Origin of the sequence: Luteibacter rhizovicinus DSM 16549, assembly GCF_001887595.1 — a bacterium.
In the GTDB taxonomy this organism is placed as follows: Bacteria; Pseudomonadota; Gammaproteobacteria; order Xanthomonadales; family Rhodanobacteraceae; genus Luteibacter; species Luteibacter rhizovicinus.
This window is the reverse complement of the sequence record NZ_CP017480.1, coordinates 2260001-2374513: the sequence shown is the minus strand read 5'-3', so window position 1 is coordinate 2374513 and position 114513 is coordinate 2260001. Positions and strand designations below refer to the sequence as shown.

The window sequence follows — 114513 nt, the reverse complement described above, 5'->3', positions numbered from 1 at the left end:
GAGAAGATCGCTGACCTCATCGCCTCGACACTGGTTCTCGTCGACCGCAACGCGAACTTGCCGAGCCTCCTTACCGTCAACGTGCTCAACTTCGACGAGGGAACAGGCTACGGCTCCACGGCGACCGGCACATCGGCAACGCTGCTGATAACACCCGGCGCGCCGTCTCCGCCCTGGCCGTTCGAAGTGATCAGGCAATTCGCGTCCACCGGGACTGCCCAAGGCGGCACGGCCAACGCATGGTTCAGCCGGGGCTTCGCGGGGTACCGCGTCGCCAGCGCCCTCCGCACCGAAGGCAAGCTCGATCGCGTCGATTTCGCCCGGCACGTGAACGACATCCTTGGCAAGTACGGCGGCTCGCCCTTCCGGCGAACCTCGAATGCCGGTCTCGTTGAAGTGGCTCCGCGCGTCTACGAGGCGCGGCAGTTACCGGGGGCCCGGGGCGAGCTCTTCGCGTGGCTGATCGACGCGCATCTGCGGGAGGCCACCCAGGGCCGGAAGCAACTGGCGGATGCGCTCAACCGGATGGACATCCAAACCCCGGACCCCGGTCCAGCCCTGATCGCCGCCGTGGCCGCCGAGGGCGGCGGCGACATCACGCCGCTCTACCAGCGCTACATCGTGGACGGCGAGCTACTGCAGCTTCCCACCGATACGCTCGGCCCGTGCTACAGCATCGGCACCGTTGCTTACGACTATGGCTGGCAGGAGCAACACGCCTTCGCCAAGCCGCCAACGCTATGCGTAGGAGCCGATTCATCGGCGAAAAGCCAACGAAGCGGCGATGAGGCAGCCCCAAATCGCCGATAAATCGGCTCCTGCAGAAGCAGCCGTTCCTGGGTCGCCTTGCCGGATCGCGGTCTCCCCCGTATGTTGCGTGCTTCCGTCCCGATCGAGTTACCGCCGATGTCGCACCCGCAGGAATCGCCACCCGAACAGCACCTCAGGCGTAGCCTGTCGAACCGGCATCTGCAGCTGATCGCCATTGGTGGAGCGATCGGCACCGGCCTGTTCATGGGCTCCGGCAAGACGATCAGCCTCGCCGGGCCGTCCATCCTGTTCGTCTACCTGATCATCGGCGTGATGCTGTTCTACGTCATGCGCGCCATGGGCGAGCTGTTGCTGTCCAACCTCGACTACAAGTCGTTCATCGACTTCTCGACCGACCTGCTCGGTCCCTGGGCAGGGTTCTTCTGCGGCTGGACCTACTGGTTCTGCTGGATCATCACGGCCATCGCGGACGTGATCGCCATCTCCTCGTACGCCCAGTTCTGGTTCCCCGGCCTCGCGCCATGGGTACCCGCCCTGCTCTGCGTGCTCCTGCTCCTGGTGCTCAACCTCACCACGGTCAAGCTCTTCGGCGAGCTGGAGTTCTGGTTCGCACTGATCAAGATCATCGCCATCTGCGCGCTCATCGTCTGCGGTTTCGGCATGGTGGCCTGGAGCTTCCACTCGCCGAACGGCCACGTGGCCTCGCTCAGCAACCTGTGGAGCGACGGCGGCATGTTCCCCAAGGGGGTGGGCGGCTTCTTCGCCGGCTTCCAGATCGCCGTGTTCGCCTTCGTCGGCATCGAGCTGGTCGGCACCACCGCCGCCGAAACGGCCGATCCGGAGCGCAACCTGCCCAAGGCGATCAACTCGATCCCCGTGCGGATCATCCTGTTCTATGTGCTGGCCCTGGTCGTCATCATGTCGGTGACACCGTGGCGCGAAGTACTGCCGGGCAAGAGCCCGTTCGTGGAACTGTTCGTGCTTGCCGGCATCCCGGCAGCGGCGAGCCTGATCAACTTCGTGGTGCTCACCTCGGCCACCTCGTCCGCCAACAGCGGCATTTTTTCCACCAGCCGCATGCTCTATGGCCTGGCCGAGGAAGACCACGCGCCATCCGCCTTCAAGCGCCTGTCGAAGGCGGCCGTGCCGTCGCGTGGCCTGCTGTTCTCGTGCATCTGCCTGCTCGGCGGCGCGACCCTGGTCTACGTCATTCCCGATCTGGTCACCGCCTTCACCCTGGTGACGACGCTGGCCGCGATCCTCTTCATGTTCGTGTGGTCGCTGATCCTGGCCGCTTACATCGCCTACCGCCGCAAGCGTCCGGAACTGCACGCGGCGTCGAAGTACAAGATGCCCGGCGGCGTGTTCATGTGCTGGGTGTGCCTTGTGTTCTTCGCCTTCGTGCTGGTGCTGCTGGCCTTGGAAGACGATACGCGCAAGGCGTTGATCGCGAGCCCGGTGTGGTTTGCGATCCTTGGGATCGGCTACGCGTTGCGTCGCAAGCGGGCGTAACCGCGGGATCGCGCTTTCGGTAGGAGCCGATTCATCGGCGAACCCGCGGCAGCGGGCCAGGGTGGCGCAAGCACCCTATCGCCGATGAATCGGCTCCTACAAAGAAGCGGCGTCAGGGGGCGGCTAGCACAGCGCCCTGCGCCAGCGCCGCAGTGACGAAGGCGTCGGGATCATCCGGCGAGAGCAACAGCTTGCTGCCGCCGGCCAGATAAACCAGCACGCCATGCTCACGGTTGCGCGCATAGCTGCGTACCAAACCGATCCGACGCGAATAGAACAAACCGTCGAACGCGAAGAAGCCTCCGTTGCCAAACACGCGGGTCATGCCCTGGAATGCCAGCGCATCGCGCCCGATCGAAGCGCCACGCAGCTCGAACGATTTACTGCCGATCACCTTCCGCACGACGAGCTCGCCGTTGCCGATCGCATACTCACGTGTCGAAACCAGATATGTCACGAGCAGGATGAGCACCAGAACGGTGGCGAGATAAGGACCGACCGAGCGCCCCGCGTCGCGACCGAGCAGGATGCCCAACGCAATGACGAGAATCGCTAGCGTCGTCAGTCCGAGCCAACGGACGTTGGCGGACATGCTCGTCGAAAAGGTCGTCATGGCTACACCTCGCTCAGTGCGACTCGGGCGGTGGCGGTGTGACAGGTGCCGACAACAGCAGGCTGCCGCGCACCACATTCACGTACGCCGAGGCGACCGGCTCGAGCTTGCCGTTCTTCAGGCGCCACGCCGAGACCATCCAGTCGTCGTTCGCGCGCCAGCCCACGTGACCATGCCCGATGTAGCCGACCAGGGTCTCGCCGCGGAAGGTGAGCGGGAACAGGGTGGCTTCACTGTCGTAGCCCGTCATGGAGCCGACGGCGAGGTCGTCGCTACCGAAATCCGGAAGGGTCGGTGCGTCACCCTTTGAAGCGATGCCGCCCGGTGCTTTCGCCCGCGCCACGGCGGCCTCATACGAAGCTTTCTCGTCGCCCTTCAGCGCCCGGTCCAGGCTACCGCCCTGAGGGTTGCGATCGTACTTGGCGACATACGTCATCGCTGTGGTGCCGAACTCGTCGCAGGGAGACTGCTTCGGCGCGCATACGGCACCATCGAGCTTCAGTGCGTGATCGAAACGCAGGACCAGCTCGACGGCCGGTCCAAAGCCCCTGGCCACCCAGCGACTGGCCTCGATCGATTGCTGATCGGGGCTGCCCGTATCGACGTTCAGCGCCGCGTAGTCATCACCCAGTTTCGCGACGAGGTGATTCGTCATGCAATCGTCGCCCCATACCGGCGGCCCGTCGATGGCGACGGCTTTCTTGCCATCGATGCGATAGGGCGCCTCGGAAAGGCAGTGCGCCGTGCCGCCCATCGAGTACGCCGAGCTGAAAGGCGAACCGGCGAGTACGCGGTTGGTCAGGCTGTCGTCGAGCCCGGCGATGGCCTTTTTCAGCGCCTCGTCTGGCTGGTAGGGCAACGCGGCGACGTTCTTCATCTCCACGTCCGTGGCGAGAACGATCGGCACACCCTGCGCCTTCAGGTCGTTGAGTACGTCGTGCGAGCCGGAGGGAAGTTTGGTCAGGCCGTCGGCAACCATCGCGAGCGGTGCCCCTGGCTTGCCCTTATCCAGCCCGGTGAGGAACTCGATGCGTTGTCGATACTGGCCGGCCATGACGTTGACCAGCTCCTTGCCGAGGCCACCGCTGAGGTAAGTCCATGCCGTGTCGTCGCGGGTGGCGAGCCAATGGCGCTGGTCGAGCTTGAGCGCGTCGGCCTTGTCCGGGTGATTCTTGAGTGCCGCGCGGAAGGCATCCCCGAGTTTGCCATCGAGCGCCGAGATCGTCGGCGCGGCGCAGACCGCCTTCTCACTGGGCGTACCCGCCTTGGCGCAGTCGAAGCTGGCGGCATGGGCCATCAGCGGCGCGGTCAGCAGCAGCGCGGCTCCGGCAGCTCGTAACTTCTTGGACACAGGCGATCCTTCGTCTTGCCGGCGAATGACGGCAACACCTGCATCTTGAACAAAAGCAGTGGATAGCGGCAAGAGCTCCGCCTCGTCAGGGCGGAGCCACACGCTCACCAGAGGGAGCGTTCTCGACACGCCCTCTTCAAGAATGGCGGCGGGCGCCAGCGCTAGACCTCACCATCGTCGGGGGCGGGACCGCGAGTGGGCCCCGGCGGCGGGGCAATCGTAACCACCCGACCCTCGCGCGCCGACTGGTAGATGGCTTCCATGATCCTGTGATCTTGCAGACCCTCCTCACCCGGCGTGTGCGGGATTCGGTTTTCGCGCACGCAACGGGCCATGTGGTCCAACTCACGGGCGAACTGGTTGGCCGCGGGAAAGTGGGGTTCGATCAGCGTGTCGTGTCCGTCCATGAGGCGCGCCGACTGCATTTTCAGTCCCTCATAGGCGAAGGCGGGATTCATTCCCGCCCAGGCATCGGTGCCCTGCAAGCGGAAGAAGCGTGATTCGTGGCTGTCGTAGCTGCTCACCGCGGTCGCGGCGAAGCCGCTGGGGAACGTCATGGTAAAGCGGACGGCCGCTTCTACCTCGGTGAATCGCGCGTCGCCAGGGGGTGACCAGACACGCGCCATCACCTCAGTGGGCTCTTCGCCCGACAGGAAGCGCGCTGCGTTCAGGCAATAGAGCCCAATGTCCGGTAGCGCTCCACCGCCGGCTAACGCCTTACGATGCCGCCACTGGTTGACGTCACCCTGGCGTTGCGAATTGCCGGCGATGAACTCGCGTAGCGCGCCCAGCTGACCGCTCTGTGCCATCTTCGCGATGGCGCGATCGATCGGTTCGTACTGGCTGCGATAAGCGATCATGAGCCGCACCTTTGCCGTACGGCAGGCGGCAATCATTCGCTCGCACTCCGCCACGGACGTGGCCATGGGCTTTTCGCAGAGCACATGCTTTCCCGCTTTCGCCGCACGTTCGGTGAACTCGGCATGCATGCTGTTCGGCAGAATGATGTAGATCACTTCCACCTGCTTGTTATGGGCGATGCGGTCGAAATCGTCGTAGCTGTACAACGCCTTCGGAGCGATCCCGTACTGCGCAGCCACGCTCTGCGCCTTGTTACCGTCGCCGCTGACCAACGCTACCGGCCGGGCGAAGCGGGATTGGGCGAAGGCAGGCAGCACCTCTTCCAGTGCAAGGTGACCCAGGCCGACGATCGCAAAACCCACGCGTTTGCCGGGAGGGCTGATGACCGGATCCTTCGTTTGGGCTTCCGTCGCGTTAAGGATAGGCGGCAACTTGACCGTTACACCGGCGCTGGCCGGGGTCGAGGCCGCCATGGTCGCACCGGATGCCAAGGCAGCGAGACCACCGCCCGCCATCTGTAGAAAGTGTCGACGCGGGCTCTTATTTTGCATGCTGTTCTCCCCGGTTCAGAGGTCATCGAGCGATCTTTTGTATGCGTACAGGTACGCCCTTCGCGGCAGGCGTCTTCGACTCAACGTCGTGGTACCAGAGGGGGACCAACGGGTTCATTTCGGGGTAATAGCCACCGACGCAGCCCGAGGGCAGATTGAAAGGCGTAACCGCCAGACCTTCGACGGCGCGCGTGGCGCCATCGCCGGCATCACCCATCAGGGCAACGACTTCGCCCTGTTTCAGCCCGTCGCGGATCATGTCGTCCGGGTTCATGAGAAGCAGCATGCGCGATCCTTCCAGACCGCGGAGTCGATCGCTGTGGCCGTAAATCGTCGTGTTGAACTGGTCGTTCGAACGCATCGTAATCAGGTGATAGCGCCCCGGCGCGTCGCCGACGCCGACGGCTGAGAGGACCGTCGGGTCGGTGAAGCGAGCCTTTCCGGTTTCGGTTTTCCAGTCGCGCTTGCGCGCGGGATTGCCGCGGTAGAAGCCGCCGGCATCGAACATCCGCCGGTTGTAATCCTTGAACTGGTCGGGATACGTCGTCTCGATGAGATCGCGGATTCTCCCGTAATCGGCCGTCCACGCATCCCACTGCCATTTCGGATGAGGTGGAAACGTCGCCTTAGCGATGCCCGCGACGATTGCGACCTCGGAACGAAGTGACGTGCTGGCCGGCGACCGCTTCCCGATGGAGCCATGAATGTGGCTGAAGCTGTCCTCCATCGAGACGGACTGACTGCCATCGGCCTGCACGTCATCTTCGGAACGCGCGAGACAGGGCAACAGATAAGAGGCGCGGCCATGCACGAGATGACTACGGTTGAGCTTCGTCGCGATGTATACGGTCAACTCCTGGCGCGCCCATGCAGCCTCCATGCGCTCGTGGTCGGGAATGGCCCGAACGAAATTACCGCCGAGGCTGATGAAGCCCTTCACCGTGCCCGCGAGAAGGCCCTCGCAGGCTTCCACCGTGCCCATTCCCTTCTCCCGAGGTGGCTCGAAGTCAAACTGACCGGCCAGCAGATCGAGAGGCACGAGTTCGGGCTTCTCCGAGATGCCGACCGTCCGCTGGCCCTGCACATTGGAATGCCCACGCACGGGGCACACCCCGGCGCCCGGCCGGCCGATGTGCCCGCCCAGAAGCAGCAGGTTGACCAGCATGCCGACCGATTGCGACCCATGAACGTGCTGGGTCAGGCCCATCCCGTAGACGGCGATCACATTCTTCGCCTCGGCATACACCGCGGCCGCGGCTTCGAGCTGCGCCCTCGTCAAGCCCGCTTCGCGCTCGATATCGGTCCACGATGTCGTTTCCACCGTCCGTTCGAAGGCGGCGTACTCGCTCGTGTGTTCTGCGAGGAAAGCACGATCGATGATGCTTGCCTGCGTGGTCAGGGAACGCGCGGCGTCCAGTGCAAAGATGTGCTTGCACACGCCCATGATCGCCGCGATGTCTCCGCCGGGACGCACCTGCAGGTACAGGTGTGACAGCTCGGTCGCCTGACCAGAAAGCATCTGCAGCGGATTCTGCGGGTTGATGAAGCGTACGAGGCCCTGCTCGCGAACGGGATTGAAGGTGACGATCTTGCAACCACGCTTCACCGCCTCCTGGAGCGGATGCAGGAAGCGGGGGCTATTGGTACCCGGGTTTTGTCCGAAGTAGAAAATGGCATCGCACGTCTCGAAGTCTTCAAGCACGCAGGTGCCCACGGGCGAGCCGATCACTTTCTTCAACGCCACGGACGTCGTTTCGTGGCACATGTTCGAACTGTCGGGAAGATTGTTCGTCCCGTAAAAACGTGCAGTCAGCCCGTACAGATACGATTGCTCCAGTGCCGACTTGCCCGAGGCATAAAAGACAACCGAGTCCGGCTCGAGGCAGCGCAGCGAGGCGCCGATGCCGACGAATGCCTCGTCCCAGCTGCAACGGACGTAGCGGTCGGTCGCCCCGTCGTAACGCAACGGCTCGGTCAGGCGTCCTTGCATCTCCAGGTCGTAGTCGGGCCAGTTCAGCAAATCGGTCACGGTGTGCGCCGCAAAGAAATCGGGCGTGCACCGGTCGGAGGTCAGTTCCCAGAGTGTGGACTTGGCACCGTTCTCGCAGAATTCGAAAGCGTGCGGATGCTTCGGCTTGCCCCACGCACACGAGGTGCACATGAAGCCGCCGGCCTTGTTCTGATCCAGGAGCGTTCCGAGGGCGGCGGGCGTGGGCTTCTCTCGAAAGAGAACCTTTGCCATTCCTGCAACGGAGCCCCAACCTCCCGCCGGCGCTTCGTGCTGGACGGCATCCGCCTTCTTCGCCATGGGTTTGCTCGTTTGCAGGGGCAAGAGCACGAGCAAATCACGTAGCTGGTGACCCTCATGGCAAGGCCTGATGCCTTATTGCTCACCTTTTCTTCCGCGACCGCAAGATCCTGCATTCAGGAACGTGACGGCATGAGCCCAGCCTATGGGACGGCCGGATCACTTCGGCTACCTACAATCGCCACGTGAACATTCGCGAGCACGAACTGAAGAACCTTGCCGCTGTCCTTGATGAGGCTGCGGCCATGAGCGAAGCCGTGCTAGCTGGCGACATCGAAGAGGCTTGCTTTCGGATCAGGCAGCTCCAGGCTACCGCCAAGAAAAACGGGCTTAACGACCTTGCGCAAGCCGCCGCAAGGTTGACGCAAACGCTCGGCCGGCCCGGAACCCCAATGTGCTCGGGCTACGGAGCAGGAATGCTTTTGATCGCCGATGCTCTCGATGTCGTTGCTTTCCACGCCCGGGAATAGCGGCGCTTTTCTGGCATCAGACGTGTCGGCCAGGTGATCTACTTACGCCGCCGACACGCGAGCGGGAATGTCGGCGAGGATTGCCACTTCGTCCGCCGCACCGCGAAGGATCGCGTGCTGCGGCATCCCTGGCGCAACGGCCTCCCGCGGATCCTGCGCAAGCGTGCGACCGCCGGCGCGCCTGATGCGCATCGCGCTTCCAGGATAAGGACCGGCCACTGTAGGCGCCACCTTGATGAGGAACGGATGTAAGCACTCTGTCTTCGGCTTCACTTATCTAAATCGCGGTAGGGATTATTGAGTGCCGAGCCCGGCGTGACGACCTCCTGTCGCGCAACGAGAATTAACAAAAGTGGTCAATTCGTTAGTTTCGCAAGATCCTTCACGAACGTGACGAGGGGGGACTTATCCAAAAACACCAGATGTCGGATGATCGCGCCCCCCGATGTCATCTCCAAAGAGCCGTTATGCCTGTACAAGCTATCCGCCTTGCCAATCTGCAGGCCTTGATCCAATCTTTTGAGCACCTGGGAGTGACCGGGCGCGATGCGCAGGCGGCGCTATTGGGGTGCGCCACGACGGGGTTCAAGCTTCAGTCCATGCTCGAAGGTACGCCCGTTCCGGCGCTCTTTGCGTCACGTGTCGAGCACAGCCTCTGTAAACCGAGGGGATGGCTGGATGAGCAACACCTGGACCAATCCGACGCCTTCGACGTTGGCCCGTTCCTTACCGGACGTTCCGACTGTCTTTGCGATCGGGCAGCGCTCAATCAGATGGTCGATCCGGGCTCCCCGGATAGCCTGGTGACGTCGAACATCGCGACGCCGCCAATCTGCTTACCGCCGGCACCGTATAGCGGCTCCGCGTCTACCGAGAGCAGCGATACCGTGCCGTCGTAACGTCGGACTTCCAGCCGCACGTCAAACACGGTTTCCCCGCGCAGGATCGCACGCGATAGCGGAAGGTCGGAAGACGGATACGGACGGCCGTCCTCGGTAAAAAGGCCATGCATGCAGCTGTAGTCCTCGACGCCGGAGCCGATGCGCACGCAACCAAGGAGCACATTGGCGCGCGCATTGGCGAAGACAATCCTTCCGTCGATATCTGCCACAACAATGGCGTCGGCGCACCGGGCTTCCTGGACACGACATATGTCCCGGGCACGATTTAACAGAACCTCGCTTTCATCGCGTAACGCCATCCCGCCCCCTCTTCGCTTCCGTCTTCTTTCGAAGTTAGCGGCGATGCGGCGTGGTGACAACCCACAGAGAAGGCGCTTTTCGCCCCGCCTGACATCACTGCCGAATTGGCTTAACGAGTGGCCTTGGATTGAAAGGAAGTCGTCGGTGGATAGCCGTCGCGGCGATCGCCGCATGGCCTACCGCGACGCTTATCTGGTTGAGCCCGCTGACCACGTCGCCGGCCGCGAACAATCCTGGGACGCTCGTCTGCATAGCATCGTCGACAACGAGTTTGCCGACGTCGTCGGTGGCAGCATCCATGGCACGAGCAAGCGCGGTTCGGGGGTCGCATCCGAGCATGGGATAAACGGTGTCGAGTGACTGCGTGCCCCCACCATCCAGCAACGCCTCACAGCCGTCGGCGGAGAAGCGCAGCGCCTCGACTTTCGCATGCAGCGTGACTCCGGCTTGCTCGGCCCGCTCGCTTTCCTCGGCGGTCGGCAATTCATCGTCCGGAGAGAGCACATGCACGTTGGCAGAGAACGTACGCAGGAAGATCGCGTGGTTGAGGCCTTTCCCCGTGGGGGCGTAAACGCCGATGGCCTCATCGCGTGCCTCGTAGCCATCGCACACTGCACATAGGCGAAGCACGCCCGAAGCAATGGCCTCCTCCGCACCCTCGGCGGGGGGCAGCCGGTCAACGATGTGGCCAGCAGCACGGCGCGTGCATGCCAGCAGTCGGTCCCGCTTTCGACCGTAAAGAAGGTCCCGTCATGCGTGATGGCATCGACGCGTCCGGCGACGATGGGCACATCATGGCTCTCTGCCTGTGCACGGAAGCGGGCGAGTAGCTCGTTGCCCGCCACGCCGAAGGGAAAACCAGGGCAGTTGTGACTGGCCGGAATCCACCGGGCACGTGACTGACCAGCGTCCACGACTAGCACTCGTCGTTGATAACGCGCCAGATACGTCGCTGCCGTCAGGCCGGCCGGCCCTGCCCCGATGATCAGGCAGTCGTAAGCGCGGAGCTCACCCGGTGAAGCTGCCATCGCGGTACAAAAGGTCGACATGCGTGGAGCATCCCGTCAACCGCGTGAAGAAACCGCCGCCGACCGCAGTCTTTGAAGGCTGAGGTCGGCGACCGTGGCTCAGTGTCCGCCGGATGTCGGCTCAGGCTGGGTACCGCCGCCGGTCCTGTCGCTCCCGGACGTGCCGCCCGATGTGCTGCTGCCATTCGAACCGTCGCTTCCACTCGATTTCATGCCTCCGGTCGACTTGGGGGAATGCTTCGTCGCGCCAGTCCCCGTCGACGAACCATGGTTGGTGCCGTTGGACATGGATCCATTGCTGTCGTTAGACATTGAACCGTTAGCGCCGTTCGACATGGATCCGTTGCTCCCGTTCGACATCGAACCGTTGCTGCTTCCGGCCTGCCCCGACTGCCCGGCCTGCGAGCCTGCGGCACCCGACGCCGACCCGGACGCCGATCCACCTGCCGTCTGCGCGGCGACACACGTCGTGGCGGCAGCCATGCCGACGACCATACTGAGGAGAAGAATCTTTTTCATGAGCCTATCCCGGTATCCAACCCATTGGTGGGCACGGCGGACGTTGCGCTGGCGTCGGTGATGATCAGGGACACGCGCCGTCAAGACGGAGGCCCACTTCACTGAATGACGTGAAGGCGCTTGCCATCATCCCTTTCGAAAACATCGTTTATGTCGCGCTAGCAATACGGCGGCGACACTCGTCCTGCACGTGCGGCGTGATGTTGTCTTTCCTTCTACCAACCGCGGAGCAAGGCATGGACACCACGACCGTCCTTATAACAGGCGCCTCCAGCGGCAAGACCCGTCCGAAGACGGGTCCCTGATTTCAGACTTGAGGCCGCTATCGATCGGGCACTTGCGGGGTTGGCTTCATCTGGTCCGCCATGAACGCCAAAGCACGCGCGCGGGCCGCTCCAGTTACGCGTATCAGCACAAAAACGGCCGACGTCACGAGTACACATATGTCGAAACCGTCTTGACACATGACAACGAGGGCTTGGGCATAGTCGAATCATCGTCTCCCCCCTGCGGTGCCATGGTCGTCTTCGACATCCCGTTCCATCCGCCGCAAGACACGTGGACCATTGCACTCCCGTCCGGAGCGCAGCACGCCTTCTCAGCGCGTCACGAAGCGGTACGATTTGCTGCCAGGGAGGCCTCGCGGCTCACCACAAGCAAAGGTCGCCAAGTCTTCCTCAGCATCGAAGGCGAAGACGGTAAGTGGCGGCTGTTCGGGCCGGACCTCAAATCGCCCGACGTCTGAGACAGCAGGCTCAACGCATCGTCAGACGCTAGACCCGGCGAACTGGGTCGTGCACACGGGTCAACGTGACCTCGAAACTCGTGCCGAGGTCAGTCCCCGGGCTGAATACCTGGACTCGACCGCCGTGGGCTTCAACCATGTCACGGACCACCGTGAGCCCTATGCCAAGACCGGTGCCATTGAACGCCACTGCACTACGGTCCTGGACGAACGGTTCAAAAATGTGGGGAAGCGCCGCAGCCGATATCCCGATGCCGTTGTCGGCAATGGTCACCTTCACGGATTCGGCGTCCGCCTCCACACGCAGATCCAACGTACCACCGCCCGGAGTGTATTTCGATGCATTGTCCAGCAGGTTCGTGAACACCTGGGCCAGTCGCACGGGATCGCCGAAGACGCGCGCCTGCACCCGTGGTAAGGCCGTTGTCAGAGTTTGGCCGCGTGATCGAATGGCTGGACCGCAGGTGTCGAGCGCCTGACTGATGACGGCACCAATGGGCACCACCTCCCGCTTAAGCCTGACTTTGCCGGTGTTGAAGCGAGATACTTCAAGGAGGTCGGTCAGTAACCTCGATATGTGGGCGATCTGCCGCGAGATGACACCTTGCAACCTTGCAATCTGATCGCTCTCCACCTCGCTCATCATGGCGGACGCTAGTCCGATGGGCGTCAGAGGGGTGCGCAATTCATGGGCAAGCACGGCGAGAAAATCCGTGTGGCGGTGGAGTGCCAATTCCGCCAGCTCTTTCTTGTCTAACGAGCTGATGGAAGCCAGCAGCAGTTGCTCGTTGGCGTCGCGCAAATAATTAAGCAAGGGCGAAGCAGCGCCATCGAGACTACCGAGATCCGCCGGCCCCGCAGCCGCATCGCTCCGCTCGGCAGCGATCTCGGCGGATGCCACTATCATTGAGCGGTCGAAAATTGCTGGAGTGCGGTCCCCGACTTGCGCGGCGCGGCGCATGGCGGCATCAGCGTCGCCTATCAACTCCAGTGGCGATTGCCCGTGGTCTGGGAAAAAGGCCACGCCAATGCTCACCGCGAGCTGTGGCATTTCCGCATGCAACTCCACGGGAGCCTCCAACGCTTCTCGCACACGCTGGGCAATAACGTCGGTTTCATCGAGCAAAATTTCGGGCAACAGAATCAGAAATGCATGGGTTCCATGACGGCTGACGGTCTCCACCGTGCCGACCGCCCCCGTGAGACGCCCTGCGACGAGTCGAAGGACGGCATCGCCTTCTTCCCGGCCAAACTTATGCAAAATGTCGCTGAAGTTATCGAGACTTATGGAGAGCAACGCCAATCGACACTGATGTAGCCGGGCGACGGCCATGGCCTGCACGATTCGATCGAGCAGCAATACCCTGTTGGGAAGCAACGTGAGCGTATCCGGCCCCAGTGTGCGCGACATATCGTCGAGCAACCGCGCGCTGATGCGAGCGCGCTCTTGTGCTTCCCTGAGGCTCGCCGCCAATTCGTCGTTGGTCGGGGCCACCTGCGCGTTCTCCATGCCAGGCGAACCGTCGGCGTCCCGCTGCGGACTCACGGCGGCTCGTCCGATAGCAAACCGGATGCCGGCTGCGATACCTGAGATGGCCTGCCGCCAAGCAAGCCTTGGTAGCCGGTCGCCCGCTCCCCGATATGCAGCCCCTGATCGTCGATTTGGAACAAGCGCAACTCGTCGGAGTGTGCGCTGGCGCGCAGTTTAGCCACGGCCAAAACCCTCAGCAGACGACTATCAATCTCCACATAGCGTTGAACGATGATGGCGTCGGTCATGAACGCCGTGCCGTAAGGACTGAAGCGGAGGTCGCCGTAGCGATCTTCCAGCTCTGAGGTCATCAACACCGTCACGCCCTCATCCGCCAACGCGAAGACCATCTGTGACAACGATTCCCGGAAGTCCGCTTTGAAACTCGGCGCGATGGCGAGTTCAAATCCAGACAGAGAATCAATAACCACGCGCGTAGCCTGCAGCTTGCGAACCTCGCCCAAAATCAGCAACAAAACTTCATTGATGGACAGGCCGGATACCGGAACCCCCACCACACCAATTTTTCCGGCTTCGATAAGGTCTCGCAGAACGAGGGCGTGGGTGCGATTCGAGTGCTGCTCGAACGACACCATAACCCCGGTTTCCCCGGCCTGCGCACCCGCGGCAAGAAACGCGGCAGCCATGATGCTCTTGCCGGACCCTGAAGGCCCAGCGACCAGCAAGGAATAGCCGCGTGGCAGTCCGCCGCCCATCATCGCGTCCAGCCCCGCAACGCCCATGCCTAGACGGTCATCCAGCGGGGGCAGCGCGTCCGCCCTTTTGCGTGAAGCGGCGGCGACAGGTGCGAACACTTTGATCCCTGTCGAGGTGATGCGAAAGGTGTGCAGGCCGGGCAAGGATGGCTGGCCCCGCATCTTCATCACTTCAAGCTTGCGGACCATCGAATTGCGCAAGACGCTCTGACGAACCCATAGGAGACCATCCGCGATGGTAAACACCGGATTGGCGTCTGCCTCGTCAAAATACTCGCCAATGAGGAACGTGGTCGCCTGCCAACTGGTCATCACCATGCCCAGCTTCTGAACGAATCGCTGCAGATGATGCTGAGCATTGCCCAAGGCCGTACTTGCCATGGCCACAGAGCGGAACGAGTCGACGAAAATCAACCCGGGGTTGTGTGTTTCGACTTCCTGGACGATACGGTCAAGGACCGCATCGAGATCGCCCACCAAGGTTTCATCGGTGAGGTTAATGAAGCGCACCGATTGGCTAACTACATCCTGATCGAAGAATGGAAACTGCTGCATGTAGCGAAGCATCTTCAGCGGCGGCTCGCCGAGCACCGTGAAATACAGAGTTGGCCGCTCTGCGGTCGCCATGGCAAACATCATCTGATGGGCCAGCGTGGTTTTGCCGCAACCAGGCGCACCCGCAATGAGGTTGAACGAATATTCGGGAATACCGCCGCCAAGGACTTCGTCCAGGCCCTCGACGCCCGTCGGCAAGCGGCGGATGTTGACGTTACTGCTCATGGCCTGGGGTCCTGCTGGCATCGTGAGGGGGGGGTCACACTGACCGAAGAGAGTAGCTGTGCGGTCAGAGAGGCACCGATCAAGCTGCTGAGGAGGTCGTAGAAAGACTTGAAAAAGGCTTTTCCGCCATCGGCGACAACGGAAGCAGACTGGGCCATACAGGCAGCCCTCAGGGCGTCTAAGTCCATTTCGGTCATGGACTGTAGGTTGACCGCAGCAAGCCACGGAACGGTCGCACCGGTAAGGGATAGCGCGCGCTTGAATAGAACCGTCGTCCCGCGACGCCCAAGGATCGGGGCCAATACGCCTTCAATCTGGCGCCACACGCCAACTATCGTCTGCCAAGCCTGCGCTATCGACACCGCTTTGCACGCGCTGCATCAGGGCAATACCGATGTGCTCGCTCGCCTCGCGTTCCATGTGCTGAGATATGACTACCTTGACGTCCCGACTCGCCAGACTACTCCAATTGACGAGCGTCGTGACCTCGCCCGCGGCCAGGGCTTCACATAGGTCTAGAACGTCCGGATGCCCCTCCACCACCGCCGCCAAACGGCATCCCACATGATCTGCGCTGATGAACAGGTTCGGCGGCGACGGTTACAGGGAAATCAGGCGGCCTTCTCAACCCTCTTTCGTTTTAGCGAATCCCTTCGTCACGCTTGGACGCCTCATCCATCTTCTCCTCGCCATCGGCTATGGCCTTGTCACGACGGTCTTGCTGAGGCTTGTCCTGCTTGGCGACGTAGTTGAGATTGCGGTCGCCCGATTGGGGCTTATGGTCCTGGTCGGCCATGGCGTTGGCTCCTTCGTTAACCTTGATCTTCGTTGTCATGGGTCTGCTGCGTTGACTCGCGTTCCTTCGGTTTCTTTTCGACACGGTTGCCCGTGCTTTCGTCAAATTCGAGAGGGCTACGGGGCTTCTGGGTATCGCTGGGCGTCGTCATGGGCTGGGCTCTCAGGGCGGGAATAGCATCTAAATCTCCGCCCGTGTTTGTAAGCGGACGGCAAGCTCACGTGAACGCGCGCATACAGGTAACACTCACCCAAACCCAGCGCTCCAATTCGAACGTGTCCCATTGACGAACGTGGATGGGCACTCACGGAAGCGGCTCTTGCCCGACACAGCGTGCAGCCCATTGTGTCCACTCCAGCCAGCCAAATCAGGTGCCAGCCGATGTTTAGTCACAACAAACGATTGCAGTACACCGTCCGCGTGTCAGAGAGCAATCCCGGTCTTGCTAACTTGTTGCTCGAGCAGTTCGGCGGCCCGCAAGGCGAGTTAGCCGCTGCCATGCGGTATTTCACACAAGCACTGGCCGAGGAGGACATGGGCCGGAAGGATATGCTTTTCGACATCGCAACCGAAGAATTGTCTCACCTTGAGATCATTGGCTCGCTCGTTGCCATGCTGAACCGGGGCGCGAAAGGTCGACTCGCTGAAGCTGTCGATTCTGAGGCCGACTTGTTTCGGTCCCTCCAAGGCGCGGGCAACGACTCCCATGTCACCCAAGTGTTGTTCGGCGGCGGTCCCGCCCTCATCAATTCGGCGGGCGTCCCGTTCTCAGGGGCCTATGTTGACTCGATCGGTGAGCCCACAGCCGACTTGCGCTCAAATATTGCTGCCGAGGCGAGGGCCAAAATCATCTACGAGCGCCTTATAAATGTGACCGAAGATGTAGGCGTGAAGGATGCGCTGACCTTCCTGATGACACGTGAGATCGCACATCAGAAGTCTTTTGAGAAAGCTCTCTACTCGATGGACAAGAGCTTCCCGCCGGGCAAGCTGCCAGGCGATCCGCGATTTACGGACCTCTATGTGAACACCTCGCCAGGTGAGGGCGACATGGCGGGCCCGTGGAACAGCGGCGAGAAGTGGCAAGTCTTAGTTCCGTCCGACAAAAACACGCCTTTGGACGGCGGCGAAGGCACCGCGTCGGTCGAACTCGCGAGCGATGATAAAGCGGCAGTTGACGCGTTCGCCGCCAGAGGAGCGTCCAACCCATCGCGGGACCCCGTCACTGGAGCCGATCTTGGCGTTCTCAGCCAGGAGCCCAAGGACCAGTGACCCGTGCGGAGCGGTTGTTTGCTCGTCGGCGGCACCCGTTCAGGTGTCGCCCGCCGCTGCTTGCCGTCATGTCTGGCCTCTTCTTGCTTGTCTTTGCGTGCCTCGCATCTCCGGAACTGAAGCAAATAGTCCATTGGGGCGTTTAAAGCTGCACGGTCTGCGGGTGCCGGGTTCCGGCGCTTGACGGTCATTCTCGCAAATCTCCTCGACCAATCGTTCTCACTCTTGGACGCCGTCGCTACCGGGGATGCGTGAATGGAAGCCGTCACCGAGGCCATGCGCATGCTGTGCCATCGTAGGGTAGTTAAGAGAACGGCACCGGCCACCTTGCGCCGAGCGCCCACAGGGATTCTCCCTGGCCTCTGGCCAAGGAGGTCCAATGCATACGCTACCCGAGCCCCATAGGCTTTCGTTTCGCTGCTCCGACCGTGCCGGCAATCAGGTCACGGCCAAGGTGGTCGCGACTCAAGAGTCTGGCCACAAGCCGTGGGTCTGGCGTGCCGTGTTCCGCGATACAGGCGAGCCGCCTGCGGAGTTAATGGGGGCCTCGGAGGCACCGGAACATCTCGAGGCGGACATACGCGCACGAGTGCGCGCGGTCCAAATCACGGGAGTCTTCGTGCCCACGTCAGACAAACTCGCTGCTTCGAAACAAGATGCTGCGGCTCTAGCGGTAGCGCACGTCTTGCGCGTCGCCAGTTCGATAGATGAGAGGTCGGGCCATCGCAGGACGAACCTTGCGTCTGTTCTTGACGATCTTGGAGCGGATCTCGCTATGGGTCTGCCTCTTGCCGCAAGGGTCCTCGGTATTCCGGAATCCGATCTCAGAACAATGCTCGAAGGCGGCCCTATATCCGACTCTGTCGCTCGCGACATTGAATGGGCGGCGAGTAAACCCGCAGGTTGGTTGGACGGTGAACATCCAGTGGAGCGCTTACCCTAAACACAGGACGGTTCGGACAAGGGCGGTTGGCGTAGTTCCTGCCACGCCTTACGAACTCGGATACTGGTGTGACGATAAGCCACGCCGGCACCATTGCGGGCTCCGCCCCCTCAATCTAAAGGCGATGCGCCTAGTGGTCGTAAAGCGACGCACAGCTCTTGCTGCACGTTATCGACGAGATGCTGCGCGCACCGTTCACGGGTGAACATGAAAGTATCCTCCGCGATCGCGATCTCCAACGTAGACGTGGCGTTGTGTGTCCCTTGCAGTGAAGGAAGTTTTGTTCGTTGACGAATGCGCTGGCACCGAAACAGCGCTTCAATGTCGTCGCTGTCTGCAAGTGCTTCCGTTAATGCCACGAGGTCCAGCGCCAGAGCGAGGAGATCCTGAGGCGTCATGAGTGCGGCGGGCGGTGCGGTCTCGGCATCGAAAAACTCGGACCCTACTGCGCCGACCGGTCGCCCCGCGTCATCATTACTTACCATGGAAGATCTCCGAACGAAGGGCAACGGCAGCGTGTGCCGCGTTCTGTGACTGGCATGGATACGGTCGCGGTCTCTCTCCTCACCCGCTCTGCGCGTTGCCTCATCGATTTGGCGTCAAAACGCCGGTCGCCTGCCCGCGAATGAACCTGGGAGGGGACTGAATTTTCGTCTCGCAGAAAGCGACCGGGCCATTGGGGGCCGGCGAATCTGTGGCGGCATCACTGAGCAGATCGCGGGTCGGGCGCTGGCCCCAATGGAGCAGTGCCGTAGGCCTCATGCAGGAAGCCAGAAGGGTGATGGGTCAAACGCCGCCGCGATGCATGACCACACGCGCCCCACACAGCCTGATCACGTAGGGCAGCGGACTGTCAGAAGCACTGCTCCGGCCGCTCGCCTCGGCCGTCCTCAAGCAATTACCAACGCGGCGAACATCTCAGGGAATCTCATGAATACTATCCGTACCGACTCCAGCTTTGACCGGCCCGTTCACTCCGACATCGTGAGGCAGGATTCGCGCCTCCTCCGCCGCATGTCGTGGGGGTCCATTTTCGCCGGAGTGATCATTGCAATCGTGATTCAACTCGTCCTGAGCCTTATCGGGGCGGGCGTCGGGTTCAGCACCGCAGACCCGATCGCGCACGACTCCCCCGACGCCTCGAGCGTGAGCATGGGTGCCGCCATCTGGTGGGCGGTCAGCAGCGTGGTGGCGCTGTTCACTGGCGGATGGGTTGCCGGCCATCTTGCCGGCGCACCTGGTCGCACCGACGCCATGCTTCATGGTCTGGTGGCTTGGGGTTTAGCCAGCTTGCTGGGCGCCTACTTGGTAGCCACGGCTGTCACGTCGATCGTAAAGAGCGGCGCCACAGCCGTGGGAACTGCAGCAACGGCCGCAGGCACGGGTCTTGCGGCCGCCGCAGGCCCCATGGCTGATGCAGCTAAAAAACAGCTGCAGGACAGCGGCATTACGATGGACTCAGTGAAAGGCCAGGCCCAGCAGTTGCTGGCGCAGACTGGCAAACCGGCCTTGCAGCCGGACGCCATCAAGCAGCAAGCGAACGGCGCCGCCAATCAGCTGAACAACGCCACACAAAATCAAGGCAACGGCGACACCGGCGAAGACGTGCAGACGGTGGCCCAACGCATCATCGCGTCCGGCACCGACACAGTTCAGCAGGCCGACAAGCAGGCATTGGTGAACGTCGTGGTGGCGCGCACCGGCGTTTCCCAGCAGGAAGCGGAGCAGCGTGTCGACACGTGGATCGCGCAGTATCAGCAGACCAAGGCGAAGATCGCTCAAGCCAAGGCCGACGCTGAAGTGAAGGCCCGTGAGGCTGCTGACGCCGCGGCTAAAGCCGCCGCCAAAGCTTCGTTGGGTGCCGCGATTGCGTTGATCCTCGGTGCAATGGCTGCCGCATTGGGTGGCGCGCTCGCCGGGCGTCGATATGTGGTCGTAATCGATGACCGGGTGACCCCGTCCCAGCACGCCTGAACGATTGCCTGAGCGCAGGGAAGCGCTCTTTCATTTCCATGGGATGTCGAGGTCGTGCATACCGTGGCTCAGGGGGTGTCTTCATGCCGCGTGCTGCCAGCTCTTGTACACGAACTCCAGGCTGTAACCATCAGGGTCGAACACATTGGCCGCGTAGTAGCGCGGGTCGTAGTACAGGCGCGCACCCGGTGCACCGTTGTCCGTCGCACCCGCAGCGATCGCGGCGTCATAAGCCGCATCGACCGTGGCGTTACTCGACGCCACGAAGCCAACATGCGCGGACCTACCTTCCACGACGCCCTTCCTCAACCAGAAGACGATGCGTCCGTCCACACCAAACCCCTTGAGGTCCGGATGCCCTGGCGGACCGTATTTACCGTCGTAATCGACCCGCTGCGTGATGCCGAGCGGCGCGAGCGCGGTCGTATAGAAAGCGATGGAACGATCGATATCGCTGACGGAGATGAAAACATGATCCAACATGGCAAACCCTCGACTTAGATATTGTAGCCACCGGCGACTTCGATCGACTGCGCATTGATCCAGCCGCTGTCGTCAGACAGCAGACTCGCGATCACGCGACCCACATCCTCCGGCTCGCCGACGCGGCCGAGCGCTGTCTGCCCGGCGAGCATCGCTTCGAACTCGTCGTTCAGGCCGCCGCCCAGTTCGGTACGGATGGCACCCGGCGAGACCGCGTTCGCCCGAATGCGACGGCCGCCAAACTCCTTCGCCATGTAGCGCGTCAGCACTTCGAGGCCACCTTTGAAGGCGGCGTAAGGCGCCACACCCGCGGTGGCGACACGCGTCGTCGCGCTCGTCAGGTTCACGATACTGGCGCCGTCGGCCAGCAGCGGCAGCAGCGCCTGGGTCAGGAAGAACGGTCCCTTGAGATGGACGTTCATCAGGCCATCGAACTGTTCCTGCGTCACGGTTTCCAACGGATTGAACAGGCCATAGCCGGCGTTGTTCACGAGGCCAGCGAGTGAGCTGTCGCCCCAGGTAGAGGCCAAGGTGCGGCGGACATCGTCGCGAAACGAAGCAAAGCTGTTCGCGTCGGCCACATCGAGAGCCAGGGCGACCGCCTTGCCACCGAGCGCTTCGATCCGTTCGACGACCGACGCCGCGGCCTCGGGTTGGTTCTTATAGGTAAGGATCACGCCCATGCCCAGCTCGGCGCACTGGATGGCGGTGCTGGCACCGATGCCTCGGCTACCGCCGGTGATGACAATGACTTTCATGAGGAAACTCGTTGTAGTGGGTACGAGGTTCACTCTAGGAGTCGCGTCGGCGGGCGTCGCACCGGTTCCTGCCGCATACCTGCCTATTCCTCTCACCTCACGCGGATGGGGCGCAGTCTGCCGCTACCATGGACCCATGAACGACGCACTGCAGGAATTGAGGGCTCTCGCCGCCGGGGCGCAGAACCGCGCCACCGCCACCGGCATTCCGCGCGTGGCCATGGTGCAGGGAGCGATCCCACAGCATGAACTGGCCGGCGTGTACGACCCCATGATCAACCTGATCCTGCAGGGCGGAAAATCCATGACCGTGGGCGACCGGACCCTGCACTACGATCCGGCGACCTACTTCGTCATGTCCGTGGATCTGCCTGCCGTCGGCGCGGTACGGCCCTCCGCAGAGGGCGAGCCTTATCTCGCAGTGAGCCTCACGCTCGATCCCGCGATCGTCGCCACCTTGCTGGCCGACCTGCCCCGCCCGTCGGCAGAGAATCGTGGCGTGGCAGCGTTCTCGGTTGCCGCCGTGACACCGGAACTCATGGATGCCTGGGTGCGGATGCTCCGTCTGATGAAACGCCCACAGGACGTTCCCGCGCTGGCGCCTGCGTACGAGCGCGAGATTCTGTACCGGGTCCTGCAGGGCCCCCTCGGCTGGATGCTCAGCGACATCGCCACGCCCGACAGTGCGCTGTCGCGCGTGGGTCACGCCATCGAGTGGATCCGGCGTGACTTCGCGCAACCGTTACGCATCGAGGCACTCGCGGAGCGGGCGGCCATGAGCTCCTCGGCGTTCCATCGTCACTTCAAGGCCGTTACCGCGCTCAGTCCCTTGCAGTACCAGAAACGTCTCCGCCTGTTGCAGGCGCGGAAGCTGCTCATGGGCGGCGCGGGTAACGTCACCACGGTCGCACTGGATGTGGGCTACGAAAGCCCGACCCAGTTCAGCCGCGAATACGCGCGTGCCTTCGGCTTGCCACCCACGCAGGACGCCGCACGCATCGTTGCCGAGGCGCGGCGGCATGGGGTTTCTTCCGCCCCGTAGTGGGCTCAGACGCCCGCAAGCACCGCCGGGTCGCCGTCGCGCCACACGTTGTCGATCGCGACATGCTTGATGACCCAGGCGTCACCCTGCCGGATCAGCTGCACGTCGTAGCGGTTCTTCATGAGGTAGTGCATGGAGGCATTGTTCTTCGGTACGTGCTGGGCTTCCACCATGGCCTCCAGGCGGGCTGTGTCCGCGTCGATGGTCACGCGCGGGTTGCTCACCGAATGTGTCGTGTCGAGCGAAGTCAGCGAGGTCGACAGTGCACTGACGATCGTGTCCCGTCCTTCAAGCACGGGGTACTCAAAGCCGGCCTTCGCCGCAGCGGCGCGGAAGTCGGATACGGCATCTTCTGCAAGTGACGATGCGAGCAGATCGCGGTCCTTGAGATCGATGCCGGTGGCAAAGCGATAGAGGGCGTCGGTGACGGCGAGCTGGTCGGTAGCGGACGAAACGTGCGCGGCGGTGGTCATGAGAAGTCGCTCGATGAGGGAATGACCTCATGGTATACGTTGGATACTTAGTGTAAATAACGCACTTTCAAGCCATCAGGTATCGCCGAGGAAACCAGCATGCCGCGCAAGAAACTGTCCGCCGAGCTCGCCGCCGTGCCCGTCGACAACGCCGAGACTTCGGACACGTCCAACCGCCTCCTGCTCGATCAGATTGCCGATAAGTGGTCCATCCTGATCCTGGCCGCACTCTGCGCGGGACCGCTCCGCTTCAACGAAATCAGGCGCCGGCTCGACGGGATCACCCAAAAAGCACTCGCCCAGAGCCTGCGCCGCCTCGAACGCAACGGCATCCTCGCCCGGCGTGTCATCCCAAGCTCTCAGGTCGCGGTGGAATACAGCGTCACGCCGCTGGGCCGAACCCTGGAAGAGCCGTTCCGGGTGCTCTTCGACTGGACGGTCGATCACTCCCCCGCCGTTATGCAGGCCCGCGCGGCGTATGACGCCAGACCCACCGAATTGGCATAGCCACCGAGGGTGCGTTGTAGGAATCGGCCTACAGGAATCCACAGAAGAACCCGCTATATTCCACGGGTCCGATCGAGGCAGCCGGGGGGCTGCGTCGTCTTAGGACGCTAACGGGGGAAGTCATGGAAGTCCTGCCCAGCGCGCGTCAGCGCCGTTCGATACCGTACCTTGCGGAGCCGAGTCGATGAGACCTGGCATGAAGTCCGTGCGCCATCGTCACGACGATGCACTGAGCCGGGTCACCTGGGGTGCTTTCGAGCACCTGGTCGCGGAGCACTTCCGTCGGCAAGGCTATCGCGTCGAGCACACCGGTACCGGTGAAAGCAGCAGGCTCACGGACGGCGGTATCGACCTCACGCTCTACCGCGAACAGGAACTCGTCGTCGTCCAGTGCAAGCACTGGAACTCCTTCCAGGTGCCCCACAACGACGTACATCAGCTCATCGGCGTGATGCATACCGCGGGAGCGACAGCCGCCATCGTGATCACCTCGGGTGAGTTCACCACCGCGGCCTGCGAGGCCGCCGCGAAGTTCCGGCACATCAAGCTCATCGACGGCAAGACCATCCGGGCGATGCTCGGGCCGGTTGCTGAGCCGATCGACGAGGCACCGGCCTTGCCCGCGTTTCCCGCCTGGACCGGCGCAGCGCGACCGCCCGTGAGACAGACGCGCCAGCACCGGACAGATCGTGCCGCAGCAGTCGCCGCGGTGGCGGCCGTCGTCGTGATGGCCGGGGCGCTGGTGATGCTTTACACCTTTTACATTCATGAGATTCAGCAGGCGCAGATGGCGAGGCTGCTGGATGCTCAAAAGCCAGTGGCGACCCAGCAACGCGCGGCCGCTCCGCCGCCCTCTGTCCTGCCAGGACTAACGTCCGGCCTGAGGATGGTCGAGACGATGCGAACGCGTCCGCCTGTGATCCACCATGCCGCCGATGAGCACGAAGTCGTCGCTGCGCTGGAAGACAAGAAGCCGATCGCCACCGTGCTGAAAGATCAGTAAGCGACCTCAAGCTCTACCGCGACGGCGAATACATCGTTGTGCAGTGCAAGCGAGAGAATTTCTACGAGGTAACGCATAACGTCGTTCACCAGCTGATCGGCGTGATGCATACCCAGCACGCCACGCGGGCTATCGTCGTCATCACGGGAGCGTTCAGCGCGGCCGCCATCACCGCAGCCGCCGAGTTCCCGCAGATCGAGTTGATCGATGGCGTGGGTCTGCGGCGCATGCTCTCGGAAACCGGCGATCTGCCGACGGCTCACTGGGCCGGGGATCCGCTGTCGACCATGGCCGGTAATAAGCCATCGAAACCGTCGTGGACGAAAAAGGATCGAAAAGGCGTGTTCTTGCTCATCCAGGCAGGACTGACGATCGGCGTTCTGCTGCTCGGCTACTACCTCGTCATCCCCGCCATATTCAAGAACATGACGACCTCGCTCGTTCACGCGTCTCAACACGTGTCGGTCCCACAGCCAGCGCCCGTTGTGAAGCCTTCGATGCCGCGTACTCCGGCACCGACAGGCCATGTGTCCGACAACGTGCTCGCTGATCCGACGCCTCCTCCAGCAATTTCAAAGATGAGCAAGAAGGAAGCACAGGAGTGGGAACGAAAGAACGCGGAATCGATGCGGATTCTGGAGAAGACGACCGCTCCATTGGACCAGTGACAAGCGCGGCAATCGTGAATCCCACGCCCGCTAACCTGCGTCGGATCCGTAGCTCTTTTTTAGCCGCTCGACGAGTTCTACGTACTGCTTTTCGACTTCATCCTGAGACAAGCCTTGATCCGACACGCGCTTCCAGGCATCCAATTTCGCCTTGGCTCGAATGTCGAATATGCCTGGATTACCGCTTAGGTCGGCGTCGCCGACCGTCCCTTGGCGAAGAAGCCCGTAGAGCTGCAGCAATTCGTCATCTGACGGACTGCCACTCAACTGCTTCACATCCAATTGCGCTTGTTCAAATGCCTGACCCATGACGCTCTCCTTAGCGATCGAGTGTCGAGAGAGTAAGTCCCGCACACGTTAAGCGCGTGTCAATTCTTCGGAAACTTCATGCGGTAAAATAGACATCTGCGGTGCGTTATCGGCACGATCCATGACAGTAGCGCATCCCGCTTGAGATTTACGTCCGTGGCAGTTGGCTAGCTACCGACTTCGAATCGAATGCGTGCTCTCGAGATGGCTTCCCGGTTGGTCGCAGCAATGTGTCGAAAGTCCGCACTGATCTCTGCGTGTGCAGACACGCGCTGCCAATAGGCGTCAGCCCACTCGGCAGCCACCGTCCAGAATGCGAGATCAGCAGGCGTCGGCGACGGTGACCGGAACTCTCGCGCGACCAGTTCACCGCTTGTCGCCGGCCGATACAACATCGGCAACATGTCATAGCTCGGGGTAAGTTGAAGCGGAAGCGCGTCACCCAGGAAGAAGCTTAGATTGCCAAAATGCATGTCGCTGTTTGCAATCAGGCGTCCGAACCACCAACGCTTCCGCACCTGTTCCACGGCGTCGCTCTCGATCCACCCATGCTGTTGCATGCGTAATGCCGTGCCGGGCCAATCATCCCGGTCGCCGTCATGTGCGTCGCTCCATGCTGCAAGCGTCAAGCATCCTCGCCATCCGTGCACCCCCACGCGATCGAATCGAGTCACTTCCAGACAGACGCGTCCTTGCGACCACACCAGATCAGTGCGGGCGTCGGCTCCCTCCTGTTCGGCGAGCAACTGGTCGGCCAAGTGTTCGCTGATGAGCAGATCGGCCCATCGACGCGCCGCTGGACGATCGTCAACGGGCTCGCTGAACTTCACGATGACGTGGCGAAAGCTCCCCTCGCCGTCGTCGATTGTCGTGGTGAACTCCAGTCCGTCTGAAGTGACGGGACCACCAGGCTTGCGGAGCCACGAAGAGCCGTCAAGATTCCGAAGTCGCGCGGCCGACCGTGAGTGTCGATGCGATATAGAGGCCACGTCGACCCGAGCCCTCGTACGTCGCGCCTGCCGATCTTGGGGAGCGTTGCCATACCAGCCATCACCAGAAATCGTTCCCGTCCGAGCGGTAGGTAACCCCTTTTACCCCTGTGATCTTTTGCACCAACGGATCGATTCGGCGAGCAATCCCTCGGCCCAGGTGCTCATCTCCCACGTCGTCCTCGGAGGGGCTAGTGCTGCCAATGACATCGACCTGGACGCGGTTGTGTTCTGCATCTAGCGACACCGCCAATTTGACATCGCAGTGCTCGCAGCCCTCGCTCTCATTCGCACCCAGGGTTGCAAGCGACGTCAGCCTCGCTTCGAGCGCCGCTTTCTCGAAGTCAGACATGCTCGATATCGGCGGATACTGCACCTCGGCGACTGCGCCGCTTGAGGCGGCCAGAAACGCGGCGGCGAGAGCCCCACGATAAAAAGGCGAGCGGGCGGGTCTGATTATTGCTTCCATACAATCCTCCATCTTCGGCCGGTAATTCGGCCTGACGATCTTCCTGATTGGCGCATCGTAGCGGTATCAGCGCCGAGCGCCCGTAACGTCGGGCGCGCCCGCGTCTCGCTTAGGCCGTTCCGGCACGGGGCCGCCCCGGATCTCGCCACGAGTGGAGGCTTCCGCGTCTTTGCTCCGTTGGCTTTCGCCGATGAATCGGCTCCTACATGGGGTCTTGGCCAGATGGCATATCTGCCGGGGGCGGAACTAGTGGGCAATTCCGGCAACGGGGCCTCTTCACTGCGTCGGGAATCGCGTAGTGTGATCGCGGGAGAAACGGGGAACGACCATGACTATCCAGCGCCCGTCAGGGAAGACTGCGTACGACACCTTGCGGCAGGACGTGCCCATGCGGTCGTGGACCATCCTTGCCCAGGATCCGTCGATCCTCGGCGCGGGCGGCAAGGCGCTGACAAGCACGGTAAGCGTGCCTTCCGAGCGTCTGGAGCGTGGCCCCAAGGGCTATCGCGTCCACGTGATCGATTACGACGCTTCGTCCGATACGTTCTATCGCGCACGCGACAAGGATATCGACAAGGACACCTTCGCCAAGGTGACCGACATCGAGAAGCTGGTCCGCAATCCCTATTTCCATCAGCAGAATGTCTACGCCATCGTGATGTCGACCCTGCAGGCCTTCGAGGGCGCCCTGGGTCGGCCCGTGCCGTGGGGATTCCCGACCCCGAGCCACCAGATCAAGGTGGCGCCGCACGCGTTTGCCGATGCCAACGCCTACTACTCGCGCGAATCCGAAAGCCTCAACTTCGGCTACTTCCCGGATAGCAAGGGCAAGCAGGTTTTCACATGTCTATCCCACGACATCGTGGTGCACGAAACCACGCACGCCCTGCTGGATGGACTCCGTCCCAGCTACCTCCTGCCGTCGTCGCCGGACCAGGCGGCCTTCCATGAAGGCTTCTCCGACATCGTGGCCTTGCTGTCGGTCTTCCAGGGCGAAAGCATCATCGAGCGCCTCCTGGTGCCCCTGACCGACCGCAGCGGCCGCATCCCTTTGCAACATCTCACGGCGGCGGCCTTGGGTGGCACGCAGATCGCCAAGCTCGCCGAGCAGATGGGGGCCGCGCTCAGTGGCGTCCCCACGTCCTCGCTACGCGCCTCGCTCCGGATCAAGCCGAACAAGGGCCACTACACCAGCGCACGGTTCGCGGAGGAACACGACCGTGGGGAGCTGCTGGTCGCCATCGTGCTGCGGGCGTTCTTCGAGGTCTGGGCGCGCCGACTCAAACCGCTTGCCCAGGGGTATCCCAACGGCATCGCACGCTCGGTCGTCACCGACGAAGGCACGACGGCCGCCAAGCAATTGCTGCGCATCCTGATCCGCGCGCTCGATTACATGCCACCGGTCGACCTGACGTTCCCCGATTTCCTCAGCGCCGTGATCACCGCCGATATGCAGCTTTATCCGGACGACACGAGATACCGGTATCGCGAGGTGCTGATGACGTCCTTTGAAGCCTACGGCGTCAACCCCGCGGCGCGTGCACGACCCGATGGTGCCTGGCAACCGCCGCCGGCCAGTGAATTCACCCTCACCGGCACGCACTTCGAACGGATGCAACGCGAGCCGCTGGAAGTGTTCCGCTTCATCTGGGAGAACAAGGCGGCACTCGGTATCGAGCGCAATGCCTTCTCCCGGGTCACCTCGGTGCGACCCGTGCTGCGCATCAGCAACGACCAGACGCTACTGCGTGAGACTGTCGTGGAGTACATCCAGGAGCTATCGGTCTACGCCAGCGAGCTGAAGTCGCTCGGCATCAGGAAGCCCGACGGCATGCCGACCAACCGGCTGATCCAACTGTACGGCGGCGGGACGCTGGTTTTCAACGAATACGGCTTGCTGAAGTTCCATATCGGCACGGGCGTGAAGAGTCCGCGTCAATCCGATCGACTGCAGAGCCTCTGGGATCGAGGCTACTTCAGCCAGCAGATCACTGCATCCGCGCGGATCGCCAGCCTGCACCGGGATCGGGTTCTGCGCCCGCTGCTTTCGACAAGGGAGCAATGGTGAGATGGCGACGACACGAAAACCCAAAGCCACCGCACCCCACGACATGGTCCTGCGCAGCTACAACGTCGGCTTCGGCGACTGCTTCCTGCTGACCTTTCGTTACACCGACTTCGACCGCCACGTACTGATCGACTTCGGCTCCACGCGCGCGCCCAAAGGCAAGGTCATGGCCGCGCACATGATGGCCATCGCCAAACAGATCGAGACCGATTGCGAGGGCAAGCTGCACGCGCTCGTCGTCACGCACCGGCACAAGGACCACATCAGCGGCTTCACTTACAGCGGCGGGAAGGGCCCGGGCGCCGTGATTCGTCGACTCGATCCTGACCTGGTCATCCAGCCCTGGACCGAAGACCCCAAGGCGCGACGTAATGCCAAGGGCCCCACCAGCGCCATGCGCAATGGCGATACCAAGGCGGCAATCCAGCACATCGACGCCCTGCATGACATGAACGAGTTCGCCGGCTACGTCGTCTCCGCCAGCAAGCGCTTACGCGGCAATCACCTCAAGGCCACCCGGGAGCAACTGGCTTTCCTTGGCGATGACAACGACCTGACCAATCGCGATGCCATCACCAACCTGATGAAGATGGGGCGGAAGAAACGCTACGTGTACTTCGGCGCCAAGTCAGGGCTGGAATCGGTGCTGCCCGGTGTCACCACCACCGTACTAGGCCCACCCACGCTGAAGCAGTCCCCGGGCATCGCGACCCAGCGAGCCAAGGACCCGGATCAGTTCTGGATGCAACTTGCAGCGCGGGCGGACTTCTGGGCACAACACGGACAGATCGCCAGGTACGCGAAAGCGACCGACGGCGTGCTATTTCCCCGCCATGTCGAGAAGCGGCATCCCTGGGACATGCGCTGGTATCGATACCAGGCCCAGCGCGAGCAGGCCGAGAACCTGCTGTCGATCGTCCGCACACTGGACAGCGCCATGAACAACACCAGTGTCGTCCTGTTGTTCGAAGTGGCCGGCAAGAGCTTCCTCTTCCCCGGCGATGCGCAATACGAGAACTGGATGTATGCGCTATCGCACCCGGCCATCGTGGCCCGGCTCGCCAAGGTCGACCTCTACAAGGTCGGTCACCACGGCAGCCTCAACGCCACACCCAAGGACCTCTGGAACGGATTCACGGCCCGGGGAACCAAGACGAAGAAGGGTCGGCTCATCTCGGTGCTGTCGACCCTGGCCGGCGTGCACGGCAATGAGACGGCGGGCACGGAAGTGCCGCGGGATCCACTCGTCACGGCACTGACCAAGGAGTCCGATCTGTTCGATACGCGCACGACAACGGGCGACGAACAGGTGGTGACATGGGTGAAGCTATGAGGGAACAACGATGAAACGGATCATTGTGTGCGCCGATGGTACCTGGAACGTGCAGGACCAGATCAACGACGGCAGCAAGACACGGCGCCCGACCAATGTCACCAAGCTGGCACGCGCCATCCTGCCCACCGATGCCAACGGCATCACCCAGCTGGTGATCTATCGCGAAGGCGTCGGCACCGGACCGGGCATGGACAAATGGACCGGCGGCGCGTTCGGCGATGGCATAGAGGACAACATCGTCGCGCTCTATCGAAGCATCCTCTACAACTACGAACCCGGTGACGAGCTGTTCTTCTTCGGCTTCAGCCGTGGCGCTTTCACGGCACGCAGCCTGGCCGGCTTCCTGACGTTCGCCGGCCTGCTGAGGAAGACCGACGATTACTACACCCCCGATTTCTACGCCTGCTACGAAAGCGGGCAGGGGCCGGGCAGCGAGGCATGGGCGACGGCCATCCACCATCTGGAAGGCGAGCGCATCTTCCCGACGATCAAGATGATCGGCGTCTGGGACACCGTCGGCTCCCTGGGAGCGCCCGGGCTGCTGGGCCAGGTGCTCAACGACAAGAAGTACGTCTACCACCAGGTCGGGTTATCCGACGAGATAGAGAACGCCTTCCACGCGCTGGCCATCGACGAACGGCGCAAGCCCTTCGTGCCGACACTGTGGGAGAAACCGCCCGGCTGGAGGGGGCACCTGGAGCAGGTCTGGTTCGCCGGGGTCCACTGCAATGTCGGCGGTGGCTATCCGCATGATGGACTCGCCAACGAAGCCTTGTGGTGGCTCGCTGGGGAAGCTGCAGCCCTTGGCCTGGCCATCGACACTCGCTACCTCAAGCCCTTTGTGCCGCACGCCGATGGCCAGCTGTACGACTCGATGGACCTCAAGTATCGACTCATGGGCGCCTACCTTCGGCCGATCGGCACACAGGCCCATGGGGAAGAGGCGATCCATACCTCGGTGATCACGCGTCTTTCGGGCAACGATCCCAAGTACACACCGCCCAATGCCCAGGCCTACGTCGCGCAACCGAACATGAAGGTCGCGACGACCAAGCCCATTCCGTAGCGAGCGACGCTCAGGCCACTCCCTTCAACATCTCCGCCGCCTTCAGCGAATCCAGGTCCCGATTGATCGTCGCCACAGCAATCACGCGCCCATCTTTCTCGTAGCGCACCTCGGCGTCCTTGTCCGCCACCGAGCCTTCCTCGCGAATCGCATCCCAGTCCTCGGCATGGCCGACGTAGCGGATGGTGGTGTCGTAATGGACGCTCCAGAAGAATGGCGGCTCTTCGAACGGATCGTCGATGTCGAGCATGCCCGCCGCCGCGACCTGGCCGTGGCGCTCGGCGAGCACCCAGTGTTCGACGCGTGCAGGCTCGCCGTGCCTGCCCGGGTAGCGGGCGATGTCGCCGGTCGCGAAGATGTCCGGATCGGAGGAGCGCATCGACGCGTCGACAAGGACGCCGCCTTCGATGCGCACACCGGCCGCCTCGGCAAGTTGTAGACGCGGCTTGACGCCGATACCGAGTACCACACGTGTCGCGCGCACCGAGCTGCCGTCATCGAGCTGCACGGCGCCGTCGGCATAGCCTTCCGCGCGACGACCGAGATGGAACACCACGCCGTTCTCCTCGTGCAAGGCCTTGATCATCGTTCCGATCGACGGCCCGAACTTGCTACGCAGGGGAATCAGCTCCGGCCCGATCACGTGCACCTCGATACCACGATGGCGCAGCGATGCTGCCGCTTCGAGACCGATGAAGCTGCTGCCGATCACCGCGACGACATCGTGGCTGTCCACATCGGCGATCACACGCTCGGCGTCCTTCATGCTCCGCAAGGTATGCACGTGCGGCTGATCGAAGCCCGGCGCCGCGGGGCGAATCGGCTCCGCGCCCGTCGCCAGGAGGAGTTTGTCGTAGACCAGGGACTCGCCGGACGCGAGCGCGACCGACCGCAAACCCGCATCGATCGAACGGACGACCGTATCCAGCTTCACGACGATCTTCAGATCCGCGTAGAACGCCTCGTCCTTCAGCGGCATCCACTCCGGCTCGGCCGTGCCGGCCAGATAGTCCTTGGACACGTTCGGCCGGTCGTACGGCGCGTCCGCATCGGCGCTGATCATGGTGATACCGCCGGCAAACCCATGCTGGCGAAGGCGCTGCGCCGCCGCGAAGCCGGACGCCCCACCACCCACGATCACGAAATGCTTGTCCGCCAGCAACGCCGGAGCCGGCGGCACCTCATCAGGCAACGCTTCACGAATGAACACCTTGCCGCCCTCCTCGTCCACTTTCCAGCGCGCGACGGGCGCGAGTGCCGGCGCCTTCAGCGCGCGGCCCGTCCTCAGATCGAAACAAGCGTGATGCAGTGGACAGTTAATGGTGTCGCCGACGCGCAGACCCTCGTGCAAGGGACCGCTGTAGTGACTGCAGGCGCCACCCAGCGCCACGATGCCGTCGCTGGTGCGCGCCACGATGATCGCTTCACCGTTCACATGGCCGGCGAAGACACCGTCCTCGGGAATCGTGGACGCATACACGCCCTGGCTGAAATCGGGACCGACGGGTGCGGAGTCAGAATCGTTAGACATGGCAGGTTCCCGTGCTGGCGTTGGCTAGCCTTCGAATGTAGGGGTCAAATATGACGCTGGATAGGCGGAATGGTGTGCGCATGGTGTTGATCGGACAGCACCAATGAGGCATCCGTTCCACGCATTGCGCCATTTCGGAAATTCATGATGGTTATGTGAAGACGGCTTAACTGAGACCCGCGTCTCTTGGCTTTTGAGCCCACGTTCGGCAAGCTGCGGGGGCGCAAGAAACCCCGACACACGCACGATCAGGAGCTCCATGATGAGAACGGTCCACACGCTCGCCATCACTCTCGCCCTTCTCGTCACCGGCAGCAGTGCCTTCGCCGCCGACAGCACCAGCCAGGTCATCAAGCGCCAGGCCCCCAAAGGCATCACGGCCACGTTCTATACGTGCGTCGACAAGGCCGGTTCCGACGCCACGGCGCAAGGCGCCTGCCTCGCCACCGAAAAGAAGACCCAGGACACGCGGCTCAACACCACCTACAAGGCGCTGACCGCCAAGCTCACCGGCAACGCCAAGGCCAATCTGCTGACGTCCGAACGCGCCTGGCTCGAGTTCCACAACCGGAACGGCGACTTCGAAGCCGCCCTGTATGGCGACGAGCCTGTAGCCGATCTTCAGGTCACGCAGAACGAAATCTTCAGCATCGCCGAACGCGCCGATGCCCTGGACAAGTACCTCACCATCGCCAACGACCAATAACCCAACGCTTCAAGGAGAGAAGTCATGGCTGGTATCGATACGCACGATGTGAACTCGCTCGCAGGCGCCACGTATTTCGTGGTCGGACGCGGCACCGAAGGTGGCCCGTCTTCCTACCACCTGTCCATCACCGGCGTCACGTCCGGCACGTCCGATCCCAACTGGGGTCACGCCAACAGGATCATCGCGGACAGCGGCTATTCGCTGGGCACCATCCAGGTCGACCTCGGCAAGCGCGGCACCTGGGCGCTCGGCGCCACCGACGGCGCCGCGCTTAAGCCCGGCGAGACCACCTACGTCGACGGCATCATCGACCAGTCCTCGAAATACGCAAAGGACCATGGCCTCACCTACACCGGTGACACGGCCAAGCTGCGCAGCGACCTGCTGACGCACGGCAACGGCGAGCACGGCCGCACCACGCTGCACTTCATCGATGCGGACACGCGCAACAGCATCAATGCGTGGGCAGGTTCGCAGGACGGCCAGAAGTGGGTCCATACGAACATCGACTACCCGCAAATCAAGAATGCGACGCAGTCGGCGATGGACACGCTCGACAAGTACGGCAAGAACATCCCGGAAGATCATCGCCTGGAGACCGTCGCCATCCTTGCCAAGACGGAGAACCAGATTCCGTCACAGATGAAGAAGTTCGAGAAAGTCCTGCAGGATGGCGGTGACTACAACGCCGTGCTCGCCAAGGCCAACGAGATCAAGGAAACCTACTCGTACTACGACGGCCCGAAAGCCGCCGCTCTGGCCGAGCAGTACAAGAACGCTTACAAGGATCCGGAGAAGGCCGCCGCCCTCGATCGCGCGCACACCAAGGTCGGTAACGCCAACTTCGATCCGTCCAAGGCCGGCGACGATGCCGACATCAAGGCAGCGCTCAAGGCGATCGGCCAGGGTGGCCGTGCGCATGCGCCAGCCAGCCACGGCTCGCTGAAGGATGGTTCGCACGGCGAGAAGGTGACGGCCTTGCAGACCGATCTCGCAAAGCTCGGCATCACGGATGCTCACGGCCGCGCGTTGCGTCCGGATGGCGACTTTGGTCCGGGCACCAAGGCTGCGGTGGAGAAATTCCAGCGCGAGCACGGGCTGACCGCCGATGGCGTGGCCGGGCCAAAAACGCTCGAGGCCGTGCAGAAGGCGGCGCATCCGCCGCAGGTCGCTCATCCGACGCAAGCAGGTCCTGCGGCGCCAGTCAGCCATCCGAACGTCGGCAGCCTCGCCGATCCCGGCCACCCGGGCAATGGGATTTATAAGCAGGCGCTCGACGGCGTAAAGATCATCGATGCCAAGATGGGTCGCCCGTCCGACCACATGTCGGAGAACCTCGCAGGGTCGTTGGCCGTCGCGGCGAGGAAAGAGGACCTCTCGCGGGTGAACCACGTCGAGATCAGCGACGACGGCAAGCGTGCTTACGCCATGCAGGGCGAGACGAGCTCGCCGTTCAAGCGCGTGGCTGAAGTGGATGTCGCGCAGTCGGTGGCGAAGCCGCTTGAGCAGAGCAGTGCCGAATACGCGCGGATGGATCAGCAGCAGGCCGAGAAGCCGGTGGTTTCGCAGCCGGTGCAGACGCAGCAACCGCAGGCGCCGCAGCAGTCGCACGGCCCCTGAAGGCAGAGTCGCCCACCGTTCTGGTGGGCGATTACATCGCTGCGATCGCTGACTTACTTCTACAGGATGGGGCCGCCATCTACGCCGCGGACGTCCGCACCATCGGCACCGCCGCCCGAATCACCGACCACCCCGTCTTCAGGAACAAGGCAGCAAGCGCAGCACCGAAGATCAGGTCCAGCCACCACCAGCCGGTCCAGGCGATCAGCCCGCTGGTCACCAGGACGCCCGCGTTGCCGATGACGTCGTTGCGCGAACACTGCCAGACCGAGTGCATGTTGATGTCGTCGGCTCGGTAGCGCGTCAGCAAGGCCAGGCAGGCGCCATTGAGGACGAGTGCCCCGGCGGCAGCCAGACTCATCAGTGCGGTCGCGGGCGGCACACCGTGGGACAGGCGATAGACCACCTCGGCCATCACCACCACCGCGAAAGCGACCTGCAGGGCTCCCTTCGTCAATGCGGACATCGCCCGGGCACGCAAGGAACGCCCCACCACCAGCAGGCTGATCCCGTAGACCAGGGCATCACCCAGGCTATCCAGCGAGTCGCCCTGCACGGCGCTGGAGCTGGCGACCCAGCCGACGCCGAACTCCCCGCCGAAGATCACCAGGTTGATCGCCAGCACCAGCCAAAGAACGCGGCGATGCGCCCCGGTATCGGCCAGGGGGCGGGCGTCGCAGCTATCGTGTTGGCAACAGGTCATGCGACTAGAATGAGGTCCGTAGTAACTACGGAGTCAACCGATGCGCATCAGCGAACTGGCCACCGCCACCGGGTGCAACCTGGAGACGATTCGCTACTACGAGCGGATCGCCCTACTCCCCGAACCGCCTCGGCTCGGCACCTATCGCCAGTACGGGCCCGACGATGTGGCGCGCCTGGACTTCATCATGCGATGCCGGCATCTCGGCTTCAGCCTGGAGGAGACGCGGAGTCTGCTCGGGCTAAGCACCCAACAGGACACGTCCTGCGCGGCGGTCGACGTGATCGTCCAGGCACACCTCGAGCAGATCGAAGCGAAGCAGAAGGCGCTGGCGGAGATGGCGGCTGATTTGCGGGGGATGCTTGCTTCGTGTGCGCAGGAGACGGTTGCTACGTGCAGCGTCGTGCGGACGCTGGCTCACTGATTTTCCATCGCGCACATGAGAACGCCGCCGCATCGTGAGATGCGACGGCGTCCATCGATAATCGCAACGGCAGGGGTTACTTCCGCGGCGCAATAATCTCGCTCAAGTAATCCGGCGTCCCCGCAATCCGCACCAAATGCGGATACTGCAGCCCACCGTGGTAATCCACCGGAATCGTACGGATGCGACCCTGGTACTTCACCGTCAGGTCGATCGGCGTCTTGCTGTCTTTGGCGGCCGTGATCGCACTCGTCATCGCATCCTTCGAATACACGGTGCCGTTCACCGCAATCACCGTGGCACCCGTGCTGACGCCTGCCTTGAACGCAGGGCCATCCCAGCGCACGTCATTGACCTTGCCGCTGCTCGTCAGCGTCAGGCCGATCGACCAAGTGAAGTTGAGCATGTGGCGCGACGATTCCGGACGGCTGTCGGACTGCGTCTCGAACTCACTTTCCTTATCGTCGTAGACCAGCTTCCAACCAGAAGCCGCGAGGCCGTCCTGCAACGGCGGGTTGAGCGAGGTAGCGCGTGCCTTGATGAAGCTGGCCCAATCAAACGGCGCGACGCCGTTCAAGGCGGCGACCACGTCGTCGAACGTATAGGTCTTCGGTACGTAGCTGCCGTTCTCGACACCGAAGAACGCCTGTGCGAAATCGTCGAGCGAGTGCTTGTCCTTGGTCAGGCTGCGCAGCTTCGCATCCACGTCCAGCCACATCATCTGGCCGCCGCTATAGTAATCCTCGCTCATCTGCCAGCTGCGGTACGGCAGCGGCGAACGGCGGGCGACGGTCGGGTCGTTGGTGGTGTCCTCGAGCGTGCGCCACTGGAAACCTTCGCGGTTGCGCTCGTAGTTCGCTGCGACCATGGCCAGGCCGTCGCGGAACTCCTGCGGCGTCCACATGCCGGCGCGCGCGGTCAGAACGAAGCCCCAGTACTGCGTCTGGCCTTCGTACACCCACAGCAGCGAGTCACCCATCGTGACGTTGAAGTTCGGCGTCCACAGGTCCGCCGGGCGACGGAACTTGCCGTTCCACGAATGCGTGTACTCGTGGGCAAGCAGGTCGCGCTCCGATGCGTTTTCTTTCCAGGCGGTGAAGTAGTCGGCGCCCAGGCCGTCTTCGCTCGACTGGTGATGCTCGGTGCCGTTGCCCGCCAGCTGGTCGGACAGCGAGAACAGGAAGTCGTAGTGGTCGTAATGATGCGAGCCGAACAGCTTCGTCGCCTGGGTCACCAGGTTGCGATGCGCCGTCAGTTGCTCGGGCGTGATCTCGAGGAACTTCGGCTCATCCGCGACTACATCGAGGAACACCGGTGCCTTGTCACCCGGGTTGAGCGGAACACGCTTGAAGTACTGGCCCGCGTAGATCGGCGAATCGACCAGGTTCTCGAAGCTCACCGACTTGAACGTGGTGGTGTCGCCGGACTTCGACCCCGTCTCCAGGGCGGTCCCGAGCTGCCAGCCCTTCGGCAGTGTCACGCTCGGCGCGAAGGTGATGCCGCGCGTGTAGTAACCCGCCGGGTAGAGCGCCACCTTGCTCCACTCCATGTACAGCATGCGGTCGGTGATCTCGAAGTCCGCATCGTCCGCACGCTCGGAAAGGTACTGGAACTCCACGTCGATCGCCGAGACGCCGGCCGGCACGTCGAGATGGAAGGCGTAGACGTTGTACTCGTCACGCTTCCACTGGACCGGCTTGCCGTTCGCACTGATCTTGAGGCCGGCGAGCATCGCGATCGGACCGGTCGGCGAGTGGTCGCCCGGAATCCACTGCGGGTACAGCAGGGTCAAGGCGCCAGCCTTCACCGGAATCGATTCGCGAACGCGGAAGATGCCCTGCGCCGTATCGTTGGCATCGACATGGAGTGCCACCGTGCCGACGTACGGCGTGTCCTGCGGCGGCGGGACCTGGTCGGAAGGAACGTCCGCCGAAGCCGTGCCGGCGGCGAGCGCCAGGGCAAGGGCCAGGGAGAGGCGCGAGAACTTGCGACGTGAAGCGGCCGGCAGACCGGCGAAGGACACTGAATGCATGAAAGGCTCGGCGAATGAGTGGGTGGGGACGGAGGCGGACTCCGGGTCCGCGATGAATCATAGCCGCAGACGTCGCGCGATCATCCAGGGGCCTTTACGCCTCGCGGTCTGGCCGCGGCCGTGCGCTTGCCGACCGCACGCACGGGTTTCGTCACCGGGGCGCAGCTGCCACCGCTCGCGGCACAACAGTTCTCGGTCAGGTAACCGACCAAACCGTCCACCGCGTCAATCACCGGCGCGTAGTAAATGAAACGACCACTCTGCGTGCTGGTCACAAGGCCCGCATGCAGAAGCTCTTTCAGATGAAACGAGAGCGTGGCGCTCGGCAGACGGAGACGCTCACCGATGACGCCCACCGGCACGCCTTCCGGTCCCTGCTCGATCAGCAGGCGGAAAATCGCCAGGCGCGATTCCTGGGCGAGCGCGGAAAGGATCTTGATGGCGTCCGATGTTTGCATGCGTCGACATTGTATGTTTCGATATCTCTAGAATGATGGAATCGTCAACCTCGAGCAAGCCTCGGAGCGCATCGTGACGCCAGTCGATATTCCCCACCTCACAGGCGACCTGCCGCCGCCCGAGTGGGAGCGCCTCGCCGTCGCCGGAGACGCCGGCCATCCGCCGCGCATCCTGATCCTGTACGGGTCGCTTCGTCCGCAGTCGTTCAGTCGCAAGCTCGCCTACGAAGCCGAGCGCATCCTTCAGCATCTTGGCGCCGAAACCCGCGTGTTCGATCCCGCCGAACTGCCCATGCTCGACAGCGTGCCCGCCGACCACCCCAAGGTGCAGGAACTGCGTACGCTTTCCTTATGGTCCGAAGGACAGGTGTGGATCAGCCCTGAGCGTCATGGCTCGGTCACTGGCGTTTTCAAGAACCAGATCGACTGGCTCCCCCTCGAAGACGGTAGCGTGCGTCCTACCCAGGGCCGGACCCTGGCCGTGATGCAGGTATCGGGCGGCTCGCAGTCGTTCAACGTGGTCAATGCCCTGCGCGTACTCGGCCGCTGGATGCGCATGGTCACCATCCCGAACCAGTCCTCCGTGGCGAAGGCCTGGAACGAGTTCGACGCCGCTGGCCGGATGAAGCCCTCACCGTATTACGATCGCGTCGTCGACGTCATGGAAGAGCTGATGAAATTCACCCTTCTGGTTCGCGGGCGAAGCGACTATCTGGTCGATCGCTACAGCGAGCGCAAAGGCGCTACCGAAGCACGAGCACTGGCCGCCGCGGCGGCTGTCGTGGAACCTACCTCATGACCATGAATGCAACGATCTACCACAACCCCCGCTGCGGCACCTCGCGCAACACGCTCGCGATCCTCCGTCACGCCGGCATCGAACCCACCATCATCGAATACCTGAAGACGCCACCGGACCGGGCCACCCTGCTCCGCCTGCTGGTCGACGCCGGTCGTACACCGCGCGAGGGCGCGCGGCAGAAAGAGAAGCTGTTCGAGGAACTCGGCCTGCGCGATCCGTCCGTCAGCGACGAGGCGATGCTCGACGCCATGCTGGCTAATCCGATCCTGATCGAACGGCCATTCGTGGTGACCGAGAAAGGCACGCGCCTGTGTCGTCCGTCCGAGGTGGTACTCGAGATCATCCCGCCGCTGCCGGGTCCGTTCACCAAGGAAGATGGCGAGATCGTTCATGGCTGAAAGGAATCCACGCATCCTGGGCTTGGCACTACTGGCTACCGTCTTCGCGACGAACGCCTTGGCCGACCAGGCCGGCCCAGCTATCCGGGGACGAACCTCGAATGAGGCCGGCGCGGTCTTCCAGTTCGACGCCAGCGCCGCCGGTGCAAATGGCAGTGACATCACCATCCGCTGCATCGAAAAGTGCAAGAAGAATGCGCCCGTCTATCGCGAGCATGTCGACGCCGCACCCACCTCCGTAACGCTGCCGAAGGACGGATCCACCCGATTCATCAGCGTCTGGACAACCGGCTCGGCCTATCGGGTCATGGTGCACGATATCGCCGGACCGAAAGTCGAAAAGGTGATGGAGCACGGCTCACGCATTCCGCCTTCAGCGATGGGGATCGACGACAAGGGCGAAGAGTTCTTTATCCTCTGCGACGAAGCTCACGGCTGCAACGAGTTCCACTGGCGGTCGTGGGTCTATGAAGTGATTCCGCGCAAGGATTATCGCTGGAATAAGTAGCGGCCCGGTGATGCCTTTGCCTTACCATCACCCCATCCCAACGCGCCTCGAGGACCGCCATGCTGTCGGAAGATGAACTGGCCCTCCTCGAGGCGATCCGCGAAACCGGCAGCCTGTCCCGCGCCGCTGCACGCCTGGGCAAGGCCCCTTCGACGCTGTCGAACGCGGCACGCCATCTGGAAGAGCGCTTCGACGCCCTGCTCTTCGATCGTCGGCGCTACCGTCTCCAGCTCACCCCGGCCGGGCAACTCCTCACCAACGAGGCCGCCCGCCTCATGGCCGACCACGCGCGTCTCACCCAGCGCGTCAAACAGGTCGCCAGTGGGTGGGAGGATCGCCTCTCGATCGTGACCGACGAGATCCTCGAGTTCGAGCTGCTGTTCCCCTCGCTGCGTGCCTTCGACGCGCTCGACTCCGGCGTGCAACTGCGCCTGACCCACGAAGTGCTCGGTGGTACCTGGGAAGCCTTGCGAGAAGGTCGTGCCGATCTGGTCGTCGGTGCGACCAATGAGCCGCCGGCCATTCCCAAGCTTCGCTGGCATGAGCTCGGTGTCATGGAATGGGTGTTCGCTGTCTCGCCGCGACACCCCTTGGCGAAGGTGGTTGAACCGCTGGACGCCGACACCGTAGCGAAGCATCGCGCGATCGTCGTCGCTGACTCATCCCGGACCGCGTCGCGTGGCTACGGCACCGTCGGTGGGCAAGGCCGGCTTGCCGTGCCCAGCATGCGGGCGAAGATCCTTGCCCAGCGCGACGGACTCGGCGTGGGCTGGGTGCCCAAGCATCGGGCGCAAGCGTTGATCGCCGCCGGCCAGCTTGTCGAAAAACGCGTGGCCGATCCACGCGAGCCCAACACTTTGTACGTCGCCTGGCGCGGTGACTCGGAAGGCCGAGCCCTTGCCTGGTGGGTCGAACAGATGCGGCAGCCCCGGCTGGCGAAACGCCTGATCCAGGGGCTGCCGATTACCGCTTAGCGCGACGCCTTACAGCTGGCTCATACCGCCGTCGATGATGATCTCGGTGCCGACGATGAAGGCCGACTCCGGTGAGGCCAGGTGCAGCACGGCCGCGGCGACTTCTTCCGAGCGACCGAAGCGACCGACCGGCACCTGCGCCAGGATGCCTGCCGCCGTTTCCTTCAGGGTGGCTTCGTCCATGCCGAGCTTGCCGTAGAGCGGGGTCTCGATCGGGCCCGGGCTGACCACGTTGACGCGAGCGCCCTGCGGAATCAGTTCGGCCGACAGGGTGCGGGCGAACGAGATCAGCGCAGCCTTGGTCGCGGCATACACCGACGAACCCGGCATGCCGATGTGTGCATTGATCGAGCCGTTCAAGACGATCGACGCGCCCTTGTTGAGCAGCGGCGCCAGCGCCTGCAGCTGGAAGTACGCACCCTTGACGTTGGTGTCGAAGCTGAGATCCCACAGCGCCTCGTCGACCTGCGCCAGAGGAGCGAACTTGGCCACACCGGCGTTGATGAATACGGCGTCCAGACGCAGACCCAGCTCACTGACCTTGGCGGCGAGGGCGCGGGCATCGCTGAGGACACCGGCGTCGTTGCGAATGACGATGGCCTTGTCGCCGAGCAGAGCCGCAGTGCGCTCGATGCCGGCGGGATCGCGACCGGTGACGAGCACGGTAGCGCCCTCGTCGATAAAAGCCTTGGCGACGGCGAGGCCGATGCCGCTGGTGCCACCGGTGACGACCACGTTCTTACCAGTAAAACGGTTCATGACGTTACTCCGAGAGGGATGGTGATAATTACTTACGAGCGGAAGGAAGGAAACTGACTAAGGCGGCGATGACCTGGTCCGGCTGTTCTTCGGCGATCCAGTGGCCGGCGTTCTCGATCTGGACGGTGCGGACGTTGGTCGCCACATGGCTCATCTGGTCGCCGATCAAGGGACCGAAGCTACCGGTGCCACCCAGGGCAAGCACCGGCATGGTCAACGGGGTACGTGAGAAGACGGCGTTGTCCTTCGCATCCTGGCCAAAGGCGCGGTAGTACTCGAACCCGGCGCGCAGGGCGCCCGGCATGCTGTATTTGCGAACGTAGTAGTCGTCGACTTCCTTGGTGAACGCGCCAGCATTGACCGCCTCGTTGTTGTGGAACCACGGCAGGAACTCGGCAACGTGATCCTGCACCAGCAGCTCGGCCACATCGCGCTGACCGAAGAAGTGGAAGTGCCAGACGCGATCGGTGCCAACGAGCTTGTCCCAGGGATCGATACCGGGCAGCGGCACGTCCATGATGGTGAACGTACGCGTTTCACTGGGGTACTGGCTTGCATAGGCATACGCCACCATGCCGCCCATGTCGTGGCCGACCACGCTTACCTCCGGGCCGAGCTTCAGCGCTGCGACCAGGGCGTGGATGTCCTGGGCGATGGTGGCCTTCTCGTAACCGGTGGCGGGACGACTGGTGTCACCCAGGCCGCGAAGATCCGGGGCGAGGACGGTGTAACCGCGATGGGCCAGCGCCGGCATGACGTAGCGCCACATGTACGAGGTCGAGCCCCAGCCATGCAGCAGGACGATCACCTGGGGGCCACCACGGGCGATCAGGTAGTGATAGCGAACGCCGTTGACCTCCTGCTTGCCCTCGTGAACCAGCGCCTGATCTTCGGCCGACGGGAGGGGTGCGGCCTGGGCGTGCGATGACACCGGGGAGAACAGGGCCGAGGCACCGAGGAACAGGGCGGCGGCGTAGACGAAGCGCTTCATGGGAGAACTCCAGCGAGGAATTAATGGCTATGCTGCGCCGGAGAAAGCGACAAGACGTACGTTGGGCCCGACCAACACGTTCGATTCTGTCGAACATGTTTCCCCGCCATCGGCGGGGTACTTGACAGGACCCGGCTCCAGCTCGGATAGAATGCCTCCCCTATGCGTCCTCGCTTCCGCCTGAGTCGTCGTCGTCGAGCCCTCTCCATCGGGCTGGTGATGTTCTGCCTGCTGTTCCAGCAGTTGGCGATGGCGGCCTATGTGTGCACCCTGCCGGCGCAATCGGCCACGATGGCCATGACCGGTGCGTGCGCCGAGATGGGCATGGGCGCCGCGCCAGCCAGCCATGCGCCTGACGTGCACGCTACCGATCCGCGTTGCGCGGAACACTGCAGCGACCACACCTCGGCCGTGCCCGATGCGCGCGTGCCGTCCTTGCCGCCTCTGCTCCTGCCAGCCGACTGGCCCGTCCTCAGCGCCACGATGACCGATCGTCCGGAGCGTGTGGCACTGCCCGACGCGACCCTGCTTCGACCCGACCCACCGCCCTCGCTGCGGTTCTGCACGCTCCTGATCTAGACCCCGATCGCACGTCCCTCGTCGGCCGTGTGCGCACGGCCGTGTGTGCCTGCGATCGGAGATCACCATGGATTCGTTCAAGCGGCTTCGTGCCGCTCTCGTTCTTGCGTTAGTTCCTGTCATGGCGGCTGCCACGCCGCCATCCGTACTCACCCTTCAAACCGCCGCCGATCGGGCCGTGGCGCAGGCGCCGCTTCTCCAGGCGCGCCGTGCGCAGGCGGACTCCGCGCGCCAGGAAGCAGCCCGGGCCGGTGCCCTGCCCGATCCACAACTCACCTTCGGCATCGACAACCTCGCCACGCAAGGGCCAGGCGCATTCACCGCCGGTGGCGACGACATGACCATGCGCACCGTTGGCATCAGCCAGGCACTGCCATCGCGCAGCAAACGCCAGGCAGAACGCGCGATGGGCCAGGCCCAGGCCGTGGAGGCAGGCGCCACCGAAGTGGCAACCTCCGTATCCATTCGCCAGGCCGCTGCCGAAGCGTGGGTCGGCGCATGGGGTGCGCATCAACAGATTGCGATGCTCCGCGCGCTTCGCACCTCCTGGAACCAGGACATCGACGTGGCGACCTCGCGATTGAGTGCCGCCTCCGGCAGCGCGGCGGATGTCCTCGCGGCACGTATGGAAGCGCTGGATCTGGACAACCGTCTCGACGAGGCAGCCGCGCAGGAAGTACAGGCGCGCGCCAGCCTAGCGCGATGGGTCGACACCGAAGCCGATACGACGCTGGCGGATCCACCGGATTTCAGCGTGCTGCCGTTCGACGAAACGGGCCTGCTCGCCCACGTCGATGCGCAGGGTGCCCTTCTGGCCTGGCCGGCGCGCGAGGATGCGGCCGCAGCGGCACTCTCCGCTGCACAAGCAGACAAACGCCCCGCTTGGAATCTCGGTGTGACCTACGGCTCGCGCGTTCGGGGCCTGTCCGACATGGTCTCGTTGCAAGTGGGCGTGAGCCTGCCGTTGTTCACGCGCAACCGGCAGGATCGCGGTATCGCCGCGCGTACCGCCGACCTGGATGCGGTGCGCTTCGAACACGCCGACGCGAGGCGCGCGCAGATCGAAGCCATCCAGCGCGCCTGGTCGCAATGGGAAGCGTGGGGTGCGCAAGTGCGTCGCCACCGCGACGTATTGCTGCCACTCGCCCGCGATCGCGTCGCGCTGGCCCTGGCCGCCTACCGCGGCGGCGGCGACATCGCGCCCCTGCTCAGCGCTCGCCGCGACGAGCTCGCCCACCATGCCGACTACGCACGCATGCAAGCCGAATACGGCCGTGCGTGGGCAGTCCTGGCTTACCTCATTCCTACCGGAGCCGACCAATGAACCTCACCGCCCGCTTTGCTCTCGGTGCGGTGTTTATCACCGTGATCGCCACCGCTGCCTATCTCGCTGGCCGCCATGGCACGACGCCGTCCGGACTGACGCCCATGCAGACCATGGCCAAGCCGACGACCAAGTCCGTCCGCTACTGGTACGACCCGATGGTTCCCGAACAGCACTTCGATCACCCCGGCCTGTCGCCCATGGGCATGCAGATGGTTCCCAGGGTCGACGACGCCAGCACGCCCTCAGGCAGTATCCATATCGACGCGTCAACAGTGCAGAACCTCGGCCTGCGAACCGCCCCGGTCGAGCGCCACGCCATGGCATCGACTGTGGAGGTTCCAGGAAACGTCACGTGGGACATGCGTCAGGTGGTGACGATCAGCGCACGCGTCGACGGGATCGTCGAGCATCTGGATGTCCGCGCCACGTATACGACGGTGACCAAGGGTTCCCCCTTGCTCGCACTGCTTGCACCGCAATGGCGCAGTGCACTGGCCGAGGCCAACGCCCTTCGCCATGTGCAATCGCCCGATGCCAAGGCCCTTAGCGACGCGTCGCAAGCACGCCTGCGAGTGCTCGGCCTGTCCGCAGCGGATGGCGTTATGTCGCGCGGCGATGGCGCGGCGATTCTGCTGAACGCCCCGGTCAGCGGCATCGTCACCACGCTCGACGTACGCGAAGGCCAGCGCGTCAACGCCGGTCAGACACTGATGACGATCAACGGCACGACGTCGGTCTGGGTGGAAGCTGCCGTGCCACAGGGACAGGCATCGGCGATACGTCCGGGCACACCGGTCACGGTACGCGCCGACGCGTGGCCCGGTCGTGCCTTTACCGGACACGTCGAGGCTCTATTGCCGGACATCGATGGCGCCACGCGTACTCAACGCGCGCGGATCGTGTTGAGCAACCCGGACAACGCCCTCGCACCGGGCATGTTTGCGCACGTCACGCTCACGCCTGTGGCGGACGCGCCCGTTATCGCCGTACCCGATGAGGCCTTGATCGCCGATGGCGAGAGCGCGCGCGTCATCGTCGCCGAACAGGACGGTCGCTTTCGTGCAGCCACAGTGACGCCAGGCCGCTCCACCGGTGGCATGACGGAGATTCGCAGTGGGCTGACGGAAGGACAGCGCATCGTCGTCTCCGGCCAGTTCCTGATCGACTCCGAAGCCAACCTGTCCGGTGCGCTGAACCGTCTGGAGCATCACCCATGATCGCGCGCCTGATTCGCGCATCCATCGCACATCGCGGCTGGGTGCTTCTGGTCGCTTTGGTCCTCGCCGCCGCCGGTATTTACGCCGCCGTGCGAACGCCGATCGACGCCCTGCCCGACCTCTCCGACACACAGGTCATCATTCGTACGAGCTGGGCCGGCCAGTCGCCGCAGATCGTCGAGGATCAGGTCACCTATCCTCTCGTCACCACCATGCTCTCGGTACCCGGCGCGACCAGCGTACGCGGCTACTCCTTCTTCGGCGACTCGTACGTCACCGTGCTGTTCGACGAGCAGACCGATCTGTACTGGGCGCGCTCGCGCGTTCTCGAGTACCTGAGCCAGGTGCGCGACCGCTTGCCCTCAGGCGTGTCGCCAGCGCTCGGTCCCGATGCGACAGGCCTGGGCTGGATCTACGAGTATGCGCTGGTCGATCGCACCGGCAAGCACGATCTCGGGCAATTGCGAGGCCTCCAGGACTGGTTCCTTCGCTACCAGCTCAAGACCGTGCCGGATGTCGCAGAGGTCGCCAGCGTCGGTGGCATGGAGCGCGCGTGGCAGATCGTGCCCGACCCAGCGGCACTCGCCGCACACGGCATCACTGTCGATCGTCTCGTCGATGCCGTGCGCAGCGCCAACGGCGCCAACGGCGGCTCCGTGATCGAGCAAGGCGAAGCGGAGTTCATGGTCCGTAGCGAGGGCTATCTGCGAACGGCGGAGGACTTCGCCACCCTGCCGGTCACGACATCGGCCAGCGGCACGCCCGTACTGCTGCGCGAGGTAGCCAGCGTGCAACGTGGTCCGACGTTCCGCCGCGGTATCGCCGAGCTCGACGGTCAAGGCGAGGTGGCTGGCGGCGTGATCGTGCTGCGTTCGGGTAAGAACGCGAAGGCTGCCATCGCCGCCGTGAAAGCAAAGCTGGATACCTTGCAGCGCAGCTTGCCCGTCGGCGTGCAGATCGTACCGACCTACGACCGCTCCCAACTGATCGACGCCGCCGTCGACAACCTCTCCGGCAAGCTCGTCGAGGAGTTTCTCGTCGTCGCACTGGTCTGCGTGCTGTTCCTCGGGCATCTGCGCTCCGCACTGGTCGCGGTCATTACCTTGCCCTTGGGCGTGTTGGCCGCCTTCGTAGTGATGCACCTGCAAGGCGTCTCGGCCAACCTGATGTCGCTAGGCGGCATTGCGATCGCCATCGGTGCGATGGTCGACGCCGCCGTCGTGATGATCGAGAACGCGCACAAGCACCTCGAGCACTGGCGGGATCGCCACGACGGCGAGGAGCCCTCTGCATCCGATCGATGGACGCTGATCGCCGAGGCCTCGGTCGAGGTCGGTCCGGCACTGTTCGTCAGCCTGCTGATCATCGCGCTGTCCTTCGTGCCGGTGTTCGCGCTGGAGGCGCAGGAAGGCCGGCTGTTCAAGCCATTGGCCTTCACCAAAACCTATGCCATGGCCGCGGCCGCCGGCCTCGCGGTAACACTCGTGCCCGTGCTGATGGGCTACCTCGTGCGTGGTCGCATCCGCGCGGAACAAGACAATCCGCTCAACCGTGTGCTGGTTGCCATATACCGGCCGATCCTCGATGCGGCGCTGCGTTATCCGAGAACGACGCTCGCGCTGGCCGGCTTGCTCCTGTTGAGTGCACTGTTGCCGTGGAGCCGGCTCGGTAGCGAGTTCATGCCGCCCATGGACGAAGGCACCCTGCTGTACATGCCCACCGCCTTGCCGGGCCTGTCCGCTGGCAAGGCCGCGCAACTGCTGCAACTGACCGACCGGATGATCAAGACGGTACCCGAGGTCGATCATGTCTTCGGTAAGGCCGGACGCGCCGAGACCGCGACCGATCCCGCGCCTCTGGAGATGTTCGAGACCACGATCACCTTCAAGCCCAAGGCGCAGTGGCGTCCTGGCATGACGATGGCGAAGCTCAAGGACGAACTGAACCAGGCCGTCCACGTGCCCGGATTGACCAATCTCTTCGTACCGCCCATCCGCAATCGCATCGACATGCTGGCCACGGGCATCAAGAGCCCGATCGGGATCAAGGTGTTGGGGAGCGATCCGGCGAGCCTGCAGCAGGTGGCCGATCGCATTGAGTCGGTCGCGCGCGGCGTACCGGGCGTGGCCTCCGCCGTGGCCGAGCGGTCGGCAAGCGGGCGCTACGTCGACGTACACGTGCGCCGGGAGGATGCGGCGCGTTACGGTCTCACCCAGGCCCAGGTACAAGGCACGATTGCCACCGTCGTCGGCGGCGATCCGGTTGGCGAAACCATCGAGGGACGCGAACGCTATCCCATCGTCGTGCGGTACCCGCGCGTCGACCGCGATTCCGTGGCGGCGTTACGACAGCTGTCCCTGGTCGCTGCCAGCGGCGCGCAAGTGACCTTGTCGCAAGTGGCCGACATCGCCGTGGTAGCTGGTCCGCCCATGCTCAAGAGCGAGAACGGCTCACTGTCGACGTATGTCTACATCGACACCGCCGGACGCGATCTCGGCTCCGTCGTCGCCGACCTGCAGCGTACGGTCGGCGCGCACGTTGCGCTGCCACCGGGTACCACGCTCGCCTGGTCAGGTCAGTTCGAGTATCTCGCTCGTGCGATGGCGCGTCTGGTGTGGGTCGTACCTGCGGCCGTGATCATCATTTTTGCGCTGATCTATGCGGTGTTCCGTCGTGCCAGCGAGGCGCTGCTGATCATGGCCAGCGTGCCCCTCGCCCTGGTCGGCGGCTTGTGGTTGATCTGGATGATGGGCCACGCGGTGTCGGTTGCGACGATCATCGGTTTTATCGCGCTGGGCGGCGTTGCCGCGGAGTTCGGCGTGGTGATGCTGCTGTACCTGCGGCATGCGTGGGACCGCACGCTGGCGGTGCATCCCGATGCCGGCGAACTCGAGCTGGACGAAGCAATCCGCGAAGGCGCGGTGCAGCGTGTGCGACCCAAGGCGATGACGGTGGCGGTGATTCTTGCCGGTCTCCTGCCGATTCTTCTTGGCCAAAGCGCCGGATCCGAAGTCATGCAACGCATTGCGGCTCCCATGGTCGGCGGGATGCTGACGGCACCGCTTCTTTCCATGTTGGTTCTTCCTGCCGCTTTTCACCTTCTGGTTCGTCGGCGCTTGCGTCGGCGTGCCGGAACGCTCCACTCCCCCCACTGAGGAATACTTTGATGAAAACGATGTTTGCACTTATGGCGATGACTGGCCTGGCTATCGCCACTAACGTCAGCGCCCAGCAAGCCATGGATCCGCACATGGCCGGTATGGAACACGCCGCGCAACCTGCAGACGCACAGGGCGTTGGCGTGATCAAGGCCGTCGACACGACCAAAGGCACGGTGACCCTGCAGCACGAAGCCATCTCAGCGATGGGTTGGCCGGCCATGACGATGGTGTTCAAGGTTGCTTCGCCGGACCTGTTGTCGGCTGCGAAGGTCGGGGATCGCGTGCACTTCGGCCTGAGGCCGAGTGGCATGGGCGGCACGGTGACGTCGATCATGCCGGCGAACTGAGTCGGCCGAAGGACGCACACCCCATGAGGGCTGTGCGTCCTCGCGGTCAATCAGGCCACGTTTAGAAGCCGAGGCGCGTCAGGTCTTCCTGGAGGAAGTTCTGGCCGCTGCGGTTCTTGACGCTGGGTAGCTCCGACACGCGCACGCGCCAGTCCAGCAATGCCGTGTAGTCAGCCGGTACCGTGATCCCGGAAACGTCGGCGTGCATGAGGCCGGCGAACAGGGTGATGTCGGCCATGGAGAAGGCGTCGCCGGCAAGATAGGGGCGGCTCTGGAGAAGCTCGTTGAAGTACGTCAGGCTGGCGCGCACCTTGTCGCCCTCGCGCTGACCCATGGCCTCGCGGCCGTCCCAGTCGGGACTCTTGTATGCCTTGAGCGTGTCGCCCAGACCGGACGTGGCGTGGTGGAAATACAGGCCGATCGGATCGGTGACATACGCCTCGGCACGGCGCTGCATCATGTGGATGACCGCCTTTTCCTTAGGGGTGCGGCCGGTGAGGATCGGGTTACCGTCTAGGTTGTCGAAGTACTCGGTAATCGCCGTGGACTCCGAGATCAGCGTGCCGTCGTCGAGCTCGAGCACGGGGACGACGCCGGACGGGTTCTTGCTCAAGAAGGCGGCCTGCTTGTGCTCGGCGCCGATCAGGTCGACCGGGACGAACTCAACGGCCTGGTCGAGCCCCTTGGCGGCAAGGACGATCCGGATGCGGGAGGGGTTGGGAAAGCCGGGGCGGTCATAGATTTTCATGAGATTCCGTGAGTTAGGTTGTCTATCGATCGATAGATAGTTAGAAGGAATGAGCGGAGATTAGGCCGCCTCATTGCCCCTGTCAACCCCTATCGATCGATAGATAGCCAGCCCTGCTATACTTCGGTCCATGAACACGAACATGCGCGAATCCATCATGTCGGCCGCCCGGATGGCCGTGCAGGGCCACGGCTACAACGCCCTGAGCTTCCGGGAACTGGCCAAGGCGGTCGGCATCAAGAGCGCGAGCGTCCACTACCACTTCCCTACCAAGGGCGATCTCGCGGCGGCGCTCGCCAAGCGCTACGCCGACGAAGCGGAAGTGTTCTTCGACGAGTTGCTGGCCACCCCGCAAACGCACGATGCGCTCATGCGCGCTTACACCTCGGCCTTCCGCAAGGCGCTCGAAGACGACAACAAGATGTGCCTGTGCGGCATCATGTCGGCCGAGTACACGGACCTCCCCGACATCGCTCGTGTCGAAGTCGATCGCTTTACCGCCGTCAACACGCGTTGGTTACTTCGGGTTCTGACGGATCGCCACCCTAACGCCCCTCACGATGCGCTCGAGGCGCGCTCGCTGGCCATCTTTGCTGCGATCGAAGGTGCGCAGCTGGTGGCGCGAGGTCGTGCGGATCTGGCTTCGTTTGATCGGATTATCGAGGCTTATCATGCGTCGGGGTTGTTCGACTAAAGACCACGCACCACCCGTCAGAGCGGTGCGCGGTTTCAAACCGTCAGGGACTGAGGCCCGCATCGAGCGCCCCGGCATACGCCGCAGAGAGCGTCTTGCCCTGGTAGGTCTTCCCTGCCACATCGTCGTAGAGCCAGAGGAAGGCACCCGTGATGTTGCACTGTGCCGTCCAGCCCGCGATCTTGCTCTGTGCGCTGGGCACCGTGTCGCCGCCGATCGACGAATCGCCGAGCCCCGGATAGACCGGCACGCCGCCGAAGTCCCAACCCGAACACGGGCTGTTGCCCGCGCCGCCGGCATAGGCCTGCAAATGCACACCATCGACCGTGCCGGCGCGCTGGCTGTTGATCTGCGTCACCACGGATTTCCAGTACGAAGCGTTCGTATAGGCATCCGGCATCACGTGATAGCCGAGCTTGCCGAGCATCACGGAGAAGGCGACGGTCGAAGCCGCGTCGTAGCTGTTCTCGTCATCCAGGTCGATCGCATCGATCGAGGGGATGGCCTGCTTGAGCGCCTGGAAGTTGCGATAGAGCGTGCTCTGCGTACCCGTGCCACCGCCGGCACCCGTGCTGTTCACGAGAGCCTTGATGTCCTGGAAGTCGCCGACGTTGGACGAGCCGATGCTGAAGGTGATGCGTTTGACGCCTGCCGATTTCAGAGCGGCAAGGTTGGAGACGAAGCCGGGATACATCTTGTTGCCGATGTAGGCACCGTTGGAAACGATGGGGAATTCACCATTGAGGTTGAGATCGCCATTCGACTTGACCTCGACACTCCAGACGATGACTTCGGTGAAAGGCGTGAGCATCCTCAGATGAAACACCAGCAAGGCGAACGACAAAATCGTCGTCGGCGCCCAAATCCCCGTGCAATGCGCGTGGCGGACGAAGAAACCATAACTCGCGTGCGAGCTCCTGCAGCTCCTTATGCCCCCACTCGTGCTTTAGTGCGCCGATACGGACTTGGACACCCGTCTTGTACCGGTTCGCAAGCGCGCTAGGTGCAACTAGGTTACGCACCGTCGCCCCAGCTCTAATTAGATCTCCAGCCGCCTTGGCACCGCGCCAATCGACGTCGGCGCGAACGCCAATTCGCTGCTCCCCGGAGGCAATGGTCCTCAGTTGAAGCGTGTCACCGAGAAATTGAGCAGAGAGGCGACCAACGCCTTTCGATCCCGTTACCTGCCGATCCAGGCCCCTTGACCGAAAATCACGTTGCTTGTGCGTTGTGCCGACACGCATCCAGAATGAAAGGAATTCATCACGAGTCATTCCATGACCATTGTCGGTGACAGTGATGGCGTCATTAGCGAAATCGATCAAGACCTCGGACGCATCTGCGTCGTACGCGTTCTTGACGAGCTCCGCCAATGCAACATGCGGACGGCCCACGAGCCGCTCTCCCAGCTCTCTAAACAGCGCCGCATCGACGGTAAAGTTATGGAACTCCGGCACCCCTTCCGAGGCGTCAGGCACAACTGTCGAATTACCCTGAGCCATACCCTTCCCTGTTCTGCTCGTCTCCCAAAGGGAGTCAGAATCCGGCGCCAACCGGCGCGTTTGTCACCCGCACTTCGAATACCCACAATTCAAACAGGTCTGGCACCCATCCATCAGCACCAACGCCTGCGTATTGCACTTCGCGCAAAGGGTGGCGCCAGCCGGGAAGCCTGAGGCATTCATGTGGGCGGCTTCTGCGGCGGCCTGGCTATCGCCGGCGGAGCCGGCTCCCACAGGGGCTGCCGTGGTAGCGGCGGCCGGCGTTGCGGGCTTGGCAGCCTTTTCGTAGGCAGCACGCTTCTCGGCAATCAGCGCGCGAGTCGCATCGCTCATCTCCGGATCGTGGATCAGCCCGATCGACTTCATATGCTGCTCAACCACCGCGCCGATCTCGGCGACGATGCTCGGCATATAGACGCCACCGGTCTTGAAGTAGCCGCCGCGCGGATCGAAAACCGCCTTGAGCTCTTCAACAATAAACGTCACGTCGCCACCCTTGCGGAAGACGGCGGACAAAATTCGGGTGAGCGCGACGATCCACTGGAAGTGGTCCATGTTCTTCGAGTTGATGAAGAGCTCGAAGGGACGACGCTGCTCGTGCTTGGTACCGGCGTTCAGGACGATGTCGTTGACGGTGACGTACAGCGCATGCTCGAAGAGCGGCGACTTGATCTTGTACGTGCTGCCGACGAGGGTCTCCGGTCGTTCCAGGCTTTCGTGCATCTGGATGACTTCGGCCACGGGCGCGGCTTCTTTCACCGGCACGGGCGCGGGGGCCGGAGCGGCCTTGTCCTCGGGCTTAACGACGTTATAGCCCTTGATCTTCTTTTCGATCTTGATCGCCATGACTCTTCTCTTATAGGTATCCCGCCCGGCGCCAGGCGCCGGGCGGAATGGGTGCTACTTACTTACGACGGCCACGAACGGCGCTCTTGCGTGCCGACGTACGACCGGTCTTGCTGGCAGTGGACCTCTTGACCGCCTTGGGGGCGGCTTTCTTGCTGGCGGCCTTGCGGACCGTCTTCTTTACTGCTGCGACGCGGCCGGCGCTCTTGCGAGCTACCTTGGCCACGCCCTTCTTGACGGCCTTGCGAGCCGTCGAGACTTGCTTGGCGACGCGACCGGCGGCCTTCTTGACCGTCTTGCGGACGGCGGCGGCCTTCTTCACGACGCGACCGGCTGCCTTGCGGGCAACCTTCTTGACCTGCTTGACCGTCGAAGCGGCCTTACGGGTCGAGACCTTCTTGGCAACCTTGGCGACCTTCTTGGAAGCAACCTTGCGAACCGGCGCCTTCTTGACGGCCTTCTTGGCGGCAGCCTTCTTGACCGCAACCTTCTTGACAGCCTTCTTGGCGGCGACCTTCTTGACCGCTGCCTTCTTCACGGCGGTCTTCTTGGCCGGCGCCTTCTTGGCAGCTGCTTTCTTGGCCGGAGCTTTCTTGGCCGGAGCCTTCTTGGCGGCAACCTTCTTCACAGCAGCCTTCTTGACAGCCTTCTTGGCGACAGCCTTCTTGGCAGCAACCTTCTTGGCAGCAACCTTCTTCGTCGCAGCCTTCTTACCGGCAGCCTTCTTCGTCGCAGCCTTGGTAGCAACGACCTTCTTGGCCGGAGCCTTCTTGGCAGCAGCTGCAGCCTTCTTCGGAGCAGCCTTCTTCTTGGCAACCGCCTTCTTCGGCGCCGCCTTGACCGGTGCAACCTCGGCAACCACAGCCTTAGGAGCCGCCTTGCGGGTTGCCTTCTTCGCAGCCTTCTTGGCCGGAGCCGGCGTCTCCACCGGGGCAACCTCAACAACGGCAGCCTTCTTCACCGGCGCCTTGCGAGCTTTCTTGACGACGGGCTTCACCGGTTCCGGCGAAACGTCGTCGGGACCGCTGACGAAGTCTGGCTCGCTGTAATGATCGACCGAGACCGGGGTCACATCGTCAGCGGCAGCCGGGGTCGGCTCGATGGTCTTGATGGCGACCGGCTTCTTCTTGACGACCGGCTTGGCGACGACCGGCGGCGTCACTTCGGCGGTGACATTCGTCTCCGCTTCGGGCGTGTCGCTGGTGTCATTGGTGTCGATATCGGGCAGCTCACCCTCGACAACCTGGTTTTCATTGGACATGTTTTTCCCTCTCCGCGGGGTCAGAACTTACCGTAATAGCCTTCCTTCAAAGCATCGAAGAGGTTCGCGGCGGTGTGCATTTCACCGTCGTATTCGACCTCTTCGTTACCCTTCAGTTCGACAACGCTACCGTCTTCCAATTCGAAGCGATAGAGGGTGTTCTCAAGGTCGGTTTCTTTTACGAGCACGCCCTGGAACGCGGCGGGGTTAAAACGGAACGTCGTGCAGCCCTTCAGACCCTGCTTATGGGCATACATATAGATGTCCTTGAAGTCCTCATACGGATAATCCGTCGGGACGTTCGCGGTCTTGGAAATGGAGGAATCGATCCACTTCTGTGAGGCCGCCTGGATGTCTACGTGTTCTTTCGGGCTGATGTCGTCGGCGGAGACGAAGTAATCCGGCAGGCGGGTCTTCGGGTCATCGGAGAACGGCAGCGCCTCGGAATTGATGAGGGCGCGGTAGGCCAGCAGCTCGTAGCTGAAGACCTCGACCTTTTCCTTCGACTTCTTGCCTTCGCGGATCACATTGCGCGAATAGTGGTGCGCAAAGCTGGGCTCGATGCCGTTGGAGGCATTGTTGGCCAGGCTCAGCGAGATCGTGCCGGTGGGCGCGATCGACGAGTGGTGGGTGAAGCGCGCGCCGGTCTCGGCGAGGGCTTCGATCAGCTCGGGGGCCACTTCGGCCACGCGCTGCATGTAGCGGGAGTACTTCGCGTGCAGCGCGCTGCCACGGATGCTCTGGCCGACCTTCCAGCCGTCCTTGACCATCTCCGGGCGCTTGCGCAGCATCTCGGCGGTCACTTCGTACTCGCGTGCCAGGACGGGCGCCGGGCCCTTTTCCTTGGCCAGCTCCAGGGCGACTTCCCAGCCGGCGACGGCCATCTCACGCGAGACTTCCTCGGTGAAGGCGACCGCATCGGCGTTGCCGTAGCGCATCTTCAGCATGGTGACCGTGGAGCCCAGGCCGAGGAAGCCCATGCCGTGGCGACGCTTGGAGATGATCTCTTCGCGCTGCTGGGCGAGCGGCAGGCCGTTGATCTCGACCACGTTGTCGAGCATGCGGGTGAACACGCGGACCACTTCGCGGTACTCGTCCCAGTCGAACCGGGCCTTGGGGCCGAACGGATCGCGGACGAAGATCGTCAGGTTGATCGAGCCGAGCAGGCAGGAGCCGTACGGCGGCAGCGGCTGCTCGCCGCAGGGGTTGGTCGCGCGGATGTGCTCGCACCACCAGTTGTTGTTCATCTCGTTGACGCGGTCGATGAGGATGAAACCCGGCTCGGCGTAGTCATACGTCGAGACCATGATCATGTCCCACAGGTGCCGCGCACGGATGTGACCGTAGATCTTGCAGGCGACCAGGCCGTCTTCGCGCGTGACGTAGTTCTGCTTGGTCGGCCACTCGCGCCAGAGGACCTTGGTCGCGTCGTTGAGGTCGATCTCGTGCTGCTCTTTGACGTGCACCGGGAAGACCGTCGGCCAGTCCTGGTCCTTCTCGACCGCTTCCATGAAGCCGTCGGTGATCAGCAGCGACAGGTTGAACTGGCGCAGGCGGCCGTCTTCGCGCTTGGCGCGGATGAATTCCTTGGCGTCCGGATGCGCGATGTCGAACGTGCCCATCTGCGCACCGCGGCGACCGCCGGCGGAGGAGACGGTGAAGCACATCTTGTCGTAGATATCCATGAAGGACAGCGGGCCCGACGTGTGGGCGCCGGCGCCGGAGACGTAGGCGCCGCGCGGGCGCAGCGTCGAGAACTCGTAGCCGATGCCGCAACCGGCCTTCAGCGTGAGACCGGCTTCGTGCACCTTCTCGAGGATGTCGTCCATCGAGTCGTGGATGGTGCCCGAGACGGTGCAGTTGATGGTGGACGTCGCCGGTTTGTGCTCGAGCGCGCCAGCGTTGGACGTGATGCGGCCAGCGGGAATGGCACCGCGGCGCAGGGCCCAGAGGAAGCGTTCGAACCAGTGTGCGCGCAGCTCGTCAGTGGCCTCGACATCGGACAGGGCGCGGGCGACGCGCTGGTAGGTCTCGTCCACCGAGCCGTCGACGGGCGCGCCCGACTTGGCCTTCAGACGGTACTTCTTGTCCCAGATGTCGTATGAGGCAGGCTGAAGCGGAATGGCCGCGGTCTCAAGCCCCATGGCTTGCGCACGTGCTGTGCTCATGTATGTGTCGTCCTCGAGTCTAGGCCCTTGTAGGCCTCTTATTGGCTTGCGTTGACGCAACCACCTCGACAGCTCTCCCCCCGGAGCTTCTGCCGACCATCCTTAGCCCCCTCGCCCGCATGGCTAAAAAGCCTTTGCCGACGATGGTTTGAAGCATGAACCTGCCTAACCGCAGCACCAGTGCTAGGTAACAAGTCAGCCTGGGAACACAAGATGTTGTGGTTACGACCGGAGTGAACCTTAATCCCGGAGAGGCCCGAAGTAAAGTGTCGGTGATCGCTGTCTCACGGGTTGAAACTCGGCGCGAAGACGGTGGTCTTACGCGTCGATTGGCCTGTTTCAGCCAGCAAACAAGGAGTTCCTGCATGACCGCCAGCGCATATCGGCGAACTAAGATTTTTTCCCTGGTCGCTGCCCTGGGTTTTGCCCTGGCCTCGCCCGCGTTTGCCGGCCTTCCGCCGTCCATCGACGGTCAGCCGATGCCTTCATTGGCACCGATGCTGGCGAAGGTCACACCGGCCGTCGTGAACATCTCCACGAAGACCCGCGTGCGCACCCGCAATCCCTATTACGACGATCCGGTGTTCCGCCAGTTGTTCGGCAACCAGGGTGTTCCGCGCGAACGTGTGGAGCAGAGCCTGGGCTCGGGCGTGGTCATCGATGCCGAAAAGGGCTACGTCTTGACCAATCACCATGTCGTGGGGGGCGCGGACGATATCACGGTGACGCTGCAGGATGGTCGCGACTTCAAGGCGAAGCTGCTCGGCAGCGATCCGGAGACCGATGTGGCGGTGCTGCAGATTCCCGCCGAGCGCTTGCAGGCCTTGCCGATCGCGGATTCTTCCGCGTTGCGCGTGGGTGATTTCGTAGTTGCTGTGGGCGATCCCTTCGGTCTTGGGCAGACGGCGACATCGGGCATGGTCTCGGCGCTGGGTCGTTCCGGCCTGGGCAAGGGCTTTCAGAACTTCATCCAGACCGACGCCTCGATCAATCCCGGCAACTCCGGCGGCGCGCTGGTGAACCTGCGCGGCGAACTGGTCGGCATCAACTCGATGATCTTCACGCCGTCCGGCGGCAATGTTGGCATCGGCTTCGCCATCCCGACGGATCTGGCGACCGGCGTAATGAAGCAGCTGCTGTCTTACGGCAAGGTGCGACGCGGCAACCTCGGTGTGGAGGTGCAGGACATCACGCCGCGCATCGCCCAGGCGCTGCGACTGAAGGACAGCAATGGCGCCGTGGTGACGCGTATCAATGAGGGCTCGCCGGCCGATGGCGCGGGCTTGCAGACGGGTGACGTGCTGACCGCGATCGATGGGAAGGCGGTGCGCTCGGCGCAGGATGTGCGGAATACGGAAGGCCTGTTGCCGCTGGGCGCGAAGGTGAAGCTGTCGGTGCAGCGCGAGGGCGCGTCGCGCGATGTGGAGGCGACGATTGCCGCCGTGGCTATCGCGTCGGTCGATGGCGGGAAGGTGGATCCGCGGTTGGCGGGCGTGACCTTGAGCGATCTCACGGCGGATCAGAAAGCGGGTGGCTTGTTTGGTGTGGTGTTGGGTGGGGTGAAGCGTGGGTCGGTGGCGGCTTCGGCGGGGTTGAAGGATGGGGATGTGGTGGTGGGGGTGCAGCAGAGGAAGGTGGTGTCGGTGAAGGGGTTGCCGTTGGGGGCTGGGGCTTCTGGGGGGCAGCTGCTTTTGACGGTGGTTCGTGATGGGAGTGTGTATTACGCGGTTTTGTAGGCTATCGCCGATGAAGCGGCTCCCACATAGAGCAGAGCTACCGGCTCTGTGTGGGAGCCGATTCATCGGCGATGCTCTTGCCGCCATGCGATGCTCTTGCCGCAATGCCACAATCCCCCGACAGCCTACGTTCTGTTTCCCACCGGCAGGATGCCGATTGACGTCAAAGGGTGCGCCGAGGCCTTCAATAGCCCACAATTGCGCCCCAATGCCCAACCCCGCTTCCGTCCCGAGGTTCTTGCCGTCCATGTCTCTCCGTCTTGCGCGACTGTTTACCGCCACGCTGATCGGCCTTAGCGCCTCTGCAACCCTTTTCGCCGCCGATACCGCCCTCGTGTGGCGTGGCGATATCACCACCGCGCGCGGCGTGGTCATCGACGTCGCCAAGGCCTGGGAGAAATCCGGCAAGGGCAAGTTCGAACTGCAGCCCTTCAATACGGCCTCCGGTATCGACGCTGTCGTCAAGGGCACGGCGGATATCGCCGGCTCCGCGCGTCCTGCCGTCGGCGCGGCCGAGCAGTCGCTGACCTTCACCCCCGTGGCATGGGACGCCCTGGTGATGGTCACCTACCCGTCCAACCCGGTGAGCAACATCACGCTCAAGCAGCTCCATGAGATCTACATGGGGCACATCACCAACTGGAAGGATCTGGGCGGCGCCGACCAGCCGATCAACCTCTACGCCGTGGCCAGCCCGGCCGATGGTGTGGAATACAGCATGCGTCGCCTGCTGTTCGGACGCGGCAACCAGCCCGTCGCCGCTCCGCGTCTCTACGTCAACGTGGCCAAGCTCGAAGAGGGCGTGACCCTCGACAAGCAGGGCCTGGGCGCGACGACGCTTGCGGGCGTGGCCTCGAACAAGAAGGTGAAGATCCTGCAGATCGATGGCGTCACGCCGTCGGCCTCGACCGTCGCGAGCGGCGCCTACGTGCTGTACTCCGAGATCTACCTGGTTACCAACGACACCAATCCGAAGGCCGCCGAGATCAAGGAATTCCTTGCCTTCGTGACCTCGAGCACCGGTAGCTCCCTGCTCCGCTCGCACAGCCTCGTGCCGTACGCCGATGGCGCCTCGCTCGCTGCAGGCGATGCCGCTCGCCGCGCCACGATCGCGTCCACCGTCGGCACGCGTGCCAACGTGGGCCAGGCGATGACCACCGCGCCGACCGTCGCTGCTGCCGCTCCGGCGGAAGCCGCGAAGGAAGTCGCCGTGGCCAAGGCCGAGACGAAGGGCAAGGGCGGCAAGGCCGCGAAAGAGGCCAAGGCCTCGGTCGCCGCTGCTGCCGCCGAGCCGTCGCAGTTCGCCAAGGTGGTCGCCAGCGTCAGCACCTCGGCGCACATGGGCTTCTCCGGCGTCCGCTCGGAAGCCTTCACGGCCTCCGACAACGCCAAGGCCGGCGGCAAGTTCGCCAAGGTCCTGGCGGATGCCGTGGTGGTGAAGGGCAAGCTGGCTGCGAAGCCGGCCGCCCCGATCGACAGCTCCGAGAAGTCGACCAAGATCGCCACGCCCAAGGTGACCGAGGCCAAGCCGGCCCCGGCCGCCAAGCCGGAAGCCAAGGCCGCGGTCGCCAAGGCCGCGTCGAAGCCCGCCGCCGCCGCGTCGCACACCTACAAGGTGTCGGCCGGTGACACGCTGTACTCGATCGCCAAGAAGAACGCAGTGGACGTGAACCAGCTGCGCGCCATGAACGGCCTTAAGGACAACAACGTCCACGCCGGTCAGGTGCTCAAGGTCAGCGCACGCTGAGCCCCATGGCCGTCCGCGCCGTCTCGCTCGACCTCGACGACACCCTGTGGCCGGTTCTTCCGGCCCTGATCGAGGCCGAGCACGTCGTCGACCGCTGGCTCAGGCAACACCATCCCGATGTCGCAAACGCATGGCCGATCGAGGCCATGCGTGAGCTTCGCGAGCAGATCGCCCGCGACAACACCCATCTTTCCCACGATTTCAGCGAGCAGCGCCGGATGACCATCCGCGCCGCCTTCGCACACTGCGGCATCGACGATGCCCCGGTGGATGAGCTGTGGCGGCTCTACTACGCCGCTCGCAATAATGTGGAGCTCTACCCCGACAGCTTGCCGGCCCTGGAGCGCATCGCGCACCGCGTGCCGATCGTCAGCATCTCCAACGGCAATGCGGATCTGGAGATCATCGGCCTGCACCACCTCTTCCATACCCGAATCAGTGCGGGTGGACTGGGCGTGGCCAAGCCGGATGCCCGCATTTTCCTGGCGGCCGCCGAGGCCCTGGGCATCGCGCCGGCCGACATCCTGCATGTCGGCGACGATCCCCTGCTCGACGTGGTGGGTGCGCGTGAGGCCGGGTTGCGCACGGTCTGGCTCAATCGCACGGGTGAGGCCTGGTCGCATGGACCTGCGCCCGACCTGGAATTCCCTGACATGACTCATTTAGCCGATTGGGTAGAAGCGTCGGCGCTGACGGACAGTTAGAATAGCGGCCTACCGATTGCACCATTCCATTGACGCGGTTGCCAACGACCGCGAGGCACGGGAGGCCTGATGTCGCCGCTGATCGAACGCAAGACCGGAAAACGTGTCGCCATCCCCATCGAGACCGTCGATGTGGCAGGCATGGTCGCCGCTGAAGCGCGGCTCGGTCCGGCGCATCGCCAGTGGTTGGTATCGACAGCGTACCGTGCGACACCGGGCGCGATCCTCGTCCTGCCCGACGTCAAGGGTGCGATTGCCCGCGTCCTCGTCGGCGTGGATCGTAACGATCCCCTCGCCGCCCTCGGCTCCCTGCCCTCGCGCTTGCCCGAAGGGCTGTACGAGCTGGCTGAAGAAAGCGTCATCGAAGACCGCGACCTGCTCGCGCTCGGCTGGGCCCTCGGCGCCTATCGCTTCGATCGTTACCGCACGCGTGCGCGCCCGCCGGCACAGCTGGTGGTGGATGCGGCGACGCTGCGCTCCGTGCAGCCGGTGATCGATGCGACCAACCAGGTGCGCGACCTGGTCAATACGCCCACCGAAGACATGGGCCCGGAACATCTCTCCGCCGCCATCCGTGCGCACGCCGACGAACACAAGGCGAAGGTGCAGGAATGGGTCGGTGATGAACTGCTCGCCGCGAACTTCCCGACCATCCATGCCGTCGGCCGCGCAAGCCATCGCCCGCCGCGCATGATCGAACTGACCTGGGGCAAGAACTCCAACCCCAAGCTGGTGATCATCGGCAAGGGCGTCTGCTTCGATACCGGCGGCCTGGACATCAAGCCGGCCGACGGCATGCGCTGGATGAAAAAGGACATGGGCGGCGCGGCACACGCCATCGCACTCGCCGGCCTGGTGATGCAGGCGCGCCTGCCGGTGCGCCTCACCTTGCTGGTTCCTGCCGTCGAGAACGCCATCGCCGGTAACGCGATGCGCCCGGGCGACGTCATCAAGACACGTGGGGGTCAAACCGTGGAGGTGGACAACACCGACGCCGAAGGCCGCCTGGTGCTCTGCGACGCCATCGCCTACGCGGTGGAGCAGGCACCGGATCTGATCGTCGATTTCGCCACGCTCACCGGCGCGGCGCGTGTCGCGCTCGGCCCCGAGCTGCCCGCCCTCTTCACCAACCGCGACCAGCTCGCCGACCACGTGATCGGCGCCGCGGAACTCGTCGGCGACCCCCTGTGGCGCCTGCCGCTGTGGCGTCCGTACCGTCGCATGCTGGAGTCGTACGTGGCGGACTTCGCCAACGCCGGCCCCTCACGCCACGCCGGCGCCATCACCGCCGCGCTCTACCTCGAACGCTTCGTGCCCGAGACGCAGAACTGGATGCACCTGGATACGTACTCGTGGAACGACACGGATCGCCCGGCCCATCCGCGCGGTGGTGAAGCGCAGGGCTTGCGTGCGTTCTATCGGTTCCTGTCCGAGCGCTACTCGTAATTTGTAGGAGCCGATTCATCGGCGATGCTCTAAAGCTCTCTGTGGGAGCCGATTCATCGGCGATGCTCTAAAGCTCTCTGTGGGAGCCGATTCATCGGCGATAGCCAGGTTGCCTCAACCTGGCCCGCTGCCGCGGGATCGCCGATGAATCGGCTCCCACCATCGCCGCTGAAGCGGCTCCCACACAACAGCCAAAGCGAACCTCAGGCCTCAGGCTCGCTATCGGCGATCTGATCCGCCACTACCGCATCGGCCGCCGCGTCGATCGCATCGGCGCGCTGCTTCTTCAGCGCAACCACCGCACGCAGATTCCGCTCCAGCTCCGCGATCGACAGCGGGAAATACGCGTCGTCGCGATCGCTCACCTGCCAGCTGTGCAGCCGCTTCGATGTCGCCGCCACGCCGCTGGCGACCAGCGCCTCGCGCACCTCGTCGGGGTCCAGATCGGTCGACTGCAGGATCAACTGCCAAAGCCAGTTCATGCGCTGAGGATCGACGCCCCGCGTCATCGGCGGGCGCGTGTATTCGCGCGACGGCGGTTCGAATTCGCTCATGATGGTTCCCTGATTCAGCCCGTACGCCCCGATTATGGCAAAAGATTTATGTAGGAGCCGATTCATCGGCGATAGCTCTTTGTGGGAGCCGCTTCAGCGGCGATTGGGTGCTTGCCACAACCTGGCCCGCTGCCGCGGGATCGCCGATAAATCGGCTCCTACAACAGCCTGGCCCGCTGCCGCGGGATCGCCGATGAATCGGCTCCCACACAGTGCATGCGGTATCGTCGGAATCTGACTGCACCGGAGCCTCCCCCATGCGCCGTACGCTCATCGCCCTCGCCCTGCTCTGCATCGCCACGCCCTTGCTCGCCGACGACACGCCAACGATCAAGGACCTCGGCCCCCGACTCGAACACCTCGACTACCCCTACCCCGTCACGCTGTTCCCGGTGACGAGCCAAGGCCAGTCACTCGAGATGGCCTACATGGATCTCAAGCCGGAAAAGGCCAACGGGCGCACCGTCGTCCTTCTGCATGGCAAGAATTTCTGCGGCCCGTATTGGCAGGCGACCGCCGAGCACCTGCGTGTCGCCGGCTATCGCGTGGTCATTCCCGACCAGATCGGCTTCTGTAAATCGTCGAAGCCGCGTGGCTACCAGTACGGCATCGAGCAACTGGCGGCGAACACGCATGCCCTGCTCGCCAGCCTCGGCGTGGACAAGGTCACCGTGGTCGCGCATTCGATGGGCGGCATGATCGGCACGCGCTACGCGTTGATGTACCCGCAGGGCGTGGAGAAGCTGGTGCTGGTCGATCCGCTCGGCCTGGAAGACTGGCAGGCCAAGGGCGTGCCCTGGCGTAGCGTGGATGAGTGGTATGCGAGCGAGTTGAAGACCTCGTACGCGACCATCCGCGCGTACCAGCTGAAGAGCTACTACGACGGCAAGTGGAAGTCCGACTACGACCGCTGGGCGGTGATGCAGGCTGGCATGTATGAGGGTAGCGGCCGCGATACGGTCGCATGGGCGGGTGCGCTCACCTACGACATGATCTTTTCGCAGCCAGTGGTCCATGAGTTCCCGAACATCCGCGTGCCGACCGTGCTGATCATCGGGCAGGCCGACAAGACGGCGATCGGCAAGGATGCGGCGCCGTCATCGGTGCGTGACACGCTTGGCAACTACGCCGAGCTGGGTAAGGAAGCAGCGGCGACCATTCCCGGCGCGAAGCTGATTCCGCTCGATGGCCTTGGCCACGCACCGATGATCGAAGCGCCCGAGCGTTTTTACAAAGCCCTCGACCAGGCGCTCTAGCGCGGCTTGCTCTGTGTAGGAGCCGATTCATCGGCGAAAGCCAGGTTGCGATACGCTGCCCCGCTGCCGCGGGATCGCCGATGAATCGGCTCCCACAAAGAGCCGGCCTGCCTTCAGGTCAGGCGACTTGCTCGCGTGGCGGCACGAACTGCGCGAGCTTGCCGCTGAAGATGCGATCGCGATTGGCGGGATCCTCGAGCAGTGAATGCGGAAAGACCGGCCGCAATGCACTGACGGTGTCGAGTCGCGCAAGCTGGTCGGGCGATAGGACGACCTTAACCGCCGCCAGATTCGCCTGAAGCTGCGCCACACTGCGCGGACCGATGATCGGTAGCGCACCCTTGGCCGCCACCCACGCGATAGCCACCTCGCCCGGCGTGACACCCAGCTCGTCCGCCGTCGCGATGACGGCATCGAGAATCGCCGTGCGCTGCTTTGTGTCTTCCGCCTGGAAGACCCTCCCGCCGAAGCCTTCGGCACGACCACGCTCACCTTGGCGGTACTTGCCGGTGAGCATGCCGCCGCCCAGCGGTGACCAGGCGACCACACCCAGGCCCAGCGCCTCGCCCATCGGCAGCAGTTCCTGCTCGGTGCTGCGCTCTACCAGACTGTGCTCGACCTGCAGGCCGGCGATCGGGATGCTGCCACGCAGTTCGGCGATGGTGGCCGCACGTGACACGCGCCATGCAGGAAAGTCGGACAAGCCGGCGTAGAGGATCTTGCCCGCGCGCACGAGATCGTCGAACCCGCGGACGATTTCCTCCATGGGCGTCACGCCGTCGGCGTAATGCACCCAGTAGAGATCGACGTGATCGGTGTCGAGTCGCTTCAGGCTTGCATCGAGCGAGGCCACCATGGCCTTGCGGCTGTTACCGGTGACCAGGAGACCCGCGTTAGCCTGGGCACTCTGGCTGAACTTGGTGGCCAGGACGAATTCGTTGCGGCGACCGACCAGCAACGTGCCGAGAATCTCTTCCGACTCGCCGAACTGATAGCTGTCGGCGGTATCGATGAAGTTGCCGCCGGCGTCGGCGTACGCATCGAGCATGCGCTTCGCCTCGTCGGGCTCGCTGCCATGGCCCCACCGTGTGCCGAAGCTGCCGGTCCCGAGCACCAGCTCGGAGACGCGCAAACCCGTGTGCTTACCAAAAAGCTTGTAACGCATGATGTCCGGTTCCTCTGTTAGGCGGGAAAGCCCCGCCCCTAGGGCGAGGGCCTGATGGCTTACTTGCCGGCGGCTTCTTCGATGACCTTCACCACCACGTCGGGATGCGACAGGAAGACGGTGTGGCTCGAACCCGGCACCGTGGTGACCTTGGCTTTTGCGCGCTCGTACATCCAGCGCTGCAGGTCCATGTTGATGGTCTTGTCGGCGCCAGGCAGCACGGCCCATGAGGGTTTGGTGTGCCATGCCGCAGCCTTCGCTGGCGTGCCGAACGCTTCCACGGACAGGATCACCTGCGAGTGCGCCATGAAGTCCGCCAGTGCGGGGGAGGAATCCGCGGCGAAGTTCTCGCGGAACTTCGTGGGGTCCATGTAGAAGAATTTGCCGTCCGCGGTCTTCTTGACGTCGTCGTTCGGCGCCGGGTACTTCGCCATCGTCTCGAGCGTCGCGGTGCTCTCACCGACGTCGGGCACGAGCGCGGCCAGATACACGAGCGACTTCACCTTCGGATCCGCGCCCGCTTCGGTGATGACCTGCCCGCCCCAGCTGTGGCCGACGAGCACGGTCGGTCCGTCCTGCTGGTCGATCACGCGCTGGGTCGCGTCGACGTCGGCGGCGAGGCTGGTTTCGGGAATCTGCACGATCGACACCTTGTAGCCCTTGGCAGCGAGCGAGTCGTAAACCGCGCGCCAGCCGGAGCCGTCGGCGAAGGCGCCGTGGACGAGGACGACGTTATGGATCGGGGCCGCCTGGGCGGCGGGGGTACCGGCGACACCCAGCGTCAGGGCGCCCAGGGCGAACAGCGTGGAAAACTTCGACATGGCCAATCTCCTTCGTGATGGTTTATGATTGCGACTGCAATCTAATATCTTTTCGTGGCGGTTGCAATCAAAGTCGTCAGAACGGTTCAGGAGTGTGAAATGCGTGTTTCGAAGGAAAAATCGGCCGAGAACCGCGAAGCCCTGCTCGCCGCGGCGAGCCGGCTGTTCCGGGAGAAGGGCGTGGACGGCGTAGGCGTGGCGGAAGTGGCAAAGGAAGCCGGGCTGACCCACGGCGCGCTCTATGCCCACTTCCCCTCGAAGGATCTGCTCGCGGCCGAGGCGTTCTCGCACGGTTTCGCGCAGCGGATGGACCGTGCACGTGCCTGGGCAGGTGATCGGCATCCCTCGTTTGAGGAATACCTGGACGGCCTCTACACCACGCGCCAGCGAGACGACCTGACGACGAGCTGCCCGATGACAGCATCCGCCAGCGACGTCGGACGCCAGGGCGAGGCACTCAGCCGTAGCTTTGCGCAGGCGTTCGAGGAAGAGGTGTCGATGATGGCCGGCGCGATCGACGAGACCGTGCCGCAGGACGTCAGGCGTCAGCTGGCGGTGGCGTCGATTGCGGCGCAGATCGGCGCGATCGCGGTGTCGCGAGCGGTCGCCAAGACCGATGCCGCGTTGTCGGATGAAGTGCTACTGGCGACGCGCGATGCGATCGCGGCCGCCTTCGCGGCGCGCACTGCGGTCGTGTAGGAGCCGATTCATCGGCGATAGCCAGGTTGCGACACCCTGGCCCGCTGCCGCGGGATCGCCGATGAATCGGCTCGCACATGAGTCGAAAGCATCGCCGATGAATCGGCTCCCACAGTATTGGTCCCACAGTTACTGCACGAACAAACAGTTACTGCACGAACGAAATCTCGCGCTGTACGGGGCGGATGACGTAACCCACGGGCATCCAGCCTGCACTACCCGGCGCCAGCGAGACGGTTTCGAAGAGCACCGCCCGGGCGAATTGCGCGATGAAGATCACGTTGAGGTAATCGCCCGCAGGGAGCCCGACAGGATCGCGCACGCGCGTGACTTCGAACCATTCCCGGCCGGTCAACGCGCCGCGGTCGACGCGAATCTTCCGCATATAGCGAACCCATTCCGCGCGCGGTACGAGTCTCTGCATCATCGCGCCGGCTTCGAGCCACATGGCATCAGGCCGGCGTGCGTTGGACAGCTGTACCCAGTGCGTGGCGTTGGCCACGGCGTTGTCGAGGGAGTTCGGCTGGGGGCCGAGGCGCGGCTCGTGGGCGACAGTGAGCATCGCGCCGTAGGCGTTCGTGCCCGTCAGCCGCGGCGCGGGGATCTTTCGTGCAACGGCGCTCGCTGGGGCCATGGGCCGCCTCCCACCTTATCGTGGCACCCAGCTTCAGGCGCCCAGAGCCCCCTGCCAAGTCGGCCGGAGGGAATACGGCGGTTGGTCGAGCCCTGTGGGAGCCTTACCGGCGGCCGAAGGCCAGGACTTCTGCGGTGTAGGTCTCGACCACGAGGCTGAAGGGCTGGTTGGCCTCGGTGAACAGGACGGCCCGGTGGCGCAGCAGCTCGTGCGGGATCGCCAGGGGGCCCTTGGTGGCCGGCGGCAGCGGTGCTGCCATCTCCCAGCCCTTGGGCAGGGGTGACCAGAGGAGGTCCGCGCTGATCGTCTGGCGGCGGAAGTGCAGCGGCTGGACGACCTTGCCGAACGGCTGGTCGGTGGTGTCGAGGATCTGGTTCATTTCCGGGGTGAGGCGGGACGGGACGTACCAGTTGTCCGCCTCGGAGAGCACGTGGTCGCCGCAGGCCAGCTGCACGCGACGGTACTTCACCGGCTCGTCCGGGCCGATGGCGAGGGTCTGCCGATCGTCGGCCGGCAGCGGCTTGTCCTGACCTTTCACCTGGCGCGCGAGGATCTTCGCATCGCCGGCCAGCGCGTGGTCGCTGCACCAGCGCTCCAGCGTGAGCGTCGCGCTGGGGTGGCTGAGCAGGTCGGCGTTGAGCGTTTCCAACAGCGCCAGCGCCTGCGTGCGCGAGGCGACATCGTCGGTGAACGGTTCGCGCGCGTGAGCCGACGGCGCCGAGGTGGCAGCCATGACGGCGATACTTCCGGCGGCGATGAAGGTGCGGGTGCTGGTCATGACGCTCACTTGCCTGTATCGATGAAGTAGATCGCGAAGACGTTCTGTTCGACCTTCATTCCGCCGACCTGAAGATCCACTTTTGCCCTGGGCTCGGGGACAGGCAGGGTCATGCTGAAGAGCTCGTCACGCCCCCCGACAAAGGTGGGCGAATCCGTGACCGTATAGAGCGTACCCAGCCGGACCCCATAGGCCTCAGCCATGGCCTTGGCAGCGCGCATGGAATCCTTGATCGCCTCGCGCAGGACATCCTGACGAACGCTATCGATGTCACTGCGGGTGACCTTCGTCCCGGTGATCTGCAGCTCCTTGTCGGCCTCGATGCCGTCGATGAACTGCCGGAGATCATCCAGGTTCGCGAAGACAGCATGGGCGGTGCGCGACACTTCGGTACCGCTGAACGCTTCCTTGTCATCGCGGTACTCGGTCTTTGCAAAGACGCTGATCGCCGTCGCATCGATCGACTCCGGTAGCGCGTGGTGCGCCTTGAAGCCAGCCAGGACACCGGCCATCAGTGTCTCGACGCGGTTGCGGGCGAGCGCCGGCTTCATGTCGACGGCGACGACTCGCAGATCGATCCCGAATCGATCCGGTTGCACGGTTCGCTCCGCATGACCTTTGGCGGACAGATAGGGAGACGATGGCGTCTCGGATGCCAAGGCAAGCATCGGCAACACGGCGAGAGCGACAGCCAGCACATAACGATTCATACCCGACGATCTCCTTTCGAAACGGATGGTTTGTGACTACAGACCCTTGGCAGCCTGGGCGACCGCGCGGAACAGTGCGCGACCCTTGTTCATCGTCTCTTCCCACTCGGCAGCCGGGTCGGAGTCGTAAACGACACCGCCACCGGCCTGCACGTGCAGGCGGCCGTCCTGGATCACGGCGGTGCGGATGGCGATGGCCGTATCCGCATCGCCCCACCAGCCGAGCCAGCCGATCGCGCCGGCGTAGATGTTGCGCTTGAAGGGTTCGAGTTCCTGGATGATCTCCAGTGCGCGGATCTTCGGCGCACCGCTGACCGTGCCTGCCGGGAAGGTCGCCTTGATCACGTCCATATACGAGAGATCTTCGCGGATGTCGCCCTCGACCTGGGACACGATGTGCATGACGTGCGAGTAGCGCTCGACCACGAAGGACTCGGACAGCTCGACCGTGCCGGTCTTGCTCACGCGACCGACGTCGTTGCGACCGAGGTCGATCAGCATGAGGTGCTCGGCGCGCTCTTTCGGATCGGCGAGCAGCTCGGTTTCGAGCGCGACGTCTTCGGCTTCGTCGGCACCGCGACGGCGCGTGCCGGCGATGGGACGCAGCACGACGCGACCGGCCTTCAGGCGCACCAGGATCTCCGGCGACGAGCCGACGATCTGGGTCGGACCCATGTCGATGAAGAACATGTACGGCGAGGGATTCATCGCGCGCAAGGCGCGATACACGTCCACCGGCCGCGCGTTGAACTTCACGCTCAACCGCTGCGACGGCACGACCTGGAAGATGTCGCCGGCGCGGATGTATTCCTGCGCCTTGCGCACCACGTTCTCGTACTCCTCGCGGGTGAACGAGGATTTGAAATCGGATTCGTCGATCGCCGCCGGCTGCAGCATCTGCGGGTAGGACACGCCGCCCTGGCGCAGACGGAAGGCCAGCGCATCGAGACGGCGCGACGCATCGGCATACGCCTGCGGCTTCGACGGATCGGCGTGGACGATGAGGTAGAGACGACCCTTCAGGTTGTCGAACACCGCCACTTCGTCGGCGAGCATCAGCAGGACGTCGGGCGTGCCGATCTCGTCGCGCTTGTCCCATTGGGCGAGGCGCTTTTCGATGTAGCCGATGGTTTCGAAACCGAAGTAACCGACAAGACCGCCGGTGAAGTCCGGCAGGCCGGGCAGCTTGGGCACGTCGTACTGCTTGCGCAGCACTTCGATCTCGGCGAGCGGATCGTCGAGATGGCGACGCTCGATCACCTCACCACTCTCTTCCACTTCCAGCTCGTGGCCACGCAGGCGATACACGCGCCGCGCCGGCAGGCCGATGATGGAATGGCGTCCCCACGTGGCGCCGCCCTCGACCGATTCGAAGAGGAAGGTATACGGGCCATCGGCCAGCTTCAGGTACACCGACAGCGGCGTGTCGAGGTCGGAGAAGACCTCGCGTACCAGCGGAATGCGCGTATGGCCCTGCGCGGCGTAGGCATCGAATTGTTTGCGGGAAATCATTCGGGGCGTCGAATCGGGTGGGGTGACCGGTGATTGTAAGCTGCGCGGCTGCTCTTTGTAGGAGCCGATTTATCGGCGATTGGGTGCTTGCGGCAACCTTGCCCGCTGCCGCGGGTTCGCCGATGAATCGGCTCCTACCAAAGCCTGGCGTCAGGCCAGGCGTTGGCGGGGCAGGCCCTTGAGATGCAGCGTAAAGGCCACGCCGCCTTCGATATTCCTTGCGCTGGCACTGCCCTGGTGCCGCTCGGCGACCAGGCGGACCACGTAGAGGCCCAGGCCCAGGTGTGGCGCATCGCCCGGGGTGGCCTTGTCGCGCAGGCTGACCAGGGAGTCGAACAGGCGACCCTGCATCGCGGCCGGCAGCGACGGTCCCTCGTTGGCCAGCTCGACATCGGCACCCTCGGCCGTGGGGCTGAGGGTGATGCGCAGCCAGCCGCCCGGCGGGGTGAACGACAGGGCGTTGTCGAAGAGCTTGTCCAGCGCCTGGGCGATCAGCTCCGGCGAGACATGCATCGGTACGGGCCCCGGTGGCAGCACGGCTTCGAGCGTGCGGTCACCGGCCAGGCCGCGATAGCCATCGGCGCAGCCGCGCACGATGTCGGCGAGGTTCACGTCTTCCGCTTCGGCCGAGGCGATCGCGCGCTCCATGCGGCTGGCTTCGCTCATCGCGCGAACCAGCGCACCGAGGCGGGCTACACCGTCGCGTGCACGGGCGAGGTAAGGCTCGGCTTCGGGCGGAAGGCCGGCATGATCGAGGTTGTCCAGCGAGGACTTCACGATCGCCAGCGGCGTGTTCAGTTCGTGCGAGAGCTTGGACGCGAGGGTGCGCAGGTAGTCGGTGTATCCGCCGACGACCTCGAACAGCCGCGCAAAACTGCGTGCGAGGTCGCCCAGTTCATCGGTCGCATCGATCAGCGGGAACGGCCCATCCAGACGTCCGTCATTGTCCTGCGCCCGCTCGGCGGCGTTGCGCAGGCGTCGCAGGCGGAAGGTGAGGCGCGTGGCGAACAGCAGCAGCACGCCACCGGCGATCAGCAGCACGGCGAAGCTGGTCAGCAGCAGTCCGAACAGGGCGCGATTTGCTAGCAGGGGCACGGCGCGACTGGGCTGTTCCAGCAACACCACGCCGCGCAGCTTGCCGCCGCCCTGGATCGGCAAGGCCGCAGCGAGCACGACGCTGCCGCGCGATTCGCCGGCGCGCCACGCGGTGGCCGGCTTGCCGAGCAGCGCTTCGCGCACTTCCGGCAGGTCGATCCGCGGGGCGTCTTCGGCCCAGCCACCTTCGTCGTCCAGCCGCGTCGCCAGCAAGGAGCGATACACCAGCGAGGCGAACCAGCCCGGCCGTTCGGCCGCGGGAAGGTCGGGCAGATCGAGCTTGCCGCTCTGCGCAACCAGCCAGGCATCGGGTGAGAGCACGCGTACACGCACCCCATCGGGTGCCAGGCGCGCCAGCTCCTGCGACAGCGGTGCGGAGAAGTCGAGTATCGGCCGCGTTTCGGCGGTGAGCGGTTCGTTGTCGCCATCGGCAGCGACATGCACGCCGACGCCGAAGTGATCGAGCCGCAGCCCGCGCGGCAGACGGAACTCCGCGCGGAAACCGCTGCCGTCTTCCTGCCATTGGGCGTTGATGCGATCGGGCAGCACGCCAGCCTCGGGGTCGAGCGCGATGGCGGTGGTCGCCCCCGGCGCCGCGCTGGCCATGAGGTAACGCTGCGCATCGTCGCCGCTGGCGATGGAGACGATGAGGTGGTCGGCGCTGAGTGCGAGGCGATCGTCCGCGTCCGCGCGACGGCGATGCGTGGCACGGACGTCGATGTAGAAATACAGCCAGTGATCGTCCTCGGCGAGCATCACGCGTGCGTTCTTGCCGAGCGTCTGCGCCCAGGGACTCAGCGACGCCCAGTCGTCCGCATAGCCGTCCATGGTGATCGCGCTGGGCGTGTGCTGCACATACCAGGCATTGCCGGCCGGCGGCAGCGGCGCATCGACCACGACGAGGCTGCGCGCCAGCGCCCGCGCCGACGCGACCAGCGCCTGCGCCTGGCCTTCGCGCAGCAGCGTTTCCATCTGGCGCACATAGAGCCACCCGGCTACGGGAAGGGCCAGGGTGCACAGGGCGACGAGGAGGAGTTTCTGGCGAAGACTCATGCGTCGTCAGATCGATGTAGGAGCCGATTCATCGGCGATCCCGCGGCAGCGGGCCAGGTTGCCGCGAGCACCCTATCGCCGCTGAAGCGGCTCCCACACAGGGCACAAGCATCGCCGCTGAAGCGGCTCCCACAAAGAGCACGAGCATCGCCGCTGAAGCGGCTCCCACAGAAAGCGGGCGCCGCATCACGAGGTCCAGCGATAGCCTACGCCGTGCACGGTTTCGATCGCGTCGAACTCCGGCGCCAGCGCGATGAACTTCTTGCGGATGCGCTTGATGTGCGAGGTGATGGTCGCGTCGTCGACCACCAGCTCCGCTTCGCGCATCAGCTGGTCGCGATTCTTCACGTGGCCGGGGAAACGCACCAGCGTATGCACCATCCAGAACTCGGTGACGGTGAGCGGAATCTCGATGCCGTTCCACAGGATGCGCATGCGCTCGGATTCGAGCTTCAGCGGGCCGTGCTCGATCACTGTCTCGCTGGATGCCGGGGCCTTCAGCGATTCGATACGACGGAACAGCGCCGCGATGCGCGCCGCGAGCTGGTGCAGGCTGGTGTCCTTGGACAGGTAGTCGTCCGCACCCAGGCGCAGGCCGGAGATGACGTCGAAATCCGAGTCCCGCGCGGTGAGGAAGATGATCGGCAGCGTGGCCGACTTCGCGCGGAGTTCGCGACAGAGGTCGAAGCCGCCTTCCGGCTCGTCGCCCAGGCCGATGTCGATGATGACCAGTTCCGGCAGGCGCATGGCGAAGGCCATCGAGGCCTCCCCGCGTGAGCCGTAGCCGCGGGCCTCGTAGCCGAAGCGGTTGAGCGCCTCGACGTAGTTGGCGCGGATGAGGGGTTCGTCTTCGACGATGGCGATGCTGCGGGCCATGGGGCATTCCGTTGAGGTGATTTGCCAGCGCAGGTTCCTATGCAGGCGGCCCGTCCGCAAGGCCCCGGCGGCGATTGCCCGCGTCTTGCCCTATCTCGCACCCCTGCCCGGCCCGCGCCTACACATTTTGTTTGCCCGGGATTTGCCACAAACAGCCTGCGGATTGCCCGAACCCGGACGCTCCGCCCGCCGCCCGCGGCGTTCAACTAGCCATGACGGCGCGCCGATCCGGCGCCGAGGATTTACACCATGAAAACCAAACCCGACGCCGATAACAGCGAACTGGAACGCGACTTCGAGCCGCTCCGCGTGGCACTAGCCCTCGGCGCGCTCGCGCTCGGCATCCTGTTCGGCATGCACTGACGGGAGACTCCTCATGGATCTTTTCGACGACTTCGTGGAACCGGCCATGGAAGGCCTTGGCGCGGCTGGTGCGCACGGAAGTGCGCCAGCCGTCGGGGCGGGCGAACCCGACCCCGAGTGGTTACCGTTGTAGGAGCCTCAGTCGGCCGCCCGGGCCTGCCCGGCGGCCAGCTGGCCGATCGGCACGAGATTGGTCGGCGTCACTTCGCCGACGGTGACCGTGCCGGCCATGCCGCGGAAGAACTCCTCGCCGTCTTTTGCCAGGGACCGGTTGATGGCAAAGCCGTGCGAACCGGAGACCCGTGAGGTCTCCCCGTTGTTGAACTGGCCGAACCCGGGGCCATCCGGCGGCGTGATCCCGTCGATGAACACCGAGCCGCCGAACAGCGATGCCGCCTCGATATTGCGCATCTCGTTGGTGTAGCGAAGACGCGCACGCCGTCCAGCGACGGCGTCGCTGTATTCATCCTTGAGTGACAGCCAGTACGTGTTCGCCGCGGCGCGCTCGGCCGGCGAGGCCTGTTGATACGCCTGGATGAAGGCGCCTTCGAAACGCGGGTCGTGCCGCTCGTCGGCCAGCGCCAGCCAGGCGATGCCGAGCGGGCGGTTCTGCGGGCCTTCGTCACCATTGAAGTACATCAGCCCGAGCGCGTATTGCGCCGGTTTACTGGCCCAATGGGCCGCGTCCTGCAAGCGCTCACGCGAACGGGCGTTGTGGCCATGACCCAGGTCGCGCGCGGCCGCGCAGAAGTAGTAGTTGCCGGGAATCAGACGCTCCAGGCCTTGAGCGCATCCCTGGATAGTTTGCCGGAGCTCCGCCTTGGCGGCCTCCGATGAGGTGGACGCGGTGTCCTTGGCGAACACGGTGCCAGTCACCGCGCAAAGCAGGGTAAGTGCAGCGATAGAGACGTACTTCATGGGCTTCTCCTGGACGGCTCGCAACGAGCCCTTTCTGGCGGAATCACTCGTCGCGCTTGCGCGTGTCGACCTGGCTGACCGGCACCAACACGGCATCGCCGACGAATACGTGGCTTTCGTAACCGTAGAAATACATGGCCTTCTGCGACTGCAGCATGCGACCGACGCTGAAGCCGCTCTGCAACGGCAGGTTATCCGCGGACGCCATGGCCGACGTCGGCATGAAGACACCATCGATGAAGACGCTGCCGCCGAAATTCGCGGCCCATTCGATCTCTTTGTACGCGCGATCGAACTGGCGCTCGGCACGCGGGCCAGCGACGGCGTCGGCGTAGACCGGCTTCATGTCCTGCCAGTACGCATTGGCCTGGGCGATCTCTTCCGGCGTGGCATGCTGGTAGGCGGAGACGAAGCCCGGCTCATAGGCGGGATCGTGGCGCTCCGCGGCAAGGGCCAGCCAGGCCAGACCCAGCGGCCGGTTCTTCTGTGCATGATCGCCGTTGAAGTACATCACGCCGAGCGCGTACTGCGCCGGCTTGCTCGCCCATCGGGCGGCATCTTTCAGGTTCTCGCGAGCGAGGCCTTCATGGCCGCTCCAGAAGTCGCGAGCGGCTGCACAGAAATAGTATTCGCCCGGAAGGAAGCGCTCGAGGCCGCCCGGACACGGCTGCAGCGAATCGGCGACTTTCTTCTCTTGGTCGGGCAAGGGAACCGGGCGGTCGGCGGCCTGGGAGGCAAACGCCGATACAGCGAGGGCTGCTGCAAGAGTCAATACGGACAACGTTTTCATACGTAGATCCTCGACCGTGACCCACCCCGAGTCTTGATTACAGTACCACCCAGTTCGCTTTTTATTCGTGAAATCTTTTTAATGCCGCCCCTTCGGGCGCAATTAGCTGCGAACGGTCACTTGCCGTCAATCGCCGCGTGCATGCGGCGGATCACGTCGGCGTAGTCCGGGGCATTGAAGATGGCCGAGCCAGCGACAAAGGTGTCGGCACCGGCCGCCGAGATGGCACCGATGTTGTCGGGGGTGACGCCGCCGTCCACTTCGAGGCGGATCTTGCGGCCGCTGGCGTCGATGCGCTCGCGCACCTGGCGGATCTTCTCCAGCGCCGAGGGGATGAACTTCTGGCCCCCGAAGCCCGGGTTCACCGACATGATCAGCACCATGTCGATCTTGTCCATGACGAAGTCGAGCCAGGACAGCGGCGTGGCCGGATTGAACACCAGGCCGGCTTCGCAGCCCTCGCCCTGGATCAGCTGGATGGTGCGGTCCACATGCTCGCTGGCTTCCGGATGGAAGCTGATGCTGCGCGCGCCGGCCTTGGCGAAGTCCGGCACGATGCGGTCCACCGGCTTGACCATCAGGTGCACGTCGATGTGCTCGGTGATGCCGTAATCGCGCAACGCCTTGAGCACCATCGGCCCGATGGTGAGGTTGGGCACGTAGTGGTTGTCCATCACGTCGAAATGCACCCACTGCGCACCGGCGTCGAGCACCTTGCGCGTGTCCTCACCCAGGCGGGCAAAGTCGGCCGAGAGGATGGACGGGGCGATAACGGGAGCTTGCTTGGACATGATCGATACCGTTTTGAGTGGAGGCACAGGCCGGCGGGCTCTGTGTAGGAGCCGATTCATCGGCGATCCCGCAGCAGCGGGCCCGTCACGATAGGACATGGGTCCTTTCCAAGCGTGATCCAGTGGGCTGCGTATTTCTAGTAGATGCCGACGATTTCGCGAGCACCCTTCGCCGATGAATCGGCTCCTACATTTACTATTTAAACCCGCGCTCCGCCTTGATCCGCTCGTAGGCCGCGTTGATTTCGCTGGCCCGCGACTCGGCGCGACGACGCATGTCTTCGGGGAGGTCGCCGAGGCGATCCGGGTGGTGCTCGGAAATCAGTTTGCGGTAGGCGCGCTTGATACCGCGGTCGTCGGTGTCGCGCTGGATGCCGAGCACCGCATACGGGTCGGGGCCCTGCGCACTGCGCTGCGGCGGCACGTAGCCGCCCCCGGTGCGACCCTGGCTGCCGCCGTACGAGCGGCCGCCGGCGTTGGCGTTCCAGGCGTAGCCCTTCATCGCCATGAGCGCCATGAGCTCCATGTCGCTGACGCGCAGGGCGAAGGCGAGCTGGCGCAGGATCGCCATCTTCTCCGGCGACGGGTTGCCCTCGGCGAGCACCGTCTCGATCACCACGTCGATCACGGGGAAGGCGTGGTCGCGGCGATGGCCGACCCACTGACGCAGCTCGTCGATCACTTCGGCCGCGTTGAACTCGGGCTGCTTGCCTTCGTTGAAGGCGTCGACGGCGATCGTGCGCTGCGTCTGGTCCAGGCCCATCCGCGCCATCAGGCGTTCGGCGATGGCGATCTCGGCTTCGGAGATGCGTCCGTCAGCCTTCGCCACGGCGCCGATCAACGCGAACAGCGGCGAGATGTAGCCGCCTTGCGTGGGAGCGCGTCGGCGCTGGCTCTGCTGGCGACTGGCGTCGAACATGAAGCCGAGGGCGCCGCCGATGAGGGCGCCGAGCAGGTTGTGGGTCAACCAGATGCCCGCGACGATGCCGATGAAGGTACCGGTAAAATTCATGGAGCCGCTCTGGATGGAGTTTGCGCGGAGAACCACTGGGCCAGCTGGTCCAGTTCCGCATCGGTGAGTGGGCCGGTGGCCGCGCGCATCACGGGGATGTCGCGGCGGCCGTCGCGGTACTGGCGCAGGGCTTCACGCAGGTAGTCGAGTTTCTGCCCGGCCAGATTGGGTGCGCCGGGAATGCGCGCCATGCCGTCTTCGCCATGGCATGCCGCGCACAGGCCCAGACGCGCCGGCTTGGCAGGCGGCGTGGCAAGGACAGGGGCGGATAAGGCCAGGGCAAGTGCCGCGGTCGTCAGGATTCGCATGGCAGGGCAATGGGGGCAGTAACCGTAAATTCTAGCAGGCCAAATGCCACAGGCCCCGCGGGGCGGGTTGCGAGAAGGGTCTTAGCTTGTGTGGGAGCCGCTTCAGCGGCGATAGGGTGCTAGCGGCAACCTGGCCCGCTGCCGCGGGATCGCCGCTGAAGCGGCTCCCACAATCGCCGATGAATCGGCTCCCACAGTTAGATCGGCTCCCACAGTTACAATAGACGGCTCGAACCGCCCTACCCGGAGTCCCTGCCGTGCCTACGACCTTGAGCCAATCCGACCTGCCTGGCCTGGACCTCATCCATCGCGGCAAGGTCCGCGACGTGTACGCCCTGCCGGGCAATCGCCTGCTCATGGTCGCCACGGACCGTCTCTCGGCGTTCGACGTGGTGCTGCCCGATCCGATTCCGGGCAAGGGCGAGATGCTCACGCAGATCTCCAACTTCTGGTTCGCCAAGACCGCCCACATCATCCCCAACCATCTCACCGGCGAAGACGTCGCCTCGGTGCTGCCGGCGGGTGTGGATGCGGCGCTCTACGCGAAGCGCGCCGTGGTCACCAAGCGCCTGAAGCCGGTGCCGGTCGAAGCGATCGCTCGCGGCTACATCATCGGCTCGGGTTGGAAGTCCTATAAGGCCACCGGCGACATCTGCGGCATCACGCTGCCGGAAGGCCTGCAAATGGCCGCGAAGCTGCCGGAGCCGATCTTCACCCCGTCGACCAAGGCCGCTGTCGGCGACCACGACGAGAACGTCAGCTTCGACGCCATCGTCGCCCTGGTCGGCGAAGACATGGCCAACGCCGTGCGCAAGGCCACGCTGGAAATCTACGCCTGGGCCGCGGCCTATGCCGCCGAGCGCGGCGTGATCATCGCCGACACCAAGTTCGAATTCGGTACGGACGAGAACGGTGTGCTGCACATCATGGACGAGATGCTGACCCCGGATTCCTCGCGCTTCTGGCCGGCCGACGACTACCAGGTAGGCATCAGCCCGCCCAGCTACGACAAGCAGTTCGTCCGCGACTACCTCGAGCAGATCGGCTGGAACAAGACGCCGCCCGCACCGAAGGTGCCGGCCGATGTCATCGACGGCACCGCGGCGAAGTACGCCGAGGCGCTGGACAAGCTCGCCGGCATCCGACTGGACTAAGCTCTCGTCAGACGGTTCTTACGGGGGTACGACCATGCGCGACGCAGCCACCTGGTTCGACAACTACGCAGCCGATCATCAGAACCCGACGAATCGGCTGATTCACTGGATCTGCGTGCCGGCGATCACCTGGACGGTGGTCGCCCTGGTCTGGCTGATTCCGGTGCCGGGCTGGCTCGGCCGTCCGGGCCTGTGGTCGGTGCTGGCCATGTTCCTGGCCTTCTGCTTTTACTACTACCGGCTGTCGCGCCGGATCGGGCTGGCCATGGCCGGCGCCTTCCTGTCGCTGGCCCTGGTCACCGATTCGCTCTACCGCAGCATCGGCAGCAGCGGCCTGCTCTGGCTGGCGATCGGTGTGTTCGTGGTGGCCTGGATCGGCCAGTTCATCGGCCACAAGATCGAAGGCCGCCGGCCCTCGTTCCTGACCGACCTGCAGTACCTTCTGATCGGCCCGGCGTGGCTGATGAGCAAGGCACTCGGCCGTTTCGGCCCGGCGTACTGACGGAAACCACGTGACCCAACCCCTCCTGACCTTCCTCTCCGCCGCTATCTGGTGGGTGATTTACTCCAGCGCCGCCGCCGTCATCCCTGCCCTGATCGTCTGGGTCGCCTTGCGCTTCCTCGAGAAGACGCCGGTGGTGTTCAACCGGGCGTACATGGCCAGCCTGATCTGGGCCCTCGTCGCGGTGCTGACCGGCGGTCTGGTGATCGCCGCCCAGCACGGCCAGGCACCCGGGCAGTCGATCTTCGTCCTGCCCTGGATGCGCGCCTCGCTGGTGCTGGACATGATCATCGGCGCCTTTCTCATCTGGCGGCTGGTGCCGCGCATCGACGCACGCCGGGTGAAGCCGACCAGTGCCTGCATGGCCGTCGCCATCGTCATGGTCGTGGCGATGGTGATCGGAACGACGATCCGACGGTAATGGCTCCAGATCGATAGGAAATTTCTATCGATCCGATCCGATTCATCAGTTGGACTCGGGCGCGGCGATCCCCATAATGAGAGTCATTCTTATTGGAGCGTCCGGCCATGGCCAGGAAGATCAAGTACGCGGCGACGCATTTCAGCATCGCCTTTTCGATGAGCTACGCGGTGAACCAGAACGTGGCGCTGAGCGCCCTCGTGGGTATCGCCGAGCCGCTGGCCTTTGCCTTCGGCCGTGAAGTCGCCCGCGAAACCCGCAACGGCCTGCAGCTAGCGCCCGCCGCCTGAGCTCGCATTCGCGTCGGTGACGGCACGCGTAAACCCTTCGAACGGGATGTCGGTGATGCCGACCAGCCCGATATGCGAGTTCTCTCCATCGAGGATGCGACCGGTCACCGGCTGGTCGACGTACTGGAACCAGTGCGTGCCGACGATGACGCCCGAGGCGGCCGCGGCATTCACGAAGCGCGCGTAGGCCTTGCCCCGCTCTTCCTCGCTGCCCACGGCGGCGACACCGTTGCCGAACGGCCCACGGTCCGCCGAGCCGAAATGAAACTCGGTGATCATCACCGGCTTGTCGAGCTTGCGAAACGCGGCGACATCGAAGCCGTGCTCGGGCAGGTCCGTATAGGTGTTGATGCTGGTGACGTCGGCGTAGGTCGCGCTCGCCTCTTCGGTTTCTGGCGTGCGCACCGCCAGCCTTCCCCCGAGGAAGAGATGATGCGGATCCGCCTTCTTCAGCGTCTCCGCCACGGTGCGGAAGTACTGCCCCGCGTAAAGCTTGAGGAAGGCGATGTAGTCAACGGCGATCGCCGGGTGCGGCTCGTTCGGGTCCGGCGCCTTGAAGCCCTTCGCGGCGACCTGGTCCCAGGATGACGCTTCCACACCCCACGCCCTGGCGAAGTTCGCCACGTCGCCGTGGGTCTTCTTCAGGTAAGCGATGAAGGCCTGCTTCGCCGGGCTTTCCGGCCCTTGCGCGAGACTGCCGACGGCGAGCGCCCAGCGCCCTTGCGGCCCCTGCCCCGCCCACGCGAGTTCGTTATCGGCGAAGTAGCCGAGCAACCAGGGATCGTCGCGCACGCTCTTCGTGGCGGCAGCGACGGCGGCTTCCGTCGCCTTGATGAAACGCGCATCGAAGGGATCGGGCATGCGACCCCAGTAGTCGTAGCCGGTACTGACGGTGTTGAAGTCGCCATGGATGAGGATCGGCACGGTGTAAGCCATGCGATGGTCGCCGGCGAATCCCGGATCGCTCCAGTTACCCAGCGTGTTGAAGCGCCAGGCCTTCAGGCGATCGACCGTGCGTTTGCGCCACGCGGCTTCGGGGTGGTCACCGAGGCTGAGCGCGACGTTGCTCGCATAGACGTCCCACCAGCGACCGTGGTTCATACCGTTGTCGCGCTGTGACCCGGCATCGCTGCGGCTGTCCGACGTGCCACTGAACGCGCCGTTGGCCACGGTCGGGTCGGCGAACATGAACTCGCGGCCCTGCACGTAGGTGCGACCGTCGGTCAGGTTCACGGCATTGACGCCGAGTGAGAAGAACGCATGGCCTTCCGGTGTCACGAGCCACCAGCGATCGCCCTGCTTCTGCGTATGGAACCAGCCGGTCGCTTGCAGTGCGGCGAGGTCGGTACGGCCGCCGTACTTGTCGAGGTTCTTGATGTCGGTGGCGGGTGGCAAGGCGTTCGCGCGCCGCTTGAGCTCGGTGGTGTTGGCGACCTTCTCCGGCCATGCGCTGCGCGTGTATTGGCCCACTCGGTCGACGAGGATGTTGTACGCCTGGCGGAGATCGATATCGTCGGCCACCGTGTCCAGCTTGCCGAACAGCAGTGTCTGCGCCGCACCCGGCTTCGGCATCGATAGCGTCACCGACGTGATCGCACCCGCATCGACATCGCCGTCGACCGTGGTGGCGACAAGCCACTTGTTCCTGTCTTCGTCGAACGGCATGGGCGGACCGACCTGCATGCCGAAGGCACGCGGCGACGTCGGCTTCAGACCCACCGACAACGTCTGCGGCGGTCCCGGCGGCACACCGACCGTGGTCGTGATGTGCTTGCCGTTCGAGGCGATGTCGACGATGAGCGTGACCGGCCACGGCATGCCGTTCTGCACACGCAGCCGCATGGCGCCGTTCGCGGGCCACGCCCAATTCCCCTGCTTCGGAGAGAGCACCAGCGATGGCTGCGCGGATGGCTGGAAGGTCACCGCGACCAGTTCACTCCCATCCGCCGCCTTGCAGATGGTCGGATCCACGGTCGCGCCCTTGGGCGTCATGCGCAAGGCATCCGGATGAGCGAGATCCACCGTCGCGGCCTGCGCCGTCATGGTGGCACCTACAAGCAAGAACGAAAGAAGTGATCGCATCCCCCGATCCTGCCACGTTGCGGGTGTCGATTCAGCGACATCCCCTCACCCCGGTAGGAGCCGATTCATCGCGATCGTTCTTAAACCGCCCGCCCCAACCGCTTCCGCCAAAAATAATAAACCGGCACGCCCAGCGCGATGATCACCAGACTCATCCCGGCATCCCCCGGCTCGGTAATCGCCGTCGCGCCAATCACGCACAACACCGTCACCGTGAAAACCAGGGGCAACACCGGATACCCCGGCACCAGGTACGGCGACGGCTCCGACTTCAATTTCTTGCGATACCAGAAGATCGTCGCGATGCCGAACGCATGCGACAACCACTCACCCACCGTCGTGTAGTTGAGCAGGGCATTGAAGCTACCGGACACCAGCAGCACGATCGCCCAGCCACCGAGCGCGACCAGCGCGAACTGCGGTGCACCGGTGCGCGGCTCGATGCGCGCGATCGGCTTGAAGAACATCCCGTCCGCGCTCATCACCTGCAGCACGCGCGCGCCACCGGCGATCGCGATGCTGCAGTAACCGAACGTGGAACAGGCGATGCCGACCGCGATGATCGTAGCGCCCGACTCACCGAACACGCGACGCATGAGGTCGGCAGCGGGAGCGGTGCTCGCGGCGAGCCCGGCGTGACCGAGCCCGGCCATGTAGGCGATGTTCACCAGCACATAGCAGATGACCACACTGGCCATGCCCAGCCCCAGCGCACGCGGCAAGGTGCGCTGCGGGTTGCGCACTTCACCGGCGAGATCGTTGAGGTAGTGGAAGCCACCGTAGGCGAACATGGCCGGAAGCAGCGCCCCGATGATCGTGCCCGCCGGCACGTCATGGGTCGGGTCGGCGGCGAAGGCCGCGCCAAGATGCCCCTTCGCCAGGAACAGACCGACCACGATGAGCAAGGCCACCGCGCCGAGCTTGAGCACGGTGAAGATGTTCTGCACCCAGGCGCCGGCACGGATACCGAACAGGTTCACCGCGACGATGAAACTGATCGCACCGACCGCCAGCGGCTTTACCCATTCATGCGGCAGACCCATCGCGCGACAGGCGTAATCGGCGAAGGTGGTCGCCACCGCGGCCACACTGCCGGGGTAGTTGATCAGCGCCATGGTCCAGCCGAACAGGAAGGCCGGCAACTGACCGAAGGCCTCGCGCAGGTAGACGTAAGTACCGCCCGCCTGCGGCCGCCGGGCGCCGAGCTCCGCGTAACAGAGCACTCCCGCCAGGGTGAGCAGACCGCCCAGCGTCCAGAGCAGGATGACCTCCCCGCCCGAACTGGTCAGCTGCGCGACGGTGGCCGGCGTACGGAAAATACCCGCGCCAATGACACCGCCAATGACAATCATCGCGGCATCCCAGATGCCGAGGCGACGGAGGTAATGAGCAGGCTGAGGAGCAGACATGCCCGGACGATGCCATAAGAGCAGGGCATTGTGGGAGCGCGCGTGAGGTTTTTCTGACGCTCGGTGTGGGAGCGGTTCCTGTGGGAGCCGATTCATCGGCGATCCCGCGACAGCGGGCCGGCTTGTTGCAAGCACCCTATCGCCGCTAAAGCGGCTCCCACAGTAAGGCGTTAAAGCCAGGTTGCGTTCCAGTAGGGGTAGTCGCCCACTCGTGTCACCAGACCGGCTCGCAATGGATTGGCGACGATGTAACGCGCAGCTGCTTTGACATCGTCGTGTTTGCGCAACGCCCTGTCGTGGAATGATTTCTGCCAGACCGGCGACTTGCGCCCGGTCGATCGCTTGATCGAGCTGGAAACCATGGCCTTGTAGCGACCGACGACACGCGAGAGGTCGCCATCATGCAGTTCGATCAGGCCATGCCAGTGATCGGGCATCAGTACCCACGCCAGGCAGGTGGCGTCTTTCCAGGTCGCGGGGGAATGACAGATGCGCGAGACGCGCCGAGCGATGGCGATATCGCGAAACAGAGGAGCCCGGTTCCAGGCGACCGCCGTGATCAGGTAGATCCGACCGGGTTCGGACACGCGTCCGGCGCGGATATCGCGCGAGTGAGGTGATGGTTTCATCGCCCCACGATGCCGCGCCACGATCACCCGCGCTGCCGGTGGGCAACGCGGGTGTCGGTGGGTTACTTCTTCTTCGGAATATAAAGATCCGTGATCGTGCCCTCGTACACCTCGGCCGCCATGCCGACGGATTCGCCGAGCGTGGGGTGCGGGTGCACGGTGCGGCCGATGTCGCCGGCTTCGGCGCCCATTTCGATGGCGAGCGCGAGTTCGGAGATGAGGTCGCCGGCGTGGACGCCGACGATGCCCGCGCCGACGATGCGGTGGGTCTCTTCATCGAACAGGAGCTTGGTGAAGCCTTCGGTGCGGTCGATGCCGATGGCGCGGCCGGAGGCTGCCCAGGGGAACTTGCCGACGCCGATCTTCAGGCCCTTTTCCTTCGCTTCGCGCTCGGTCACGCCGACCCAGGCGATTTCCGGATCGGTGTACGCCACCGACGGAATCACACGTGCATCGAAGAAGCTCTTCTCGCCGGCTGCCGCTTCCGCGGCGACCTTGGCTTCGTGCGTGGCCTTGTGCGCCAGCATGGGCTGGCCGACGAGGTCGCCGATGGCGAAGATGTGCTTGACGTTGGTGCGCATCTGGCGATCGACCGGAATGAAGCCGCGATCGGTCACTTCGACGCCCGCCTTGTCGGCGCCGACCTTGTTGCCGTTCGGCGAGCGGCCGACGGAAACGAGCACGCGGTCGAATACCTTGGTCTCGGGGATGCTCTCGCCTTCGAAGGTGACTTCGATGCCGGCCTTGGTGGCTTTCGCCTCGACGACCTTGGTCTTGAGGTGGATGCCCTTGTAACGCTTGGCGATACGCGCCTGCAGCGGCTTGACCAGGTCGAGATCGGCGCCCGGCATGAGCTGGTCGGCGAGTTCGACGACCGTGACCTCGGAGCCGAGACGCGCGTACACCGTGGCCATTTCCAGGCCGATGATGCCGCCGCCGACGACGAGCATCGTCTTCGGCACGTCACGCAGTTCGAGCGCGCCGGTGGAGTCGATCACGCGCTCGTCGTCCCAGGGGAACGACGGCAGCTTCACCGACTGCGAGCCCGCCGCGATGATCGCGTTCTGGAAGCGGATGAGCTTGGTGCCCTCGGCCGTCTGGACTTCCATTTCGTTGGGCGAAATGAAGGTGCCGACGCCGGTGACGGTGCGGACCTTGCGCGCCTTCGCCATCTGGGCGAGGCCGCCGGTGAGCTTGCCGACGACCTTCTCCTTGAACGAGCGCAGCTTGTCCAGGTCGATCGTGGGCTTGCCGAAGGTGATGCCGTGCGCGGCGATGGCTTCCGCCTCGTCGATCACGGCCGCGGCGTGCAGCAAGGCCTTCGACGGAATGCAGCCGACGTTGAGGCAGACGCCACCGAGGATCGCGTAGCGCTCGACCAGGACGGTATCCAGGCCGATGTCCGCGCCACGGAATGCCGCCGTGTAGCCGCCCGGGCCGGAGCCGAGGACGACGAGCTGGCACTCGATGTCGGCCTTGCGGCCGGAGTCGGCGGCGGCCTTGGGGGCGGCCGACGTGGCGACCGGGGCGGGAGCCGGGGCTTCCGACACGGTCGTCGAGGGCGTGGCAGGCGTCGAAGCGGCAGACGCAGACGCCGGCTTCGCAGCGGCCGGAGCCGCCTTGTCGCCAGCGGACTTCTCGGCCGACGCCGAAGCGCCAGCCTCGGCTTCGATCAGCGCGATCACGCTGCCGTCGTTGAGTTCGTCGCCGATCTTGACCTTGATCTCGACGATCGTGCCGGCCTGCGAGGCCGGGATATCCATCGTGGCCTTGTCGGATTCGAGCGTCAGCAGGCTCTGGTCCTTGGCGACGGTGTCGCCCACCTTCACCAGGATCTCGATGACCGGCACATCGTGCGAGCCGCCGAGGTCCGGGACTTTCAGTTCAATCGTGTTTGCCATGGCGATGCGCCCCCGTCAGAGCAGCAGGCGACGGATGTCGCCGAGCTGGGTGGCGAGGAACACGGCGAAGCGTGCGGCGAGCGCACCGTCGATGACCCGGTGGTCGTACGACAGCGACAGCGGCAGGATCAGGCGCGGCGCGAATTCCTTGCCGTTCCAGACCGGCTTCATCGCCGCCTTGGAGACGCCGAGGATCGCGACTTCCGGCGCGTTGACGATCGGCGTGAACGCCGTGCCACCGATACCGCCGAGCGAGGAGATCGAGAAGCAACCGCCCTGCATGTCGGCTGCGGTGAGCTTCTTGTCGCGCGCCTTCTTCGAGATCTCGCTCAGTTCGGCGGCGAGTTCGAGCAGGCCCTTCTTGTCCGCATCGCGGATGACCGGGACGACGAGGCCGTCCGGCGTATCCACGGCGATACCGACGTTGAAGTATTTCTTCAGCGTAAGCGTTTCACCGGCAGCGTCGAGCGAGGCGTTGAACTGCGGGAATTTCTTCAGCGCAGCGACGACGGCCTTGATCTGGAAGACCAGCGGCGAGACCTTGACGTCCTTGTTCTCCTCGCCGAGCTTCTTGCGGAAGGCTTCCAGCTCGGTGATGTCGGCGTCTTCGAACTGCGTGACGTGCGGGATCATCGCCCAGTTGCGGGCGAGGTTCGCGGCGGAGATTTTCGGAATGCGGCCGAGCGGCTTTTCTTCCACTTCGCCGAACTTCGAGAAGTCGATCTTCGGCCACGGCAGGAGGCTGAGACCGCCACCAGCGGCAACACTGCCACCGGCGGACGTCGACACGCCCGAGGTCATGACCTGCTTGACGTAACCGGAGATGTCTTCGCGCTGGATGCGACCACCGCGACCGCTGCCCTTGACCTGGGCCACGTCCACGCCGAGCTCGCGAGCGAACGCGCGGATGGCGGGGCTGGCGTAAGGCGCGTTGCCCGGCATGATGACGCTGGCGTCGAAGGACACCGGCGGCGTGCGTGGAGCACCACCGACTGGCGCTTCGGTCGCAGCGGCAGGCGCGGGAGCGGCGTCGCGCTTCGGCGCGTCGGCCTGGGCGGCGGCCGGCTTTTCCGCGGCGGGAGCCGGCGACGCGTCGGCGGCGTCGCCACCCTCGCCTTCCAGCACGGCGATCAGGTCGCCGTCGTTGACCTCGTCACCGACCTTGACCTTCAGTTCCTTGATCACGCCGGCGGCCGGCGCGGGAATGTCCATCGTGGCCTTGTCGGACTCGAGCGTCATCAGGCTCTGGTCCTTGGTGACGGTGTCGCCGACCTTGACCATGAGCTCGATGATCGGCACCGGCTTGCCGCCGATGTCGGGCACGGTGACGTTGACCGGGCCGGAGGACTTCGACGCGGACGCGGCCTTGGCGGCAGCAGGAGCCGGCGCTGGTGCGGCGGCCTGGGGCGCGGCGGCCTTCGGGGCCTCGGCCTTGGGCGCTTCCGCCTTCGCTGCGGCGGCGGCCGGGGCGTCGCCCTCGGCTTCGACCAGGGCGATCACGTGGCCTTCGTCGACTTCATCGCCGACCTTGACCTTCAGTTCCTTGATGACGCCCGCAAACGGCGCCGGCACTTCCATCGTGGCCTTGTCGGATTCGAGCGTCACCAGGCTCTGGTCTTTCTCGACGCGATCGCCGACCTTGACCATGATTTCAATGACGGGGACCGCGCTGCCACCGATATCGGGGACACGGGCTTCTTTGACGTCGGCCATAGGAACTCCTGGAGCAGGCGTCGGCGGGCGGCAAACCCACCGGCGGGGGAAGGACGGGCGCCGCTGGACGGCGCAACCGGTCGATTGTAATCCCTCAGGCGACGTTTCCCACGATTCAAACGGTTGTTTGCCAGTATTTCAGCTAGAACCAAACCCGCTAGCGCCCCGCTACCCCTGTGGGAGCCGATTCATCGGCGATGCTCTCGCCCCTGTGGGAGCCGATTCATCGGCGATCGGGCGCTGGCGATGACCTGGCCCGCTGCCGCGGGATCGCCGCTGAAGCGGCTCCCACAATCGCCGCTAAAGCGGCTCCCACAGAAATTGGCTCCTACAGAAATCGGTTCTTACAGGGGCGCGGGATCCTGCGCTGCCGGCGCACGCACCAGGCGGATCTCGCTCTGCGGGTATGGGATGGTGATGCCGGCCTCGTCGAAACGCTCCTTGATGCTGCGGATCAACGTCGTCTGCGTTTCCCAGAGATCACCGGTAGCGGTCCAGCCGCGGATGACCAGGTTCACGCTGGAATCGCCGAGCGCCTCGGTCCACACGCCCGGCGCCGGATCCTTGAGGATGCGCGCATCGGCGGCGAACAGGTCCCGCACCGTCTGCATCGCCTTGCCGATGTCGTCGTTGTAGCCGATGCCGACCTTGATCTCGAAACGCCGCGTGCCGCGAACGTTGAAGTTGATGATCGCCTCGCCGCCAACCTTGGCATTCGGCAGGACCGCCTGGCGATTGTCCGGTGTGATCAGGTAGGTGTGCATGAGGTTGATGCTCTGCACGTCGCCTTCGACGCCACCGATGGTGACGTGGTCGCCGACGCGGAACGGGCGAAACAGGATCAGCAGCACACCCCAGGCAAGATTGGACAGCGAGCTGTTGAGGGCCAGGCCGATGGCGAGGCCGGCGGCGCCGATCGCCGCGATGAACGAGGCCGTCGGAATGCCGGCCATGCCAAGCACCTGGATCAGCAGCAACGCGATAAGGATGCCGTAGATGATGTTGCGCAGGAACATCGCCAGCGTCAGATCGACACGGGCGCGCTCCAGGGCACGGCGACCGAGGTTGGCGACGCGTGCAGCGATCCAGAAGCCGATCAACAGCAGCAACAACGCCAGGCCGATGCGAATGGAATACGTGACGATCAAGGCACGCGTGGCGGCGTGGATGCCGATCTGGTCGAGGAAATCGTTCATGGGCTATGCCTCCTGCGTTTTTTGTTCGGCAGTGAGGCTAGCACCCATCGCCGCTGAAGCGGCTCCCACAAAAAGACAGGTCAAAAAAAAGCCCGCCAGTGGCGGGCTTTTTCTTTACGGGGTGGTGGCAGCCGGAGGGCTCTGCGGCACCTGCGCGGTTTGCGGGCTGTCGATCTTGCGACCGCCGTACGGAAGGACCTGCGCGGCGACCTTCGGGTCCGCCTTGATCAGCGAAACCTCGTCACCGACGATGTGGGCGGCTTCCTCGAGCGGCGTGTCCTTGGCCTTCTTCGCATCGGCTTCCGCCTTGATTTCGGTCTTCAGGCTGCGCTCGTTCGCGTTGAGGCCGTCGTCGCCGTTGTTGGCGTCGTCAGCGGCATCGGCCGCGCCGCCGGCGCTGCCGAAGATCGCCTTACGACGATTGCGGAAGTCGGTCTGCAGCGCGTCGTACTGCTTGCGCTCGGCCTGCCGTGCGGCGAAGTTCAACGAGATGTCGGTCTTGTCGCGGAGCTTCTTGTACTCGGCCATTTCGTCGAGCATGAGCTTCCATGCCGGCGAGTTGGCGACGCGCGCTTCGTGCTTGGCATTGAGCGGACCGAAGATCGGCTTGAGGTCGGCGACCGGCTTGTAGTCGGCCGGATCGATGTGACGCCACGGCAGTGCGTTGTCGTAGGTGGACTCGCCGAATTCCTTCGCATCACCGTTCTGCGGGAACATGACGTCCGGCGTGACACCGCGCAGCTGCGTGCTGTCGCCGTTGATGCGGATGAATTCGGCGATGGTCATCTTGAGCTCGCCGTACTTGGCGGTCTCGCCGGTGACGGACTTGCCGAACTTGTCGAGGTCGACCAGGTTCTGCACGGTGCCCTTGCCGAAGGTCGGCTCGCCGATGATGACGCCGCGGCCGTAATCCTGGATCGCCGCCGCGAAGATCTCCGAGGCCGAGGCCGAACCACGATTGACCAGCACGGCCATCGGACCGTCCCACGACATGCCCGGAGCGTCGTCGCCCTGCGCGTCGATCTGGCCACGGGCGTCACGCACCTGCACGACCGGACCGGTATCGATGAACAGACCGGTGAGCTCGGTGGCTTCGGACAGCGAGCCACCGCCGTTGTTGCGCAGATCGATGACGACACCCTCGACCTTCTGTGCCTTGAGCTCGGTGAGGAGCTTGGCGACGTCGCGGGTGGCGCTCTTGAAGTTGGTGTCGCCGGCGCGGCGCGCACCGAAGTCCTGGTAGAACGTGGGCAGGTCGATCACGCCGATCTTGCGCGTGACATCGCCGTCCTTCACGTCGATGACCTTGGACTTGGCGGCCTGCTCTTCCATCGTGACCTTCTTGCGGACCAGGGTCACGATGTCGTGCTTGCCGTCCACGCCGGCGTCGGCCGGAAGGATCTCGATGCGGACCGTGGTGTCCTTCTTGCCGCGGATGAGCTTGACCACGTCGTCCTGGCGCCAGCCGACCACGTCGACCATGGGACCGGTTTCACCCTGGCCGATGGCGACGATGCGATCGCCCGCCTTCATCTTGCCCGACTTGATCGCCGGGCCACCCGGAACGAGTTCGCGGATGGTGGTGTAGTCGTCGCGCGCCTGCAGCACCGCGCCGATACCTTCCAGCGACAGGCGCATGGCGATGTCGAAGGCGTCGGCGGCGCGGGGACCGAGGTAGTCGGTGTGCGGGTCGGTGGAGTTGGCGTACGCGGTCATGAAGGCCTGCGTCGCGTCTTCGTCGTCGAGCTGGCGCACGCGGCTGATGTACGTCGCGTAGCGCTTGTCGAGCGTCTTGCGGATGTCGTCGTCGCTCTTGCCGGCGAGCTTCAGGCGCAGCCAGTCGTTCATGGTGCGCTTGCGCCAGACGTCGTCGAGTTCGGCCTGGTTCTTCGGGATCGCGGCTTTCTTGCGGTCGAAGTTGAAGCTTTCGTTGCTGCTGAAGTCGAAGCCCTTCTTCAGCAGGCCACGCGCGTAGTTCATGCGATCCACGGCGCGCGTGATGTAGAGGTTGAACACCGAGAACGGACCGGTGAGGTCCTGGTTCCAGATCGCGTCGTCGAACTGCGTCTTCAGCGGCGCGAACTTGTCCATGTCTTCCTGGGTGAAGAAGACTTTCTCGCTATCGAGCGCGTCGAAGTAGGCCTTGTAGATCTTGGCCGACATGGCGTCGTCGAGCGGCTGGGCCTGGTAATGGAAGCGCGTGAGGAAGCGCGCCGACAGCTGCGAGGCCTGGGCCTCGGCGGCGGTCGGCTTCAACGGCAGGCTCGACTCCTTGCGCTGCGGCTCCGGCGAGGTCGCTGCTTCGGACGCATCCTTGGGCTGCGGCGTCGCGGCCTTCGTCGCCGGCGCGGCCGCACCCGGCTGCTGCGGGGCGGCTGTCTGTGCCTGGGCACCCGCGGCGGAAAGGGCCAGCAGGAGGGCGAACGCGGGGCGAAGGGTCATGTAGTCGAAGCCTCGGATTGCTTTGGGGCGTTTATTCGACGACGCCGGCGGCGTGAGCCATCAGGTCGGCATGGTAGGAGGATCGCACCAACGGGCCGGAAGCGACATGGCCGAAGCCCATCTCTTCACCGGCGACGCGCAGCGCCTCGAATTCGTCCGGCGTCCAGTAACGGACCACCGGGTGGTGATGCGCCGTCGGCTGCAGGTACTGGCCGATGGTGATCATGTCGACGTCATGGTTACGTAGATCGCGCATGGTCTCGAGCACCTGATCCATCGTCTCGCCCAGGCCGAGCATGATGCCGGACTTGGTCGGGACCTCGGGATGCTGGGCCTTGAACCGTTTGAGCAGGTCCAGCGACCACTGGTAGTCGGCGCCCGGACGGACTTCGCGATACAGGTGCGGCACCGTCTCGAGGTTGTGGTTGAAGACGTCCGGCGGGAAGTCCTTCATGACTTCCAGCGCGCGCTCCATGCGGCCCTTGCCACGGAAGTCCGGGGTGAGGATCTCGATGCGGATGTTCGGGCTGGCGTGACGCACCGCGCGGATGCACGAGGCGAAATGCTCGGCACCGCCGTCGCGCAGGTCGTCGCGGTCCACCGAGGTGATCACCACGTACTTCAGGCGCATGTCGCGGATGGTCTCGGCCAGGCGTGCCGGCTCGAGCGGATCCGGCGGCTGCGGCCGGCCGTGGGCCACGTCGCAGAACGAGCAGCGGCGGGTGCAGACCTCGCCAAGGATCATGAACGTCGCGGTGCCCTTGGAGAAGCACTCATGGATGTTCGGGCAGGACGCTTCTTCGCAGACCGTGACCAGCGAGTTCTCGCGCAGGCGCGCCTTCAGCTGCTGCACGGCGTTGCCCTGGGGCAGGCGCACGCGGATCCAGCTGGGCTTGCGCAGCACGGGCACGTCGGTATCGAAGTTCGCGCGGTTGAGCGCGATCTTGTCGTTACCAAGCATCTTCTCGCCCGGCTTGTCGACGACGGCGATGGGGATGCTGCGGGAGGGGGAAGTGGAGGTTTGGCTCATAACGGCTACGACCTCAGACCGCAATGCGGGTCGGGAGTTCGGGGAGGGAGGGTTCGGCTGACACGGCGTGGAAGCCAAACTGCTTGCAGAATTCCTGTACCAGGACGTCTTCCACGTCAGCCAACCGCGACGGACCGCCTAAGTCTAACACCTGGGTGACCTCCAAACCCTTGTACCCGCAGGGATTGATGCGGTGATAGGGCTCGAGGTCCATGTCCACGTTGAAGGCCAGCCCGTGGAAGCTGCAGCCCCGGCGGATGCGCAGCCCGAGGGCTGCGACCTTGGCACCCGCCACGTAGACGCCCGGGGCGCCCTCGAGGCGTTCGGCGCCGATATTCCACTCGCCCATGGTGTCGATGATGGCCTGCTCGATCCGGTTGACCAGCTCGCGCACGCCAACGCCGACGCGGCGCAGGTCGATCATCGGGTAGGCCACGATCTGGCCGGGACCGTGGTAGGTCACCTGGCCGCCGCGATCCACGCGGACCACGGGGATGTCCCCCGCCGCCAGCACATGCTCTTCCTTGCCCGCCTGGCCCAGGGTGAACACCGGGTCGTGCTCCAGCAGCCACAGCTCGTCGACGGTGTCGTCGGTGCGGTTGTCGGTGAAGGCGCTCATGGCCTTCCAGGTGGATTCGTAGGGGACGCGCCCCAGCCGGCGGACGTTGAGGGGGAGGGTCATCGGGATCGGGTCGGAGGGGATGTCGAGAAGTTGTGGGCGCAGGCCAAGCGATACAAGGCTGGCGGGGCCGCTCTTTGTAGGAGCCGCTTCAGCGGCGATCCGGCGGCAGCCGGCCGGGCTGCTGCGAGCACCCAATCGCCGATGAATCGGCTCCTACCAAGCGCAGGCCGTCACATCGTGAAGCGGATGTTCTCGTCGGCGCGCAGCGTGCTGTGCGCCTCCAGGTACTTCTCACGGCTCGGTGCGACGAAGCTCACGGTGACCGACTGGTAGTTACCGGCCGGGGTGAGCTTGGTCGTCAGGGTCTCGTGGAGCACTTCCAGGCCGATGGCATGGAGCAGCGCCGGGACGTGCTTGTCGAGGCCGGCCGTGGCGCTGCCGATGGCCGTGATCTCGAACTCGCCCGGGAACTGGAAGCCCTTGCCGTCTTTCTGCGCATCGCTGAAGTCGATCTCACGCATCGTGCCGTCCTCTTACTTCTTGTCGCTGTCGCTGTGGAACCACAGCATGATCGTGTCCCAAAGGCGCGAGAAGAAACCGCCTTCCGGTGCATCGTTCAGGGCCACCAGGGGCGTGGTGAGCACCGGCTGACCGTCGAGCGTCACGCGCAGCGTGCCGACCTGCTGGCCCTTCTTGAAGGGAGCGATCAGCGTGGCCGGGATGTCGAGGTTGGCCTTGAGCTTGTCGTAGTCGCCACGCTTGACCGAGACCAGCGCGTCTTCGGCGACACCGAGCGGGATGGTGTTCTCGGCGCCCTTCCACAGCTTCGGCGTGGCCAGCGGCTTGTTGGCTTCGTAGAGCTTGTGCGATTCGTAGAAGCGGAAACCGTAGTTGAGCAGCGCCAGCGCGGCATCGGCGCGGCCCTTCTCGCTGTTGGCGCCCATGATGATGGCGATCATGCGGGCATCGCCCTGCTTGGCCGAGGCAGCCAGGCAGTAGCCGGCGGCGGCGGTGTGGCCGGTCTTGATGCCGTCGACGGTGTTGTCGCGCCACAGCAGCAGGTTACGGTTGTGCTGCTTGATGCCGTTCCACTCGAACTCCTTCACGGCCGAGATCGCGTAATCCTCGGGGAAGTCGTGGATCAGCGCGCGCGACAGGATCGCGATGTCGCGGGCGGTCGTGTAGTGGTTGGCGACCGGGTAACCCGAGGCGTTCTGGAACTGCGAATGCGTCATGCCGATCTGCTTGGCATACGCGTTCATCAGGTTGGCGAACGCCGGCTCGGAGCCCGCGGTGTGCTCGGCCAGCGCGATGGCGGCGTCGTTACCGGACTGGATGATCATGCCGTACAGCAGGTCTTTCAGCGGCACCTGGCTGTTGAGCTTGAGGAAGCTGGTCGAGCCGTCGGTGCTCGCACCGCCGCCGCGCCACGCGTTCTCGCTGATCGTGACCGGGTCGGAATTGTGGATCTTGCCGTTGCCCAGCTCGGCCGAGACGACGTAGTCGGTCATGATCTTGGTGATCGAGGCCGGCTCCAGCTGCACGTCCGGATCCTTCGAGGCGATGATCTGCCCGGTGTTGTAATCCATCAGCACCCAGCTCTTGCCTTCCACGTCCGGCGGCGGCGGCACCGGCGCTTCGGGAACGACCGGGCGCGGAACGGGTGCGGGATGCGGCGGAGTCTGCTGCGCCACGGTGACGCCGGCGACGAGCGCAGCGGCGGCGAAAGCGAACAGGGAGCGAGGGAAGAGCTTCATCGTTTCAGCGATCCAGTCAAAGCAACAAAAAAGAAGGTCAGTCTACCGCGACCGACGGCCGGGGCAGGCCCATGCCGGAGATCTGGTCGGTCACGCGGTCGGCCGTGTCGACATCGGCCAGGGGGCCAACGCGCACACGGCGCACGCTACGACCGGCGACAGCGGTCTCGATAACACTGACAGGGCCCAGACCCGCTTTGTTCAGCTGGTCGGCCACGCGGTTGGCGTTCGCCACGTCGGAAAACGCGCCGACCTGGAGGTAAATCGTGGGTTTGCCGGGCACCGAGGCGATGGTAGGGCCCTGGGCTGGCGTGCTGAGGCGCGGGGTCTGGCCATTGCCTGACGGCGTGCCTGAGGATGAGGGTGCCGGCACCGATCCTGCCTTCTGACCCGGCAACGGCGGCAAGGCTTCGGCGGCGGAGACTCCAGTCATGCCGGGCACCGGACCGTCATCACCCTCGCCGTCGGCCGCCGCGCCCGCGGGGGCGCTCGCCACCTGGTTGCTACCGCCCTGCACGCCCGCATTCGGCGTGGCGCGGACCGGAACGCTGCCGACCGGCGCCGAGATGGCGGCGCTCGGCGCGCGCGACCCGGAGGTCATCACCGGTGCGGTGGAAACAGCGCCCGCCGTGGCGAATCGCGACGCGGTCGACGGCGACGACGTAGCCATGTCCGGCGTCGGCGCGGTACGTGCCGATGGCGGCGCCGCCGCATAGGCCGGGCGTGACGGCGGCACCGGGGCGGTGACCGGTGCCGGCTTCGGCGCGGTATTCACGTAAGGCGCACCGCGATCGCTGTTCGCTTCGCTCGGATCGATCGCGCGCACTTCGACCAGACCCGTGCCCTTCGGCCACACGCCCAGCTTCACCGCTGCCGCGAAGGACAGGTCGATGATGCGGTTCTCGTGGAAGGGCCCGCGATCGTTGACGCGGACGATGACGCTCTTGCCATTCTCGAGGTTGGTGACACGCGCATAGCTCGGCAGCGGCAGCGTTTTATGCGCCGCGGAGAACTGGTACATGTCGTATTCCTCGAGGCTCGAGGTCTTGTAGCCGTGGAATTTGTTGCCGTAGAACGAGGCGATGCCGCGCTCCACGTAGCCGCGCGGCGTGGGCAGCACGTTGTAGGTCTGGCCGAGCACCGAATACGGGCTCTTGTTGCCGTAGAGAGCGCGCGGCTCGACCTTCGGCACCGGCTCCGGGAGCTTGCTGACATCCGGAATCTCGGTGGGCACGCTGTCCGAGCTGGAGCGATAGCGCGACGATTGCGACTTGCTGATGTCGTCGCGGCCGCCACTGCTGCCGCGCGAGGACGACGACGAGCCGCTGCTGCCGCGCGATGAGGGGCGGGAGTTTTTCGAGCCGCCGCAGGCGGTGAGGACAAGGGCGACCAGGAGGATGACAATGAGGCGAGTCGCGAGCACCCATCGCTGCTGAAGCAGCTCCCACAACGAGCGGGAAGGCCCGGTGGATCGGGCGGTTTGTGGGAGCCGGCTATGCCGGCGATCCCTGCGAAGCGAGACGCTCCCCGCGCCGGCGAGCCCCCCGTTTCGCCCGTTCATCGCGCGGCGGGCCCGTGCGTGCGTTCGCGGATCGCCTGGGCCAGCTGGTTCACGGCCATGGCGTACATCGGGCTGCGGTTGTACGTGGTGATGACGTAGAAATTCTGGAAGACGAACCAGTATTCGGGGCCGGCCGGCCCGTCGAGGCGCACCAGCTGCGCGTCACGCCCCGGATTCAGGTGCTGCAAGGGCGCGAAGCCCTCGGCGACAAAGGACTCCACCGGCGCCACGGGGCGCCAGTCCTTCGGCACGTCCGGATCGCGGACGCGGGCATCCGGCTGGGCCCGCACGGCGAGCGGACCGCCGGTTTCCCAACCGTGCTCGGAGAAATAATTGGCCACGCTGGCGAAGATGTCGCCCATCGAGCCCTTCATGTCGATCTTGCCGTCGCCGTCGTAGTCCACGCCCCAGTCGCGGATCGACGAGGGCATGAACTGGCCCCAGCCCTGCGCACCCGCGTAGGAGCCGGTGAGCGTGTCCAGTGGTCCGGCGAGATGGTTCGGCGGCAGTTCCAGCAGCGTTTTCAGCTGCTCGCGGAAGAACGGCGCGCGCTTGGGGTAGTAGAAGGCGAGCGTGGTCAGCGCATCGAGCACCTTGTACTTGCCGGTGTTCTTTCCGTAGAAGGTTTCCACGCCGACGATGGCGACGATGTATTCGGGCGGCACGCCGTACTTCTTGCCGATGGCGTCGAGCAGGGCGCGATGCGTCTGGTAGAAGTCCGCGCCCGCCTGGATGCGCTGCTCGGTCAGGAAGATCGGCCGGTAATCCCGCCACGGCTTGCCTTCCGCCGGGCGGTTCATCGCGTCGATGATGGACTGCTGCATCTTCGCGCCGTCGAGGATCGCGTTCAGCGAGGCCTTGCTTTTGCCCGTGTCCTTCGCCACTTCACGCACGAGCTGTTCCTGGCCCGGATGGGTTTCAGCGAACACCGCGGAGGCGAACATCAGGGGGAAGGCGATCATCGCGCCAGCGAGGCGCGGGGATAAACGTGCGATTCGTGCGCGGCGCGCGGTAAGAACTTCATCCATGCGCCGAAGCGTAGCACGCAGGAATGGCGTCACAGGGCCGCGCGTCGGGAAGCGTTCAGGCATCAATCGTGGAGCTTGCGATTGGCGTGGATCGACATGAGCACGCCGAAGCCCGTGAGCAGCGACACCGCGGACGTGCCGCCGTAACTGATCAGCGGCATCGGCACGCCCACCACCGGCAGGATGCCCGCGACCATGCCGCCGTTCACCGCCACGTAGACGAAGAAGCTCATGCCGATGGCGCCGGCGAGCAGGCGCGAGTAGGTGTCGCGCGCGTTCATCGCGATCCACAGGCAACGGCCGATGATGAAGGCGTAGAGCAGCATGATCGCGATGACACCGACCAGGCCGAACTCTTCCGAGAACACGGCGAAGATGAAGTCGGTGGTGTGCTCGGGCAGGAATTCCAGCCGCGACTGCGTGCCGTGCTGCCAGCCCTTGCCGAACACGCCACCGGAGCCCACCGCGATCTTCGACTGGATGATGTGCCAGCCGTTGCCCAAGGGATCCGATTCGGGGTCGAGCAACGTGCGCACGCGGTTGCGCTGGTATTCGTGGAGGAACTGCCAGGCGACCGGAATCGCCGCGCCCGCGCCGCCGACGAGCAGGCCGATACGCCACCAGGCCATGCCGGAGAGGAACAGCGCGAAGGCGCCTGCCCCCGCGACCAGCAAGGCGGTGCCGAGGTCGGGCTGCTCGGCGATCAGTCCGGCGGGCACCGCGATCATCAGGCCGACCACGATGATGTCCTTCCAGCCCGGCGGCAGCTGCCGCGGATGCAGGTACCAGGCAACCATCATCGGCATGGTGAGCTTGAGCAGCTCGGAGGGCTGGAAGCGCATGAAGCCCAGATCCAGCCAGCGATAGGCGCCACGGCCCTCGCCCAGCGCCGCGACGACGACGAGCAACGCCGTGCTGCCCATGTAGAGCCACGGCGTCCACGAGCGCAGCACGGGTGGCGGGATACGCGAGATCACCACCAGCAACACGGCGCCGAGCACGAAGCGCGCCGCCTGCCCGCCGACCAGGGAGAGGTTGGCGTTGCCAGCGCTGTAAAGCGTCGCAAGGCCCGCGCAGGCAAGCAGGAACAGCGCCAGCAGCAGGGGCAGATCGAGGCGCGGCCGCGTGAGCAGGCGCAGGCCGAAGCGTTTGAGGCGGACGGTGAGGTTGGCGAACATGGTTACTGGTCCTCGCCGTTATCGTCGGGCGGCAACTCGCTGCTCGTCGGCGCGGCCGGCTGTGCGCCCTGCACGGAACTCGCGCTGACCGGCGCGGCCTCGGCCGGTGCATCGGACAAGGTGATCGGGCCCGGCGGCAGCGCGGTCGGGCGCGCACCGCCTTCGTCGACGACCCACTGATCGAGGATCTTTCGGGCGATCGGACCGGAATCCGCCGCGCCCCACGCACCGGCTTCGAGCACCACGGCCACGGCGATCTTCGGATCCTCGGCCGGGGTGTAGGCGATGAACAGCGCGCGATGGCGGGTCGCCAGATAGGCGGTGTTCTTGTTGGTGTCGTAGGCATCGGATTTGCGCGAGAAGCGCTCGGCCGTGCCGCTCTTGCCGGCGATGACGAACGGGAAGCCGATGCCCAGCTTCTTGCCGGTACCCGCGCCCGAGTTGATCACCGCGATCATGCCCTCGTTCACCGTGTCCCAATCCGCCGCCTTGCGGATCACCGACGGGCCGGTGGGTGGGAACGATTGCCGCACGCGCGCACTGTCCACGCCATCCTGCGTATCCATCAGCAGGTGCGGCGCATACGGTATGCCGCGACCGGCAAAAGTAGCAACGGCATGCGCCAGCTGGATCGGCGTCACCGCCCAGTAGCCCTGGCCGATACCGGAGATGATCGTCTCGCCCGGATACCAGCCCGCCTTGCTGCGTGTCGCTTTCCATTCACGCGAGGGCAGCACACCCTCGACTTCGCCGGTAAGGTCGATGCCGGTCTTCTTGCCGAAGCCCAGGCCGCCCATCCACGACGCGAGGCGGTCGATGCCCATGTCCAGGGCGAGGCGGTAGAAATACGTGTTGGTGGACAGTTCGATCGCACGGACCATGTTCACCGTGCCGTCGCCGCCGCGCTTGTCGTCGCGGTAACAGCGACTCTGCCCCGGGATGCAGAACTCGCCGGTGGAGAGCACCGTATCCGTCGGCCGGCGAATGCCCATGGTGAGCCCACCCAGCGCGAGGAATGGCTTCACCGTGGAGCCCGGCGGATACACGCCGCGCAACGCGCGGTTGTAGAGCGGTTTGTCCGGCGCCGTCATCAGGTTCTTGTAGTCGACCGAACTGATCCCGTTGACGAAAAGATTGGGGTCGAAGTCGGGAACGCTGGCGAAGGCAAGCACCTGGCCGTTGCGCGGGTCGATGGCGATAGCCGCCCCCGAACGCCCCGCCATCGCATCCAGTGCCGCCTTCTGCAGCCGCACGTCGATGCTCAGGTAAATATTCTTGCCCGGTGTCGGCGGCGTGGTGTCGAGCACCGCCTGGGTGCGTCCATCGGCGTTGACTTCGACCAGCTCGTAGCCCGGCTCGCCGTGCAGCAGTTTCTCGTACGAGCGCTCGATGCCGATGCGACCGATGTGCGTGGTGCCCTTGTAGCTAGCCTCCTCGTCATCGTCCATGCGATCCAGATCGTCCACGTCGATACGGCTCACATAGCCGATGACATGAGCCAGCGCACCACCCAGCGGATAACGCCGCGTGAGATACGGCACCACGTCCACACCCGGGAATCGCCAGCGATTCACGGCGAAGCGGCCGATCTCGTCCTCGGTGAGCTTGAGCTTGAGCGGGATGCCTTCGAAGCGCCGGCCGAGCTTCACCTGCTTCTTGAACGTGACGATGTCGTCGTCGCTGATCGGCACGACCGCGCTGAGCCGCTGCAGCATGTCGTCCATATTGGCGACCTGCTCGGGCGTCACCTCGAGGCGAAACGCGGGGACGTTGTCGGCGAGCAGCACGCCGTTGCGGTCATAGATGAGCCCGCGCGCCGGCGGGATCGACCGCGGTTTCACCCGGTTCTGCTCGGAGCGCGTCACGAACTCGTCGTGATGGAACACCTGCAGGTAGACATAGCGACTGCATACAGCGATCAGGCCGAGCAGGAGCAGGAAGAATCCGGCCAGGGCGCGCCGACGGAACAGCGCCACTTCGCCGCGGACCTCCTTGATCGAGGCGCGCCGCCGGCTCATGTGTCGTGGATGCGCAGGCGTGCGCGGAGGTCGTCGAGGATCAGGAAGACGAACGGCCACAGCGCCGCGCCCACCAGCGGCGAGATCCAGTATTCGGGTGGCGGCAGCGGATCGCCGGCGAACACGCGGATGAGCAGCAGGAGCACGCGGTCATTCAGCAGCAGACCGAGCACGGCCAGCGACTGTTGCCACATGGGGAAGAAGCGCAGCCGCGAGCGGAAGCGCAGCGCGATGAAGACCATCGCCGTAAGGCGCAGCGCCTGTTCGCCAAGCAGCACGCCGTCGAAGAGATCGGCACCGACGCCCAGGCAGAAGGCGAGGCCGAGCGTGACGCGGTCGCCCGACTGCAGGCACCAGTAGAGCAGGATCAGCGCCGGCCAGTAGGGCTTGAACGGCGTCAGCGGCCCCGGCAGCGGAATCAGCATGAGGAACAGCGACAGCAACAGCGTCGCCGCGAACCACAGCTGGCGGACACGAACCTTGTTCATGGCGTCGTCCCCGTCGATGTATTGCCCGTGGACGAGCTGGCGCGTGCGGGCACCGGCGTCGCCGTCGGTGAGGTCACCTTGGGCAGGGTCGGCGCGACGGGTACGGTCGGCGGCGCATTCGGATCCGGCGCGAGGCCGGCTGGCGGACCGGCGTTCGGCGCGAGCGGCGGCGGACCGTCCTGCTCGGCCAGATCGTGCAGCAGGAGCACATCCTCGCTGCGATCCAGATCGGCGGCCGGTTTCGCCTGCGCGGACAGGAACGTCCCCGAGGCCGTCTGCGCCACGTCGCGAATCTCACCCACCGGGAAGCCCGGCGGGAAGCGCCCGCCCAGGCCGGAGGTGACCAGCTTGTCGCCGGACTGCACATCGGCGGAGACGGGAATATTGGGCAGCACGAGCATGTCGCCCCCGCGCGAGCCATAAGCCACCGTGCGCAGGCCGGTGCGCTCGATGGTGACGGGGATCGCGTGGTTCGGATCGGTGATCAGCATGGCGACCGAGGTGGTCGGCATCACTTCGACGATCTGGCCCATCACGCCGCGTGCATCGATCACCACCTGGCCGGCCTGCACCTTGTCGCGCGCACCGACGTTGAGCACGATCCGGTGACGGAAGGTACCCAGATCCACGCCGATGAGGCGCGCGAGCTGCACGTTGAGCGAGAGGCTGTGCTGGGTGTCCAGCAGTTCCTTGAGCCGCTGGTTCTGCTCGGCCACCGAGGCCATGCGGTTGAGCTTGGCATTGGCCAGGAGCAGGTCTTCCCGCAGGCGCTGGTTGGCCTCGGTCAGGCGCTGGCGATCGGCGAACGCCACCGTCGCCGCCTGGAAACCTTGCGACGGCAGACCGGCGATCCGGTAGATCGGTTCGACCACGATGGACAGCCCGTAACGGACGTTACCGAGCCAGCCGCCGCGGTGATCGAGCACCATGAGCACACAGGCGAGCGCGAGATAGACGATCAACCGCAGGGTCCCCGCCACACCGGGCGCGAACAGCGGCGACTGATCGTCGCGATTGAGGGCCATGGCTCAGCGCGTTCCGGCCAGCGCGCCGTCGCGCGCGGCCATCATTCGAACGCGAAGAAGTCGCTGCCGTGCTGGTCGATCATCTCCAGCGCCTTGCCGCCGCCACGGGCGACGCAGGTGAGCGGGTCATCGGCCACCTGCACGTGCAGGCCGGTTTCCTCGGAGATGAGACGATCCAGATCGCGCAGCAACGCGCCGCCACCGGTGAGTACGATGCCGCGCTCGGCCACGTCGGAGCAGAGCTCCGGCGGGGTCTGCTCCAGCGCGGCCTTGACCGCTGCCACGATGCCCGAGAGCGGCTCGTGGAGGGCTTCCAGCACTTCGTTGGAGTTGATCGTGAACATGCGCGGCACGCCCTCGGCGAGGTTACGGCCGGAGATTTCCATCTCGCGGACTTCGCTCTGCGGGAAGGCACAGCCGACTTCGAGCTTGATCCGCTCGGCGGTGGACTCGCCGATCAGGGTGCCGTGGTTGCGGCGCACGTAGTTGATGATGGCTTCGTCGAAGCGATCGCCACCGACGCGGACCGACTGCGAGTAGACGATGCCGTTCAGCGAGATGACCGCGACTTCGGAGGTACCGCCACCGATATCCAGGACCATCGAGCCGCGGGCCTCATGCACCGGAATACCGGCGCCGATGGCCGCTGCCATGGGTTCCTCGATCAGGAAGACGTCGCGGGCGCCTGCACCCTCGGCCGATTCCTTGATCGCGCGGCGCTCCACCTGGGTCGAGCCGCAGGGCACGCAGACCAGCACGCGCGGGCTCGGACGGAGCATGCGCGAACGGTGCACCTGCTTGATGAAATGCTGGAGCATCGCTTCGGTCATGGTGAAGTCGGCGATGACGCCGTCCTTCATCGGACGGACCGTGGCGATATTGCCCGGCGTACGGCCGAGCATGCGCTTGGCGTCGCCACCGACGGCGGCAACGGTTCGCGGACCGCCCGGGCCCCGATCCTGGCGGATCGCGACGACCGACGGTTCGTTGAGGACGATTCCCTGGCCGCGCACATAAATGAGCGTGTTGGCCGTGCCGAGATCGATGGAAATGTCGTTCGAAAAGAGACCGCGGAACTTCTTAAACATGATGCGGCGGACGCCAGTAGCAAGAAAAAGTTAGCGTGCGAGTCTAGATTGGCCTACTCCCCCACGCAAGGGCGAAGAAGTTAAGAAAGCCTTGTAAGTCCGGGTGATGCGTGGGGATTCTCTCGCGATTACGTAATTCTGTACGACTCCGGGAGTCGCCTCGGCGCGCGATTTTGGGTACGATCCGTCGGTTTGCCGGACCCGTCGCGTTCGGCACCCGCTGCGGCCGGATCGACGGTCGCGCCATTCATTCTTCCAGGGTCACCTACGCCATGACTGCCGTTATCTGCGGATCGCTCGCCTACGACACCATCATGGTGTTCCAGGACCAGTTCAAGAACCACATCATTCCGGACCAGGTCCATATCCTGAATGTGTCGTTCCTGGTGCCTGCCATGCGTCGCGAATTCGGCGGCTGCGCCGGCAACATCGCCTACAACCTGAAGCTGCTCGGCGGTTCGCCGATGCCGGTCGCCACCGTCGGCCAGGACTTTGCGCCGTACCGCGCGCACCTGGAAAAGTTCGACATCCGTCTGGACGGCGTGCGCCAGTTCGACGACCAGTTCACCCCGCAGTGCTTCATCACCACCGACCTGGACAACAACCAGATCACCGCCTTCCATCCGGGTGCGATGTCCAGCGCGCACGAGAACCACGTGCGTGACATCCCGGACTACTCGTTCGGCATCGTCGCACCGGATGGTCGCGAAGCGATGTTGCAGCACGTGGAAGAGTTCGCCGCGCGCGGCGTGCCTTTCATCTTCGATCCGGGCCAGGCGATGCCGCTGTTCAACGGCGACGAGTTCCGCTCGATGATCGAGAAGTCCACGTACGTCATCGTCAACGACTACGAGTCGCAGCTGCTGCAGCAGCGCACGGGCTGGAGCGCGGACGAGATCGCATCCAAGGTCACCGCCTACATCATCACGCAGGGTCCGCGCGGCTCGCTGATCCACGTTGGCGGCGAGATCATCACGGTGCAGCCGGCACGCGAGCGCAAGGTTGTCGATCCGACCGGCTGCGGCGACGCGTACCGCGCCGGCCTCATCTTCGGCATCATGAAGAACTACGACTGGAAGACCATCGGCAACATGGCCTCGCTCATGGGCGCGCTGAAGGTCGAACATCCGGGCACGCAGAACCAGTACTTCACGTACGAGCAGTTCGCCACGGAGTTCAAGGACCAGTTCGGTTACGACCTGCCCTGATCGCTTCGGTAGGAGCCGATTCATCGGCGAAAGGCCTAAAAAAAGGGGCGACGCAGTGAATGCGCCGCCCTTTTTTTGTGCCCTGTGTAAGAGCCTTTGCGCTCTGTGTGGGAGCCGCTTCAGCGGCGATCCCGCGGTAGCGGGCAATCTCGCCACGAGCACCCAATCGCCGATGAATCGGCTCCCACAAAGTGCACACACCGCACCATCACTTACGCGGTTTGAAACCCATCGTCGCGTTGACCGCCTGCTGCCAACCTTCGTACAGGTCGTCGCGCGTTTCCTTCGTCATCGACGGCTTGAAGTCGCGATCGACTGCCCAGCGCTTGGTGATATCGCTCTGGTCCTTCCAGAATCCGACCGCAAGACCGGCGAGGTACGCCGCACCCTGTGCCGTGGTTTCCTGGATTTTCGGACGCAGCAGGTTCACGCCGAGGATGTCCGCCTGGAACTGCGCCATGAAGTCGTTGGCGATCGCACCACCATCGGCACGCAGTTCCTTCAGCTGGATGCCGGAGTCGATCTGCATCGCTTCCAGCACGTCACGCGTCTGGTAGGCCATCGACTCGAGCGCGGCGCGAATGAACTGCTCCTTCGTCGTGCCGCGTGACAGACCGAACACGGCACCACGCACATCGCTTCGCCAGTACGGTGCACCGAGCCCGACGAAGGCCGGCACGAAATAGACACCGTCGTTGTCCTTCGCGCGCTCCGCATACGACTGCGAGTCCGACGCCTTGCCCAGCATGCGCAAGCCATCGCGCAACCACTGAATGACCGAACCAGCGACGAAGATGCTGCCTTCCAGCGCGTACTCGACCTTGCCGTTGAGACCCCACGCGATCGTGGTGAGCAGGCCGTTCTTCGAACGCACGGCCTTCTCGCCGGTGTTCATCAGCATGAAGCAGCCGGTGCCGTAGGTGTTCTTCGCCAGGCCCGGCTCGAAGCAGGCCTGTCCGAACAACGCCGCCTGCTGGTCGCCCGCGATACCGGCGATCGGCACTTCGCGGCCGAAGAAATGCTTCGCCAGCGTATTGCCGTAGACCTCGCTAGACGACTTCACTTCGGGCAGCATCGCACGCGGCACGTTGAGCATCTTGAGCAGCTCGTCGTCCCATTCGCGCTTGAAGATGTCGTACATCAGCGTGCGCGAGGCGTTGGTGTAATCGGTAACGTGCACCTTGCCGCCGGTGAGGTTCCAGATGACCCAGGTGTCGATCGTGCCGAAGAGCAGTTCGCCCTTCTCTGCCCGCTCCTGCGCGCCTTCGACGTGATCGAGGATCCAGCGCACCTTGGTGCCGGCAAAGTACGCGTCGATCAGCAGGCCGGTCTTCTCGCGGACCATCGGGTCGAAGCCATCGGCCTTGAGCTTGTCGCAGATGTCGGCCGTCTGCCGCGACTGCCACACGATGGCGTTGTAGATCGGCTGGCCGGTGCTCTTCTCCCAGACCACCGCGGTTTCGCGCTGGTTCGTGATGCCGATACCTTCGATGGCGCTGGCGTCGATGCCCGAGCTGCTGATGACCTCGGTCATCGTCGACAGGACGCTGGTCATGATCTCGCGCGGGTTGTGTTCGACCCAGCCCGGCTGCGGGAAGATCTGCGGAAACTCGCGCTGGGCCGTGCCGGCGATGTTGCCGTCATGGTCGAAGAGCATGGCGCGCGAGCTGGTGGTTCCCTGGTCGATCGCCAGGATGTAGCGCTTGTCCTTGGACGTTTCCATTGCTGGCCTCACCGAGTCGTCTGGTTGGAAGAGTTGCGACCGGCCGCCTGGCGCGCTTCTTCAAGCGCACGCTGGCGTGCCGGCAGGAAGGGATGCACGAGCAGCTGGTAAGCGCCGCCGCCGACGACACCACCGATCAGCGGGCCGACGATCGGCACCCACCAGTAGTTGTCGGGTGATGGCAGGGCGGACGAGCCCCAGCCGGCGAAGAACGCGAACAGACGGGGACCGAAGTCGCGCGCCGGGTTGATCGCCCATGCTTCGAGGTAACCCATCGAGGCACCGATGGTGGCCACCAGCAGGCCGATGATCAGCGCGCCGCTGTTGGCGCCCGGGGCGGTCTCGTTGTACTGCTCGGTGATGGCGAAGATGCCGAACAGCAGGAAGGCGGTCAGGATGACCTGGTCGAGCAAGGCGTGCATCGGCGTGATGGCCAGCCCCGGATGCGTGAAGAACACGCCGGCCGCACCGCCGGCTTCGCGGGTCAGGTTGTGCGTTTCGTTGAAATGGTCGATGACCGGTCCGAACAGGACGTAGACGATGGCCGCGCCCAGGAAGGCGCCAATGACCTGGGCGATCCAGTACGGGACCACTTTCTTCCACGAGAAATCGCGGAAGATCGCCAGGGCCAGGGTCACCGCCGGGTTCGCATGCGTACCCGACACCGAGGCGGTCGCGTAGATCGCAATGGTGACCGCGAGGCCCCACGCGATACAGACGCCCCAATACGCATTGAGGTAGGGACTAGGGTCGTAGAGCACGTACATGCACGCTACGGAATCGCCGAACGCAATGATGATGAACATCGCGAGGGCTTCGGAAATCAGCTCGCCTATCTGTTGTCGCATGATCCGTCTCTCCATCGGGTTTCATGGCTGGGAAGCGCCGGCAGGCGCTACGGGTGGGTGGCAGCCCCCTGGGGGACACGCCGGTTCAGGTACTCGGTGAGGCGACGCACATCGTCGGGGCCGACACGCAGCCCGATCTTGCTCCGGCGCCACAGGATGTCCTCGGCTTCGGTCGCCCATTCGTGGCGGACCAGGTAATCCACCTCCGCCTGGTACAGATCCGAGCCGAAATGCTCGCCCAGCGCGGCAAGGCCATTGGCCTCGCCCAGCAGGTCGCGGGCGCGCGTGCCGTACATGTGCGTGAGCCGCCAGGCAAAGGTCTCCGGCAGCCACGGACGCGAAGAGCGGATGTCGTCGGTGAGCGCGTCGATATCGCGCTCACCACCACCGGGCAGCGGACGTGCGTCGGCTGTCCACGCGGGTTTGTCGTTGCCCAGCAGCGGCGCGAGCTTGTCGACGGCCTCTTCGGAGAGCTTGCGGAAGGTGGTTAGCTTGCCGCCGAACACGTTGAGCAGGGGCGCACCATCCGTATCGATATCGAGCAGGTAATCGCGCGTGACTTCCGAGGCGCTGCCGGATTCGTCCTGCAGCAGCGGACGCACGCCGCTATAGCTCCACACGACATCGGCGGGCGTGAGCTGCTTCTTGAAGTAGCGGTTCACCGCCTCGCACAGGTACTGGGTCTCCTCCGCTTCGATCACCGGGTGCGAGGGATCCGCTTTGTATTCGATGTCCGTCGTACCGATCAGCGTGAAGTCGCGCTCATACGGAATGGCGAAGACGATGCGGCGATCCGGCTGCTGGAAGATGTACGCGTAACGATGATCGAAGATCTTCGGCACCACGATGTGGCTGCCCTTGATCAGGCGCAGCGTGTGCGAATGCTTCAGGTGGACCACGTCGTCGAGGAAGCTCGCCGCCCAGGGGCCGGCGGCATTGACCAGCGCGCGCGCCTTGACGAAGTGACGGCTGCCGTCGCGTGCCTCGAGCTCGGCCGTCCAGCCATCCGCATCACGCCGCGCGCTGATGCACTTGGTGTGCGTCTCGATCTTCGCGCCACGGTGCACGGCATCCATCGCGTTGAGCACGACCAGGCGGGCATCCTGCACCCAGGCATCGGAGTAGACGAAGCCCTGGTGGAATTCGCTGCGCAGCGGCTCGCCGGTAACGTGCTTGGCAAAACGCACGCGGCGCGACCCGGGCAGCGTCCGCCGGCCGCGACCCAGATGGTCATAAAGAAAGAGCCCGATGCGGATCATCCACGCCGGGCGCAGGTGCGGCTGGTGCGGAAGAATGAAGCGCAGCGGCCAGATGATGTGCGGTGCGGCCCTGAGCAGGACCTCGCGCTCGGCCAACGCCTTGCCGACAAGGGCGAACTCGAACTGCTCCAGATAGCGCAGCCCGCCGTGGATCAGCTTGGTCGCCGCGCTCGAGGTATGCGAAGCCAGGTCGTCACGCTCGCACAGCCACACCGACAGTCCGCGCCCTACCGCATCACGCGCGATTCCGACGCCATTGACGCCACCACCGACCACCAGAACATCGACCTGCTCGACCATCGCGCACTCCGCTTGGCTGGAGGCACCGCTTTACTGAGAGGGGAATCGCCTTGTTCGGCTATGTTCGTTTTTCTTTACGTAGCGCCCGAAGGGCACGAAAAACGAACATTTCACACGGTCAGCAAGCGGGGCCTGCGTTAATAGTGAGCATATTCGAACATAAACGAACATGGCACGCTGCACTGCAACGCGACATTTGTTTGAAACAGCGAGCGCCGAGCAGGGTGAGTATGGGCGCCGCGCCGTCGAGCGACCAGTTAATCCACTGGATCTACTGACTATTCGCACAAGGGGCTCACCGAACGCTCCCGACACCTGTCCCTGCCAGCCCACACTTCGTCCCCGAAAGACGTCGGTTGGCCCCCTTCATCTGGCCCCGAAGGCGGGGACCAGCAAGGATCGTTAGTCAACGACTCCTGGGAACGCCAACGTGTCCAACCGCGACCTGCCCAAGCCGGCAACGACCGCTCCTCGTCCACAAGGCGGCATCGTGCCGCTGCTCGTCATCGCCGGGCTTTTTGGCCTGGCGCACGTGCTGACCAATGGGCAATACGGCTTTCATCGCGATGAGCTCCAGTTCCTGAGCGACGCCCAGCATCTGGATTGGGGCTTCGTACCTTACCCACCGCTCACGTCGGCGCTCGTGCTTCTGGGACTGAAAACGTTTGGGCTCTCGTTGATGGGGCTGCGCTTGTTCTCGGTCGTGGCGCAGAGCGCGGTGATCCTGATCAGCGGACTCATGGCGCGTGACCTGGGTGGCAGCCGCCAGGCCCAGGCCTTTGCGACGATCGCCGTCGGGCTGTCGCCTGCGCCCATGAGCAATGCCACCATGTTCCAGTACTCGTCGTTCGACATGCTCTGGTGGGTGTTGATCGCGTGGAGTGTCATTCGGCTGCTCCGCGACGACAATCCTCGCTGGTGGGTGGCGATCGGCCTGTTCGCCGGCCTGGGGTTGCAGACCAAGTACTCGATAGCATTCGAGCTGACAGGCGTCGTCATCGGGCTACTGCTGACCGATGCGCGGCGATACCTCGCTGGGCGATGGCTCTGGGTGGGCGTGGGTGTGGCGCTCCTCGTGTTTGCTCCCAACCTCATCTGGCTCGCCCGGCACGACTTCATTTCCTACCGCTTCCTGGAGAGCATCCACGCCCGCGACGTCAACGAAGGTCGCGCGGAAGGTTTTCTGCGAGACCAGTTTCTGATCAATGCCAACCTGTTTGCCGCGCCGGTCTGGATCGCGGGCTTGTGGGGATACTTCCGCACGCCCCGCTACCGCATGCTGGCCTGGATGTACGTCACCCCGTTGCTGCTGTTCATGCTTCTAAGAGGCCGCTTCTACTACGTCAGCGCCGCTTACCCGATGCTGCTGGCAATGGGCTCCGTGCTTGGCGAGCGCTGGCTGCGCACCCTGCATCAGGCGTGGCGGACAACGATAGCCGTGCTGATCTTCAGCGGCGTGGCGGCTATCGGCATCTACGCAGCGATGATCATCATGCCGGTCACCACCAACGGCCCGTTGCGCGACTTTGCACTGAAGCGGAACTACGACCTGCGCGAGAAAGTTGGCTGGAACGAAATGGTGGCGCGCGTGGCAGACATCAGGGACGCCCTGCCCGCCGAGCGGCAGGTCAACCTGGGCATTGTCGTGGGCAACTACGGCGAACAGGGCGCCATTGCTTTGCTCGGGAAGGCTTACGGCCTGCCTGCACCGATCACCGCGGTCAATTCCGGATGGCTGCGCGGCTATCCGCAGACTCCGCCGCAGACGGTCATCGTGCTGGGGAGTTCACGCGAGCGCGCGGATGAGCTCTTCGTCGATTGCCGCCTCGCCGGTCACTCGGACAATGCATGGGGCGTCGTCAACGAAGAGAGCCGTGATCACCCGGACATCTTCGTTTGCGGGCCCGCGCGCAAGCCGTGGAGTGAGCTCTGGCCTCATGAGCCCGAATTCGGTTAGTGCGCGAGCGGGGCCTCAGCTCGCCACGTGCAGCTGAGTCCCCGCCGCCTCGAGCACCGGCAGCAGCGGCTCCGGCGGCGTCTTGTCGGTAAACCAGGCATCGACCCGCGAGAAATCGCCGAGTCGGACCATCGCGTTGCGCCCGATCTTCGTATGGTCCGCGCCCAGATACACCTGGCGCGAGTGCTCGATGATCGCCTGAGCGACGCGCACTTCGTGGAAGTCGAAATCCAACAGCGTTCCATCCAGCTCGATGCCGGAGATACCGATGATCCCGTAGTCGACCTTGAACTGGCGAATAAGCTCGATCGTCGCCTCGCCCGTGACACCGCGGTCGCGACCACGCACCACGCCGCCGGCAACGATCACCTCGAACGTCGGGTTGTCGCTGAGCAGGAGCGCGATATTGAGATTGTTGGTGATGACACGCAGGTCGCGATGATCGAGCAAGGCGCGGCCGACGCCTTCGTTGGTGGTGCCCAGGTTGATGAAGAGCGAGGAGCCATCCGGGATCTGTTTTGCGATCGACGCCGCGATACGGTTCTTCTCCGCGGCCTGCAGCGTCTGGCGCGCCGCGTAGGCAACGTTCTCGACACTCGACGAGGGACTTACCCCGCCGTGGTAGCGACGAATAAGGCCGCTGTCGGAGAGCAGGTTGAGGTCGCGGCGGATGGTCTGCGGGGCGACGTCGAAATGACTGGCCAACTCGTCCACACCAACGAAACCTTCGCGCTGCACGATCGCGATGAGTTCTTCCTGCCGGCGGTTCAATCGTGGATCCATCGTTATCCCGTTACTCCGTGACACAGCGACATGATGCCGGGTCGCAGCGAGAGTGTCATGCGGCGGTTGCGTTGAGCCTGGGTTGCAGCCCTGCTCCTGTGGGAGCCGATTCATCGGCGATAACCCGGATATCGCGAGCTTGCCCGCTGCCGCGGGATCGCCGATAAATCGGCTCCCACAGGGGTTTCGGGTAAAAAGCAGACAAAGAAAAACCCGCCTTCTTTCGAAGACGGGTTGTTCCGGTATAAGGCCCCTGGCGGTGACCTGTTGCGGGTCTTGCGCTGCGCGCAGACAAAGAAAAACCCGCCTTCTTTCGAAGACGGGTTGTTCCGGTATAAGGCCCCTGGCGGTGACCTACTCTTGCATGGCTTGAGCCACACTACCATCGGCGCATGCGCGTTTCACTTCTGAGTTCGGGATGGGATCAGGTGGTACCACGCCGCTATGGCCGCCAGGGAAGGGGTGGGAGCAGCGCTTTTTGAGCGCCGGCTCCACAGAGGGTGTAAACGAGTGACAAGCGTCCGGATTCGGAAGCGAGTAGAGAGAGTTAAGACGGTGAAGCGTCTTGGGGTTATATGGTCAAGCCTCACGGCTCATTAGTACACGTAAGCTCAATGCATTGCTGCACTTCCACACCGTGCCTATCAACCACCTAGTCTTGATGGTGCCTTTAGGAGAGTCAAGCTCTCGGGAGATCTCATCTTGGGGCGTGCTTCCCGCTTAGATGCTTTCAGCGGTTATCACTTCCGTTCGTAGCTACCGGGCAATGCCATGGGCATGACAACCCGAACACCAGCGGAACGTCCACTCCGGTCCTCTCGTACTAGGAGCAGCCCCCTCAAATCTCCAACGCCCACGACAGATAGGGACCGAACTGTCTCACGACGTTCTGAACCCAGCTCGCGTACCACTTTAAATGGCGAACAGCCATACCCTTGGGACCGGCTACAGCCCCAGGATGTGATGAGCCGACATCGAGGTGCCAAACACCGCCGTCGATATGAACTCTTGGGCGGTATCAGCCTGTTATCCCCGGAGTACCTTTTATCCGTTGAGCGATGGCCCTTCCATACAGAACCACCGGATCACTAAGACCTACTTTCGTACCTGCTTGATCCGTCGATCTCGCAGTCAAGCACGCTTATGCCTTTGCACACAGTGCGCGATGTCCGACCGCGCTGAGCGTACCTTCGTGCTCCTCCGTTACTCTTTGGGAGGAGACCGCCCCAGTCAAACTACCCACCATACACGGTCCCCGATCCGGATTACGGACCTAGGTTAGAACGTCAAGCACTTCAGGGTGGTATTTCAAGGATGGCTCCACCAGAACTAGCGTCCTGGTTTCATAGCCTCCCACCTATCCTACACAGAAGAACTCAACGTTCAGTGTAAAGCTATAGTAAAGGTTCACGGGGTCTTTCCGTCTTGCCGCGGGAACGCTGCATCTTCACAGCGATTTCAATTTCACTGAGTCTCGGGTGGAGACAGCGCCGCTGTCGTTACGCCATTCGTGCAGGTCGGAACTTACCCGACAAGGAATTTCGCTACCTTAGGACCGTTATAGTTACGGCCGCCGTTTACTGGGGCTTCGATCAAGAGCTTCGCCTTGCGGCTGACCCCATCAATTAACCTTCCAGCACCGGGCAGGCGTCACACCCTATACGTCCACTTTCGTGTTTGCAGAGTGCTGTGTTTTTGATAAACAGTCGCAGCGGCCAGGTTACTGCGACCCCTCGATGCTCAGTCACGCACGTGACCACACCAAGAGGCGCACCTTCTCCCGAAGTTACGGTGCCATTTTGCCTAGTTCCTTCACCCGAGTTCTCTCAAGCGCCTTGGGATTCTCACCCTGCCTACCTGTGTCGGTTTGCGGTACGGTTTTTCTACAGCTGAAGCTTAGTGGCTTTTCCTGGAAGCGTGGTGTCAGTCACTTCGTCCCAAAGGACTCGTCTCGGTGCTCGGCATAAAGATTCCCGGATTTGCCTAAGAATCATGCCTACCGCCTTTCCCCAGGACAACCAACGCCTGGTAGACCTAACCTTCTCCGTCCCCACATCGCACTGTAGAAAAGTGCAGGAATATTAACCTGCTTCCCATCGACTACGCATTTCTGCCTCGCCTTAGGGGCCGACTCACCCTGCGCCGATGAACGTTGCGCGAGGAAACCTTGGGCTTTCGGCGGGGAGGCTTTTCACCCCCCTTATCGTTACTCATGTCAGCATTCGCACTTCCGATACCTCCAGCAGACTTTACAATCCACCTTCACAGGCCTACGGAACGCTCCTCTACCGCGTACAGATCAAAATCTGTACACCCCGAGCTTCGGTGCATAGCTTAGCCCCGTTAAATCTTCCGCGCAGACCGACTCGACCAGTGAGCTATTACGCTTTCTTTAAAGGGTGGCTGCTTCTAAGCCAACCTCCTGGCTGTCTATGCCTTTCCACATCGTTTTCCACTTAGCTATGACTTTGGGACCTTAGCTGCGGGTCTGGGTTGTTTCCCTTTTCACGACGGACGTTAGCACCCGCCGTGTGTCTCCCGTGTATCACGTGTTGGTATTCGGAGTTTGCCATGGTTTGGTAAGTCTCAATGACCCCCTAGCCATAACAGTGCTCTACCCCCAACAGTGTTCGCACGAGGCGCTACCTAAATAGCTTTCGAGGAGAACCAGCTATCTCCGAGTTTGTTTAGCCTTTCACTCCGATCCTCAACTCATCCCCATCTATTGCAACAGATGTGGGTTCGGTCCTCCAGTGCGTGTTACCGCACCTTCAACCTGGTCAAGGATAGATCACTCGGTTTCGGGTCTACTGCCAGAGACTATTCGCCCTATTCAGACTCGGTTTCCCTTCGCCTCCCCTATACGGTTAAGCTTGCCACTGACAGTAAGTCGCTGACCCATTATACAAAAGGTACGCAGTCACCCTTGCGGGCTTCCACTGCTTGTACGTATACGGTTTCAGGGTCTATTTCACTCCCCTCTCCGGGGTTCTTTTCGCCTTTCCCTCACGGTACTAGTTCGCTATCGGTCAGTCAGGAGTATTTAGCCTTGGAGGATGG

The 114513-nt window shown here is 64.0% G+C and carries 104 protein-coding genes, 2 rRNA genes and 1 pseudogene (2 of these 107 only partly in view); 38 read left to right on the top strand and 69 right to left on the bottom strand.

The features are described 5' to 3' along the window. Positions 1-810 carry the 3' portion of a hypothetical protein gene (locus BJI69_RS10685; protein ID WP_046978088.1) on the top strand. It extends 606 nt beyond the left edge of the window, so the window shows 810 of its 1416 coding nt (coding positions 607-1416); its start codon lies off the left edge, out of view; its stop codon occupies positions 808-810. Positions 811-906: 96 nt separating this feature from the next. Beyond that, positions 907-2283, top strand: coding sequence for a D-serine/D-alanine/glycine transporter (gene cycA / locus BJI69_RS10680; protein ID WP_046968633.1), 1377 nt, complete (start codon positions 907-909; stop codon positions 2281-2283). 112 nt (positions 2284-2395) lie between these two features. Here cycA and BJI69_RS10675 read toward each other — a convergent pair whose 3' ends face one another. The 4 genes from BJI69_RS10675 to BJI69_RS10660 form a co-directional block, all read right to left on the bottom strand. Beyond that, positions 2396-2896 carry a PH domain-containing protein gene (locus BJI69_RS10675; RefSeq protein WP_046968591.1) on the bottom strand — a complete coding sequence of 167 codons (501 nt, stop codon included), beginning with the start codon at positions 2894-2896 and terminating at the stop codon, positions 2396-2398. A 13-nt stretch (positions 2897-2909) separates the two neighbouring features. Further along, the gene (locus tag BJI69_RS10670) at positions 2910-4247 is read right to left on the bottom strand and encodes a lysozyme inhibitor LprI family protein (protein WP_046968592.1); all 1338 of its coding nucleotides are present in this window, start codon (positions 4245-4247) and stop codon (positions 2910-2912) included. Positions 4248-4408: 161 nt separating this feature from the next. Next, positions 4409-5659: a Gfo/Idh/MocA family protein gene (locus tag BJI69_RS10665; RefSeq protein ID WP_046968593.1), complete on the bottom strand. Its 1251-nt coding sequence runs from the start codon at positions 5657-5659 to the stop codon at positions 4409-4411. 22 nt (positions 5660-5681) lie between these two features. Further along, entirely contained in the window at positions 5682-7967 is a 2286-nt protein-coding gene (locus BJI69_RS10660) for an FdhF/YdeP family oxidoreductase (RefSeq protein ID WP_046968594.1), read from the bottom strand. Between the two features lie 185 nt (positions 7968-8152). Here BJI69_RS10660 and BJI69_RS10655 point away from each other — a divergent pair, with 185 nt between their 5' ends. Beyond that, the gene (locus BJI69_RS10655; RefSeq protein WP_046968595.1) at positions 8153-8437 is read left to right on the top strand and encodes a hypothetical protein; all 285 of its coding nucleotides are present in this window, start codon (positions 8153-8155) and stop codon (positions 8435-8437) included. A gap of 42 nt (positions 8438-8479) precedes the next feature. On the opposite strand, the gene BJI69_RS10650 is transcribed toward BJI69_RS10655, so the two are convergent. The 5 genes and pseudogenes from BJI69_RS10650 to BJI69_RS10635 all read right to left on the bottom strand — a co-directional run bounded on the left by BJI69_RS10650 (position 8480) and on the right by BJI69_RS10635 (position 11186). Further along, positions 8480-8629, bottom strand: a complete 150-nt coding sequence (locus BJI69_RS10650) for a chemotaxis protein CheB (protein WP_078023140.1) — start codon at positions 8627-8629, stop codon at positions 8480-8482. Between the two features lie 577 nt (positions 8630-9206). Further along, entirely contained in the window at positions 9207-9638 is a 432-nt protein-coding gene (locus BJI69_RS22280) for a PAS domain-containing protein (RefSeq protein WP_046978090.1), read from the bottom strand. 94 nt (positions 9639-9732) lie between these two features. Next, positions 9733-10251 (bottom strand): NAD(P)/FAD-dependent oxidoreductase, encoded by a 519-nt coding sequence (locus tag BJI69_RS22865; RefSeq protein WP_244465303.1) that lies wholly within the window; start codon positions 10249-10251, stop codon positions 9733-9735. Between the two features lie 326 nt (positions 10252-10577). After that, positions 10578-10667: pseudogene (locus tag BJI69_RS22860) on the bottom strand (hypothetical protein); the annotation flags it as partial. 99 nt (positions 10668-10766) lie between these two features. Next, positions 10767-11186: a hypothetical protein gene (locus tag BJI69_RS10635; RefSeq protein WP_071924923.1), complete on the bottom strand. Its 420-nt coding sequence runs from the start codon at positions 11184-11186 to the stop codon at positions 10767-10769. Between the two features lie 517 nt (positions 11187-11703). Here BJI69_RS10635 and BJI69_RS10630 point away from each other — a divergent pair. After that, positions 11704-11931: a hypothetical protein gene (locus tag BJI69_RS10630; protein ID WP_046968598.1), complete on the top strand. Its 228-nt coding sequence runs from the start codon at positions 11704-11706 to the stop codon at positions 11929-11931. A gap of 28 nt (positions 11932-11959) precedes the next feature. Here the strand turns inward: BJI69_RS10630 and BJI69_RS10625 are convergent, their stop codons facing one another. The 3 genes from BJI69_RS10625 to BJI69_RS22275 all read right to left on the bottom strand — a co-directional run bounded on the left by BJI69_RS10625 (position 11960) and on the right by BJI69_RS22275 (position 15793). Beyond that, a complete protein-coding gene (locus tag BJI69_RS10625; RefSeq protein WP_053057161.1) occupies positions 11960-13477 on the bottom strand; it encodes a sensor histidine kinase in 1518 nt (505 codons plus the stop codon). Continuing rightward, positions 13474-14958: a DUF7125 family protein gene (locus BJI69_RS10620; RefSeq protein ID WP_046968599.1), complete on the bottom strand. Its 1485-nt coding sequence runs from the start codon at positions 14956-14958 to the stop codon at positions 13474-13476. The genes BJI69_RS10625 and BJI69_RS10620 overlap by 4 nt, the downstream gene beginning before the upstream one ends. 640 nt (positions 14959-15598) lie before the next feature. Then, positions 15599-15793, bottom strand: a complete 195-nt coding sequence (locus BJI69_RS22275) for a hypothetical protein (RefSeq protein WP_046978091.1) — start codon at positions 15791-15793, stop codon at positions 15599-15601. 342 nt (positions 15794-16135) lie between these two features. Between BJI69_RS22275 and BJI69_RS10610 the strand changes: the two genes are divergently transcribed. Then, positions 16136-17026, top strand: coding sequence for a manganese catalase family protein (locus BJI69_RS10610; protein WP_046968600.1), 891 nt, complete (start codon positions 16136-16138; stop codon positions 17024-17026). Positions 17027-18079: 1053 nt separating this feature from the next. Here BJI69_RS10610 and BJI69_RS10600 read toward each other — a convergent pair. After that, positions 18080-18454: a hypothetical protein gene (locus tag BJI69_RS10600; RefSeq protein ID WP_046968602.1), complete on the bottom strand. Its 375-nt coding sequence runs from the start codon at positions 18452-18454 to the stop codon at positions 18080-18082. Between the two features lie 445 nt (positions 18455-18899). Here BJI69_RS10600 and BJI69_RS10595 point away from each other — a divergent pair, with 445 nt between their 5' ends. Next, positions 18900-19943 (top strand): hypothetical protein, encoded by a 1044-nt coding sequence (locus BJI69_RS10595; RefSeq protein WP_052767280.1) that lies wholly within the window; start codon positions 18900-18902, stop codon positions 19941-19943. Positions 19944-20024: 81 nt separating this feature from the next. Here the strand turns inward: BJI69_RS10595 and BJI69_RS10590 are convergent, their stop codons facing one another. Further along, complete coding sequence (locus tag BJI69_RS10590; RefSeq protein WP_046968603.1) at positions 20025-20426, bottom strand: VOC family protein; 402 nt, start codon at positions 20424-20426, stop codon at positions 20025-20027. A gap of 14 nt (positions 20427-20440) precedes the next feature. Next, positions 20441-21184 (bottom strand): SDR family NAD(P)-dependent oxidoreductase, encoded by a 744-nt coding sequence (locus tag BJI69_RS10585; protein WP_046968604.1) that lies wholly within the window; start codon positions 21182-21184, stop codon positions 20441-20443. A 220-nt stretch (positions 21185-21404) separates the two neighbouring features. On the opposite strand from BJI69_RS10585, the gene BJI69_RS10580 reads away from it, so the two are divergent. Further along, positions 21405-22226 carry an AraC family transcriptional regulator gene (locus BJI69_RS10580; RefSeq protein WP_211258524.1) on the top strand — a complete coding sequence of 274 codons (822 nt, stop codon included), beginning with the start codon at positions 21405-21407 and terminating at the stop codon, positions 22224-22226. A gap of 5 nt (positions 22227-22231) precedes the next feature. Here the strand turns inward: BJI69_RS10580 and BJI69_RS10575 are convergent, their stop codons facing one another. Then, positions 22232-22699, bottom strand: a complete 468-nt coding sequence (locus BJI69_RS10575) for a nuclear transport factor 2 family protein (protein ID WP_046968606.1) — start codon at positions 22697-22699, stop codon at positions 22232-22234. A gap of 99 nt (positions 22700-22798) precedes the next feature. Here BJI69_RS10575 and BJI69_RS10570 point away from each other — a divergent pair, with 99 nt between their 5' ends. The 3 genes from BJI69_RS10570 to BJI69_RS10560 all read left to right on the top strand — a co-directional run bounded on the left by BJI69_RS10570 (position 22799) and on the right by BJI69_RS10560 (position 24877). Then, positions 22799-23206: a winged helix-turn-helix transcriptional regulator gene (locus BJI69_RS10570; RefSeq protein ID WP_046968607.1), complete on the top strand. Its 408-nt coding sequence runs from the start codon at positions 22799-22801 to the stop codon at positions 23204-23206. A 196-nt stretch (positions 23207-23402) separates the two neighbouring features. Continuing rightward, positions 23403-24209, top strand: a complete 807-nt coding sequence (locus tag BJI69_RS10565; RefSeq protein ID WP_052767281.1) for a restriction endonuclease — start codon at positions 23403-23405, stop codon at positions 24207-24209. Positions 24210-24247: 38 nt separating this feature from the next. Beyond that, positions 24248-24877, top strand: coding sequence for a restriction endonuclease (locus BJI69_RS10560; protein WP_046978092.1), 630 nt, complete (start codon positions 24248-24250; stop codon positions 24875-24877). Positions 24878-24907: 30 nt separating this feature from the next. Here the strand turns inward: BJI69_RS10560 and BJI69_RS10555 are convergent, their stop codons facing one another. The 3 genes from BJI69_RS10555 to BJI69_RS10540 form a co-directional block, all read right to left on the bottom strand. Further along, complete coding sequence (locus tag BJI69_RS10555; RefSeq protein WP_046968609.1) at positions 24908-25186, bottom strand: acyl-CoA-binding protein; 279 nt, start codon at positions 25184-25186, stop codon at positions 24908-24910. Between the two features lie 167 nt (positions 25187-25353). Beyond that, complete coding sequence (locus BJI69_RS22270; RefSeq protein ID WP_244465304.1) at positions 25354-26016, bottom strand: HipA domain-containing protein; 663 nt, start codon at positions 26014-26016, stop codon at positions 25354-25356. Positions 26017-26236: 220 nt separating this feature from the next. Next, positions 26237-26644, bottom strand: coding sequence for a hypothetical protein (locus tag BJI69_RS10540; protein WP_125903028.1), 408 nt, complete (start codon positions 26642-26644; stop codon positions 26237-26239). Positions 26645-26972: 328 nt separating this feature from the next. On the opposite strand from BJI69_RS10540, the gene BJI69_RS10535 reads away from it, so the two are divergent. The 3 genes from BJI69_RS10535 to BJI69_RS10525 are packed head-to-tail and all read left to right on the top strand — an operon-like array spanning position 26973 to position 31114. After that, on the top strand, positions 26973-28712 hold the full coding sequence (locus BJI69_RS10535) for a gluzincin family metallopeptidase (protein ID WP_125903027.1): 1740 nt from the start codon (positions 26973-26975) through the stop codon (positions 28710-28712). Between the two features lies 1 nt (position 28713). Next, a complete protein-coding gene (locus tag BJI69_RS10530) occupies positions 28714-30045 on the top strand; it encodes a ComEC/Rec2 family competence protein (RefSeq protein ID WP_046968612.1) in 1332 nt (443 codons plus the stop codon). 10 nt (positions 30046-30055) lie between these two features. Next, the gene (locus BJI69_RS10525) at positions 30056-31114 is read left to right on the top strand and encodes a DUF2235 domain-containing protein (RefSeq protein WP_046968613.1); all 1059 of its coding nucleotides are present in this window, start codon (positions 30056-30058) and stop codon (positions 31112-31114) included. A gap of 10 nt (positions 31115-31124) precedes the next feature. Here BJI69_RS10525 and BJI69_RS10520 read toward each other — a convergent pair whose 3' ends face one another. Continuing rightward, positions 31125-32645 (bottom strand): FAD-dependent oxidoreductase, encoded by a 1521-nt coding sequence (locus BJI69_RS10520; RefSeq protein WP_046968614.1) that lies wholly within the window; start codon positions 32643-32645, stop codon positions 31125-31127. 262 nt (positions 32646-32907) lie between these two features. On the opposite strand from BJI69_RS10520, the gene BJI69_RS10515 reads away from it, so the two are divergent. Together BJI69_RS10515 and BJI69_RS23030 are read left to right on the top strand one after the other, a co-directional pair. Then, the gene (locus BJI69_RS10515; protein WP_046968615.1) at positions 32908-33351 is read left to right on the top strand and encodes a lysozyme inhibitor LprI family protein; all 444 of its coding nucleotides are present in this window, start codon (positions 32908-32910) and stop codon (positions 33349-33351) included. A gap of 24 nt (positions 33352-33375) precedes the next feature. Then, entirely contained in the window at positions 33376-34974 is a 1599-nt protein-coding gene (locus BJI69_RS23030; RefSeq protein WP_052767284.1) for a peptidoglycan-binding domain-containing protein, read from the top strand. Positions 34975-35053: 79 nt separating this feature from the next. On the opposite strand, the gene BJI69_RS10505 is transcribed toward BJI69_RS23030, so the two are convergent. Further along, positions 35054-35677: a cation efflux transmembrane domain-containing protein gene (locus BJI69_RS10505; protein ID WP_046968616.1), complete on the bottom strand. Its 624-nt coding sequence runs from the start codon at positions 35675-35677 to the stop codon at positions 35054-35056. 40 nt (positions 35678-35717) lie between these two features. On the opposite strand from BJI69_RS10505, the gene BJI69_RS10500 reads away from it, so the two are divergent. Further along, positions 35718-36101, top strand: a complete 384-nt coding sequence (locus BJI69_RS10500; RefSeq protein WP_046968617.1) for a MerR family transcriptional regulator — start codon at positions 35718-35720, stop codon at positions 36099-36101. Between the two features lie 76 nt (positions 36102-36177). Here BJI69_RS10500 and BJI69_RS10495 read toward each other — a convergent pair whose 3' ends face one another. Both BJI69_RS10495 and BJI69_RS10490 read right to left on the bottom strand, forming a co-directional pair. After that, complete coding sequence (locus tag BJI69_RS10495) at positions 36178-38124, bottom strand: M61 family metallopeptidase (RefSeq protein WP_425476884.1); 1947 nt, start codon at positions 38122-38124, stop codon at positions 36178-36180. Between the two features lie 89 nt (positions 38125-38213). Beyond that, positions 38214-38591, bottom strand: a complete 378-nt coding sequence (locus BJI69_RS10490; RefSeq protein WP_046968619.1) for an ArsR/SmtB family transcription factor — start codon at positions 38589-38591, stop codon at positions 38214-38216. A 73-nt stretch (positions 38592-38664) separates the two neighbouring features. Here BJI69_RS10490 and arsH point away from each other — a divergent pair, with 73 nt between their 5' ends. The 4 genes from arsH to BJI69_RS10470 are packed head-to-tail and all read left to right on the top strand — an operon-like array spanning position 38665 to position 41273. Further along, a complete protein-coding gene (arsH, locus tag BJI69_RS10485; RefSeq protein WP_046968620.1) occupies positions 38665-39390 on the top strand; it encodes an arsenical resistance protein ArsH in 726 nt (241 codons plus the stop codon). 2 nt (positions 39391-39392) lie between these two features. Further along, positions 39393-39791 carry an arsenate reductase (glutaredoxin) gene (arsC, locus tag BJI69_RS10480; RefSeq protein ID WP_046968639.1) on the top strand — a complete coding sequence of 133 codons (399 nt, stop codon included), beginning with the start codon at positions 39393-39395 and terminating at the stop codon, positions 39789-39791. Continuing rightward, the gene (locus BJI69_RS10475; RefSeq protein ID WP_046968621.1) at positions 39784-40299 is read left to right on the top strand and encodes a hypothetical protein; all 516 of its coding nucleotides are present in this window, start codon (positions 39784-39786) and stop codon (positions 40297-40299) included. The genes arsC and BJI69_RS10475 overlap by 8 nt, the downstream gene beginning before the upstream one ends. Positions 40300-40358: 59 nt before the next feature. Continuing rightward, on the top strand, positions 40359-41273 hold the full coding sequence (locus tag BJI69_RS10470; RefSeq protein WP_046968622.1) for a LysR family transcriptional regulator: 915 nt from the start codon (positions 40359-40361) through the stop codon (positions 41271-41273). Between the two features lie 9 nt (positions 41274-41282). Here BJI69_RS10470 and BJI69_RS10465 read toward each other — a convergent pair whose 3' ends face one another. Next, positions 41283-42032: an SDR family oxidoreductase gene (locus BJI69_RS10465; RefSeq protein ID WP_046968623.1), complete on the bottom strand. Its 750-nt coding sequence runs from the start codon at positions 42030-42032 to the stop codon at positions 41283-41285. A gap of 28 nt (positions 42033-42060) precedes the next feature. Further along, a complete protein-coding gene (locus BJI69_RS10460) occupies positions 42061-43023 on the bottom strand; it encodes an alpha/beta fold hydrolase (protein ID WP_046968624.1) in 963 nt (320 codons plus the stop codon). A gap of 162 nt (positions 43024-43185) precedes the next feature. Here BJI69_RS10460 and BJI69_RS10455 point away from each other — a divergent pair, with 162 nt between their 5' ends. The 5 genes from BJI69_RS10455 to BJI69_RS10435 all read left to right on the top strand — a co-directional run bounded on the left by BJI69_RS10455 (position 43186) and on the right by BJI69_RS10435 (position 49654). Next, a complete protein-coding gene (locus BJI69_RS10455; protein WP_046968625.1) occupies positions 43186-43602 on the top strand; it encodes a hypothetical protein in 417 nt (138 codons plus the stop codon). Positions 43603-43669: 67 nt separating this feature from the next. Further along, entirely contained in the window at positions 43670-44926 is a 1257-nt protein-coding gene (locus BJI69_RS10450) for a TolC family protein (RefSeq protein ID WP_052767285.1), read from the top strand. Further along, on the top strand, positions 44923-46146 hold the full coding sequence (locus BJI69_RS10445) for an efflux RND transporter periplasmic adaptor subunit (protein WP_052767286.1): 1224 nt from the start codon (positions 44923-44925) through the stop codon (positions 46144-46146). The genes BJI69_RS10450 and BJI69_RS10445 overlap by 4 nt, the downstream gene beginning before the upstream one ends. Further along, complete coding sequence (locus BJI69_RS10440) at positions 46143-49301, top strand: efflux RND transporter permease subunit (RefSeq protein ID WP_046968626.1); 3159 nt, start codon at positions 46143-46145, stop codon at positions 49299-49301. The genes BJI69_RS10445 and BJI69_RS10440 overlap by 4 nt, the downstream gene beginning before the upstream one ends. Positions 49302-49312: 11 nt before the next feature. Continuing rightward, positions 49313-49654 (top strand): copper-binding protein, encoded by a 342-nt coding sequence (locus BJI69_RS10435; protein ID WP_046968627.1) that lies wholly within the window; start codon positions 49313-49315, stop codon positions 49652-49654. Between the two features lie 61 nt (positions 49655-49715). Here the strand turns inward: BJI69_RS10435 and BJI69_RS10430 are convergent, their stop codons facing one another. Continuing rightward, the gene (locus BJI69_RS10430) at positions 49716-50402 is read right to left on the bottom strand and encodes a glutathione S-transferase family protein (protein WP_046968628.1); all 687 of its coding nucleotides are present in this window, start codon (positions 50400-50402) and stop codon (positions 49716-49718) included. A 142-nt stretch (positions 50403-50544) separates the two neighbouring features. Between BJI69_RS10430 and BJI69_RS10425 the strand changes: the two genes are divergently transcribed. Continuing rightward, positions 50545-51096 (top strand): TetR/AcrR family transcriptional regulator, encoded by a 552-nt coding sequence (locus tag BJI69_RS10425; protein ID WP_244465306.1) that lies wholly within the window; start codon positions 50545-50547, stop codon positions 51094-51096. Between the two features lie 43 nt (positions 51097-51139). On the opposite strand, the gene BJI69_RS10420 is transcribed toward BJI69_RS10425, so the two are convergent. From BJI69_RS10420 to BJI69_RS10400, 5 genes are all read right to left on the bottom strand, one after another. Next, positions 51140-51922 carry a hypothetical protein gene (locus tag BJI69_RS10420; protein ID WP_154670743.1) on the bottom strand — a complete coding sequence of 261 codons (783 nt, stop codon included), beginning with the start codon at positions 51920-51922 and terminating at the stop codon, positions 51140-51142. Then, a complete protein-coding gene (locus tag BJI69_RS10415; RefSeq protein ID WP_071924922.1) occupies positions 51831-52598 on the bottom strand; it encodes an ATP-binding protein in 768 nt (255 codons plus the stop codon). The genes BJI69_RS10420 and BJI69_RS10415 overlap by 92 nt, the downstream gene beginning before the upstream one ends. A 63-nt stretch (positions 52599-52661) precedes the next feature. Next, positions 52662-53444: a TSCPD domain-containing protein gene (locus BJI69_RS10410; protein ID WP_046968630.1), complete on the bottom strand. Its 783-nt coding sequence runs from the start codon at positions 53442-53444 to the stop codon at positions 52662-52664. 58 nt (positions 53445-53502) lie between these two features. Continuing rightward, complete coding sequence (locus BJI69_RS22735) at positions 53503-54705, bottom strand: hypothetical protein (RefSeq protein ID WP_219811411.1); 1203 nt, start codon at positions 54703-54705, stop codon at positions 53503-53505. 20 nt (positions 54706-54725) lie between these two features. Further along, complete coding sequence (locus tag BJI69_RS10400; protein ID WP_046977389.1) at positions 54726-56873, bottom strand: adenosylcobalamin-dependent ribonucleoside-diphosphate reductase; 2148 nt, start codon at positions 56871-56873, stop codon at positions 54726-54728. A 365-nt stretch (positions 56874-57238) separates the two neighbouring features. Here BJI69_RS10400 and BJI69_RS10395 point away from each other — a divergent pair, with 365 nt between their 5' ends. From BJI69_RS10395 to BJI69_RS10380, 4 genes are all read left to right on the top strand, one after another. Then, complete coding sequence (locus BJI69_RS10395; RefSeq protein ID WP_071924921.1) at positions 57239-58609, top strand: Do family serine endopeptidase; 1371 nt, start codon at positions 57239-57241, stop codon at positions 58607-58609. A 247-nt stretch (positions 58610-58856) separates the two neighbouring features. After that, positions 58857-60356, top strand: coding sequence for a LysM peptidoglycan-binding domain-containing protein (locus tag BJI69_RS10390; RefSeq protein WP_046967909.1), 1500 nt, complete (start codon positions 58857-58859; stop codon positions 60354-60356). A gap of 5 nt (positions 60357-60361) precedes the next feature. Then, the gene (locus tag BJI69_RS10385) at positions 60362-61060 is read left to right on the top strand and encodes an HAD family hydrolase (protein WP_046967908.1); all 699 of its coding nucleotides are present in this window, start codon (positions 60362-60364) and stop codon (positions 61058-61060) included. Positions 61061-61129: 69 nt separating this feature from the next. Then, the gene (locus BJI69_RS10380) at positions 61130-62506 is read left to right on the top strand and encodes a leucyl aminopeptidase family protein (RefSeq protein ID WP_046967907.1); all 1377 of its coding nucleotides are present in this window, start codon (positions 61130-61132) and stop codon (positions 62504-62506) included. A gap of 203 nt (positions 62507-62709) precedes the next feature. On the opposite strand, the gene BJI69_RS10375 is transcribed toward BJI69_RS10380, so the two are convergent. Beyond that, complete coding sequence (locus BJI69_RS10375; RefSeq protein WP_046967906.1) at positions 62710-63060, bottom strand: hypothetical protein; 351 nt, start codon at positions 63058-63060, stop codon at positions 62710-62712. Between the two features lie 257 nt (positions 63061-63317). On the opposite strand from BJI69_RS10375, the gene BJI69_RS10370 reads away from it, so the two are divergent. Next, positions 63318-64316, top strand: a complete 999-nt coding sequence (locus tag BJI69_RS10370; RefSeq protein WP_046967905.1) for an alpha/beta fold hydrolase — start codon at positions 63318-63320, stop codon at positions 64314-64316. Between the two features lie 118 nt (positions 64317-64434). On the opposite strand, the gene BJI69_RS10365 is transcribed toward BJI69_RS10370, so the two are convergent. Both BJI69_RS10365 and BJI69_RS10360 read right to left on the bottom strand, forming a co-directional pair. Beyond that, positions 64435-65481, bottom strand: coding sequence for an aldo/keto reductase (locus tag BJI69_RS10365; protein ID WP_046967904.1), 1047 nt, complete (start codon positions 65479-65481; stop codon positions 64435-64437). Positions 65482-65540: 59 nt separating this feature from the next. After that, the gene (locus tag BJI69_RS10360; protein ID WP_046967903.1) at positions 65541-66302 is read right to left on the bottom strand and encodes an alpha/beta fold hydrolase; all 762 of its coding nucleotides are present in this window, start codon (positions 66300-66302) and stop codon (positions 65541-65543) included. A 99-nt stretch (positions 66303-66401) separates the two neighbouring features. Here BJI69_RS10360 and BJI69_RS10355 point away from each other — a divergent pair, with 99 nt between their 5' ends. Further along, positions 66402-67001 (top strand): TetR/AcrR family transcriptional regulator, encoded by a 600-nt coding sequence (locus BJI69_RS10355; RefSeq protein ID WP_046967902.1) that lies wholly within the window; start codon positions 66402-66404, stop codon positions 66999-67001. 148 nt (positions 67002-67149) lie between these two features. On the opposite strand, the gene BJI69_RS10350 is transcribed toward BJI69_RS10355, so the two are convergent. From BJI69_RS10350 to BJI69_RS10300, 11 genes are all read right to left on the bottom strand, one after another. Beyond that, positions 67150-67635: a DUF4019 domain-containing protein gene (locus BJI69_RS10350; protein ID WP_046967901.1), complete on the bottom strand. Its 486-nt coding sequence runs from the start codon at positions 67633-67635 to the stop codon at positions 67150-67152. A gap of 103 nt (positions 67636-67738) precedes the next feature. Continuing rightward, a complete protein-coding gene (locus BJI69_RS10345; protein WP_052767210.1) occupies positions 67739-68413 on the bottom strand; it encodes a hypothetical protein in 675 nt (224 codons plus the stop codon). A gap of 5 nt (positions 68414-68418) precedes the next feature. After that, positions 68419-69123: an SIMPL domain-containing protein gene (locus tag BJI69_RS10340; RefSeq protein WP_052767208.1), complete on the bottom strand. Its 705-nt coding sequence runs from the start codon at positions 69121-69123 to the stop codon at positions 68419-68421. 36 nt (positions 69124-69159) lie between these two features. After that, a complete protein-coding gene (gene trpE, locus BJI69_RS10335) occupies positions 69160-70635 on the bottom strand; it encodes an anthranilate synthase component I (protein ID WP_046967900.1) in 1476 nt (491 codons plus the stop codon). A gap of 150 nt (positions 70636-70785) precedes the next feature. Continuing rightward, the gene (locus BJI69_RS10330; RefSeq protein WP_046967899.1) at positions 70786-72783 is read right to left on the bottom strand and encodes an ATP-binding protein; all 1998 of its coding nucleotides are present in this window, start codon (positions 72781-72783) and stop codon (positions 70786-70788) included. A gap of 186 nt (positions 72784-72969) precedes the next feature. Beyond that, positions 72970-73659: a proteobacterial dedicated sortase system response regulator gene (gene pdsR, locus BJI69_RS10325; protein WP_046967898.1), complete on the bottom strand. Its 690-nt coding sequence runs from the start codon at positions 73657-73659 to the stop codon at positions 72970-72972. Positions 73660-74160: 501 nt separating this feature from the next. Next, complete coding sequence (locus BJI69_RS10320) at positions 74161-74940, bottom strand: SEL1-like repeat protein (RefSeq protein ID WP_052767207.1); 780 nt, start codon at positions 74938-74940, stop codon at positions 74161-74163. A 43-nt stretch (positions 74941-74983) separates the two neighbouring features. Then, the gene (locus BJI69_RS10315; RefSeq protein WP_052767206.1) at positions 74984-75730 is read right to left on the bottom strand and encodes a hypothetical protein; all 747 of its coding nucleotides are present in this window, start codon (positions 75728-75730) and stop codon (positions 74984-74986) included. 116 nt (positions 75731-75846) lie between these two features. Continuing rightward, positions 75847-76521, bottom strand: a complete 675-nt coding sequence (rpe, locus tag BJI69_RS10310) for a ribulose-phosphate 3-epimerase (protein WP_046967897.1) — start codon at positions 76519-76521, stop codon at positions 75847-75849. Positions 76522-76717: 196 nt separating this feature from the next. Continuing rightward, positions 76718-77533, bottom strand: a complete 816-nt coding sequence (gene djlA / locus BJI69_RS10305; RefSeq protein WP_046967896.1) for a co-chaperone DjlA — start codon at positions 77531-77533, stop codon at positions 76718-76720. Further along, entirely contained in the window at positions 77530-77841 is a 312-nt protein-coding gene (locus tag BJI69_RS10300; protein ID WP_046967895.1) for a c-type cytochrome, read from the bottom strand. The genes djlA and BJI69_RS10300 overlap by 4 nt, the downstream gene beginning before the upstream one ends. A 257-nt stretch (positions 77842-78098) precedes the next feature. Between BJI69_RS10300 and BJI69_RS10295 the strand changes: the two genes are divergently transcribed. The 4 genes from BJI69_RS10295 to BJI69_RS10280 all read left to right on the top strand — a co-directional run bounded on the left by BJI69_RS10295 (position 78099) and on the right by BJI69_RS10280 (position 80208). Further along, positions 78099-78995 carry a phosphoribosylaminoimidazolesuccinocarboxamide synthase gene (locus BJI69_RS10295; protein WP_046967894.1) on the top strand — a complete coding sequence of 299 codons (897 nt, stop codon included), beginning with the start codon at positions 78099-78101 and terminating at the stop codon, positions 78993-78995. Between the two features lie 34 nt (positions 78996-79029). After that, entirely contained in the window at positions 79030-79497 is a 468-nt protein-coding gene (locus BJI69_RS10290) for an Mpo1 family 2-hydroxy fatty acid dioxygenase (RefSeq protein ID WP_046967893.1), read from the top strand. A 10-nt stretch (positions 79498-79507) separates the two neighbouring features. Continuing rightward, positions 79508-79918 (top strand): hypothetical protein, encoded by a 411-nt coding sequence (locus BJI69_RS10285; RefSeq protein WP_046967892.1) that lies wholly within the window; start codon positions 79508-79510, stop codon positions 79916-79918. 107 nt (positions 79919-80025) lie between these two features. Continuing rightward, positions 80026-80208, top strand: coding sequence for a DUF2061 domain-containing protein (locus BJI69_RS10280; RefSeq protein WP_046967891.1), 183 nt, complete (start codon positions 80026-80028; stop codon positions 80206-80208). Here BJI69_RS10280 and BJI69_RS10275 read toward each other — a convergent pair. The 18 genes from BJI69_RS10275 to BJI69_RS10185 form a co-directional block, all read right to left on the bottom strand. Then, entirely contained in the window at positions 80191-82290 is a 2100-nt protein-coding gene (locus tag BJI69_RS10275) for an alpha-amylase family protein (protein WP_052767205.1), read from the bottom strand. The genes BJI69_RS10280 and BJI69_RS10275 overlap by 18 nt on opposite strands. Before the next feature lie 80 nt (positions 82291-82370). Then, positions 82371-83699: an APC family permease gene (locus BJI69_RS10270; protein WP_046967890.1), complete on the bottom strand. Its 1329-nt coding sequence runs from the start codon at positions 83697-83699 to the stop codon at positions 82371-82373. 170 nt (positions 83700-83869) lie between these two features. Then, positions 83870-84328: an REP-associated tyrosine transposase gene (locus BJI69_RS10265; RefSeq protein ID WP_046967914.1), complete on the bottom strand. Its 459-nt coding sequence runs from the start codon at positions 84326-84328 to the stop codon at positions 83870-83872. Positions 84329-84390: 62 nt separating this feature from the next. Beyond that, the gene (gene lpdA, locus BJI69_RS10260; RefSeq protein ID WP_046967889.1) at positions 84391-86229 is read right to left on the bottom strand and encodes a dihydrolipoyl dehydrogenase; all 1839 of its coding nucleotides are present in this window, start codon (positions 86227-86229) and stop codon (positions 84391-84393) included. A 15-nt stretch (positions 86230-86244) separates the two neighbouring features. Then, a complete protein-coding gene (aceF, locus tag BJI69_RS10255; protein WP_046967888.1) occupies positions 86245-87942 on the bottom strand; it encodes a dihydrolipoyllysine-residue acetyltransferase in 1698 nt (565 codons plus the stop codon). Between the two features lie 344 nt (positions 87943-88286). After that, entirely contained in the window at positions 88287-89138 is an 852-nt protein-coding gene (locus BJI69_RS10250; protein WP_046967887.1) for a mechanosensitive ion channel family protein, read from the bottom strand. A gap of 114 nt (positions 89139-89252) precedes the next feature. Then, positions 89253-91580, bottom strand: coding sequence for a carboxy terminal-processing peptidase (locus BJI69_RS10245; RefSeq protein ID WP_046967886.1), 2328 nt, complete (start codon positions 91578-91580; stop codon positions 89253-89255). Positions 91581-91611: 31 nt separating this feature from the next. Next, positions 91612-92610 carry a lipoyl synthase gene (gene lipA, locus BJI69_RS10240; RefSeq protein ID WP_046967885.1) on the bottom strand — a complete coding sequence of 333 codons (999 nt, stop codon included), beginning with the start codon at positions 92608-92610 and terminating at the stop codon, positions 91612-91614. Between the two features lie 13 nt (positions 92611-92623). After that, complete coding sequence (gene lipB / locus BJI69_RS10235) at positions 92624-93292, bottom strand: lipoyl(octanoyl) transferase LipB (protein ID WP_046967884.1); 669 nt, start codon at positions 93290-93292, stop codon at positions 92624-92626. A gap of 170 nt (positions 93293-93462) precedes the next feature. Next, on the bottom strand, positions 93463-93753 hold the full coding sequence (locus tag BJI69_RS10230) for a DUF493 family protein (protein WP_046967883.1): 291 nt from the start codon (positions 93751-93753) through the stop codon (positions 93463-93465). A gap of 12 nt (positions 93754-93765) precedes the next feature. Beyond that, positions 93766-94989 carry a D-alanyl-D-alanine carboxypeptidase family protein gene (locus tag BJI69_RS10225; protein ID WP_046967882.1) on the bottom strand — a complete coding sequence of 408 codons (1224 nt, stop codon included), beginning with the start codon at positions 94987-94989 and terminating at the stop codon, positions 93766-93768. A 37-nt stretch (positions 94990-95026) separates the two neighbouring features. Further along, positions 95027-96412, bottom strand: coding sequence for a septal ring lytic transglycosylase RlpA family protein (locus BJI69_RS23150; protein WP_046967913.1), 1386 nt, complete (start codon positions 96410-96412; stop codon positions 95027-95029). Between the two features lie 134 nt (positions 96413-96546). Then, positions 96547-97578, bottom strand: a complete 1032-nt coding sequence (gene mltB, locus BJI69_RS10210) for a lytic murein transglycosylase B (RefSeq protein WP_425476873.1) — start codon at positions 97576-97578, stop codon at positions 96547-96549. A gap of 62 nt (positions 97579-97640) precedes the next feature. Further along, positions 97641-98756, bottom strand: a complete 1116-nt coding sequence (gene rodA, locus BJI69_RS10205; RefSeq protein ID WP_046967880.1) for a rod shape-determining protein RodA — start codon at positions 98754-98756, stop codon at positions 97641-97643. Between the two features lie 2 nt (positions 98757-98758). Next, on the bottom strand, positions 98759-100774 hold the full coding sequence (gene mrdA / locus BJI69_RS10200; protein WP_046967879.1) for a penicillin-binding protein 2: 2016 nt from the start codon (positions 100772-100774) through the stop codon (positions 98759-98761). Beyond that, positions 100771-101262 carry a rod shape-determining protein MreD gene (gene mreD, locus BJI69_RS10195; protein WP_046967878.1) on the bottom strand — a complete coding sequence of 164 codons (492 nt, stop codon included), beginning with the start codon at positions 101260-101262 and terminating at the stop codon, positions 100771-100773. Before mreD ends, mrdA begins: the two co-directional genes overlap by 4 nt. Further along, complete coding sequence (gene mreC, locus BJI69_RS10190) at positions 101259-102287, bottom strand: rod shape-determining protein MreC (RefSeq protein WP_071924920.1); 1029 nt, start codon at positions 102285-102287, stop codon at positions 101259-101261. Before mreC ends, mreD begins: the two co-directional genes overlap by 4 nt. A 41-nt stretch (positions 102288-102328) precedes the next feature. Beyond that, positions 102329-103375, bottom strand: coding sequence for a rod shape-determining protein (locus BJI69_RS10185; protein WP_036139600.1), 1047 nt, complete (start codon positions 103373-103375; stop codon positions 102329-102331). Between the two features lie 272 nt (positions 103376-103647). Between BJI69_RS10185 and BJI69_RS10180 the strand changes: the two genes are divergently transcribed. Next, entirely contained in the window at positions 103648-104583 is a 936-nt protein-coding gene (locus BJI69_RS10180; protein WP_046967911.1) for a carbohydrate kinase family protein, read from the top strand. Between the two features lie 208 nt (positions 104584-104791). Here BJI69_RS10180 and glpK read toward each other — a convergent pair whose 3' ends face one another. Genes glpK through glpD form a run of 3 tightly spaced genes read right to left on the bottom strand, consistent with a single transcriptional unit; the run spans position 104792 to position 108713 of the window. Beyond that, entirely contained in the window at positions 104792-106306 is a 1515-nt protein-coding gene (gene glpK, locus BJI69_RS10175) for a glycerol kinase GlpK (protein ID WP_046967877.1), read from the bottom strand. Between the two features lie 8 nt (positions 106307-106314). After that, complete coding sequence (locus tag BJI69_RS10170; protein WP_046967910.1) at positions 106315-107157, bottom strand: MIP/aquaporin family protein; 843 nt, start codon at positions 107155-107157, stop codon at positions 106315-106317. A gap of 44 nt (positions 107158-107201) precedes the next feature. Further along, entirely contained in the window at positions 107202-108713 is a 1512-nt protein-coding gene (gene glpD / locus BJI69_RS10165; protein WP_046967876.1) for a glycerol-3-phosphate dehydrogenase, read from the bottom strand. A 430-nt stretch (positions 108714-109143) separates the two neighbouring features. On the opposite strand from glpD, the gene BJI69_RS10160 reads away from it, so the two are divergent. Further along, on the top strand, positions 109144-110670 hold the full coding sequence (locus BJI69_RS10160) for a glycosyltransferase family 39 protein (protein ID WP_046967875.1): 1527 nt from the start codon (positions 109144-109146) through the stop codon (positions 110668-110670). Between the two features lie 15 nt (positions 110671-110685). On the opposite strand, the gene BJI69_RS10155 is transcribed toward BJI69_RS10160, so the two are convergent. The 3 genes from BJI69_RS10155 to BJI69_RS10145 form a co-directional block, all read right to left on the bottom strand. Beyond that, positions 110686-111453, bottom strand: coding sequence for a DeoR family transcriptional regulator (locus BJI69_RS10155; protein ID WP_046967874.1), 768 nt, complete (start codon positions 111451-111453; stop codon positions 110686-110688). A 341-nt stretch (positions 111454-111794) separates the two neighbouring features. Then, positions 111795-111909: ribosomal RNA gene (gene rrf, locus BJI69_RS10150) — 5S ribosomal RNA — on the bottom strand. A 119-nt stretch (positions 111910-112028) separates the two neighbouring features. Next, positions 112029-114513 (bottom strand): 23S ribosomal RNA (locus tag BJI69_RS10145) (it continues 398 nt past the right edge of the window).

Excerpts from the sequence above, each read along its gene's own strand:
- cycA (WP_046968633.1), top strand. The coding sequence starts at position 907 with ATGTCGCACCCGCAGGAATCGCCACCCGAACAGCACCTCAGGCGTAGC.
- BJI69_RS10675 (WP_046968591.1), bottom strand. The coding sequence starts at position 2,896 with ATGACGACCTTTTCGACGAGCATGTCCGCCAACGTCCGTTGGCTCGGA.
- BJI69_RS10665 (WP_046968593.1), bottom strand. The coding sequence starts at position 5,659 with ATGCAAAATAAGAGCCCGCGTCGACACTTTCTACAGATGGCGGGCGGT.
- BJI69_RS10660 (WP_046968594.1), bottom strand. The coding sequence starts at position 7,967 with ATGGCGAAGAAGGCGGATGCCGTCCAGCACGAAGCGCCGGCGGGAGGT.
- BJI69_RS10650 (WP_078023140.1), bottom strand. The coding sequence starts at position 8,629 with ATGCGCATCAGGCGCGCCGGCGGTCGCACGCTTGCGCAGGATCCGCGG.
- BJI69_RS22280 (WP_046978090.1), bottom strand. The coding sequence starts at position 9,638 with ATGGCGTTACGCGATGAAAGCGAGGTTCTGTTAAATCGTGCCCGGGAC.
- BJI69_RS10635 (WP_071924923.1), bottom strand. The coding sequence starts at position 11,186 with ATGAAAAAGATTCTTCTCCTCAGTATGGTCGTCGGCATGGCTGCCGCC.
- BJI69_RS10630 (WP_046968598.1), top strand. The coding sequence starts at position 11,704 with ATGGTCGTCTTCGACATCCCGTTCCATCCGCCGCAAGACACGTGGACC.
- BJI69_RS10620 (WP_046968599.1), bottom strand. The coding sequence starts at position 14,958 with ATGAGCAGTAACGTCAACATCCGCCGCTTGCCGACGGGCGTCGAGGGC.
- BJI69_RS22275 (WP_046978091.1), bottom strand. The coding sequence starts at position 15,793 with ATGACAACGAAGATCAAGGTTAACGAAGGAGCCAACGCCATGGCCGAC.
- BJI69_RS10610 (WP_046968600.1), top strand. The coding sequence starts at position 16,136 with ATGTTTAGTCACAACAAACGATTGCAGTACACCGTCCGCGTGTCAGAG.
- BJI69_RS10600 (WP_046968602.1), bottom strand. The coding sequence starts at position 18,454 with ATGGTAAGTAATGATGACGCGGGGCGACCGGTCGGCGCAGTAGGGTCC.
- BJI69_RS10595 (WP_052767280.1), top strand. The coding sequence starts at position 18,900 with ATGAATACTATCCGTACCGACTCCAGCTTTGACCGGCCCGTTCACTCC.
- BJI69_RS10590 (WP_046968603.1), bottom strand. The coding sequence starts at position 20,426 with ATGTTGGATCATGTTTTCATCTCCGTCAGCGATATCGATCGTTCCATC.
- BJI69_RS10585 (WP_046968604.1), bottom strand. The coding sequence starts at position 21,184 with ATGAAAGTCATTGTCATCACCGGCGGTAGCCGAGGCATCGGTGCCAGC.
- BJI69_RS10580 (WP_211258524.1), top strand. The coding sequence starts at position 21,405 with ATGGTGCAGGGAGCGATCCCACAGCATGAACTGGCCGGCGTGTACGAC.
- BJI69_RS10575 (WP_046968606.1), bottom strand. The coding sequence starts at position 22,699 with ATGACCACCGCCGCGCACGTTTCGTCCGCTACCGACCAGCTCGCCGTC.
- BJI69_RS10570 (WP_046968607.1), top strand. The coding sequence starts at position 22,799 with ATGCCGCGCAAGAAACTGTCCGCCGAGCTCGCCGCCGTGCCCGTCGAC.
- BJI69_RS10565 (WP_052767281.1), top strand. The coding sequence starts at position 23,403 with ATGAAGTCCGTGCGCCATCGTCACGACGATGCACTGAGCCGGGTCACC.
- BJI69_RS10555 (WP_046968609.1), bottom strand. The coding sequence starts at position 25,186 with ATGGGTCAGGCATTTGAACAAGCGCAATTGGATGTGAAGCAGTTGAGT.
- BJI69_RS10540 (WP_125903028.1), bottom strand. The coding sequence starts at position 26,644 with ATGGAAGCAATAATCAGACCCGCCCGCTCGCCTTTTTATCGTGGGGCT.
- BJI69_RS10535 (WP_125903027.1), top strand. The coding sequence starts at position 26,973 with ATGACTATCCAGCGCCCGTCAGGGAAGACTGCGTACGACACCTTGCGG.
- BJI69_RS10530 (WP_046968612.1), top strand. The coding sequence starts at position 28,714 with ATGGCGACGACACGAAAACCCAAAGCCACCGCACCCCACGACATGGTC.
- BJI69_RS10525 (WP_046968613.1), top strand. The coding sequence starts at position 30,056 with ATGAAACGGATCATTGTGTGCGCCGATGGTACCTGGAACGTGCAGGAC.
- BJI69_RS10520 (WP_046968614.1), bottom strand. The coding sequence starts at position 32,645 with ATGTCTAACGATTCTGACTCCGCACCCGTCGGTCCCGATTTCAGCCAG.
- BJI69_RS10515 (WP_046968615.1), top strand. The coding sequence starts at position 32,908 with ATGAGAACGGTCCACACGCTCGCCATCACTCTCGCCCTTCTCGTCACC.
- BJI69_RS23030 (WP_052767284.1), top strand. The coding sequence starts at position 33,376 with ATGGCTGGTATCGATACGCACGATGTGAACTCGCTCGCAGGCGCCACG.
- BJI69_RS10505 (WP_046968616.1), bottom strand. The coding sequence starts at position 35,677 with ATGACCTGTTGCCAACACGATAGCTGCGACGCCCGCCCCCTGGCCGAT.
- BJI69_RS10500 (WP_046968617.1), top strand. The coding sequence starts at position 35,718 with ATGCGCATCAGCGAACTGGCCACCGCCACCGGGTGCAACCTGGAGACG.
- BJI69_RS10490 (WP_046968619.1), bottom strand. The coding sequence starts at position 38,591 with ATGCAAACATCGGACGCCATCAAGATCCTTTCCGCGCTCGCCCAGGAA.
- arsC (WP_046968639.1), top strand. The coding sequence starts at position 39,393 with ATGAATGCAACGATCTACCACAACCCCCGCTGCGGCACCTCGCGCAAC.
- BJI69_RS10475 (WP_046968621.1), top strand. The coding sequence starts at position 39,784 with ATGGCTGAAAGGAATCCACGCATCCTGGGCTTGGCACTACTGGCTACC.
- BJI69_RS10470 (WP_046968622.1), top strand. The coding sequence starts at position 40,359 with ATGCTGTCGGAAGATGAACTGGCCCTCCTCGAGGCGATCCGCGAAACC.
- BJI69_RS10465 (WP_046968623.1), bottom strand. The coding sequence starts at position 42,032 with ATGAACCGTTTTACTGGTAAGAACGTGGTCGTCACCGGTGGCACCAGC.
- BJI69_RS10460 (WP_046968624.1), bottom strand. The coding sequence starts at position 43,023 with ATGAAGCGCTTCGTCTACGCCGCCGCCCTGTTCCTCGGTGCCTCGGCC.
- BJI69_RS10455 (WP_046968625.1), top strand. The coding sequence starts at position 43,186 with ATGCGTCCTCGCTTCCGCCTGAGTCGTCGTCGTCGAGCCCTCTCCATC.
- BJI69_RS10450 (WP_052767285.1), top strand. The coding sequence starts at position 43,670 with ATGGATTCGTTCAAGCGGCTTCGTGCCGCTCTCGTTCTTGCGTTAGTT.
- BJI69_RS10445 (WP_052767286.1), top strand. The coding sequence starts at position 44,923 with ATGAACCTCACCGCCCGCTTTGCTCTCGGTGCGGTGTTTATCACCGTG.
- BJI69_RS10440 (WP_046968626.1), top strand. The coding sequence starts at position 46,143 with ATGATCGCGCGCCTGATTCGCGCATCCATCGCACATCGCGGCTGGGTG.
- BJI69_RS10435 (WP_046968627.1), top strand. The coding sequence starts at position 49,313 with ATGAAAACGATGTTTGCACTTATGGCGATGACTGGCCTGGCTATCGCC.
- BJI69_RS10430 (WP_046968628.1), bottom strand. The coding sequence starts at position 50,402 with ATGAAAATCTATGACCGCCCCGGCTTTCCCAACCCCTCCCGCATCCGG.
- BJI69_RS10425 (WP_244465306.1), top strand. The coding sequence starts at position 50,545 with ATGCGCGAATCCATCATGTCGGCCGCCCGGATGGCCGTGCAGGGCCAC.
- BJI69_RS10415 (WP_071924922.1), bottom strand. The coding sequence starts at position 52,598 with ATGGCTCAGGGTAATTCGACAGTTGTGCCTGACGCCTCGGAAGGGGTG.
- BJI69_RS10410 (WP_046968630.1), bottom strand. The coding sequence starts at position 53,444 with ATGGCGATCAAGATCGAAAAGAAGATCAAGGGCTATAACGTCGTTAAG.
- BJI69_RS22735 (WP_219811411.1), bottom strand. The coding sequence starts at position 54,705 with ATGTCCAATGAAAACCAGGTTGTCGAGGGTGAGCTGCCCGATATCGAC.
- BJI69_RS10400 (WP_046977389.1), bottom strand. The coding sequence starts at position 56,873 with ATGAGCACAGCACGTGCGCAAGCCATGGGGCTTGAGACCGCGGCCATT.
- BJI69_RS10395 (WP_071924921.1), top strand. The coding sequence starts at position 57,239 with ATGACCGCCAGCGCATATCGGCGAACTAAGATTTTTTCCCTGGTCGCT.
- BJI69_RS10390 (WP_046967909.1), top strand. The coding sequence starts at position 58,857 with ATGTCTCTCCGTCTTGCGCGACTGTTTACCGCCACGCTGATCGGCCTT.
- BJI69_RS10385 (WP_046967908.1), top strand. The coding sequence starts at position 60,362 with ATGGCCGTCCGCGCCGTCTCGCTCGACCTCGACGACACCCTGTGGCCG.
- BJI69_RS10380 (WP_046967907.1), top strand. The coding sequence starts at position 61,130 with ATGTCGCCGCTGATCGAACGCAAGACCGGAAAACGTGTCGCCATCCCC.
- BJI69_RS10375 (WP_046967906.1), bottom strand. The coding sequence starts at position 63,060 with ATGAGCGAATTCGAACCGCCGTCGCGCGAATACACGCGCCCGCCGATG.
- BJI69_RS10370 (WP_046967905.1), top strand. The coding sequence starts at position 63,318 with ATGCGCCGTACGCTCATCGCCCTCGCCCTGCTCTGCATCGCCACGCCC.
- BJI69_RS10365 (WP_046967904.1), bottom strand. The coding sequence starts at position 65,481 with ATGCGTTACAAGCTTTTTGGTAAGCACACGGGTTTGCGCGTCTCCGAG.
- BJI69_RS10360 (WP_046967903.1), bottom strand. The coding sequence starts at position 66,302 with ATGTCGAAGTTTTCCACGCTGTTCGCCCTGGGCGCCCTGACGCTGGGT.
- BJI69_RS10355 (WP_046967902.1), top strand. The coding sequence starts at position 66,402 with ATGCGTGTTTCGAAGGAAAAATCGGCCGAGAACCGCGAAGCCCTGCTC.
- BJI69_RS10350 (WP_046967901.1), bottom strand. The coding sequence starts at position 67,635 with ATGGCCCCAGCGAGCGCCGTTGCACGAAAGATCCCCGCGCCGCGGCTG.
- BJI69_RS10345 (WP_052767210.1), bottom strand. The coding sequence starts at position 68,413 with ATGACCAGCACCCGCACCTTCATCGCCGCCGGAAGTATCGCCGTCATG.
- BJI69_RS10340 (WP_052767208.1), bottom strand. The coding sequence starts at position 69,123 with ATGAATCGTTATGTGCTGGCTGTCGCTCTCGCCGTGTTGCCGATGCTT.
- trpE (WP_046967900.1), bottom strand. The coding sequence starts at position 70,635 with ATGATTTCCCGCAAACAATTCGATGCCTACGCCGCGCAGGGCCATACG.
- BJI69_RS10330 (WP_046967899.1), bottom strand. The coding sequence starts at position 72,783 with ATGAGTCTTCGCCAGAAACTCCTCCTCGTCGCCCTGTGCACCCTGGCC.
- pdsR (WP_046967898.1), bottom strand. The coding sequence starts at position 73,659 with ATGGCCCGCAGCATCGCCATCGTCGAAGACGAACCCCTCATCCGCGCC.
- BJI69_RS10320 (WP_052767207.1), bottom strand. The coding sequence starts at position 74,940 with ATGAAGTACGTCTCTATCGCTGCACTTACCCTGCTTTGCGCGGTGACT.
- BJI69_RS10315 (WP_052767206.1), bottom strand. The coding sequence starts at position 75,730 with ATGAAAACGTTGTCCGTATTGACTCTTGCAGCAGCCCTCGCTGTATCG.
- rpe (WP_046967897.1), bottom strand. The coding sequence starts at position 76,521 with ATGTCCAAGCAAGCTCCCGTTATCGCCCCGTCCATCCTCTCGGCCGAC.
- djlA (WP_046967896.1), bottom strand. The coding sequence starts at position 77,533 with ATGAATTTTACCGGTACCTTCATCGGCATCGTCGCGGGCATCTGGTTG.
- BJI69_RS10300 (WP_046967895.1), bottom strand. The coding sequence starts at position 77,841 with ATGCGAATCCTGACGACCGCGGCACTTGCCCTGGCCTTATCCGCCCCT.
- BJI69_RS10290 (WP_046967893.1), top strand. The coding sequence starts at position 79,030 with ATGCGCGACGCAGCCACCTGGTTCGACAACTACGCAGCCGATCATCAG.
- BJI69_RS10280 (WP_046967891.1), top strand. The coding sequence starts at position 80,026 with ATGGCCAGGAAGATCAAGTACGCGGCGACGCATTTCAGCATCGCCTTT.
- BJI69_RS10275 (WP_052767205.1), bottom strand. The coding sequence starts at position 82,290 with ATGCGATCACTTCTTTCGTTCTTGCTTGTAGGTGCCACCATGACGGCG.
- BJI69_RS10270 (WP_046967890.1), bottom strand. The coding sequence starts at position 83,699 with ATGTCTGCTCCTCAGCCTGCTCATTACCTCCGTCGCCTCGGCATCTGG.
- BJI69_RS10265 (WP_046967914.1), bottom strand. The coding sequence starts at position 84,328 with ATGAAACCATCACCTCACTCGCGCGATATCCGCGCCGGACGCGTGTCC.
- lpdA (WP_046967889.1), bottom strand. The coding sequence starts at position 86,229 with ATGGCAAACACGATTGAACTGAAAGTCCCGGACCTCGGCGGCTCGCAC.
- aceF (WP_046967888.1), bottom strand. The coding sequence starts at position 87,942 with ATGGCCGACGTCAAAGAAGCCCGTGTCCCCGATATCGGTGGCAGCGCG.
- BJI69_RS10250 (WP_046967887.1), bottom strand. The coding sequence starts at position 89,138 with ATGAACGATTTCCTCGACCAGATCGGCATCCACGCCGCCACGCGTGCC.
- BJI69_RS10245 (WP_046967886.1), bottom strand. The coding sequence starts at position 91,580 with ATGACCCTTCGCCCCGCGTTCGCCCTCCTGCTGGCCCTTTCCGCCGCG.
- lipA (WP_046967885.1), bottom strand. The coding sequence starts at position 92,610 with ATGAGCCAAACCTCCACTTCCCCCTCCCGCAGCATCCCCATCGCCGTC.
- lipB (WP_046967884.1), bottom strand. The coding sequence starts at position 93,292 with ATGACCCTCCCCCTCAACGTCCGCCGGCTGGGGCGCGTCCCCTACGAA.
- BJI69_RS10230 (WP_046967883.1), bottom strand. The coding sequence starts at position 93,753 with ATGCGTGAGATCGACTTCAGCGATGCGCAGAAAGACGGCAAGGGCTTC.
- BJI69_RS10225 (WP_046967882.1), bottom strand. The coding sequence starts at position 94,989 with ATGAAGCTCTTCCCTCGCTCCCTGTTCGCTTTCGCCGCCGCTGCGCTC.
- mltB (WP_425476873.1), bottom strand. The coding sequence starts at position 97,578 with ATGGATGAAGTTCTTACCGCGCGCCGCGCACGAATCGCACGTTTATCC.
- rodA (WP_046967880.1), bottom strand. The coding sequence starts at position 98,756 with ATGTTCGCCAACCTCACCGTCCGCCTCAAACGCTTCGGCCTGCGCCTG.
- mrdA (WP_046967879.1), bottom strand. The coding sequence starts at position 100,774 with ATGAGCCGGCGGCGCGCCTCGATCAAGGAGGTCCGCGGCGAAGTGGCG.
- mreD (WP_046967878.1), bottom strand. The coding sequence starts at position 101,262 with ATGAACAAGGTTCGTGTCCGCCAGCTGTGGTTCGCGGCGACGCTGTTG.
- mreC (WP_071924920.1), bottom strand. The coding sequence starts at position 102,287 with ATGGCCCTCAATCGCGACGATCAGTCGCCGCTGTTCGCGCCCGGTGTG.
- BJI69_RS10185 (WP_036139600.1), bottom strand. The coding sequence starts at position 103,375 with ATGTTTAAGAAGTTCCGCGGTCTCTTTTCGAACGACATTTCCATCGAT.
- BJI69_RS10180 (WP_046967911.1), top strand. The coding sequence starts at position 103,648 with ATGACTGCCGTTATCTGCGGATCGCTCGCCTACGACACCATCATGGTG.
- glpK (WP_046967877.1), bottom strand. The coding sequence starts at position 106,306 with ATGGAAACGTCCAAGGACAAGCGCTACATCCTGGCGATCGACCAGGGA.
- glpD (WP_046967876.1), bottom strand. The coding sequence starts at position 108,713 with ATGGTCGAGCAGGTCGATGTTCTGGTGGTCGGTGGTGGCGTCAATGGC.
- BJI69_RS10155 (WP_046967874.1), bottom strand. The coding sequence starts at position 111,453 with ATGGATCCACGATTGAACCGCCGGCAGGAAGAACTCATCGCGATCGTG.